Source organism: Betaproteobacteria bacterium, assembly GCA_016709965.1.
GTDB classification, from domain to species: domain Bacteria; phylum Pseudomonadota; class Gammaproteobacteria; order Burkholderiales; family Rhodocyclaceae; genus Azonexus; species Azonexus amarohabitans.
The window spans coordinates 1,707,946-1,820,464 of record JADJLT010000001.1; the positions used below are offsets into that span (position 1 = coordinate 1,707,946).

General features: G+C 59.0%; 117 protein-coding genes, 1 other RNA gene, 1 pseudogene and 2 riboswitches (2 of these 121 running past the window's edge). Of the genes and pseudogenes, 49 read left to right on the forward strand and 70 right to left on the reverse strand.

Annotated elements, in window-relative coordinates:
* The 5 genes from IPJ12_08395 to IPJ12_08415 all read right to left on the reverse strand — a co-directional run.
* Window positions 1-625 carry the 5' portion of a DUF3426 domain-containing protein gene (locus tag IPJ12_08395; protein MBK7647161.1) on the reverse strand. Its footprint begins 536 nt before the window's first position, so the window shows 625 of its 1,161 coding nt (coding positions 1-625); the start codon lies at window positions 623-625; the stop codon falls past the left edge of the window.
* Window positions 601-1,491 (reverse strand): 50S ribosomal protein L11 methyltransferase, encoded by an 891-nt coding sequence (gene prmA / locus IPJ12_08400; protein ID MBK7647162.1) that lies wholly within the window; start codon window positions 1,489-1,491, stop codon window positions 601-603. The genes IPJ12_08395 and prmA overlap by 25 nt, the downstream gene beginning before the upstream one ends.
* A 3-nt stretch (window positions 1,492-1,494) precedes the next feature.
* A complete protein-coding gene (gene accC, locus IPJ12_08405) occupies window positions 1,495-2,853 on the reverse strand; it encodes an acetyl-CoA carboxylase biotin carboxylase subunit (GenBank protein MBK7647163.1) in 1,359 nt (452 codons plus the stop codon).
* A 7-nt stretch (window positions 2,854-2,860) separates the two neighbouring features.
* Window positions 2,861-3,313, reverse strand: coding sequence for an acetyl-CoA carboxylase biotin carboxyl carrier protein (locus IPJ12_08410; GenBank protein MBK7647164.1), 453 nt, complete (start codon window positions 3,311-3,313; stop codon window positions 2,861-2,863).
* 255 nt (window positions 3,314-3,568) lie between these two features.
* A complete protein-coding gene (locus IPJ12_08415; GenBank protein ID MBK7647165.1) occupies window positions 3,569-4,159 on the reverse strand; it encodes a hypothetical protein in 591 nt (196 codons plus the stop codon).
* A gap of 50 nt (window positions 4,160-4,209) precedes the next feature.
* On the opposite strand from IPJ12_08415, the gene mpl reads away from it, so the two are divergent.
* Window positions 4,210-5,556: a UDP-N-acetylmuramate:L-alanyl-gamma-D-glutamyl-meso-diaminopimelate ligase gene (gene mpl / locus IPJ12_08420; GenBank protein MBK7647166.1), complete on the forward strand. Its 1,347-nt coding sequence runs from the start codon at window positions 4,210-4,212 to the stop codon at window positions 5,554-5,556.
* A 115-nt stretch (window positions 5,557-5,671) separates the two neighbouring features.
* Here mpl and IPJ12_08425 read toward each other — a convergent pair whose 3' ends face one another.
* The gene (locus IPJ12_08425; protein MBK7647167.1) at window positions 5,672-7,948 is read right to left on the reverse strand and encodes an NADP-dependent malic enzyme; all 2,277 of its coding nucleotides are present in this window, start codon (window positions 7,946-7,948) and stop codon (window positions 5,672-5,674) included.
* Window positions 7,949-8,211: 263 nt separating this feature from the next.
* Window positions 8,212-9,021, reverse strand: coding sequence for a nickel transporter (locus IPJ12_08430; GenBank protein MBK7647168.1), 810 nt, complete (start codon window positions 9,019-9,021; stop codon window positions 8,212-8,214).
* Window positions 9,022-9,341: 320 nt separating this feature from the next.
* On the opposite strand from IPJ12_08430, the gene IPJ12_08435 reads away from it, so the two are divergent.
* Window positions 9,342-10,307: an AAA family ATPase gene (locus tag IPJ12_08435; protein MBK7647169.1), complete on the forward strand. Its 966-nt coding sequence runs from the start codon at window positions 9,342-9,344 to the stop codon at window positions 10,305-10,307.
* A 46-nt stretch (window positions 10,308-10,353) separates the two neighbouring features.
* Here the strand turns inward: IPJ12_08435 and IPJ12_08440 are convergent, their stop codons facing one another.
* The 6 genes from IPJ12_08440 to IPJ12_08465 form a co-directional block, all read right to left on the reverse strand.
* A complete protein-coding gene (locus tag IPJ12_08440; protein ID MBK7647170.1) occupies window positions 10,354-11,385 on the reverse strand; it encodes an endonuclease in 1,032 nt (343 codons plus the stop codon).
* A 185-nt stretch (window positions 11,386-11,570) separates the two neighbouring features.
* Window positions 11,571-11,936 (reverse strand): hypothetical protein, encoded by a 366-nt coding sequence (locus IPJ12_08445; protein MBK7647171.1) that lies wholly within the window; start codon window positions 11,934-11,936, stop codon window positions 11,571-11,573.
* Between the two features lie 29 nt (window positions 11,937-11,965).
* Window positions 11,966-12,754: a DnaJ domain-containing protein gene (locus IPJ12_08450; GenBank protein MBK7647172.1), complete on the reverse strand. Its 789-nt coding sequence runs from the start codon at window positions 12,752-12,754 to the stop codon at window positions 11,966-11,968.
* Between the two features lie 98 nt (window positions 12,755-12,852).
* Window positions 12,853-13,713 carry a ParB/RepB/Spo0J family partition protein gene (locus IPJ12_08455; protein ID MBK7647173.1) on the reverse strand — a complete coding sequence of 287 codons (861 nt, stop codon included), beginning with the start codon at window positions 13,711-13,713 and terminating at the stop codon, window positions 12,853-12,855.
* Between the two features lie 83 nt (window positions 13,714-13,796).
* Window positions 13,797-14,075 (reverse strand): HU family DNA-binding protein, encoded by a 279-nt coding sequence (locus IPJ12_08460; protein ID MBK7647174.1) that lies wholly within the window; start codon window positions 14,073-14,075, stop codon window positions 13,797-13,799.
* 189 nt (window positions 14,076-14,264) lie between these two features.
* Complete coding sequence (locus IPJ12_08465; protein ID MBK7647175.1) at window positions 14,265-15,941, reverse strand: hydrogenase maturation protein; 1,677 nt, start codon at window positions 15,939-15,941, stop codon at window positions 14,265-14,267.
* 169 nt (window positions 15,942-16,110) lie between these two features.
* On the opposite strand from IPJ12_08465, the gene IPJ12_08470 reads away from it, so the two are divergent.
* On the forward strand, window positions 16,111-16,317 hold the full coding sequence (locus IPJ12_08470; GenBank protein MBK7647176.1) for a hypothetical protein: 207 nt from the start codon (window positions 16,111-16,113) through the stop codon (window positions 16,315-16,317).
* A 4-nt stretch (window positions 16,318-16,321) separates the two neighbouring features.
* Here IPJ12_08470 and hypE read toward each other — a convergent pair whose 3' ends face one another.
* The 9 genes from hypE to IPJ12_08515 all read right to left on the reverse strand — a co-directional run bounded on the left by hypE (window position 16,322) and on the right by IPJ12_08515 (window position 25,287).
* On the reverse strand, window positions 16,322-17,374 hold the full coding sequence (gene hypE / locus IPJ12_08475; protein MBK7647177.1) for a hydrogenase expression/formation protein HypE: 1,053 nt from the start codon (window positions 17,372-17,374) through the stop codon (window positions 16,322-16,324).
* Window positions 17,367-18,491 carry a hydrogenase formation protein HypD gene (gene hypD / locus IPJ12_08480; GenBank protein ID MBK7647178.1) on the reverse strand — a complete coding sequence of 375 codons (1,125 nt, stop codon included), beginning with the start codon at window positions 18,489-18,491 and terminating at the stop codon, window positions 17,367-17,369. Before hypD ends, hypE begins: the two co-directional genes overlap by 8 nt.
* Entirely contained in the window at window positions 18,491-18,739 is a 249-nt protein-coding gene (locus tag IPJ12_08485) for a HypC/HybG/HupF family hydrogenase formation chaperone (protein MBK7647179.1), read from the reverse strand. The genes hypD and IPJ12_08485 overlap by 1 nt, the downstream gene beginning before the upstream one ends.
* Window positions 18,740-18,768: 29 nt before the next feature.
* Window positions 18,769-19,254 carry a [NiFe]-hydrogenase assembly chaperone HybE gene (gene hybE / locus IPJ12_08490; protein ID MBK7647180.1) on the reverse strand — a complete coding sequence of 162 codons (486 nt, stop codon included), beginning with the start codon at window positions 19,252-19,254 and terminating at the stop codon, window positions 18,769-18,771.
* Complete coding sequence (hypF, locus tag IPJ12_08495; protein ID MBK7647181.1) at window positions 19,251-21,593, reverse strand: carbamoyltransferase HypF; 2,343 nt, start codon at window positions 21,591-21,593, stop codon at window positions 19,251-19,253. Before hypF ends, hybE begins: the two co-directional genes overlap by 4 nt.
* Window positions 21,590-22,546 (reverse strand): hydrogenase nickel incorporation protein HypB, encoded by a 957-nt coding sequence (gene hypB / locus IPJ12_08500; protein MBK7647182.1) that lies wholly within the window; start codon window positions 22,544-22,546, stop codon window positions 21,590-21,592. Before hypB ends, hypF begins: the two co-directional genes overlap by 4 nt.
* A gap of 20 nt (window positions 22,547-22,566) precedes the next feature.
* Window positions 22,567-22,908, reverse strand: a complete 342-nt coding sequence (gene hypA, locus IPJ12_08505) for a hydrogenase maturation nickel metallochaperone HypA (protein MBK7647183.1) — start codon at window positions 22,906-22,908, stop codon at window positions 22,567-22,569.
* Window positions 22,909-23,158: 250 nt separating this feature from the next.
* Window positions 23,159-23,737: a PEP-CTERM sorting domain-containing protein gene (locus IPJ12_08510; protein MBK7647184.1), complete on the reverse strand. Its 579-nt coding sequence runs from the start codon at window positions 23,735-23,737 to the stop codon at window positions 23,159-23,161.
* A 38-nt stretch (window positions 23,738-23,775) separates the two neighbouring features.
* Window positions 23,776-25,287: a hypothetical protein gene (locus tag IPJ12_08515; GenBank protein ID MBK7647185.1), complete on the reverse strand. Its 1,512-nt coding sequence runs from the start codon at window positions 25,285-25,287 to the stop codon at window positions 23,776-23,778.
* 771 nt (window positions 25,288-26,058) lie between these two features.
* On the opposite strand from IPJ12_08515, the gene ccmA reads away from it, so the two are divergent.
* The 10 genes from ccmA to napF are packed head-to-tail and all read left to right on the forward strand — an operon-like array spanning window position 26,059 to window position 33,149.
* A complete protein-coding gene (gene ccmA / locus IPJ12_08520; protein ID MBK7647186.1) occupies window positions 26,059-26,667 on the forward strand; it encodes a cytochrome c biogenesis heme-transporting ATPase CcmA in 609 nt (202 codons plus the stop codon).
* Window positions 26,668-26,680: 13 nt separating this feature from the next.
* Window positions 26,681-27,349 carry a heme exporter protein CcmB gene (gene ccmB / locus IPJ12_08525; GenBank protein MBK7647187.1) on the forward strand — a complete coding sequence of 223 codons (669 nt, stop codon included), beginning with the start codon at window positions 26,681-26,683 and terminating at the stop codon, window positions 27,347-27,349.
* Window positions 27,346-28,104, forward strand: coding sequence for a cytochrome c biogenesis protein CcsA (ccsA, locus tag IPJ12_08530; protein ID MBK7647188.1), 759 nt, complete (start codon window positions 27,346-27,348; stop codon window positions 28,102-28,104). The genes ccmB and ccsA overlap by 4 nt, the downstream gene beginning before the upstream one ends.
* Complete coding sequence (gene ccmD / locus IPJ12_08535; GenBank protein ID MBK7647189.1) at window positions 28,101-28,301, forward strand: heme exporter protein CcmD; 201 nt, start codon at window positions 28,101-28,103, stop codon at window positions 28,299-28,301. The genes ccsA and ccmD overlap by 4 nt, the downstream gene beginning before the upstream one ends.
* The gene (gene ccmE / locus IPJ12_08540; GenBank protein ID MBK7647190.1) at window positions 28,298-28,759 is read left to right on the forward strand and encodes a cytochrome c maturation protein CcmE; all 462 of its coding nucleotides are present in this window, start codon (window positions 28,298-28,300) and stop codon (window positions 28,757-28,759) included. The genes ccmD and ccmE overlap by 4 nt, the downstream gene beginning before the upstream one ends.
* Window positions 28,760-28,761: 2 nt before the next feature.
* Window positions 28,762-30,756 (forward strand): heme lyase CcmF/NrfE family subunit, encoded by a 1,995-nt coding sequence (locus IPJ12_08545; GenBank protein MBK7647191.1) that lies wholly within the window; start codon window positions 28,762-28,764, stop codon window positions 30,754-30,756.
* Window positions 30,753-31,337, forward strand: coding sequence for a DsbE family thiol:disulfide interchange protein (locus tag IPJ12_08550; protein MBK7647192.1), 585 nt, complete (start codon window positions 30,753-30,755; stop codon window positions 31,335-31,337). Before IPJ12_08545 ends, IPJ12_08550 begins: the two co-directional genes overlap by 4 nt.
* Window positions 31,334-31,822, forward strand: a complete 489-nt coding sequence (locus IPJ12_08555) for a cytochrome c-type biogenesis protein CcmH (GenBank protein MBK7647193.1) — start codon at window positions 31,334-31,336, stop codon at window positions 31,820-31,822. Before IPJ12_08550 ends, IPJ12_08555 begins: the two co-directional genes overlap by 4 nt.
* Window positions 31,819-32,661: a c-type cytochrome biogenesis protein CcmI gene (gene ccmI / locus IPJ12_08560; GenBank protein MBK7647194.1), complete on the forward strand. Its 843-nt coding sequence runs from the start codon at window positions 31,819-31,821 to the stop codon at window positions 32,659-32,661. The genes IPJ12_08555 and ccmI overlap by 4 nt, the downstream gene beginning before the upstream one ends.
* Before the next feature lie 8 nt (window positions 32,662-32,669).
* A complete protein-coding gene (gene napF / locus IPJ12_08565) occupies window positions 32,670-33,149 on the forward strand; it encodes a ferredoxin-type protein NapF (GenBank protein ID MBK7647195.1) in 480 nt (159 codons plus the stop codon).
* On the opposite strand, the gene IPJ12_08570 is transcribed toward napF, so the two are convergent.
* Window positions 33,146-33,415 (reverse strand): hypothetical protein, encoded by a 270-nt coding sequence (locus IPJ12_08570; GenBank protein MBK7647196.1) that lies wholly within the window; start codon window positions 33,413-33,415, stop codon window positions 33,146-33,148. The two genes, napF and IPJ12_08570, sit on opposite strands and share 4 nt — an antisense overlap.
* Before the next feature lie 29 nt (window positions 33,416-33,444).
* On the opposite strand from IPJ12_08570, the gene IPJ12_08575 reads away from it, so the two are divergent.
* Complete coding sequence (locus IPJ12_08575; GenBank protein ID MBK7647197.1) at window positions 33,445-34,977, forward strand: hypothetical protein; 1,533 nt, start codon at window positions 33,445-33,447, stop codon at window positions 34,975-34,977.
* 66 nt (window positions 34,978-35,043) lie between these two features.
* On the opposite strand, the gene IPJ12_08580 is transcribed toward IPJ12_08575, so the two are convergent.
* Genes IPJ12_08580 through scpA form a run of 4 tightly spaced genes read right to left on the reverse strand, consistent with a single transcriptional unit; the run spans window position 35,044 to window position 41,815 of the window.
* Entirely contained in the window at window positions 35,044-37,056 is a 2,013-nt protein-coding gene (locus IPJ12_08580) for an acetyl/propionyl/methylcrotonyl-CoA carboxylase subunit alpha (protein ID MBK7647198.1), read from the reverse strand.
* Window positions 37,057-37,077: 21 nt separating this feature from the next.
* On the reverse strand, window positions 37,078-38,613 hold the full coding sequence (locus tag IPJ12_08585; protein MBK7647199.1) for an acyl-CoA carboxylase subunit beta: 1,536 nt from the start codon (window positions 38,611-38,613) through the stop codon (window positions 37,078-37,080).
* Between the two features lie 34 nt (window positions 38,614-38,647).
* The gene (gene meaB, locus IPJ12_08590) at window positions 38,648-39,658 is read right to left on the reverse strand and encodes a methylmalonyl Co-A mutase-associated GTPase MeaB (GenBank protein MBK7647200.1); all 1,011 of its coding nucleotides are present in this window, start codon (window positions 39,656-39,658) and stop codon (window positions 38,648-38,650) included.
* 6 nt (window positions 39,659-39,664) lie between these two features.
* The gene (gene scpA, locus IPJ12_08595) at window positions 39,665-41,815 is read right to left on the reverse strand and encodes a methylmalonyl-CoA mutase (GenBank protein ID MBK7647201.1); all 2,151 of its coding nucleotides are present in this window, start codon (window positions 41,813-41,815) and stop codon (window positions 39,665-39,667) included.
* Between the two features lie 165 nt (window positions 41,816-41,980).
* Between scpA and IPJ12_08600 the strand changes: the two genes are divergently transcribed.
* Both IPJ12_08600 and IPJ12_08605 read left to right on the forward strand, forming a co-directional pair.
* On the forward strand, window positions 41,981-42,649 hold the full coding sequence (locus IPJ12_08600) for a GntR family transcriptional regulator (protein MBK7647202.1): 669 nt from the start codon (window positions 41,981-41,983) through the stop codon (window positions 42,647-42,649).
* A 181-nt stretch (window positions 42,650-42,830) separates the two neighbouring features.
* Window positions 42,831-43,607 (forward strand): enoyl-CoA hydratase/isomerase family protein, encoded by a 777-nt coding sequence (locus tag IPJ12_08605; protein MBK7647203.1) that lies wholly within the window; start codon window positions 42,831-42,833, stop codon window positions 43,605-43,607.
* 11 nt (window positions 43,608-43,618) lie between these two features.
* Here the strand turns inward: IPJ12_08605 and IPJ12_08610 are convergent, their stop codons facing one another.
* Genes IPJ12_08610 through dctP form a run of 11 tightly spaced genes read right to left on the reverse strand, consistent with a single transcriptional unit; the run spans window position 43,619 to window position 53,574 of the window.
* Entirely contained in the window at window positions 43,619-44,425 is an 807-nt protein-coding gene (locus IPJ12_08610; GenBank protein ID MBK7647204.1) for a sulfite exporter TauE/SafE family protein, read from the reverse strand.
* A 42-nt stretch (window positions 44,426-44,467) separates the two neighbouring features.
* Window positions 44,468-45,412, reverse strand: coding sequence for a malonate decarboxylase subunit epsilon (mdcH, locus tag IPJ12_08615; GenBank protein MBK7647205.1), 945 nt, complete (start codon window positions 45,410-45,412; stop codon window positions 44,468-44,470).
* 1 nt (window position 45,413) lies between these two features.
* A complete protein-coding gene (gene mdcB, locus IPJ12_08620; GenBank protein MBK7647206.1) occupies window positions 45,414-46,307 on the reverse strand; it encodes a triphosphoribosyl-dephospho-CoA synthase MdcB in 894 nt (297 codons plus the stop codon).
* Window positions 46,300-46,968: a malonate decarboxylase holo-[acyl-carrier-protein] synthase gene (mdcG, locus tag IPJ12_08625; protein MBK7647207.1), complete on the reverse strand. Its 669-nt coding sequence runs from the start codon at window positions 46,966-46,968 to the stop codon at window positions 46,300-46,302. Before mdcG ends, mdcB begins: the two co-directional genes overlap by 8 nt.
* A 3-nt stretch (window positions 46,969-46,971) precedes the next feature.
* Window positions 46,972-47,694 (reverse strand): biotin-independent malonate decarboxylase subunit gamma, encoded by a 723-nt coding sequence (gene mdcE / locus IPJ12_08630; GenBank protein MBK7647208.1) that lies wholly within the window; start codon window positions 47,692-47,694, stop codon window positions 46,972-46,974.
* The gene (locus IPJ12_08635) at window positions 47,691-48,593 is read right to left on the reverse strand and encodes a biotin-independent malonate decarboxylase subunit beta (GenBank protein ID MBK7647209.1); all 903 of its coding nucleotides are present in this window, start codon (window positions 48,591-48,593) and stop codon (window positions 47,691-47,693) included. Before IPJ12_08635 ends, mdcE begins: the two co-directional genes overlap by 4 nt.
* Entirely contained in the window at window positions 48,590-48,904 is a 315-nt protein-coding gene (gene mdcC / locus IPJ12_08640) for a malonate decarboxylase acyl carrier protein (protein MBK7647210.1), read from the reverse strand. Before mdcC ends, IPJ12_08635 begins: the two co-directional genes overlap by 4 nt.
* Before the next feature lie 5 nt (window positions 48,905-48,909).
* Window positions 48,910-50,562: a malonate decarboxylase subunit alpha gene (gene mdcA / locus IPJ12_08645; protein MBK7647211.1), complete on the reverse strand. Its 1,653-nt coding sequence runs from the start codon at window positions 50,560-50,562 to the stop codon at window positions 48,910-48,912.
* An 18-nt stretch (window positions 50,563-50,580) separates the two neighbouring features.
* The gene (locus IPJ12_08650) at window positions 50,581-51,921 is read right to left on the reverse strand and encodes a TRAP transporter large permease (protein ID MBK7647212.1); all 1,341 of its coding nucleotides are present in this window, start codon (window positions 51,919-51,921) and stop codon (window positions 50,581-50,583) included.
* Complete coding sequence (locus IPJ12_08655) at window positions 51,918-52,502, reverse strand: TRAP transporter small permease (protein ID MBK7647213.1); 585 nt, start codon at window positions 52,500-52,502, stop codon at window positions 51,918-51,920. The genes IPJ12_08650 and IPJ12_08655 overlap by 4 nt, the downstream gene beginning before the upstream one ends.
* Window positions 52,503-52,548: 46 nt before the next feature.
* Window positions 52,549-53,574, reverse strand: coding sequence for a TRAP transporter substrate-binding protein DctP (dctP, locus tag IPJ12_08660; protein ID MBK7647214.1), 1,026 nt, complete (start codon window positions 53,572-53,574; stop codon window positions 52,549-52,551).
* A gap of 191 nt (window positions 53,575-53,765) precedes the next feature.
* On the opposite strand from dctP, the gene IPJ12_08665 reads away from it, so the two are divergent.
* Window positions 53,766-54,452 carry a GntR family transcriptional regulator gene (locus IPJ12_08665; protein ID MBK7647215.1) on the forward strand — a complete coding sequence of 229 codons (687 nt, stop codon included), beginning with the start codon at window positions 53,766-53,768 and terminating at the stop codon, window positions 54,450-54,452.
* Window positions 54,453-54,458: 6 nt separating this feature from the next.
* Here the strand turns inward: IPJ12_08665 and IPJ12_08670 are convergent, their stop codons facing one another.
* From IPJ12_08670 to IPJ12_08690, 5 genes are all read right to left on the reverse strand, one after another.
* Complete coding sequence (locus tag IPJ12_08670) at window positions 54,459-55,259, reverse strand: sulfite exporter TauE/SafE family protein (GenBank protein ID MBK7647216.1); 801 nt, start codon at window positions 55,257-55,259, stop codon at window positions 54,459-54,461.
* Window positions 55,256-55,723 carry an EVE domain-containing protein gene (locus IPJ12_08675; protein ID MBK7647217.1) on the reverse strand — a complete coding sequence of 156 codons (468 nt, stop codon included), beginning with the start codon at window positions 55,721-55,723 and terminating at the stop codon, window positions 55,256-55,258. The genes IPJ12_08670 and IPJ12_08675 overlap by 4 nt, the downstream gene beginning before the upstream one ends.
* 27 nt (window positions 55,724-55,750) lie before the next feature.
* A non-coding RNA gene (gene ssrS, locus IPJ12_08680) (6S RNA) lies at window positions 55,751-55,929 on the reverse strand.
* A 34-nt stretch (window positions 55,930-55,963) separates the two neighbouring features.
* Window positions 55,964-56,299, reverse strand: coding sequence for a cell division protein ZapA (locus tag IPJ12_08685; GenBank protein ID MBK7647218.1), 336 nt, complete (start codon window positions 56,297-56,299; stop codon window positions 55,964-55,966).
* Between the two features lies 1 nt (window position 56,300).
* Entirely contained in the window at window positions 56,301-56,498 is a 198-nt protein-coding gene (locus tag IPJ12_08690; protein ID MBK7647219.1) for a hypothetical protein, read from the reverse strand.
* Window positions 56,499-56,613: 115 nt separating this feature from the next.
* Window positions 56,614-56,821: riboswitch (cobalamin riboswitch) on the forward strand.
* 103 nt (window positions 56,822-56,924) lie between these two features.
* Here IPJ12_08690 and IPJ12_08695 point away from each other — a divergent pair.
* The 10 genes from IPJ12_08695 to IPJ12_08740 all read left to right on the forward strand — a co-directional run bounded on the left by IPJ12_08695 (window position 56,925) and on the right by IPJ12_08740 (window position 70,681).
* Window positions 56,925-58,733, forward strand: coding sequence for a TonB-dependent receptor (locus tag IPJ12_08695; protein ID MBK7647220.1), 1,809 nt, complete (start codon window positions 56,925-56,927; stop codon window positions 58,731-58,733).
* A gap of 170 nt (window positions 58,734-58,903) precedes the next feature.
* Window positions 58,904-59,111: riboswitch (cobalamin riboswitch) on the forward strand.
* Window positions 59,112-59,220: 109 nt separating this feature from the next.
* Window positions 59,221-61,188 carry a TonB-dependent receptor gene (locus IPJ12_08700; protein ID MBK7647221.1) on the forward strand — a complete coding sequence of 656 codons (1,968 nt, stop codon included), beginning with the start codon at window positions 59,221-59,223 and terminating at the stop codon, window positions 61,186-61,188.
* Window positions 61,189-62,166: an iron ABC transporter permease gene (locus IPJ12_08705; GenBank protein MBK7647222.1), complete on the forward strand. Its 978-nt coding sequence runs from the start codon at window positions 61,189-61,191 to the stop codon at window positions 62,164-62,166. It abuts the gene before it with no gap.
* Window positions 62,163-62,936: an ABC transporter ATP-binding protein gene (locus IPJ12_08710; GenBank protein MBK7647223.1), complete on the forward strand. Its 774-nt coding sequence runs from the start codon at window positions 62,163-62,165 to the stop codon at window positions 62,934-62,936. Before IPJ12_08705 ends, IPJ12_08710 begins: the two co-directional genes overlap by 4 nt.
* An 84-nt stretch (window positions 62,937-63,020) precedes the next feature.
* Window positions 63,021-63,611, forward strand: a complete 591-nt coding sequence (cobO, locus tag IPJ12_08715; GenBank protein MBK7647224.1) for a cob(I)yrinic acid a,c-diamide adenosyltransferase — start codon at window positions 63,021-63,023, stop codon at window positions 63,609-63,611.
* Window positions 63,611-64,897, forward strand: a complete 1,287-nt coding sequence (locus IPJ12_08720; protein ID MBK7647225.1) for a cobyrinate a,c-diamide synthase — start codon at window positions 63,611-63,613, stop codon at window positions 64,895-64,897. Before cobO ends, IPJ12_08720 begins: the two co-directional genes overlap by 1 nt.
* Window positions 64,898-64,994: 97 nt before the next feature.
* Entirely contained in the window at window positions 64,995-65,873 is an 879-nt protein-coding gene (locus tag IPJ12_08725) for a Tim44 domain-containing protein (GenBank protein MBK7647226.1), read from the forward strand.
* Window positions 65,874-66,114: 241 nt separating this feature from the next.
* Window positions 66,115-68,112: a TonB-dependent receptor gene (locus IPJ12_08730; protein MBK7647227.1), complete on the forward strand. Its 1,998-nt coding sequence runs from the start codon at window positions 66,115-66,117 to the stop codon at window positions 68,110-68,112.
* 2 nt (window positions 68,113-68,114) lie between these two features.
* A complete protein-coding gene (locus tag IPJ12_08735) occupies window positions 68,115-68,666 on the forward strand; it encodes a YfiR family protein (protein ID MBK7647228.1) in 552 nt (183 codons plus the stop codon).
* Window positions 68,663-70,681 carry a response regulator gene (locus tag IPJ12_08740; protein ID MBK7647229.1) on the forward strand — a complete coding sequence of 673 codons (2,019 nt, stop codon included), beginning with the start codon at window positions 68,663-68,665 and terminating at the stop codon, window positions 70,679-70,681. The genes IPJ12_08735 and IPJ12_08740 overlap by 4 nt, the downstream gene beginning before the upstream one ends.
* Here the strand turns inward: IPJ12_08740 and IPJ12_08745 are convergent.
* Complete coding sequence (locus tag IPJ12_08745; protein MBK7647230.1) at window positions 70,624-72,123, reverse strand: YdiU family protein; 1,500 nt, start codon at window positions 72,121-72,123, stop codon at window positions 70,624-70,626. The two genes, IPJ12_08740 and IPJ12_08745, sit on opposite strands and share 58 nt — an antisense overlap.
* A gap of 206 nt (window positions 72,124-72,329) precedes the next feature.
* Between IPJ12_08745 and IPJ12_08750 the strand changes: the two genes are divergently transcribed.
* A complete protein-coding gene (locus tag IPJ12_08750; GenBank protein ID MBK7647231.1) occupies window positions 72,330-72,548 on the forward strand; it encodes a hypothetical protein in 219 nt (72 codons plus the stop codon).
* A 2-nt stretch (window positions 72,549-72,550) separates the two neighbouring features.
* On the opposite strand, the gene IPJ12_08755 is transcribed toward IPJ12_08750, so the two are convergent.
* The 11 genes from IPJ12_08755 to ybgC form a co-directional block, all read right to left on the reverse strand.
* Window positions 72,551-73,648: a YeeE/YedE family protein gene (locus IPJ12_08755; GenBank protein ID MBK7647232.1), complete on the reverse strand. Its 1,098-nt coding sequence runs from the start codon at window positions 73,646-73,648 to the stop codon at window positions 72,551-72,553.
* Between the two features lie 2 nt (window positions 73,649-73,650).
* A complete protein-coding gene (queC, locus tag IPJ12_08760; GenBank protein ID MBK7647233.1) occupies window positions 73,651-74,325 on the reverse strand; it encodes a 7-cyano-7-deazaguanine synthase QueC in 675 nt (224 codons plus the stop codon).
* 210 nt (window positions 74,326-74,535) lie between these two features.
* Window positions 74,536-74,898, reverse strand: a complete 363-nt coding sequence (locus IPJ12_08765; GenBank protein ID MBK7647234.1) for a PilZ domain-containing protein — start codon at window positions 74,896-74,898, stop codon at window positions 74,536-74,538.
* Window positions 74,899-74,913: 15 nt separating this feature from the next.
* Window positions 74,914-75,552 carry a 7-carboxy-7-deazaguanine synthase QueE gene (gene queE / locus IPJ12_08770; GenBank protein MBK7647235.1) on the reverse strand — a complete coding sequence of 213 codons (639 nt, stop codon included), beginning with the start codon at window positions 75,550-75,552 and terminating at the stop codon, window positions 74,914-74,916.
* Window positions 75,553-76,293: a tol-pal system protein YbgF gene (ybgF, locus tag IPJ12_08775; protein MBK7647236.1), complete on the reverse strand. Its 741-nt coding sequence runs from the start codon at window positions 76,291-76,293 to the stop codon at window positions 75,553-75,555. It lies immediately after the preceding gene.
* A gap of 5 nt (window positions 76,294-76,298) precedes the next feature.
* Window positions 76,299-76,844 (reverse strand): peptidoglycan-associated lipoprotein Pal, encoded by a 546-nt coding sequence (gene pal, locus IPJ12_08780; protein ID MBK7647237.1) that lies wholly within the window; start codon window positions 76,842-76,844, stop codon window positions 76,299-76,301.
* A 24-nt stretch (window positions 76,845-76,868) separates the two neighbouring features.
* Window positions 76,869-78,140 (reverse strand): Tol-Pal system protein TolB, encoded by a 1,272-nt coding sequence (tolB, locus tag IPJ12_08785; protein MBK7647238.1) that lies wholly within the window; start codon window positions 78,138-78,140, stop codon window positions 76,869-76,871.
* Window positions 78,141-78,171: 31 nt separating this feature from the next.
* Complete coding sequence (locus IPJ12_08790; protein MBK7647239.1) at window positions 78,172-78,981, reverse strand: TonB C-terminal domain-containing protein; 810 nt, start codon at window positions 78,979-78,981, stop codon at window positions 78,172-78,174.
* Between the two features lie 5 nt (window positions 78,982-78,986).
* A complete protein-coding gene (locus IPJ12_08795) occupies window positions 78,987-79,388 on the reverse strand; it encodes an ExbD/TolR family protein (protein MBK7647240.1) in 402 nt (133 codons plus the stop codon).
* Between the two features lie 3 nt (window positions 79,389-79,391).
* On the reverse strand, window positions 79,392-80,069 hold the full coding sequence (gene tolQ / locus IPJ12_08800) for a protein TolQ (GenBank protein ID MBK7647241.1): 678 nt from the start codon (window positions 80,067-80,069) through the stop codon (window positions 79,392-79,394).
* Entirely contained in the window at window positions 80,066-80,488 is a 423-nt protein-coding gene (gene ybgC, locus IPJ12_08805) for a tol-pal system-associated acyl-CoA thioesterase (protein ID MBK7647242.1), read from the reverse strand. Before ybgC ends, tolQ begins: the two co-directional genes overlap by 4 nt.
* Window positions 80,489-80,623: 135 nt before the next feature.
* Here ybgC and IPJ12_08810 point away from each other — a divergent pair, with 135 nt between their 5' ends.
* The gene (locus tag IPJ12_08810; protein MBK7647243.1) at window positions 80,624-82,087 is read left to right on the forward strand and encodes a GGDEF domain-containing protein; all 1,464 of its coding nucleotides are present in this window, start codon (window positions 80,624-80,626) and stop codon (window positions 82,085-82,087) included.
* Window positions 82,088-82,112: 25 nt separating this feature from the next.
* On the opposite strand, the gene ruvB is transcribed toward IPJ12_08810, so the two are convergent.
* The 9 genes from ruvB to IPJ12_08855 form a co-directional block, all read right to left on the reverse strand.
* Window positions 82,113-83,201: a Holliday junction branch migration DNA helicase RuvB gene (ruvB, locus tag IPJ12_08815; GenBank protein ID MBK7647244.1), complete on the reverse strand. Its 1,089-nt coding sequence runs from the start codon at window positions 83,199-83,201 to the stop codon at window positions 82,113-82,115.
* The gene (locus IPJ12_08820) at window positions 83,198-84,253 is read right to left on the reverse strand and encodes an AI-2E family transporter (protein MBK7647245.1); all 1,056 of its coding nucleotides are present in this window, start codon (window positions 84,251-84,253) and stop codon (window positions 83,198-83,200) included. The genes ruvB and IPJ12_08820 overlap by 4 nt, the downstream gene beginning before the upstream one ends.
* Entirely contained in the window at window positions 84,253-84,831 is a 579-nt protein-coding gene (ruvA, locus tag IPJ12_08825) for a Holliday junction branch migration protein RuvA (protein MBK7647246.1), read from the reverse strand. Before ruvA ends, IPJ12_08820 begins: the two co-directional genes overlap by 1 nt.
* 49 nt (window positions 84,832-84,880) lie before the next feature.
* Window positions 84,881-85,414, reverse strand: coding sequence for a crossover junction endodeoxyribonuclease RuvC (gene ruvC / locus IPJ12_08830; GenBank protein ID MBK7647247.1), 534 nt, complete (start codon window positions 85,412-85,414; stop codon window positions 84,881-84,883).
* A complete protein-coding gene (locus IPJ12_08835; protein MBK7647248.1) occupies window positions 85,411-86,331 on the reverse strand; it encodes a VTT domain-containing protein in 921 nt (306 codons plus the stop codon). The genes ruvC and IPJ12_08835 overlap by 4 nt, the downstream gene beginning before the upstream one ends.
* A gap of 80 nt (window positions 86,332-86,411) precedes the next feature.
* Window positions 86,412-87,263: a DMT family transporter gene (locus IPJ12_08840; GenBank protein MBK7647249.1), complete on the reverse strand. Its 852-nt coding sequence runs from the start codon at window positions 87,261-87,263 to the stop codon at window positions 86,412-86,414.
* Between the two features lie 4 nt (window positions 87,264-87,267).
* Window positions 87,268-87,786, reverse strand: a complete 519-nt coding sequence (locus IPJ12_08845) for a hypothetical protein (GenBank protein ID MBK7647250.1) — start codon at window positions 87,784-87,786, stop codon at window positions 87,268-87,270.
* Between the two features lie 47 nt (window positions 87,787-87,833).
* Entirely contained in the window at window positions 87,834-88,310 is a 477-nt protein-coding gene (locus tag IPJ12_08850) for a hypothetical protein (GenBank protein ID MBK7647251.1), read from the reverse strand.
* A 77-nt stretch (window positions 88,311-88,387) separates the two neighbouring features.
* Window positions 88,388-89,113 (reverse strand): YebC/PmpR family DNA-binding transcriptional regulator, encoded by a 726-nt coding sequence (locus tag IPJ12_08855; protein ID MBK7647252.1) that lies wholly within the window; start codon window positions 89,111-89,113, stop codon window positions 88,388-88,390.
* 159 nt (window positions 89,114-89,272) lie between these two features.
* Here IPJ12_08855 and IPJ12_08860 point away from each other — a divergent pair.
* The 8 genes and pseudogenes from IPJ12_08860 to IPJ12_08895 all read left to right on the forward strand — a co-directional run bounded on the left by IPJ12_08860 (window position 89,273) and on the right by IPJ12_08895 (window position 94,132).
* A pseudogene (locus tag IPJ12_08860) lies at window positions 89,273-90,899 on the forward strand (DUF853 family protein).
* Window positions 90,886-91,407 carry a hypothetical protein gene (locus IPJ12_08865; protein ID MBK7647253.1) on the forward strand — a complete coding sequence of 174 codons (522 nt, stop codon included), beginning with the start codon at window positions 90,886-90,888 and terminating at the stop codon, window positions 91,405-91,407. The pseudogene IPJ12_08860 and the gene IPJ12_08865 overlap by 14 nt, the downstream one beginning before the upstream one ends.
* A gap of 237 nt (window positions 91,408-91,644) precedes the next feature.
* On the forward strand, window positions 91,645-91,932 hold the full coding sequence (locus IPJ12_08870; GenBank protein MBK7647254.1) for a BrnT family toxin: 288 nt from the start codon (window positions 91,645-91,647) through the stop codon (window positions 91,930-91,932).
* Window positions 91,929-92,153 (forward strand): BrnA antitoxin family protein, encoded by a 225-nt coding sequence (locus IPJ12_08875; GenBank protein MBK7647255.1) that lies wholly within the window; start codon window positions 91,929-91,931, stop codon window positions 92,151-92,153. Before IPJ12_08870 ends, IPJ12_08875 begins: the two co-directional genes overlap by 4 nt.
* Window positions 92,154-92,156: 3 nt before the next feature.
* Complete coding sequence (locus IPJ12_08880) at window positions 92,157-92,345, forward strand: hypothetical protein (protein ID MBK7647256.1); 189 nt, start codon at window positions 92,157-92,159, stop codon at window positions 92,343-92,345.
* 154 nt (window positions 92,346-92,499) lie between these two features.
* Window positions 92,500-92,952 carry an SRPBCC family protein gene (locus IPJ12_08885; GenBank protein ID MBK7647257.1) on the forward strand — a complete coding sequence of 151 codons (453 nt, stop codon included), beginning with the start codon at window positions 92,500-92,502 and terminating at the stop codon, window positions 92,950-92,952.
* Between the two features lie 9 nt (window positions 92,953-92,961).
* Window positions 92,962-93,171: a hypothetical protein gene (locus IPJ12_08890; protein ID MBK7647258.1), complete on the forward strand. Its 210-nt coding sequence runs from the start codon at window positions 92,962-92,964 to the stop codon at window positions 93,169-93,171.
* A 115-nt stretch (window positions 93,172-93,286) separates the two neighbouring features.
* A complete protein-coding gene (locus IPJ12_08895; protein ID MBK7647259.1) occupies window positions 93,287-94,132 on the forward strand; it encodes an arylamine N-acetyltransferase in 846 nt (281 codons plus the stop codon).
* A 67-nt stretch (window positions 94,133-94,199) separates the two neighbouring features.
* Here IPJ12_08895 and IPJ12_08900 read toward each other — a convergent pair whose 3' ends face one another.
* Together IPJ12_08900 and IPJ12_08905 are read right to left on the reverse strand one after the other, a co-directional pair.
* On the reverse strand, window positions 94,200-96,575 hold the full coding sequence (locus IPJ12_08900) for an EAL domain-containing protein (protein MBK7647260.1): 2,376 nt from the start codon (window positions 96,573-96,575) through the stop codon (window positions 94,200-94,202).
* 191 nt (window positions 96,576-96,766) lie between these two features.
* Window positions 96,767-97,027, reverse strand: a complete 261-nt coding sequence (locus IPJ12_08905) for a hypothetical protein (protein ID MBK7647261.1) — start codon at window positions 97,025-97,027, stop codon at window positions 96,767-96,769.
* An 84-nt stretch (window positions 97,028-97,111) separates the two neighbouring features.
* Between IPJ12_08905 and IPJ12_08910 the strand changes: the two genes are divergently transcribed.
* Window positions 97,112-97,774: a PEP-CTERM sorting domain-containing protein gene (locus tag IPJ12_08910; GenBank protein MBK7647262.1), complete on the forward strand. Its 663-nt coding sequence runs from the start codon at window positions 97,112-97,114 to the stop codon at window positions 97,772-97,774.
* Window positions 97,775-98,001: 227 nt separating this feature from the next.
* A complete protein-coding gene (locus IPJ12_08915) occupies window positions 98,002-98,922 on the forward strand; it encodes an alpha/beta hydrolase (protein MBK7647263.1) in 921 nt (306 codons plus the stop codon).
* Between the two features lie 24 nt (window positions 98,923-98,946).
* On the opposite strand, the gene IPJ12_08920 is transcribed toward IPJ12_08915, so the two are convergent.
* The 3 genes from IPJ12_08920 to IPJ12_08930 all read right to left on the reverse strand — a co-directional run bounded on the left by IPJ12_08920 (window position 98,947) and on the right by IPJ12_08930 (window position 100,701).
* Window positions 98,947-99,321, reverse strand: a complete 375-nt coding sequence (locus tag IPJ12_08920) for a hypothetical protein (GenBank protein ID MBK7647264.1) — start codon at window positions 99,319-99,321, stop codon at window positions 98,947-98,949.
* 149 nt (window positions 99,322-99,470) lie between these two features.
* Window positions 99,471-100,370, reverse strand: a complete 900-nt coding sequence (locus IPJ12_08925; GenBank protein ID MBK7647265.1) for a DMT family transporter — start codon at window positions 100,368-100,370, stop codon at window positions 99,471-99,473.
* Window positions 100,371-100,383: 13 nt separating this feature from the next.
* A complete protein-coding gene (locus tag IPJ12_08930) occupies window positions 100,384-100,701 on the reverse strand; it encodes a chorismate mutase (protein ID MBK7647266.1) in 318 nt (105 codons plus the stop codon).
* A gap of 308 nt (window positions 100,702-101,009) precedes the next feature.
* Here IPJ12_08930 and IPJ12_08935 point away from each other — a divergent pair, with 308 nt between their 5' ends.
* The 4 genes from IPJ12_08935 (at window position 101,010) to IPJ12_08950 (ending at window position 105,030) form a co-directional block, all read left to right on the forward strand.
* On the forward strand, window positions 101,010-101,885 hold the full coding sequence (locus tag IPJ12_08935; protein ID MBK7647267.1) for a LysR family transcriptional regulator: 876 nt from the start codon (window positions 101,010-101,012) through the stop codon (window positions 101,883-101,885).
* A gap of 234 nt (window positions 101,886-102,119) precedes the next feature.
* A complete protein-coding gene (locus IPJ12_08940; GenBank protein MBK7647268.1) occupies window positions 102,120-103,034 on the forward strand; it encodes a branched-chain amino acid transaminase in 915 nt (304 codons plus the stop codon).
* A 256-nt stretch (window positions 103,035-103,290) separates the two neighbouring features.
* Window positions 103,291-104,307, forward strand: a complete 1,017-nt coding sequence (locus tag IPJ12_08945; GenBank protein ID MBK7647269.1) for an NAD(P)-dependent alcohol dehydrogenase — start codon at window positions 103,291-103,293, stop codon at window positions 104,305-104,307.
* Between the two features lie 156 nt (window positions 104,308-104,463).
* Window positions 104,464-105,030, forward strand: a complete 567-nt coding sequence (locus IPJ12_08950) for a DUF3365 domain-containing protein (GenBank protein MBK7647270.1) — start codon at window positions 104,464-104,466, stop codon at window positions 105,028-105,030.
* Here the strand turns inward: IPJ12_08950 and IPJ12_08955 are convergent.
* A complete protein-coding gene (locus tag IPJ12_08955; GenBank protein ID MBK7647271.1) occupies window positions 105,014-105,916 on the reverse strand; it encodes a LysR family transcriptional regulator in 903 nt (300 codons plus the stop codon). The two genes, IPJ12_08950 and IPJ12_08955, sit on opposite strands and share 17 nt — an antisense overlap.
* A 95-nt stretch (window positions 105,917-106,011) precedes the next feature.
* Between IPJ12_08955 and IPJ12_08960 the strand changes: the two genes are divergently transcribed.
* From IPJ12_08960 to IPJ12_08985, 6 genes are all read left to right on the forward strand, one after another.
* Complete coding sequence (locus IPJ12_08960; protein MBK7647272.1) at window positions 106,012-106,899, forward strand: DMT family transporter; 888 nt, start codon at window positions 106,012-106,014, stop codon at window positions 106,897-106,899.
* A 36-nt stretch (window positions 106,900-106,935) separates the two neighbouring features.
* Window positions 106,936-107,325, forward strand: a complete 390-nt coding sequence (locus IPJ12_08965; GenBank protein MBK7647273.1) for a PTS fructose transporter subunit IIA — start codon at window positions 106,936-106,938, stop codon at window positions 107,323-107,325.
* A 3-nt stretch (window positions 107,326-107,328) separates the two neighbouring features.
* A complete protein-coding gene (locus IPJ12_08970) occupies window positions 107,329-107,598 on the forward strand; it encodes an HPr family phosphocarrier protein (GenBank protein MBK7647274.1) in 270 nt (89 codons plus the stop codon).
* 6 nt (window positions 107,599-107,604) lie between these two features.
* A complete protein-coding gene (ptsP, locus tag IPJ12_08975) occupies window positions 107,605-109,347 on the forward strand; it encodes a phosphoenolpyruvate--protein phosphotransferase (protein MBK7647275.1) in 1,743 nt (580 codons plus the stop codon).
* A 176-nt stretch (window positions 109,348-109,523) separates the two neighbouring features.
* Window positions 109,524-111,755: a TonB-dependent receptor plug domain-containing protein gene (locus tag IPJ12_08980; protein MBK7647276.1), complete on the forward strand. Its 2,232-nt coding sequence runs from the start codon at window positions 109,524-109,526 to the stop codon at window positions 111,753-111,755.
* Window positions 111,756-111,885: 130 nt separating this feature from the next.
* Window positions 111,886-112,519, forward strand: partial view of a transporter gene (locus IPJ12_08985; GenBank protein ID MBK7647277.1) — the 5' portion only. It continues 359 nt past the right edge of the window; the window shows 634 of its 993 coding nt (coding positions 1-634); the start codon lies at window positions 111,886-111,888; its stop codon lies beyond the right edge, outside the window.

A 112,519-nucleotide genomic window follows, 5' to 3' on the forward strand; every position in this document is an offset into this window, starting at 1 on the left:
TATCACTTAGCTCGCGCGCAGCCACCAGGCCCGCCTGACGTGCAGCCTGAGTAGACTCCTCGGAAGATTCCGGAACGATCTCGGCGGACGCGTGATCGTGCGTCTCCTCACCGAAGACTGCCTTTTCAGCAATCTCCGTTGCACCATGCGGCACCTCGTCCGGCAAGGCCTCATCAGGCTCTTCGTTAGCTTGCCGGGGCGCCTCAATCAATTCAGCGGAAAAGTCTGCAGACAAGTCGATTGCCGGCGCTTCGGCTTCGGCTTCGGCTTCGGCTTCGGCTTCGGCTTCGGCTTCCGGTTCCGGTTCCGGTTCCGGTTCCGGTTCCGGTTCCGGTTCCGGTTCCGGTTCCGGTTCCGGTTCCGGTTCCGGTTCCGGCAAATGCTGATGTTGGTCTATTTCGTACGTATGGTCTTCTGGCAGAGCACTGAGCACTTCGGTAGCCTCTGCCAATGGCATGGCGTCGTCTGCATCCGGCAACATCTGATCGAATGCATTGAATATGCGCTGACAGCTACCGCAACGAACTTTCCCTGCCTTCAGACGCAACTGCGCGGTTGTGACACGAAAAACCGTGTTGCACGCCGGGCAGCGCGTCCGCATCAGGGTTTGGTTCCTGTCAAACATACCCAGTCTTCGCGGGTATCCGCCACTTGCATTGGCAACCACTGAGCGTAGATGGCCATGATTTCATCGGCTTGCTCACGCAGAATGCCGGACAGTGCAAGTCTCCCCCCGGAGCGAACATGCGCACAAATGGCCGGAGCCAGCACGCGCAGGGGGTTGGAAAGGATATTGGCGACAACGAGATCATATTCGCCAGCCACCGGCGTTGCCGAATCGGCAAACAACGCAACCACGCCATTACGTTCGGCATTCGAGCGAGCCGCTTCCACAGCCAGCGGATCGATATCAACACCAGCTACCGAACCGGCACCCAGACGAGCCGCTGCGATAGCCAGAATGCCTGAACCGCAACCGTAGTCGAGCACCGTACAACGGTCTGAAACATTGCGTTCCAGCCACTCAAGACAGAGACGAGTGGTTGGATGCGAGCCCGTACCAAAGGCCATGCCAGGGTCAAGAATCAGGTTGACTGCGGCCGGGTCCGGCGTTTCATGCCAGGATGGCACAATCCAGAGACGCTCTGAAACGCGAATCGGGTCGAACTGCGACTGGGTGAGTTGCACCCAGTTCTGCTCTTCCACTGGCTCGACTTCGCAGGCCGGAATCTGGGTGAGCCCGATGGATTGGGCTGCCTCAGCCAGCAAGGCCTCGATATCGGCGTCCGGCTCGAGCAACGCAACGATGCGCGAATGCGTCCACCCCGAACTCGGGACCGACCCCGGCTCACCGAACAACGGCTGCTCGTCCGGCGTACCGGCGTCCGCATCTTCAATGCTGGCAGACAGCGCGCCGGCTTCAAGCAGGGCATCGCAGATCGGCTCGGCATGCGACGCATCGGTCAGAAAACTAACGCTTTGCCAAGCCATCGTTCAGAGCTTCACTTCGCCCTTGTCGGCGAGTTTCTGTTCAAGGTAGTGAATGCTCGTACCGCCCTCGATAAAGCGAGCGTCCTGCATCAATTCCTGATGCAGGGGGATGTTGGTCTTGATACCTTGAATGCTCATCTCTGACAAAGCAATGCGCATACGGCGGATGGCCTGATCACGGGTATCACCATAGGCGATCACCTTGGCGACCATTGAGTCGTAGTGCGACGGCACGGTATAGCCTTGATAAATGTGGGTATCAACCCGGATCCCAGGGCCGCCTGGCGGATGATAAAACTCGATCTTGCCGGGACATGGCACAAACGTAAAAGGGTCTTCTGCGTTAATGCGGCATTCGATGGAATGACCGCGGAAGGCGATGTCCTTTTGCTTATAGCGCAGCTTTTCACCGGCAGCGACGCGAATCTGCTCCTGCACGATATCAACGCCGGTAATCATTTCGGTCACCGGATGCTCGACCTGAACACGAGTGTTCATTTCAATGAAGTAGAACTCGCCGTTCTCATACAGAAACTCGAAAGTTCCCGCGCCTCGGTAGCCAATCTTGCGGCATGCCTCAGCACAACGTTCGCCGATACGGGCAATCAGGCGTGCCGGAATATGCGGCGCCGGCGCTTCTTCGATCACCTTCTGGTGACGGCGCTGCATTGAACAGTCGCGCTCACCGAGATAAATCGCGTTCTTGTATTCGTCAGCCAGTACCTGGATTTCCACATGTCGCGGGTTTTCCAGATACTTCTCCATGTACACGGCAGGATTATTGAAAAAGCTGCCAGCCTCCTGCTTGGTCATCCCCACCGCATTGACCAGCGCTGCTTCGGTGTGCACGACGCGCATGCCTCGACCGCCACCGCCACCGGCCGCCTTGATGATGACCGGATAACCAACGGCGCGGGCGATCTTGACGATCTCCTTCGGATCATCCGGCAACTCACCTTCGGAACCAGGTACGCAAGGCACCATCGCTTCCTTCATGGCGTTCTTGGCTGAAACTTTGTCGCCCATCAGACGAATTGTCTCGGCGCGCGGGCCGATGAAAACGAAACCCGAGGTCTCAACGCGTTCGGCGAAGTCTGCGTTTTCCGATAGAAAACCGTACCCGGGATGAATCGCCTGTGAGTCGGTCACTTCCGCCGCCGAAATAATGGCTGGGACGTTCAAATAGCTCAGGGACGAGGAGGCAGGGCCAATACAGACCGACTCATCGGCCAGCTTGACATATTTCGCCTCACGATCAGCTTCGGAATGTACGACGACCGTTTTGATGCCAAGCTCGCGGCAGGCGCGCTGAATACGCAGCGCAATCTCCCCGCGGTTGGCGATAAGAATCTTTTCAAACATGGCCATATCAGCCAATCACATAAAGCGGTTCACCGAATTCGACCGGCTCGCCATTTTCGACCAGAATCGCCTTGACCACGCCCGATGCATCGGATTCGATCTCGTTGAGCAATTTCATGGCCTCAATAATGCAGAGCGTTTCGCCCTGCTTCACTGTCTGGCCGATCTGCACGAAAGCATCGGCGCCGGGCGATGGCGAGCGGTAGAAAGTACCAACCATGGGTGACTTGACGATATGGCCTTCCGGCAACTCGTCTTCATCATCGAGATTCACTGAAGAAACCGCCGGCGCACCAGCTGGCAACTGGGGGGGCGCAGCATAATATTGCTGCGGAGCAGCGGCAATGGCACCATAGTGCTTGGCAATACGGACCTTCTCTTCACCCTCGGTCACTTCCAGTTCGGAAATACCGGATTCCTGAACGAGGTCGATAAGTTTTTTGAGTTTACGCAGATCCATGGAGACTCCCTTCTGTATCGCACCCATTGAGCGCAAAAAAACTGGCAAACGCCAGACAGTTCAATAATAAACAGGTTATTCAATTATGCGAGGGCCAACAGCTGGCCCAAATGATCCGGTCGGCAAAAATAGCCAATTACCGGATAACAGCAACGCTGACGGCGGCTTGAGATAACACTTTTCAGCAACCGTGAAAACAGTTTTTCGCTTCGTCATAGCTGCAAGTTTGCCGCAAATCGCTGCAACTTGTCCAGTCTATTCCTTGAGCAGGGCGCGCAAGCCTTCGGCGCGAATTCGATCCTGTGGACGGCCATCATGGTACTTCAAACTGACTCGTTCCATCTGTGGCGGGCAGACGACCAGATTGGCATCTGCCGTATCGGTCTCCATTTGCAGCACCGCCTCGACCCGCTCGTTGCGTGCCTCGACATGCGCGATATTGATACCCCGATTGAGCAGGAATATCTCGACCTCCTTGGCGCTATCGGCAAATAGCAGGATATCGATATGCGAATGCACGCCTGCGGTGCCATCCAGTACAGAACCCGTGAGGTAAGGATTGAAATCCACCAAAAGATCGAGCAGTTCGAGCGCCGTGTGACGCAGCGCAGCAATCAGTTCCTCATGCTCTTCGCCTTGATAAAGGATGCGATAGGCCCGCAACTCGGCTTCAACCTCGCCGTTATCCGGAAAAGCCGTGTTTTCGGGCAGCCCCAATTGGCGAGCGGCCTTCTTTTTTGCATGGTGATAGTCGGTAATGCCGTCCTCTGCCATCAGACGGGCGGCGGCACTGGCGATCGTGGCCCGGATACCGGTGCTCGGGCGTTGCTTTTCATGACGGGTCATCGGGACTCGATCAAGGTAAAATCGCCCCCATTCTAACGGCTCGACTCAAAATGCACATTCATATTCTTGGCATCTGCGGCACCTTCATGGGTGGCGTCGCTCAACTGGCGGTGGATTCCGGCCACAAGGTTACCGGCTGCGACGCCAACGTCTATCCGCCGATGAGTGACCAGTTGCGTGGCGCCGGCATTGAACTAATTGAAGGCTTCGATACCGACCAATTGGTGTTGGCACCGGATATTTTCGTGATCGGCAATGCCGTATCCCGCGGCAATCCGTTGCTCGAAGCAATCATCGACAAGGGGCTGCCCTATGTTTCCGGGCCGCAATGGTTGGCCGAGAACGTACTGCAGGGCCGCTGGGTACTCGGCGTTGCCGGCACCCACGGCAAGACAACGACAGCGTCGATGCTGGCCTGGATTCTCGAAGATGCCAATATGAAACCAGGCTTCCTGATCGGCGGCGTCCCTCTGAATTTTTCCGTGTCCGCTCGATTGGGGGAAACCCCTTTTTTCGTCATTGAAGCAGATGAATACGACACGGCGTTTTGCGACAAGCGTTCAAAATTTGTCCATTACCGGCCAAGGACGGTTGTCCTGAACAATCTGGAATTTGACCACGCAGACATTTTCAGCGATCTGGCTGCGATCGAAACACAGTTCCATCATCTGGTGCGTACTTTGCCGCAATCCGGGCTAATCATTTCCAATGCAGCCGAGGCCAGTCTTGAACGGGTACTACAGCGCGGTTGCTGGACGCCAGTCGAACGCTTCAACGATCCCGCCGGCTATCACGTCACCGGCGATGACGCCCGTGGCGAGCTGGCGCTTCATGGCCCCGAGGGAAGAATCGGTCGTACCGTGTGGAGACTTTCCGGCGAACATAATCGCGCCAATGCCTGCGCCGCCCTGCTCGCTGCCCGCCATGTCGGTGTTTCGCTGGCCCATGGCCTGGATGCGCTGTCCCGCTTCGAGAATGTAAAGCGCCGCATGGAAGTTTGCGGCGAAGTCCGCGGCGTGACGGTGTACGACGATTTTGCCCACCATCCGACGGCCATTGCCACCACCGTGGCCGGCCTGCGTCGCAAGGTCGGCAATGCCCGGATTCTGGCCGTACTGGAGCCGCGCTCGAACACCATGAAACTCGGCACCATGAAGTCACAACTGCCAGAGAGCCTGCGCGAGGTTGATGCAGCTTTCTGTTACGCCGGCAATCTCGGCTGGGATGCCCGCGAGGCACTGGCACCAATGGGTGACCGCGCTGTTGTCGAGGAGGATCTCGATCGCTTGGTCGACCAGATCGTCATCGCCGCACAACCGGGCGACCACATCCTTGTCATGAGCAACGGCGGCTTCGGCGGCATCCATGGCAAGCTGCTGGCGGCGCTCTCCGAGTAGAAAGCTTATTACCAGACACGTCCCGGCGCATTGCTGCGGTCAACGGCAAAAAAGGCCCAAAAATGAAAAAAGGCGCGGCGAGGTTTCCCACCCGCGCCTTTTTATTACGGCCTGTTTAGCGCTCCATTGACTCGACAACCGCCAGAGCCGTCATATTAACCAACCGGCGAACTGTTGCCGTCGGGGTCATGACGTGCACCGGACGTGCCATGCCAAGCAGGATCGGGCCGATGGTCACGCCTTCGCCACCGGTCATCTTGATCAGGTTGTAGCTGATGTTGGCAGCATCGATGTTGGGCATGACCAGCAGGTTGGCTTCGCCCTTGAGCGGCGAATCCGGGTTGGCTTCTTGGCGAATGGCCTCGTTCAACGCTGCGTCACCATGCATTTCGCCATCGACTTCCAGTTCGCCTGCCGTCATTGCGCCAATCAGGCCGGCCGCGATGCTCATCTTGCGCGCCGCTTCGGAACCACTGGAACCAAAATTGGAATGCGACAGCAGCGCCACCTTCGGATGCAGGCCAAAACGTTTGACCTGCTCGGCGGCCATGATGGTCATTTCGGCGATTTCCTGGGCGCCCGGGTTCTCATTGACGTGGGTATCGCAGATAAACAGGGAACGTCCAGGCAGCATCAGGTAGTTCATGGCGGCCAGCGTATTGACGCCATGGCGCTTGCCGATGATGTTCTGAACCACACCCAGGTGATGGCTGTATTGGCCAGTCATGCCACAGATCAGACCGTCGGCGTAGCCGAGCTTGAGCAGCATGGCGCCGATCACGGTCTGCTTGCGACGCATGGCGTCCTTGGCGATGCCCGGCGTGACACCACGGCGAACCATCAGCTTGTGGTAGCCCTGCCAGCATTCACGGTAGCGCTCATCGGATTCCGGATTGACGACGTCAAAATCGACACCCGGCTTGATACGCAGCTTGGCTTTTTCCAGACGATGCTGGATAACATCCGGGCGACCGATCAGGATCGGACGAGCAAACTTTTCTTCGATAACGACCTGAGCGGCACGCAGCACGCGCTCTTCCTCGCCCTCGGCGAAGATAATGCGTTTGCCCTTGGCCTGACGAGCCGCCTGAAAAATGGCGCGCATGCCAACACCGGTGTGATAGACGAATTCGGACAGCTTGGCGCGGTAGGCATCCCAATCGGTGATCGGCCGCGTTGCAACCCCCGAGTCGATCGCTGCCTGTGCAACAGCCGGGGCGATCTTGACAATCAGGCGTGGGTCAAAAGGCTTCGGAATCAGGTATTCCGGGCCGAAAGACAAATCAGCACCCGGATAAGCCATGGCCACTTCATCGGTTACTTCGGCTTCGGCCAACTCGGCGATCGCTCGCACGGAAGCCATCTTCATTTCTTCGGTAATGCGAGTGGCGCCCACATCCAGTGCGCCGCGGAAGATAAACGGGAAACAAAGGACGTTATTGACCTGATTGACGTAATCGGAACGGCCAGTCGCGATGATGGCGTCGGGGCGGACTTCCTTGACCAGTTCCGGCATGATTTCCGGCGTCGGGTTGGCCAGCGCGAAAACCATCGGCTTCTCGGCCATACTGGTGACCATGTCCTGCTTGACGACACCGGCTGCGGACAGGCCGAGGAAGATATCGGCACCAACCATGGCATCGCCCAGCGTACGCTTTTCGGTATTCTGGGCGTAGCGCGCCTTGGTCTCGTCCATGCTGCCCGGGCGACCAACGTAGATGACCCCCTTGGAGTCACAGATGGTGATGTTCTCACGCTTGACGCCGAGATCGCACCACAGGTTCACGCAGGAAATGGCTGCCGCTCCGGCACCTGAAACTACAACCTTGACCTCGTCAATCTTCTTGCCGACGACCTTCAGGCCGTTGAGCATGGCAGCACCGGAAATGATCGCTGTACCGTGCTGGTCGTCGTGGAAGACAGGAATATTCATCCGCTCCTTAAGCTTCTGCTCAATGTAGAAGCACTCGGGCGCCTTGATATCTTCCAGGTTGATACCGCCGAGCGTTGGCTCGAGGGCGGCAATCATGTCAATCAACTTGTCCGGGTCGTTCTCGGCCAGCTCGATGTCAAAAACATCGATGCCGGCAAATTTCTTGAACAGACAGCCCTTGCCCTCCATGACCGGCTTGGAAGCAAGCGGACCGATGTTACCGAGGCCAAGCACAGCGGTGCCGTTGGTGACAACGCCCACCAGATTGGCACGCGAGGTATACCAGGCGGCAGTTGCAGGGTCTTCGACAATGGCATCACAGGCCGCTGCAACACCCGGCGAATAGGCCAGCGCGAGGTCGCGCTGATTGGTCAGGCCCTTGGTAGGACGGACGGAAATCTTGCCCGGGGTGGGCCAGCGGTGATATTCAAGTGCGGCTTCGCGCAAATCCTTTTCCACGGATTCTCCTCCGAATTCGGCTATATGGGAAAACCGTTCAGATTACTCCAAAGCTTGCCTGAACGGTCACATAATTATGAATTATACGATCAATATTGGCGATGGAACATCGGGGAGCGACACCTTGATTCAGTGGAGTGGTTGCAGCGGAAATTGATACCAGCAACCGTGAGCCATGCCGGATTTGATCGCTCGCTAATTGCGATAGCAAAAAGCAACCCGCTTGAATCAGCCAACCGCCGGGCAAGCTGATCGATACACAATCAAACAGCCGCTGAACGACGCGTCAGACGCAAGGCACCGACATAACTGAGCGCAATGATCGCTACCAGTACAAAACCGAAAAACAACTCCTTGCCCTCACTCCAGGCATCCAGCGATGGCGACAACAACTTGGCAGCGCCAAAGGCGGCGACCAGCAAACTGACGCCGGAAACAACCAGGCCCATGACCCGCGATGCAATCAGCGCCACTTGATCCGCACTGGCAATCAGGCGGGCAATCCACAAGCCATTGATACCGTCTGTCAGCAACATGCCGAGCATGAACAGCATGGCCAGCATCAATGCGTGCTGCCAACCGCCGAACTGGGTCGCAGACAACGCGAAGAAGGCGGCCTGCGACAAGGTGTCGAATGACAGCGCAAACAACGCACCGACCAGCGCGATCAGCGCCGGATGAGAAACATGACGAAGATTTCCGAGCAGGCGTCCCTTGATGCCAACCGGCTGCACCATTTCATGAGGCTCGGCGGCAAGCACGGCAACCAGATTGAGGCTACCCAGCGCGACCAGAAAGACGATGGAAATCACCGACCCGATCGTCCCGAACCAGGGCGGCACTTCCCAATGCCCGGCAATGGCCGACACCCCGAGGGCGATAGCCATTACAACAGCGCCATGCCCCAGGGAGAACAGCGTGCCGCAATAACGGGCCAGACCGGGACGGTTGCGGGTGTTATACCGGGTCAAACCGTCGATGGTCGCCAGATGATCCGCATCGAAGCCATGCTTCATGCCGAGTACGAAGGTCAGGATCAGCCACGACAGCCAGTCCGCAGGTGGAGTTTCCATCATCAGCTCCAATTAACACTCCGGTAATCTTCATACAAAGCGGACGCCAGATCAATGCGTCAAGTTTCGGATTGCGTTTCAGTAAAGCGGCATCCCGCACCGACAAAGGGCACAAATTGTCGGATTGCTGCGGTCAACGTCGAAAAACCGGCAAATTCCAAAATATTCTGGCGGCTGAAGCAAGCCAGAAAATCTCCACAAATCTCATTGATACAATCACTTACCTGTTTTACGCCAAAATATGGAACAAGATATGCTTGAGATAAGCAGCAGCAAGCTGGATTCGTTAAACGGTGTAAGAGCGCATGGAGAAAGTCATCATGGCACACAGTGAAATCCGACTATCGGTCGCTGAAGAGCGAACCATCTACGACGTGGCAGCCATCGAACGTGCCATGGAAGACGCCGCCGGCAACCGCAACGAAGCGCTGGCCACCCTCTACGACAAGATGAAGCAGCGCGGCGGTGGCCGCTTTCTGGTCCGCCCGACCGGCGCCGACATGATCGACGACCTCTACGATAGCTGCCCCAATTTCATCGAAGTCATCGACGACCTGAAAAAGTATGTTGCCCTGTCTGTCGCGGGCAATGAGCCGATGAGCTTCACGCCCATTTTGTTGCTCGGCGAACCCGGCATCGGAAAGACTCACTTCGCCCGTGAACTGGCTACCCACCTCGGCACCGGCCACGAATTCATCTCGATGAGTTCGCTGACCGCCGGCTGGGTTCTGTCCGGTGCCTCATCACAGTGGAACAATGCCAAGCCGGGCAAGGTGGCCCACACGCTGGTGCATGGTGACTTCGCCAACCCCATCGTGGTGCTCGACGAGGTCGACAAGGCTGGCGGTGATTCCCGGTATGACCCGATGGGTTCGCTCTACGGCCTGCTCGAACGCGACACTGCCCGCGCCTTCAAAGACGAGTTCATCGATATCGACATCGATGCCTCGCACATCTTGTGGGTGACGACAGCGAACGACGAGCGCAGCATTCCGGAACCCATCCTCAACCGGATGAATGTTTACGAAGTACCACGCCCCGATCACGATGCCGCGATCAGTATCGCCGCCGCGCTCTACCGTGAAATCGTCAGTCAGCACGACTGGGGGTTTCCGCCTGAAGCCGAAGAAGCGGTGCTCGAACGGCTCGGCTCGCTACCGCCGCGCGACATGCGCAAACGCCTGCTCGCCGCCTTCGGCACGGCCAAACTGGAAGGACGCAACTGGCTTGAGGCGCGTGATTTTGAACAAACTCGCACCGGACGCAGCCGAAAGATCGGCTTTTAGCAGAGTTACGAACGGAAAAACAAATCGGCGTCGCCGAGGTGCAGGCTTAGACCTCGGCGATCCGCACCGACACCGGAAAATGGTCGCTGTAGCCATCCATATTGACGTTTTTGGCCGCATTGCCACTGGGCAGACCAAAGCGGATGGGTCCCTCGCCAACACGGTGGCTGACGGCCTTCGGGAAAGCCTCGATGCGAGCACTGCCCTCGATCACCCGAAAGCCGCTCTTGCCGGTCAGCAAGCCCGGTGAAACCATGATCTGGTCGAACAGACTGGCATCACCGCCGAAATACAGCGTACCGTTCAACGGGCGCTGCCGGCCATTGTGATCAGTCACGGTCTGCATCGTGTACTCCCAGGCGAAATTGTAGAACTTGGCGCTCTTCGCGCGCTGAACATCCCCTTTGTCACGAATACCCTGAGCGTGAATGGTGACCGACTTGTCAAAAGGGTCATCATTGAAATCGCCCAATGCAATCACCGCCGCGTTCTCACCCTTTTCTTCACGAATACGGTCATGCCAGTAGGCAAGCGTTTCGCCTGCCGTCGCCCGAAAACCGGCCGAATACTCCGGGCCGTTTCCGGCTGATGAGGAGCGCGACGGCCAATGATTGGCCAAGGCAACGATCTGTTTTCCGGAGGCAGTCACAAACGTAATCTGCGTGATGTCGCGCGTTCCCGTTCGCCGCATCACCCAGTGCGAGAACAGTTCATTGCGATTGGCCGTCAGTTGTTTTACATCGTACAGGAAGGCCGTATCTATACCCCGCTGCTCACGCGCCGCATCGACATGCACCAATTCATATTGCCTCGCCGGAAGCGCCACATTGAGTGCATCCGCCAGCGCCTGCAACGCAAACTGGTTTTCCACCTCACAGACACCGAGCAGGTCCGGACCTGTCGCATCTTTCATCTGGCGGATGATCGACACCAACTGCGCCACTTTCCTTTTGAACAAGACCTCAGACCAGCCGCTGAGCTCTTTTTTCATGGCTTTGGCTACCCATGGCTCGCGGCCAGCGTAAGCCTCAGGGGCAAAGAAATTTTCGAGATTCCAGAAAGCGACCAGATAGGGCATGTGCGCAGGCTCCATGGACAGATGACAAGCATCCGGGGCCGCCCGCGGCCAATTTACGCCACTCAAGCCAACCCCAAGACAGGCGAGGTGACTCGGCACCACCTTCGCCATCTGTCCAGTCTATAAAGCAAGTGTCGAAATTCAAAGGCATTTTTGGTGCTCAAGATCTGGCACCCATCTGAAAATCAGGGAAGTCGCCGGAAAACTGTCACCGACCCATCCGCTTCCCTAAGGTGGAACGCCGCCGGTTCTACCAACAGCACTGGGTTGGGATCACTGACCAGTCGCTCTGCCCGCGTGATGTTCCAGATAATTTGGTTTTCCTGATAGCGCCAGAGGCCATATTGCAGCACCGTGCCATCGTCTTTTCTGATTTCCCACTCTCCGTTCGCGGCCAGATGAATGGGCGTCAGCGCACGGGAAGACTGCCATTTGCCAACAAAATCCTGCTCGCTGACAGCCTTTCTGCAGCCGCCTGAAGCAATGCAGAGTAGCCCGATCAAGATGCCGACCACCCAGGACTTTCCGGATAAACGGGTAAGCAGCGGCATGGCCAAATTGTCGGGATAACTCGCCGTCATCACTCCCTATAGCGACTTGGCTGCGAGCGAAATCGGTTGATTTCCTGCTCGCGACGAGCCAACTCGGCCTCTTTCGCCGCACGCTCAATTTCTTCCTTCTGGCGGACTTCCTCCGCCTTGATACGCTCGGCCTCCTGCTCCGCCAGCAGGTTATTGGCAGTCACCTCGGCCCCCAGGCGTCGCGATTCCTCTTCAAAACGCTTCAGCTTGAGCGCCTCTTCCTCCTCGTGCCGTTGTCGCTGAGCCTCATCACGCGCTGCCTGTTCCTTGCCTCGCATGTCTGCCAGCAACAAATCAGCTTCGGCCCGGCTCGCCACCCGAATGCCGTAGGTTTGGTAAAAATCCTGAAGGTAGGCTTTTTCAGCGAGCGGCGACGTCGCATCAACATCAACCATGGCCTTGGAGCGCTGATAAGCCATGAACATCACCCCCATCTGCATGACCATCCCGACAATCATCAGGCCGGCAATGATGGTCAGCAATCGGCGAATCGGACTCCACTTGGCGGATTCCAGCGCCGCTGCTGTGTTCAATTGGACATCCAGATGGCTGGGCACCTCGCCACGCATGGCCAGGCCTGCGTCGTAATCAGCGCGACGCGACGGTGCCGAAAGGACTTCCCAGGCTTGCTTGAGCAGTTGTTGCTGAAGCTCTGCTTCCACCTCTGGCAACGAACCATGACCGGCAGCCAGCGCCTTCGACATCTGCAGATAGGCAGCACTGATCTCTGCCAGATCGGCATGCTGAGATACAGCCAATAAATCGTAGTACGTCGTTCCCTGCTTCATGAGGTGAGGTTTTTCCGGTGGAATCAGTCGCCAAGCATAACAAAGCGGCGGCTCGGGCAGCAATTGTGCAGGCGCAGAGGAGCCTTGCGGGCATCCAGTCAGGCGCTCTTCAAGGCCAGAAATTCGTCGATCAGACGCACCAACAAGGCCTCCTCATCGCCTTCGCTCAAGCCAAGAATGTCGGCGACCTGCTTCATCTTCCCCGGATTGATCCGAGTACGCGCCGGCGTGACAACTTCAGCCGACGCCATTGCCGATGGCGTAAGCTCAGCCGGTGCTGCTTCGGGAGCCGGCACATCCTTCTTCTTGCGCCCGCCCCCGGCATCTGACAGCGCTTTGTCCATCACCTTTTTTGAGACTTTTTCGCCCTCGGGCAGTTGCGCAATCTGGCTGATCAGCAAATCCGCTTTGGCCCCGTCTTTTTTGGCCAGTTTTTCCAGTTGTACTGCGGCACCGGTACTCGAAATTTTTCCGGCATCGAGCAGCACAGTCACCTTTTCTGAAAGATTGGCAGCAGCTGTTGCCTGATTGAGCCAGGTCGGCGCCCGGGCGAAATGTTGAGCCGCCTCTTCCGGCGTTTCGAAACGGTCAGCCATTGCCTGAATGGCATTGGCCATATCACGCGCCTCCAGCCCGGAACGAACACCCAGCCCGATATTCTCGAAAATTTGCACCTCCAGCGCTTCGTCGGCCGTACAACTGCGAATAACTACCGGCACGCTGCTCTCGGCAGCCAGCATGGCAGCCTGGCGGCGGCGCTCGCCAACGATCACGGTATATCGGCCCGCAGTATTGGCCGGGCGGACGATCAGCGGGTGAATAACGCCCACCTTCCGTATCGAATTGGCCAGCCCCGTGAGACTCGCTTGGTCAATGTTCTGTCGGGGATGACTGGCATCCGGTTCGATCTGCGAAATTTCAAGGATCTGAAATTGCGTGGCGCTCTCTTTGAAGGTCATGGCCGATTTACCAGTGTGAAATTTTTCAGGCAATAAAAAGCCCCAGCAGGCAAACCTCTGGGGCCTTGCAACAACAGTGCAGCTTATTTCTTGGCGACGGCGGCCTTGAAATTGGCACCGGCGGTGAACTTCGGCACGGTGGTAGCAGCGATCGACAGCTTTTCGCCGGTCTTCGGGTTCTTGCCTTCGCGAGCGGCGCGAGCAGAAGCCTTGAAGCTGCCGAAGCCGATGAGAGACACGGAGTCTCCGCTGGACACTGCGCCAACGATGGCGTCGAGAACGGCGTCAAGCGCCTTGGCAGCATCAACCTTGGTCAGGTCGGCTTCAGCTGCGATTGCATCAATCAGTTCGGACTTGTTCATCTGTATTCCTTGAGTTGTAAAAAGCGGGCTCAGGGTGGGAGGATTTCCGAACACCCTTGAAGGGCCGCAATTCTAAGTCCATTCATGCTTAATCGCGAAGTATGATCATGACATTGATCGGCGATCACACTGCCCGGCGAACCGGAAGCGGGCCGCATAAGCCTGATGATGCGGACCAAAAGCCCGACATCAGTCCGGCACTTTCCAGTCGAGATCGCGGTGGCGGGCAAGATGGCGTGGCGTCCATGACGCTGGAGAGCGGGAAACAAAATGATGGCGCGCAATATGGTATGAGGCATCGAAGCCGTAGAAATTGCGCTGCATTTCCTTCAACTCCTCTTCGCGGTACGCCGCCAGGGGCTTGATCGCTTCGTCAGACTGACGCCTGGCTTGTTTGTCGTCCAGCCTTTTCTGAAAATCGGGGAATGCAGCAAGTTCGGCCGCCCGACGAGCCACATCGACATGAAAGCCGGGGCCGGGCAGACAAGCATCGTAAAAGCCGAGCTTGACGGCTTCATGCGCCATCATTGGCAGTCGACGACGCATGACGGCCCTGGCGCCATCCTCGCCAACCCGCTGCGGCAAAAGGTAAGTCCAGAATTCCGAGCCGTACAGGTTACCCATGTTTTTGTAGTGCGGATTGAGCACGACCCCGTCGCGCACCCAGACAAAGTCGGCCGCCCGCGCCAGGAAACAACCGCCGGCGCCGGCATTGCCGCCGACGGCCGCTACTACCAGCCGGGTCTCGCATCGCAGGATGGTTTCAGCCAGATCGTCGATGGCGTTGATGTTAGCCAACGACTCGTCAGCCGGGCTGTCGGCCGCCTCAATGAGGTTCAGGTGAATGCCGTTTGACCAGAAATCGCTGCCACCACGCAACACAATAACTTTGATCGCCCGCTCGGTTGCCCAGCGGAAGGCTTCGGTCAGGCGGCGGCATTGCTGCGCGCTCATCGCACCGTTGTAAAACTCGAAGCTGAGAAATCCGACGCCAGCCGCTTCTTCGTAGGCAATGTCCTGCCAGGTCGGCGTCGGCGACTTCCAAAGGCCGGCCAATGGCAGTTCGGGCAGGTCGGCGGCTTCTGCAAATGCGTGCGTGCTCGGCAACTTGATGCCTCCTGCCCGCTTCACGTGGCCGATCCAGATGCCGCCATCAACCGTTGCACGACAAATTGCCGTCTCGCGACGGCCAAGTACGCTTCCCGGCACACCTTTAAAAACAGCCTCCGGCCAGGCGTCAAACAGATGACAGGGGTGACCGAACAATTCGTCGGCAACACCGGGAAAACCATCGGCTGCATTGAGCCGGGCGAGGATAGCGGCGGTGCTGTCGAGCGACCAATCGATGGCTCGATCAACCTGCGTCATGATGGCATGGGCCTGCCCAGGGACGCGTTCGGATTTGAAATTTCCGGCTTTTTCCCGGTCGACCGCAGCAATCACTGACCTGACTGCCGCCTCGGTCACTTCATTGCGATAAATCGACGATTTCTTGCCCGGGCGCATCGGAACGGTTGCAGAGGCCCAAACCGGCCCTGCATCCATCTCGGCCTCCGCCTGCAGCACGGTCACACCCCAATGCTTGAGGCCATGCTGAATCGCCCAATCCAGCGCCGACGGACCGCGGTCGCCAGGCTCACCTGGATGGACCACAAGACAGCAATAACGCGACCAGATCGACTCGGGGATCGCCCGTTTCAGGAAAGGCGCAATGATCAGATCGGGCTTGAACAACGCTACCGCCTCTTCGGTCACGCCATCGGCGATATCGAATTCGATACTGACATCGTGACCTCGCGCCACCATCTCGCAATAAAGGCGCTGCGTGAGGCTGTTAAAACCATGAGTGACAAAAAGAATTCGCATAATCCACAGTTCTTTACATTTCATGCCGATGCGGTGAAGCACGGCAGGTCAAGGCTTTGCGGCGGGCGCCCTTCAATGCTGCATATACCTATAACTTTCGCGATATTTTTCAATCGCTTGCATTTGGTTACGATGCGGTGCAGCAAAAAATATCAAGGGGTGAACCGAAATGCGATCACAACGAAAACCTGCCAAGGCACTTAATACCGTGCTGTATCGCGCACCGCGACCGGAGTACGTCGCAGCCATCCGCTACCCGGACGGCCGTCGCGATCTCTTCCATATCCGTAACGCCGACAGCTTGGCCGATGCGCGCGAACTCGTTATTTCTGAAGTCGGCGACGTGCAGTCGGTCATGATTGCGCTGCGTCATTGATCGTTTAACAAATACGCGGCAATTGTTCACCACTCAGCCAGTCCACAATGCGCTTGCCGCCAAAACCGGTCGTCATCTGGACAAAATGATGGTCGTCTTCATGCACCCGGCCGATGATAGCAGCCTCACTCCCCAGCGGATGAGCGCGCATTGCAGCCACTAGCTTCTCTGCATCCTGTTCGACGCAGATCGCTACCAGTTTCCCCTCGTTCGCTACGTAAAGCGGGTCCAGCCCCAGAAATTCGCAGGCCGCACTAACCGCCGGCTTCACCGGCACATCCTTTTCCTGCAACATCATCCCGACGCCGGATTGCTTGGCGATTTCATTCAAGGTTGTCGCCAGTCCGCCTCGCGTTGGGTCGCGCAGGACATGGATGTCCGCACCGCTGGCCCGCATTGCGTCAATCAAACCATGCAGTGCTGCCGTATCGGAAACGATGGGGGACTCAAAACCGAGACTTTCGCGAACCGCCATGATCGCCATGCCATGGTCACCCAGCGTGCCAGAAACCAGGATTGCATCGCCCGGCTTTGCATGGCGCCCCGACAATTCGCGCCCCGGTGCCACGACACCAACGCCGGTTGTCGTGATGAACACACCATCGCCCTTGCCACGCTCTACCACCTTGGTGTCACCAGTGACAACCGGCACCCCGGCCGCTTTGGACGCATTGGCCATGCTTTGCACGATACGCACCAAATCGGCGATTTTGAATCCCTCTTCAATGATAAAGGCTGCTGACAAATACAACGGCCTCGCCCCCATCACTGCCACGTCATTGATCGTGCCATGAACGGACAGACAACCGATGTCCCCACCGGGGAAGAACAGCGGCGAAACCACATGGGCATCTGTCGCCATCACCATTCGCCCCTCACTCACGGCCGGCAACAGAGCGCCATCGTCGCCTTGAGCCAGATATTCGTTGCCGAGGTATTTGGCAAACAACTCCTCGATCAATTGCGCCATAGCCCGGCCACCGGCACCGTGCGCCATGTCGATCCGGCCATGCTTGATATCGAGCGGACGGAGGTAGTTTTTCCCGGTGTCAGGCATCCTTGTACCGTCCGTAAGTGTAGTGGGCCGCGCAGGCGCCTTCGGAGCTGACCATGCAAGAACCGACAGGATTCTCGGGCGTGCAGACCGTACCAAAAATCCGGCAGTCCTGCGGCCGCTTGACACCGCGCAGGATGGCACCGCATTCGCAGGCCTTGTTATCAGGCACCGACCGATAATCAACAGGAAAACGCCTTTCGGCATCAAATTCGGCGAACTGGCCGCGAATGCGCAATGCAGAGTAGGGAAGTGCATTCAACCCGCGCCACTCGAAACTTTTCCGCAATTCAAATACGTCGGCCACCAGTTGCTGTGCCTTCTTGTTGCCCTCACGGTCGACGGCCCGCGAAAACTCGTTTTCGACCTCGGCTCTACCTTCGTTGACCTGTCGTATCAGCATCTTGATCGCCTGCATCACATCAAGCGGCTCGAAACCGGCAATCACCACCGGCTTGCGGTATTCCTCGGCAAAGAACTCATACGGCCGGCTGCCAATGATGGTCGAAACATGAGCCGGCCCGATAAAGCCATCCAGCGGCACAGTCCCCCACTGGCGCACCTCGGGCGATTCGAGAATGCTGGCAATCGCCGATGGTGTCAGCACATGGCAGCACAGTACCGAAAAATTCTTCAGCCCCAGCGCCGCGGCCTGCTTGATGGCCACAGCCGTCGGCGGCGCGGTGGTTTCGAAGCCGATGGCGAAGAAAACCACCTGCTTGTCCGGATTTCTCTGCGCCAGGGTCACTGCGTCGGCACTCGAATAAACCATCCGGATATCCCCGCCACGGGCTTTGGCTTTCAGCAGGGACAAGCCGTCAGAGGCCGGTACGCGCAGGCAATCGCCGTAAGTGCATAGCGTCACCCCTTGTTCCAGCGCAAGGCGGATTGCCTGATCAACACGGCCGATTGGCAGCACGCAGACCGGGCAACCCGGGCCATGAATCATCCTGACGTTGTCCGGCAACAGATCGCAAACCCCGTAGCGCGAGATGGCGTGGGTGTGGCCGCCACAGAACTCCATGAAATGGTAGCGGTGCGCCGGATCGGCCTCGCGGGCTATAACCCCGGCCAAGCCTTTGGCCAGGTCCCCATCCCGGAATTCGTCGATGTACTTCATCAGTGCAAAATCGGATCGCCGTCATCGAAAGCCGCTTCGCCCATTTCGGCAAACAGCTTGAGGGTCTTTGCTGCCTCGTCCGGATCCAGTTTGTTCAGCGCATAGCCGACGTGGACGATCACGTAATCGCCGACGACCACGCCCTCGACCAGCGCCAGCGAAATTTCCTTCCGGACCCCGGCCAGATCGACCAGGGCATTGTCACCATCGCGCAGCTCAACGACTTGTGCGGGAATTGCCAGACACATGACGGCTCCTCAAATACTGATGATTCGACTTATCGACGACCGGTGAAGGCGCGCAGAAAGCCGCGCCGACTGACCTGCCGCGGCGGTTCTTCGCTCGCCGCTGGCACCGGTATGATCAGACCAAGCGCCACGCGTGCATCGGCGGCCAGATGGCGTGCCGCCGCGTTATCACTCACCGCAGCCATCGAATCGACCAGATCAACGTACTGATAATCTCCAAGCACCGGATCATGCGCGGCAAAAAATCGCCAGTCCACGCCCCCCAAGGCCACGTAACGCTGTTGCCCGAGGGGAATATGGCCCCACAAGTCGCCCCCGCCCGGCAGCAGGATGACCCTAACGAAGCCCGGCGCAATAACGGCAGCCAGCCAGTCGCCCTTTTCCCGAACACACCAGCAAACTTCGTTGGATAGCGCGAGGTTTGGCGACAAGCCTTCAGCGAGCGCAGTACAGCGCTGCGCCAGCGTGCTTGCCGGATCGGATTGCCAGTCGGTCGGTGCGGTTATTTCACTCAAAGCATTTCCTTCGTTACAGGCTGATCCGCTGAATTTTCGCCGCTCAAGGGCAGGCCGGCAAGCAGGCTGCGACGCGCCACCCAAGCCTGACCTAGCGCCAGACCACCATCGTTGGCAGGGACCTGACGGGCTTCGATCAGCTCGATCTCAGCCACCTCCAGGTGCTTGCGCAGTGCCGTCATCAAGACAGCATTCACCGCGCAGCCACCGCCAATTGCGATTTTTACGCCTTTTTTCCGGTCGACCGCGGCTAGTACCCATGCCGCCAGCCCGGCCGCGACCGTCGCGTGAAAGAGCGCCGCGCCTTGTGCGGCATCGTCCTTGCACCCCATCAGCGCCTGAAGCATGGGCGAAAAATCGAGAACCGCACCGTCTTCCAGCAAAACGTAGCCATCCGGCAAGGCGTCAACCGGGCCGTAGCGGGCAGCCAGACCCTCAAGCTCCATCGCCGCCTGTCCTTCAAAATGCATCAGGTCGCGCACGCCGAGCAGGCCGGCGGCTGCGTCGAACCATCGGCCCAAACTGGTGGTTGGCGGGCAGCGCAGCTTGCGGGCAAGCATGGTGAGCAGCGGGCCGGGATCCCGCGTCGGGTAGTACTGCTTGATCCAGCCGCCGACGCGGTAGCCCAGTCCGGCGCCATGCAGGGCGGAGACGGCCATGCGCCAAGGTTCTTTGGCAGCGCGGTCGCCGCCGGGCATGGCCAAGGGGCTGAGATGGCCGAGGCGTTCGCAATTTGTACCATCGAGACGCAGCAGTTCGCCACCCCACGCAGCACCATCCAGGCCGAGGCCAACGCCATCGATCGCCAAGCCTGAAATCGGCTCGATCACACCATGTTCGGCGCAAATCGCAGCAATATGGGCATGATGATGCCCTACTGCAATGGCCGGAATGCCCAGCTTTTCGGCCATCCGTACAGCGAGTAGCGTCGATGGAAAGTCGGGATGCAGATCATGGGCGATAGCATCGGGCCGGACATCGAGAATCGACAGCAGATGGTCGACCGTTTCTTCGAGGAAGCCAATGGTTGCGACATTGTCCAGGCCACCGATGTGTTGCGATAAAAAGGCTTCACGGCCTTTCATGACGCAGATACTGTTTTTCAGAAAGCCGCCCAGGGCGAGCACGGTCGGGCCGTCTTCAGCCAGCGGAATCGGTACCGGCACATAGCCGCGAGCACGGCGAATGAAACTTGGGCCGGCGCGAACAACAGAGTCATCACAGCGGATCACAATGTCGCGATCGTGCAGCAAATAGGCGTCGGCAATACCGGCCAGCCGTTCCAGCGCCTCGTCATTGGCGATCACCAGCGGCTCGCCGTGCGGGTTGGCGCTGGTCATGACCAGCAGGAGTTCGCTCGGTCTGGCCAGCCACTCGGTACCGCCTGGACGGCCGGCAGCTTCGTGCCACAGCAGCAGGTGAAGTGGGGTGGTCGGCAGCATGGCGCCCAGCCAGGCCAGTCCAGGGGCAATGCCCTTTAATTCAGCGCCGCCCTTGGGGCAGAGCACGATGGGTGCCGCCACACTTTGCAGGAGCGTCAGCTCCGCCTCGCCTATCCTTGCGTGCCCGGCCAGCGAAATCGCATTCAAGGCCATGACCGCGAAGGGCTTTTCCTCGCGTTGCTTGCGTTCGCGCAGTTCAGCCACCGCGGCTGCATTGTGTGCATCGCAAGCGAGGTGAAAGCCGCCGACGCCCTTGATCGCGACAATCTGGCCGTCGCGCAGCAGGCGCAATGTTTCGGCGACAGGATCGCCGGGCAGCGGCAAACCGTCAGCCGAAAGCAGGCTGAGTTGTGGGCCGCAAGCCGGGCAGCAAGTGGTTTCGGCATGAAAGCGCCGGTCAGCCGGCGCGCGGTATTCGGATTGACAGGTTTCGCACAGCTGAAAGGCCGCGAGGCTGGTTTGCGCCCGATCATAGGGAATCCGGCGGCTGACCGAGTAACGTGGCCCGCAATGGGTGCAGGTGGTAAACGCGTACCGCCAGCGGCGATTGGCCGGATCGCAGATGTCTGCGATGCAGTCCGGGCAGATCGCAGCGTCAGGCCCGATGGCAGTCTGGATTTCGCCGGCGGCACTGTCGAGAATGACAAACCCCTCGCCGACCACCTCGGCCGCTTCATCGTCGATGGCGTCAATACGCGCCAGGCGTGGTATTTCCAGCGGCAAACGACTTTTGAATTTCGGCCAATTTTTGCCGTTGACCGCAGCAATCACCCCGGCGCCATCGTTGCGCACCCAACCCGACAACCCGAGCTCATTGGCCAAGCGCCAGACGTAGGGCCGAAAGCCGACACCCTGAACCAGGCCATGAATGCGGAACAGGCGGCCGGTGGGAATCATTTTTCCGCCAACTGGCGCTCTAGTTCGGCCACCCGACGTTTGAGGGCATCGACAGATGCTGCGCGCTTGGCGCGCTGTGCTTCCAGCCCGGATTGAATCCAGTCCGCCCAGGCACTCAGGCCATCGCCAGTGCTCGCCGAGACTCTGATGATGGTCAGGTGCGGATTGATGCGGCGGGCGTTGGCTTCCGCCAGGTCGGCATCGAATTCAAGGTAGGGCAAAAGATCGCACTTGTTGAGCAACATGACGTCAGCCGCGGCGAACATGTCGGGATATTTCAGCGGTTTGTCCTCGCCTTCGGTCACCGACAGGATGACGACCTTGTGGTGCTCACCGAGATCGAAGGCAGCCGGGCACACCAGATTACCGACGTTTTCAATCAGGAACAGGGATTCCTCGGCCGGTTGCAGGCGCTGCATGGCGTGCCCCACCATGTGGCCATCGAGATGACAGCCCTTGCCGGTGTTGATCTGCAGTGCCTGAACGCCGGTGGCACGAATGCGCTCAGCGTCGTTGGAGGTCTGCTGATCCCCTTCGACCACGCTGATGGCGACCGAGTCTTTCAGCAACTCGATGGTTTTCACCAGCAATGTCGTCTTTCCGGAGCCCGGGCTGGAAACCAGGTTCAGCGCGAAGATGCCATGCTCGTCGAAGTGCTGGCGATTGGCCATCGCATAGCCGTTGTTCTTGGACAGGATATCCTGTTCGATTTGCACCATGCGAGCTTGTGACATGCCCGGTACGTGAGCACGGGCCGGACCGGCGCTGCAGTCGAGATCATTGGCACTGCGATGCTCGTGACGGTGATCGTCGCCATGCGAGTGTACGTGGTGGCCATCATCGGCATGGCCGTGCGCGTGGGTATGCACCGTGCCGTCCTCGTGAACGTGCGTATGTTCGTGCGCCCCTTCGATCTTTGTTTCCCCGGCGCCGCAGCCGCAAACTGTACACATCGTCTTGCCTCCTCGTCCGACTACTCGATCTCTATTTCCTTGACCCGCATCTCCGTACCTCCGGTGGCCTGTAACTCATAGCTTCCGCACTTCGGGCAGATGCCGTAGCGCTCCTGCATTGTTACGCTCTCCGTGCACAGCATGCACCAGCCAGTGCCAGGTACGGCAACTATTTCCAGCACCGCGCCGTGCGCGATCGTGCCATTGGTCACCGCCTCGAAGCAGAATCTCAACGCTTCCGGCTCTACTGAAGCGAGTTGACCGATTTCCAGCACCACCAGTTTCACCCGGCGAGCCTGTTCTCGCCTGGCGGTCTCTTCAACCAGTTGCAGCACGCCTTCGGCCAGCGACATTTCATGCATGCTTCGACTCCATGTCGTAGGGTAATCAGGTGTCAGTATCACCTGATTGAGCGTCGGCTTATTGATCCATGACAGTAAATCGAGGCAACGCGACTACAGATTCTCGAAATTCCTGCTGCGAATGCGAATTCCCGTTATCCGGCTAGCGGCCGACTGGTATGGCTTGAAATTCAACAAATGAAAAACCCCCTGATACTACCGGGGGTTTTCATTGCCTTAGCCGCCAATACTAGCGACCGCGGGGATCAAATCATCCACGGAGGCGGCGACGAGCAACAACGCCGATCACGCCGAGGCCGGCAAGCATCATGGCAAAGGATTCGGGCTCAGGAACGGCAGTGACCGAGATCGCCAAGGGTGTGGATGTTAACGGGTTGAACGAGGCATCACCGATTTGTCCACCAATCACCCCCAGCGGCCCAATGCCAGAGAAGTAACTATGCTGAGCATTCCAGGCAACAATACCTTCTCCTGAATTTACAGCGCCATTGTCCCCAATGAGATTGCCACCGTTTAACTGATAAACGAGTCCGGCCAAATCGCCTAGTCCCATCGTAAAGGCCGGAGCCAGTGTTCCCCCGGAAAAACTGAGACTGAACGACGAAATTTCACTGCTGTTAAAGTCGAGAAAACCGTTCAAATCAAGATCGGCCCCGGAAAAGCTACCGGACACCGAACCGCCGCCATCGAACCCGCCCTGACTGAAGGAATAGCTGGCAGCCTGGACAGACAGGCTACTGACCGCAACCGTTGCAGCGAAAAGTACCGATTTAAGTTTCATTACTTGCTCCTTTGATGCTCGGGGAACCAGGTTCCCCGACGTGTTCATTGAAATTCCGATGCGATTAGCTGTTTAAAGCCTATCCATCAGCCACCGTTGGGACCGTTATGACAGTCGTAGCAGGTAACCGCCTGACCTGCCTTGTAAGTGACCGTACGACCATCTGCATTGAACGTCTTGGCTGTCTTCACCTGAGAGAGAACGCTGCCGCGGAAATCGCTGCCATGACAGGTCGCGCAGCCAGCACGAGCGGTTGCGTTCTCGGCGATGCTCTGGTGGCGACTGACCCAGGTTGAACCGATGGTGTGCATGCCATGCGGGCCACCGGTAACGGTCAGCGGTACAACCGTTTTGTGACAAGCCGCGCATTCAACCAAGGTGCCTTCATGGTCCTGCATTTCCTTGGACATCACGTTGTCGTTGGCATGCGAAGACGGGTACTCGGCGTGAGTGGCACCGTGACAGGCTTCGCACTGCAGATTGCCGTGGCCTTTACTGAATCTGTAGAGGCTGAAGCCGGTCGTAGGGGCATTGGGATTGGTCGCAAAACGCGTATCAGTCCAAACCTTCAATACGCCGGATGCATCAACTGCAGTCTTGTCACGCTTGCCATCGTGGTGGCAGGACTGGCAATTCGGTTGATCCAGCCAACCGGCGCGTCCTGCCTTGCCGACATTGGCCATTTGTCCGTGGCAGCTCTGACACTGCATGGACATCGACCCATCGGGTTCGACCGCCTTGCCCATGGCACCTCGCAGGCACTGCGTTTCCTTGCCTGGGTGACACTGATAGCAGGTTTCACGATTGGTACTGGATCCCAGCAATTCACCGGTTGCAGCATCCCTGACATTGCCATGATGGCTATGAATTGCTTCGGTCAGTGGCTTGATGCCGGCAATGCCGGTTCCCGGCAAGGCGTTGGAGGCATGACAGCCGGCACAAAGGATGGCCTTGCCCGAATCGGCAGTCGCTAGCAGGCCGGCCGAGTTGTAGCCTTTTTGCTTCAACGCTATCTTGTACTTCCACTGCGACAAGTTTTTTTCATCGTGCAGACGCAGGATGTTGCGTTTGTAGTCACGGTCCAGATTAGCGTCATTGACCCAGCCCACAATCGGCCTGGCAGCAGGGCCGGAAGCGGACGAATGGCAGGTGATACAAGTCATTTCATCAGATACCGGCATGACGACGTGCGCTTCGGCCAGCAAGGTGCCACTGGCATCGCGAGCCACCACCCGGGTCATCGGATAAGGATTGCGACGCATGGTGTCGTCGTAAGGCGTCAACGGTACGCCTTCGGCCACATATTGAGCGGAAGCAGTATCAGGCTTCAACGCCTGTGGGGTGGGCAGGATCGAACCATAACCAGTGAGGCCGATACCATCAGGCAGGCTCATGCCGAAAAAGCTCTGGGCGTGCTGCCAGAAATTGGTCTTGCCGGATGAGTAACTATTGATGGAGCCCTCCGCATCCGCCATCGCCTCAAAAGTAACGGCATAGGCGCCACCATTGATCAGTTTGTTGTTGGTGCTGTCAATCAACTGTGCGTGCAGATTGTTATAAGGCGGCAGGATGGAAAAAATCGAGTAGTCCGCATCCATGCAGTGCATACCCAAGTCGTTCCACGCCACTACGCTGAATTTGCTCACTGTATTGGCAGCCACTACTGCAACGTTGAGATAGGTGGTGGTAGCGCTATCGCGCACCGTGACATAAGCGGTCCCTATCGCCTTGGGTTTTACCGTGATGACGTTGGCAGCACGGGTGACGGATGCGATATTGGAATTGGAAATTGAAGGCGTCTGCAGCGTTCCGCTGACATTGGAGATAGACGCAGTCCCTGCGGCGCCACCGATTTTCAGGGTCAGCGTAGCCGGGGAAACGGTAAGGGTCGCCGCCTGAGCGCCGCCCACGATCAAAATAGGTGACAGCAGTAACGCCATCAACCAAACAATCCACTCGCGCACTTTCATTCGAAATACCTCCTAATATCCAACGATCCTTGGTTGACCGGCACGGCAACTGTCTCAGCGGCCATATTTGTTCTTTATGGAATGCCAATATACGGATTGATTATGACAAAATTTGTTGCACGTGGGAAATATTTACATATTTCAGCCCGATTTGACCTGTATTTGGCGCAACCGCATCTGGCCAAGCCATCGTGGCTCGAATGGGAGATTTTGCCTTTTGCGCCTTTCTCGATATCGATCAAATCAGGTGCCGGATAGGTGTGTTATCTACATCCAGAGTTCGGGAATGAATTGCCTGACAGCGTCATTCCGTTTTCTTGGCAGGCTTTGTTTGCAGGTACTGAATCTGCCTGTAAACTGGTGGGCTATTAATTTTTAGCTTTTTTTGCGGTCACTCTAATGCTTGAAGCTGACAATCTGGAATGCGTGCGCGGCGAGCGCCGCCTGTTCGCAGGCCTTGGCTTCAAGCTGGAAGCAGGAGAACTGCTGTATCTGCAGGGCAAGAACGGCGCCGGCAAGACCAGCCTGCTGCGCATGCTCATTGGCCTCTTGCCGCCCGAGACCGGCGAAATCCGCTGGAAGGGCCAGTCGATCAATTCCGAAGAGTTCCGCACTGATCTCTGTTACCTCGGGCACCTCAACGCCATCAAGGAAGAGCTGACCCCACTCGAAAACCTGCTGGCAGCCGCCCGCTTGGCCGACGAAGCGCTCACCGAAGACGACGCGATCGATGCACTGGAGCAGGTGGGACTGGCTGGCCGTGAGGATCTGGCCTGCAAATACCTGTCACAAGGCCAGAAGCGACGCGTTGCACTGGCTCGACTGGTCAAGGAAAAGAGGCCACTGTGGATACTTGACGAACCCTTCGTCGCCCTCGATGCGGCTGCGGTCGACTGGCTGGCCGGCATTATCTCGGGCCATTTGCAACGTGGCGGTCTGGCCGTGATGACGACACATCAGCTGGTCAGCATTCCAGCCGGAACCGTCCGCGAATTGCGGCTAAGTTAATGGTCATGAGCAGATGCTGAGAATTATTTCTGCAGTAATCGGCCGCGATCTCAAGTTGGCCATGCGGCGACAGGCTGACATCGTTTCTGCGATTTTTTTCTTCATTATCGTGGTCAGTCTTTTCCCGCTCGGCGTCGGGCCGGAGCCAGACCTGCTACGCAAACTGGCACCCGGCGTACTGTGGGTTGCCGCGCTGCTCGCCACCATGCTTTCTCTGCCGCGCATGTTCGCCGATGACCATCGTGATGGCACGCTCGAACAGCTTGCTCTGGCGCCCTATCCGCTCGGCCTGGTCGTTACTGGAAAGGTAATCGCACACTGGCTGGTGTCCGGCCTGCCACTGGCATTGATCGCCCCGGTGCTCGGCATACAATTCGACCTGTCCACTGACGCCCTGATCGTGCTTACAGGGGCCATTCTACTGGGCACGCCCGCACTCTCCGGAATCGGTGCGATTGGTGCGGCACTTACCCTTGGGCTGCGTGGCGGCGGCGTGCTGCTTTCACTACTTGTGTTGCCGCTCTACATCCCGGTGCTAATATTCGGCGCTGGCGCAGTGGATGCGACGGTGACCGGGCTCGGGGGAGAAGGTCATCTGTCCCTGCTTGCTGCTCTTACTTTTGCTTCTGTTGGCTTCGCCCCCTGGGCATCAGCCGCTGCCTTGAAGATTGCCCTCGAATGAATGACCGCTTTAATCTCTACCGTTTCGCTTCCCCGGCCACGTTCTACCCGCTCGCCGGCACACTGATTCCCTACTTTGCCGCAATTTCAGTCGTTTTCGGGCTGGCAGGGCTCTACCTTGGCATGCTGGTGGCACCGACCGATTTCCAGCAAGGCGAGGGCTACCGGATCATCTTCATTCATGTACCGGCCTCCTGGATGAGCATGTTCATCTACCTGGTCATGGCCGGATGGGCTGCGATCGGACTCGCCTTCAACACCAGACTCTCCGGCATGATGGCCCAGGCGCTGGCGCCGACCGGCGCGCTGATGGCTTTCCTTTCCCTGCTGACCGGTGCCCTGTGGGGCAAGCCGATGTGGGGCGCCTGGTGGGTGTGGGACGCCCGCCTGACATCCGAACTGATCCTGCTTTTCCTTTACATCGGATTTATGGCGTTGACAGCAGCAATTGACGATGCGCGTCGCGCCGACAAGGCCGGCGGCTTGCTGCTACTGGTCGGTGTGGTCAACATCCCGATCATCTATTTTTCGGTGAAATGGTGGAACACGCTGCATCAGGGCTCCAGCGTCAATCTTGCCAAGTCCTCCATGGCGATGACGATGCTGTGGGGCATGCTGCTGATGGCAATGTGCTTCTGGATGTATTCGATTGCCGTCGCGCTTATGCGAGCACGCACCATCATGCTCGAGCGCGAGCGCCACACGGACTGGGTCAAGGCCGAACTGGCTGAAACAGTGCGTGGAGAAGAAAAATGATCCACTGGAACAGCTTTGCCGACTTCATCGCCATGGGCGGCTATGGTTTTTACGTCTGGGGCTCCTTTGGCGCCACGGTATTGATCATGGCCATTGAACCGATTGTCGTCATCCGGAATCGAAAGAGCACGATCGCTCGACTTAAGCGCCAGCTTCGCGCCGATACACGCGCAGACCACAGGAATACCGCTGAATGAAATCCCGTCACAAAAAACTCGCCCTGATCGGCGGCGCGCTGGCCATCATCGGCATCATCGCCGCACTGGTCCTCAATGCCCTGAACAGCAATATCGCGCTCTATATTTCGCCTACCGATGTTGCCGAAGGCAAGGCACCGCAAGGAAAGGCCTTCCGCATCGGCGGCCTGGTCAAGGAGGGTAGCCTGCAGAGGCAGGCTGATGGCGTGACCATCGCCTTCGTTGTCACCGATACCGCCAAGGACATGATTGTCCATTACAAGGGCATCCTTCCGGACCTTTTCAAGGAAGGCAAGGGTGTGGTTGCCCAAGGCAAAATGAGCGCCGACGGCACCTTCGCCGCAAGCGAAGTATTGGCCAAGCACGATGAAAACTATATGCCGCCTGAAGCCGCCAAGGCTGTCGGCGATGCACAGGCTGCGAAAGCTGCCGCCGACAAACCGAAAGCGAGCTACTAAGCATGATTCCTGAAATCGGCCATTTCGCCTTGATCCTGGCGGCACTTGTAGCGCTGATCCTGGGCACACTGCCACTCATTGGCGCTCACCAGAACCGCATGGCTTGGGTCGCTGTTGCACGACCCGCTGCCTCGGCCATGGCACTGCTGATCACCTTCTCTTTCGTCTGTCTGGTGAATGCTTTCGTCACCAACGACTTCTCGGTGGTCTACGTTGCCCAACACTCCAATTCACTGCTGCCGATCCAGTATCGCGTCGCTGCCGTCTGGGGTGGTCACGAAGGCTCCTTGCTACTGTGGATGCTTTTCCTTAGCTGGTGGGCCTTTAGCGTTGCGATGCTGTCACGCCAGTTGCCCGCCACCATGGTCGCCCGCGTCCTGGGCACCCTCGGGCTGGTCGCCTTTGGCTTCATGCTCTTCATCCTGATTACCTCCAACCCCTTTGAGCGCCTGCTGCCGGCCGCCGCCGAAGGTCGCGACTTGAATCCACTGTTGCAGGACCCGGGACTGGTCATTCATCCGCCCATGCTCTACATGGGTTACGTCGGTTTCTCGGTGGCCTTCGCCTTCGCCATCGCGGCGCTGCTCTCCGGTCAGCTGGATGCTGCCTGGGCACGCTGGTCACGGCCATGGACAATGGCTGCCTGGTGCTTCCTGACCATGGGTATAGCCCTCGGCTCGTGGTGGGCTTATTACGAACTGGGCTGGGGCGGCTGGTGGTTCTGGGATCCGGTTGAAAACGCTTCATTCATGCCCTGGCTGGTCGGTACGGCGCTGATCCACTCACTGGCGGTGACCGAGAAACGCGGCAGTTTCAAGAACTGGACAGTGTTGCTGGCGATTTCGGCCTTCTCGCTGTCACTGCTCGGCACCTTCCTGGTTCGTTCCGGCGTGCTGACGTCCGTGCATGCCTTCGCCACCGATCCACGACGCGGCATTTTCATCCTGATCTTCCTGGTCGCAGTCATTGGCAGCTCGTTGGCACTGTTTGCCTGGCGCGCGCCCAAGGTTGGTCTGGGTGGCCGTTTCGGACTGATTTCGCGCGAATCGCTGCTATTGACCAACAACGTCATGTTGGTCGTCGCCTGCGCCACGGTCTTGCTTGGCACGCTCTACCCGCTGCTGATTGACGCCCTGGGCGTTGGCAAGATTTCGGTCGGGCCGCCGTACTTCAACGCGGTCTTCGTACCCGTCATGGCGCCGGTACTCTTCCTGATGGGCATTGCACCCTTTGCCCGCTGGAAAGAAGCATCGATTCCGGAAATCCTGCGCACCGTGCGCTGGGCCATGGTCGTTGCGGCCATCATCGCCATCGCGCTGCCCTTGCTTTACGGTCACTGGAGCGCCTTGACCACGCTGGGTATCCTGCTCGCCGCCTGGGTGGCATTGACCACGCTGCTCACCTTTATCGCACGCGTTCAACACACCCGTGCCGGCCAGAGCTTCCTGAGTGCAGCCACCAAGCAACCGCGCAGTTTTGTCGGCATGTGCCTCGCTCACTCCGGTATCGCCGTTTTCGTCGTCGGCGTGACCATGGTCAATAGCTTCCAGGAAGAAAAAGACATCAAGATGGCACCGGGCGATACGACCGTGGTCGCCGGATACAGCTTTACCTTCAATGGCGTCAAAACCGTGCAGGGACCGAACTATGTGGCCGCGCAAGGAGACTTCGATCTTGCGGTCGATGGCAAATTGTTGCGCAAGATGAATCCTGAAAAGCGTAACTACGCCTCGTCCGGCATGCCGATGACCGAAGCTGCCATCGATGCCGGTTTCCTGCGCGATGTCTATGTTTCGCTCGGTGAGCCGATCGACCGCGACAAGCCGGAAGGTGAGTGGGCTGTCCGTGTCTATTACAAGCCGTTTGTGGACTGGATCTGGGGAGGTTGCTTTGTGATGGCTCTGGGCGGCCTTATGGCCTTGCTTGATCGCCGCTATCGCGCCAAATCCCGGGCTGCCGCTACTGTCAAACTCCCTGCCGGAACACAACAAGCATGAATCGTTATTACTGGGTCCTTGGCGCTTTCGCCGCTCTCGTCGCGCTGCTCGCCATCGGGCTGAACCTCAACCCGCGTGACGTTCCGTCGCCACTGGTCAACAAGCCTGCGCCAGCTTTCAACCTGAACGTTCTGGCCACACCGGAGAAGACGCTCGGCCCCAAGGATATGCTGGGCAAGGTCTGGTTGCTCAACGTCTGGTCTTCATGGTGCGTCTCCTGCCGCCAGGAGCATCCGGTACTGGTTGATTTCTCCCGGAAAGTCGACGTACCGCTGATCGGCCTGAACTACAAGGAAGTTCGCGGCGACGGCGGCTTTGACATGAGCAAGATGTCGGCCGACGAAGAGAAAAAGTTGGCCTTCCAGCGCGCCAATCAGTGGCTGGCCCAACATGGCAACCCCTATTCGCTGACCGTCATGGACCTCGATGGCCGCGTCGGCATCGACTACGGTGTGTATGGTGTGCCGGAAACCTACATCATCGACAAGGCCGGAACGATCCGCATGAAGCATACCGGCCCGATTTCGCCTGACGTATTGAGCCAGAAAATCATGCCGCTGCTCGCCGAGTTGAACAAATGAAGCGCCACGTCCTGATTGCAATTTTCGTTTTTGGCACTTTTTTCCAGTCGACCGCAGCATTCGCCGATGCGGCAACTGAAGCCGCTACGGCCGCCGACCCGGTCGCCGAAAAGCGCCTGCAGAAGCTTTCCGAGGAACTGCGCTGCCTGGTGTGTCAGAACCAGACCATCGCCGACTCCAATGCCGAACTGGCGCAGGATTTGCGGCGCGAAGTCCGGGGCATGATCAAGGATGGCAAGAGCGACAAGGAAATCGTCGATTTCATGGTCGCCCGCTATGGCGACTTCGTGCTGTACCGCCCCCCGGTCAAAGGCATCACCCTGCTGCTCTGGGGCGGGCCGGTCGGCCTGATGCTGCTTGGCCTTTTCGCGCTACAGCGCTATCTGCGACGCCGGGCAACCCGCATCAATGCCGAAGACAAGCCACTATCGGCTGACGAATCCAGCCGCGCCGACGCGCTGCTCAAGGAAATTGACCAGAAATGAACCAGTTCGCCATCTTCGCCACCCTGCTGATTGTGGTGGTTGCCGCCTTTATTCTGCCGCCGCTGTGGCTGGGCCTGCGCACTCCTAACCTCAAGGCGGAACGCAAGGAAACCAATCTCGCCATCTTCCGCGACCAACTGGCCGAACTCAGTCGTGAAAAGGCGGAAGGCACGCTCGCCGAGGATGATTTCGAGCAGTCCCGGCATGAATTGCAACGTCGCTTGCTCGAAGAAGTCGATCCCGCCGCCACCGATGCCGGCGCCCCGGCCACCCACGGCCCCAGTCGCAAAATGGCCATCGTCGTCTTGCTCCTGCTGCCCGTCCTCGGTCTGCTCGGCTACGGCATCCTCGGCAACCTGAAAGCCCTGGACCCGACCCAGCTCGTTGCCCAGGAGCAGATGACACCAGAAAAGATCAATGAAATGGTCGCCAGTCTGGCCGCGAAGATGAAAGCCAATCCGGACGACACGCAGGGCTGGCTGATGCTGGCGCGTTCCTACAAGTCCTTGGGGCGCTACGACGATGCTGTTCAGGCTTACGCCAAAGCCGAAAAAATTATCAATGATGATCCGGACCAACTGGCCAGCTATGCCGAAACCGTTGCCATGGCCAGCGGCAAAGGCATATCCGGCAAAGCACTTCAGTTGGTCGAGCGGGCGCTGAAAGTTGACCCAACCCACGCCCATAGCATGTTCCTGGCTGGCGCCGCCGCCATGGAAGCCGGTGACAACAAGAAGGGGCTGAGCTACTGGGAACCGCTTCTGGACCAAGTCGAGCCCGGCTCGGAAATTGACCAGATGCTGCGTCAGGGCATCGAGAAGATGAAAGCGGGCAAGTAGGATCATTGATGGTTGACCTCTCCCGGCGCGCCTTCTTTCGCGCACGCACTCGCCCCAAAGCGGAAATCCGGCCGCCTTGGGCGCTACCGGAAGAGACATTCATCACCACTTGCACGCGCTGCAACGACTGCATCAAGAGCTGCCCACAGCACATCCTGATCATCGGCGATGGAGGCTATCCAACCGTTGATTTTGCTCACGGTGAATGTACTTTTTGCGGCGACTGCATCACCGCATGCCAGCCCAAGGCCTTGACGCGCATTGAAGCAGAACAGCTCGGCTGGAACTACAAAGCCAGCATTGACGAAGCCTGCCTGCCCCGACAAGGGGTCGAATGTCGTGTCTGCGGTGACTTTTGCGACAGCCGCGCCATCGGCTTCCCACCTCGCCTCGGCGGCAGCCCCCTGCCCGAGATCAATCTGGAAACATGCACTGGTTGTGGCGCCTGTATCGCGCCTTGCCCGGTCGCTGCTATCCGCGTTGGCTAGTCATTCGCCCCGCTAGCCGGCGGTGGCACCAACGTGCTCGGTGAAATGCCAATCTCGACCATCTCGGCTTCCAGCTTGATGCGCAAGATCAGTAAGCCCCGCAGGGATTCCCGCGCCTTATCCTCCGCCCAGCTCTCATGATGAATGCAAAGGCAGGCGTCAATCTCATGGCGATTACCTAAATTTACGCCACAAATAGCCGCGTAACGATGGATCTCTCTATCAATGTCCGCCAATTCACGATCATAATGTTCGAATACACTCATGTTTCAAGAATACTACGCAAGGAGCGCTCATGGACTGGCTAACGCTACCGGAACCGCGCAAGAATATCGCATTGGCCTTTCTCGACTCGCTGACTGCAAAGGCATGGCTGGCCACCCAGCCTCAGGCCCAGCCCATGCACATGCTCTCCGCGATCAGCCTGCAGATCGAAGCCATTGAAGGGACGCCTTTGGCCCCCGTCCTGGCCATCGAGTTGTTAAACGTGATGCGAACCGCTGTGGTGCCGATCCAGGAAGCAATCGAGTCGCGCTATGTCCGCAAGGCACTGCCCATGCTCGATGACGATCAGCGCAGTTTCGAGGTGGCGCAGCGTCTATGGCTGCGCCTGGGTACGGCCTACCTTCGCCTGGCGCCCCATTTTGCACCAGCTGAAAAATGCTTGCCGCTACACCGTGCCGCCAGCGCCTTCCGGATGGCGGAATATTGTCATTTTCTGGCGGCCCGTGAATGCCCGCGCTTGCTCGACCAGCTTCTCTTTGCCGTGCTCACCCAGGCTGAAAGCAGTGGCCAACTACGCAAGGCCTTACCCGATCCCGACTTCCCTCACTTCGGAGAAGCCAATATTGCCGGCCACCTGAGCTGGGCTTTCATGCTCAGGCTGATCGATCCCTACCGTCTTTCTGCGGCCCAACTGGCAGTCGCCAACCGGGCCATCAGCCGCTGGCGCGAACTCGCCAGTTTTCAGGCCGTGCCGGGCGATGATCCGCAAGGCCATTCGGTCGACCTCGCTCCGCTATTCGGCGAAGCCTTGCCGGAAGGCGTGCCGCGCTGGCTCGAAGTACGCAAGGTCACGCACAAGATCGATCAGCGTATTGAGGCCATGCGCCAGGGAGAGTCTCCGGAAGCATTGAAACTTGGCCGTGAACTTTCGTCTTCCGCCTGTATCCGCCTGCTTCGTGAACTTGAGGCCAGCCTGGAGATACATGCGCAGCAGAGTTCAACGGAAATTGGCGAAATCGAACTCGCTTTCGGTGCCGACTATGCCTACGCCGCCTTTACCGGCGAAATGCTGGTCGCAAGCGGTGCGCTCGACGCAGGTAGCGCAACTCTGGCCCATCAGCGCGTCGCCATGTTCGGCTTCGACCGCGTGTCGACGATGCCGACCGCCGTCAAGAAACTGAATGTTCCCGGTGAAAACTGGTTGCTGGTTGATGGCAAGGCCATCCGTCCTGCCGACCGCCGGGGGGCACGGCGCCAGTCACCCTGCCTGATCGCCATGACCTCGCTCGGCACTCCCCGTCTGGGCGTGATGATTGGCTTGCAAAGCATCGCCGGTGGCGCACTGGCAGCCGATCTCGTCTGGTACGACGAACGAATTGAAGCAGGGCGCCTGACGCGCCCGGCGCAGGATCGCCACCTGCCCGTCACGCCCATCTTTCTGCTGCACGATGGCGACACATGCTCGCTGATCGCACCCTCAATTGCCGGCGTCCGCCTTGATGTCGGCCTGACTTTGGAGGGCACCTCGGTGAATCATGTAGTCCCGACCGAAGTACTGGAACGCGGCGTCGATTTCGTGCGTTACGCCGTTAACAAGCAATAAAAAAGGCCCGCCAATCGGCGGGCCTTGAGTTCCACGGTCAACCGGAAAAAATCCGGTAAAACCAAATTATTCGAACTCGATAATGACCTGATCGACCATCAAGCTCTCGCCAGCAGCAGCAGAGATCTTCTTGACCTTGCAATCCTGGTCAGCCTTGAGGATGTTTTCCATCTTCATGGCTTCGATAACCGCCAGTTTCTCGCCAGCCTTCACTTCCTGCCCAACCGTAACCGCCACTTCGCGGAGCAAACCCGGCATCGGAGAAATCAGGAACTTGGAGAGATCGGGCGCCTGTTTCTCAGGCATCAGGGAGAGCAGCTCGGCAGCACGAGCGCTCATCACCATGAAATCGGCACGAGTACCCCAGTGGAACAAGCTGTAGCGAGTCTTGTGACGCTCGACCTGCAAAGTGAATTCCTGACCGTTACAGGTTCCGTTGAACAGCGACTCACCCAGTTTCCAGGAAGAACGAAGTTCGTAGGGCTTGCCCAAGTACTCGATGTCATAACCACCATCAACCAGACGGGCCGTCACCGGATGGTGCTGGTTGCCCGCCGCATCAAGGCGAACCACCATCCAGTTGTCGCTGACCAGCCGCTCGTGGCCCTGCAACTGGCCAGTGATTGAAGCAGAACGATCGGTAAAGGCACGATAAACGTAGGCAGCAACGGAAACCAGCAAGGCTGGATCATCATGCGGAACCATTGAGGCATCGAAGCCCTTCGGATATTCCTTGGGAATAAATCCGGTATCAAAGATACCTGAGTGAAAGCCCGGATGCTGCATCAGCGCGGCCTGGAACGGGATATTCGAGGAAATCCCGCGGATCACGAAGGCGTTCAAGGCATCGCGCATGCGGGCGATCGCCGTGCTGCGATCCTTGCCGTGCACAATCAGCTTGGCAATCATAGAATCGTAGAACATCGAGATTTCACCACCGTCGTAAACACCAGTATCGACACGGGTGGTGCCGCCGGCATCGGAAGTTTCCTTCGGCGGCTGGAACTTGACCAGACGGCCGGTCGACGGCAGGAAGCCGCGGAATGGGTCTTCGGCGTTGATGCGGCACTCCATGGCCCAACCGTCTATCTTCACGTCAGCCTGGGACAGCGGCAGCTTCTCGCCGTAGGCAACACGAATCATCTGCTCAACGAGGTCGAGGCCGGTAATCAGTTCGGTGACTGGATGCTCCACTTGCAGGCGGGTGTTCATTTCCAGGAAGTAGAACTCCTTGGTCGCACCGGAGACAACGAATTCGACCGTACCCGCCGATTCGTAATCCACAGCGCGGGCCAGCGCCACAGCCTGCTCGCCCATCGCCTTGCGCATGGCCGGGTCGACGAACGGACTCGGCGCCTCTTCGATAACCTTCTGGTGACGACGCTGGATAGAGCAATCACGCTCGTTCAGGTACACGTAGTTACCGTGCGAGTCGCCGAGGACCTGGATTTCGATGTGGCGCGGCTCCAGCACGTACTTTTCGATAAAGACGCGGTCGTCACCGAAGGAGTTACGCGCTTCATTAACGCAGGATGTAAAGCCTTCATGCGCATCAGCGTCATTAAAAGCCACGCGCAGCCCCTTGCCACCACCGCCGGCAGAGGCCTTGATCATCACCGGATAACCAATGCCCTGGGCGATCTTGACGGCTTCGTCAGGACCGGCGATGGCATCGTTGTATCCCGGAATGGTATTGACGTTGGCGGCAATGGCGAGTTTTTTGGACTCGATCTTGTCGCCCATCTTGGCCACCGAATAATGCTTGGGACCGATGAACTTGATGCCTTCCTCTTCCAGACGACGGGAGAACGTGGCGTTCTCGGACAAGAAGCCGTAACCCGGATGGACAGCCTGAGCACCGGTCTGCTTGCAGGCAGCAATGATCTTGTCCATGACCAGATACGACTCTTTGGAGGCAGCCGGGCCGATACAGACGGCTTCATCCGCCAGATCGACGTGGAGCGCATCCTTGTCGGCCTCGGAATAAACGGCAACCGTCTTGATGCCCATCTTGCGGGCAGTCTTGATGACGCGGCAGGCAATTTCGCCGCGGTTTGCGATCAGAATCTTAGTAAACATATTCCTGTTTCTCCCTGACGCTTACAGAGGAATGTTGCCGTGCTTGCGCCACGGGTTGTCGAGTTTCTTGTCGCGCAGCATGGCCAGCGAACGGGCGATGCGCTTGCGGGTTGCATGCGGCATGATGACATCGTCGATGAAGCCACGGGCTCCTGCCACAAACGGATTGGCGAATTTTTCCTTGTACTCGGCTTCGCGCTCGGCCAACTTGGCCGGATCGTTCTTTTCCTCGCGGAAAATGATTTCAACAGCACCCTTCGGCCCCATGACCGCGATTTCAGCGGATGGCCAGGCAATATTGACATCGCCACGCAAGTGCTTGGAGGACATCACATCATAGGCACCACCGTAAGCCTTGCGGGTGATGATCGTAACCTTCGGCACAGTGCATTCGGCGTAGGCGTAGAGCAGCTTGGCGCCATGTTTGATAATGCCGCCGTACTCCTGAGTCGTGCCCGGCATGAAGCCCGGGACATCAACGAAGGTGACCACCGGAATATTGAAGGCATCGCAAAAGCGGACGAAGCGGGCAGCCTTGATCGAGGACTTGATGTCCAGACAGCCGGCCAGAACCAGCGGTTGGTTGGCAATGATACCGACCGGATGACCATCCACACGACCAAAACCAATGATGATGTTTTTGGCGTAATCAGGCTGTACTTCGAAGAAGTCATTGTCGTCAACCACTTTGACGATCAGTTCCTTCATGTCGTACGCCTTGTTGGCGTTGTCCGGCACCAGCGTGTCCAGCGAATAGTCCATACGATCTACTGGATCGTTGGTCGGCGTGACCGGCGGCTTTTCGCGGTTGTTGGCTGGCAGGAAGTTCATGAAACGGCGCAGCATGGAGAGGGCTTCGACATCGTTTTCGAAGGCCAGATCGGCCACACCTGACTTGCTGGTATGGGTCACGGCACCGCCGAGTTCTTCGGCCGTCACATCTTCGTGAGTCACGGTTTTGACGACTTCCGGGCCGGTCACGAACATGTAGGACGAGTCCTTGACCATGAAAATGAAGTCAGTCATCGACGGCGAATAAACGGCACCACCGGCACAGGGTCCCATGATCATGGAAATCTGCGGCACGACGCCAGAGGCCATCACGTTACGCTGGAATACGTCGGCGTAGCCGCCCAGAGAGGCGACGCCCTCCTGAATACGGGCACCACCCGAATCGTTCAAGCCGATGACCGGCGCGCCAACCTTCATGGCATGGTCCATCACCTTGCAGATCTTCTCGGCATGGGTTTCGGACAGCGAGCCACCGAAAACCGTGAAGTCCTGCGAGAAGACAAAAACCAGTCGACCGTTGATGGTCCCGTAACCAATGACGACACCGTCACCCGGTATCTTTTCTGCCTGATCCATACCAAAGTCAGTACAACGGTGCTCCTTGAACAGATCCCATTCCTCAAAGGAGTCCGGATCGAGCAATAGTTCAAGACGTTCCCGGGCGGTCAATTTGCCCTTTTTGTGCTGGCTGTCGATACGCTTCTGGCCACCGCCGAGGCGGGCCATTTCACGCTTTTTTTCCAGCTGACGGATGATGTCGTGCATAAAAACTCCCTAAATGGTTCGGGTAATTTGGAATTCAGTGTTTCAAATAGTCGAGCAGCGCATAGGCCGCCGCTGCCGGCGTTGTATGGCCCTGCTCGACGGAGCTGGTAAGCGCAGGCAAATTCTCCTGCACCCGCTTGTGGTGACGAAAGTGCTGGCGCAAGCCGGAGTCAATCAACTGCCACATCCAGCTTAACGCCTGATGCTGGCGCTTGGCGGCAAACTCGCCGGTTGGCTTCAGCGCAAGCTGATATTTCTCGACCTGTTCCCAGAATTCGACAATGCCTTCCTTGTGCAACGCGCTCAAGGCGATGACCGGCGGCGCCCAGTTCGGCGAAGCGGGGCGCAGCATATGCAGCGCATTTTTCCATTGTGCGCGGACCACAGCGGTTGCTCGCGGGTCAATATCGGCCTTGTTGATAACCACCAGATCAGCGATCTCAACGATGCCTTTCTTGATCGCCTGCAGGTCGTCTCCGGCATTCGGCAATTGCAGCAGGCAAAACATGTCGACCATGCCGGCCACCGTGGTTTCCGATTGGCCGACGCCCACAGTTTCGACAATGATCACGTCGAATCCGGCTGCTTCGCAGAGCAGCATGGCCTCGCGTGTTTTCTCGGCAACGCCACCCAGCGAACCAGCCGACGGGCTGGGGCGAATGAACGCCTCTTCGCGCTGGCAAAGTAATTCCATGCGCGTCTTGTCACCCAGAATTGAACCACCGGAGACCGAAGACGATGGATCAACCGCCAGAACGGCCAGTTTTTTGCCCCGCTCGATCAGCCAGACGCCCAACGCTTCGATGAAGGTGGATTTGCCAGCCCCCGGAACGCCGGAAATGCCAATGCGCACTGCGTTACCCGTCTTCGGCAACAATGCGGTCAGTACCTGCTGAGCCCTTTGCTGGTGATCAGCGCGGGTCGACTCAATGAGCGTGATCGCCTTGGCAAGCGAACGCCGCTGACCGGCCAGTACGCCATCGACCAGCGCTTGATCCGCCCCCGAAGAAAGGTGAGCCAGCACAGGAGCTTCGCCCAGATTCATCCAGAATTAACCGCGCGCCTTGCGGATCTCTTCCAGCACCCGAACAGCAGAATCCTCGATCCGGGTACCGGGTCCGAATATCGCCTTGGCACCAGCGTTGTAGAGATAATCGTAGTCCTGAGCCGGGATGACACCGCCGGCAAAAACGATGATGTCGTCAGCACCCTGAGCCTTGAGGGAGTTCACCAATTCGGGGAGCAGCGTTTTATGTCCGGCCGCCAGTGACGAAACGCCGATGGCATGAACGTCATTCTCGATGGCCTGACGCGCAGCCTCTTCCGGCGTCTGGAACAAGGGTCCCATGTCAATATCGAACCCTAGGTCAGCAAAGGCAGTGGCCACGACCTTGGCGCCACGATCATGGCCATCCTGACCCAGTTTGGCGATCATGATGCGCGGGCGACGACCTTCTTCTTCCGCAAACTTGGCGACATCGGCCTTGATGGTTTCCCAGCTTTCCTGACCTTCCACAACACCTCCGTAAACACCCGAAATGGTCTGGTTATTGGCGCGGAAACGACCAAAGATCTTTTCCAGTGCATCAGATACTTCACCGACCGTGGCGCGCAAACGCATGGCCTTGACGGTCAGGTCGAGCAGATTCCCTTCGCCGGTTTCGGCGGCCTTGGTCAATGCATCAAGCGCGGCCTGGACCGCCACGGAATCGCGGGTGGCGCGAATCTGCTTGAGACGGGCGACCTGGGAGTCACGCACGGCATGGTTGTCGATATCGAGGATGTCTATCGCGTCTTCCTTGGCCAGCTTGTACTTGTTGACGCCAACGATGACGTCCTTGCCGGAATCGATGCGCGCCTGCTTGTCGGCGGCACAGGTTTCAACCTGCATCTTGGCCCAGCCTGATTCGACGGCCTTGGTCATGCCGCCCATCGCCTCGATTTCCTCGATGATGCCCCAAGCCTTGTCGGCCATATCCTGGGTCAGCTTTTCCATCATGTAGGAACCGGCCCACGGATCAACCACGTTGGTGATATGTGTTTCTTCCTGGATGATCAATTGCGTGTTGCGGGCGATGCGCGATGAGAACTCGGTCGGCAACGCGATGGCTTCGTCGAGTGCATTGGTATGCAGCGATTGGGTGCCACCGAAGACTGCCGCCATCGCTTCGATGGTGGTGCGTACGACATTGTTGTATGGGTCCTGCTCGGTCAGCGACCAGCCGGAAGTCTGGCTGTGCGTGCGCAGCATCTTGGACTTCGGGCTCTTGGCGTTGAAGCCTGTCATGATGCGATCCCACAGCAGGCGACCGGCACGCATCTTGGCAATTTCGAGATAGAAATTCATGCCCACAGCCCAGAAGAAGGACAGGCGGCCGGCGAAAGTATCGACGTCCATACCGGAAGCGACGCCAGTGCGCACATATTCCATGCCGTCAGCCAGCGTGAAGGCCAGTTCGATGGCTTGGTTGGCACCGGCTTCCTGAATGTGATATCCGGAAATCGAGATCGAGTTGAACTTCGGCATGTGCTGCGCCGTATAGCCGAAAATGTCGGCGATGATCTTCATCGACGGCTTGGGCGGATAGATATAGGTATTCCGCACCATGAATTCTTTGAGAATGTCGTTCTGGATGGTGCCGGACAGCTTTTCCTGCGGCACACCCTGTTCTTCGGCAGCAACGATGTAGCCGGCGAGAATCGGCAGCACGGCGCCATTCATCGTCATCGACACGGAAATCTTGTCGAGCGGAATGCTGTCGAAAAGGATCTTCATGTCTTCGACTGAATCGATCGCTACGCCGGCCTTGCCTACGTCGCCGGTAACACGTGCGTTGTCGGAGTCGTAGCCACGGTGAGTAGCCAGGTCGAAAGCGACGGAAACGCCCTGACCACCTGCGGCCAGTGCCTTGCGGTAGAAGGCATTGGAAGCTTCTGCGGTTGAGAAACCTGCATACTGGCGGATCGTCCACGGCTTGACCGCATACATGGTCGGTTGCGGACCGCGCATATAAGGCGCAAAGCCGGGCAAGGTATCGGCAAATTCGAGGCCTTCGACATCAGCCTTGGTGTAAAGCGCCTTGACGGCCAGTCCTTCCGGCGTATTCCAGACCAGATTGGAGATATCACCGCCCGGCGACTGTTTCGCAGCAGCTTTTTCCCAAGCATCCAGGTTATTGGAATCAAAGAACTTTTCGGACATGACTTACCCTCGCTGATTCGATTTTTTTGAGCTTATGATGCAGAATTCAAAATTCTACGCTTTTGGGCCCATCTTGACATACCTAGGAGCGCATAATACTTTATTCATAATTATGGAGGCAAGTCGGCAATGCACCGTTTTTCGCTTTCGCATCGCACCTAGAATATGACTCGTATCGCACCCACTGCACTCTATCAAGAAGTCGCCGAGCGACTGCGCCAACGCATTTTCGCTCACGAATTGACACCAGGCACCTGGATCGACGAGCAGAAACTCGCTGAACAGTACGGCATTTCCCGTACGCCATTGCGCGAGGCACTCAAAGTGCTGGCATCCGAAGGGCTGGTCGATCTCCGGCCACGTCGAGGCTGCTATGTCACGGAAATTTCCCGACAGGATCTGGATGATATCTTCCCGCTGATAGCCATGCTGGAAGGTCGCTGCGCAGCAGAAGCGGTCAAACGCGCCAAACCAGCGGACATTGCCACCCTGAAGGCCATCCATGAACAACTTGAAGCGGCAGCGCGGGACGGTCGCATTGACGCTTTTTTCGACTCCAACCAACAGTTCCACAAAAAGATTCAGGAGCTCTCCGGCAACCGATGGCTGCTGTCGGTCATTCAGGATTTGCGCAAGGTATTGAAACTGTCGCGCATGCACTCACTCTCGCTGGAAGGGCGTCTGCAACAATCGCTGGATGAACACCGCCTCATTTTGGCAGCACTGGTCGCCGGCGATGCTGTCAAGGCGGAAAAACTGATGCACGATCACCTGTTATCCGGTCGGGAGGCTCTCGCCAAGATGCAGGACAACGCCCCCAGCAAAGCAGCCTGATCACCGCAGCGGTCGCAACGAAAGCAGCAAACCAGAGTAGCTCTCACCTCCTTCGGAGAAACTCGCATCTGGTGCTGACATGATCTTTAAAGCCTGCGCTGCAAGCTAATATCACCCTCCCAAAACAACATTGTTAAGCCCCACAAGCAAATACTTTCAATGGGCCATTTGAGATAACGCCATGAGTACTATCGATGTTTGTTGCGATGGCGAAGTCGCCACGCTCACCCTGAACAATCCGGAAAAACTCAACGCCATCAATCTGGATATGTGGAACCAGATTTTTGAAAATATGGCAAAAATCAGCGTTGACCGTAGCATTCGCTGCGTCGTCCTGCGCGGCGCCGGCACCGATGCCTTCGCTGCCGGCGGCGATCTGGAAGAATTCGTGACAGCCCGCACGACGCTCGAACAAGCCCTGCATTACCACGGCCAGGTCGCACTCGCGCTGCAAGCCATCGATCAGTGCCCGCACCCCACCGTGGCCTTGATTCAGGGCGCCTGCATTGGCGGCGGACTGGAAATTGCCGGCGTCTGTGACTTCCGGATTTGTGGCGAAAGCGCCCGCTTCGGTGCGCCGATCAATCGTCTGGGATTTTCGATGTACCCTGGCGAAATGGAAGGCTTGCTTCGACTCGCGGGCCCGGCAGTCATGAAGGAAATCCTGCTCGAAGGTCGCATTCTGAGCGCGACCGAGGCCTACGCCAAAGGACTGGTCACTCGCGTCGTTGCCGATGAGCAAACCATCGGCGAAGCCTACGCCACTGCCCGTCGAATCTGCGCCGGCGCGCCGCTGGTTGCCGGCTGGCACAAACAATGGATCAACCGCCTCCTGGACGGTCGAGCACTGAGCGACGAAGAAAAAGCGGCATCTTTCGCCTTCCTCGAAACAGAGGATTACCAGGAAGGGCTGGCTGCCTTTCTGGAAAAGCGAAAACCCGTGTTCAAGTCGCGCTAAACAAGCCCCTGTTAACCACCGTATAGGCTCCACAACATCCTGCTCGACAGCACCAGTAACAGGCTGGCAAAAATCCGTTTGAGTACATGCACCGGCAGACGATGGGCGAGACGGGCGCCAAGCGGTGCGGCCAACATGCTGGCCAGCAGGATGACGCCGAGCGCCGGCAGGTAAATGAAGCCCAGGCTGCCACTCGGCAAGCCGGGATGTGCCCAGCCATTCCAGATATAGCCGATCGTGCCGCCAATCGCGATCGGCAAGCCCACCGCAGCTGACGTCCCGATCGCGTGATGTGGCCTGACATTGCACCAGATCAGGTAAGGCACGGTGAGAGCGCCGCCACCCATGGCTGCCAGACTGGCAACAGCGCCGATGACAGTGCCGGCGATGCCCAGTCCAAGCCGCCCGGGCAGATTTCGGCTCGGCTTGGGACGGAAGTTGGCGATCATTTGCGCGGCAACAAAGATCATGAAGGCGACAAAGAAAATTGACAGTGCCCGCGACGAAATGCTCGCCGCCACCAATGCGCCAAGCAGGGTGCCGATCAATATGCCCGGCGTCAGATCGCGCATCACCGTCCACAGCACGGCCTGATGCGCGTGATGGGCGCGCAGGCTGGAGATCGACGTGAACAGTATCGTCGCGATCGAGGTGCCAAGCGCCAGATGCATGACCTCGTTGGCGGGAAAACTCTGCGAGGTAAAGATAACAGTCAGTAATGGGACGACCACTACGCCACCACCGACGCCAAGCAGGCCGGCAAAAAAACCGGCCGCAGCGCCGGTCAGCAGATATGCCGGGATGACTTCAAAGGAGATCACAGGGATTGGCGAAACGACAGAATGAGTAGGCGGTGAATTCTATCGGTTCCCGGCTTCCAACCAGCGAACGATGCCCTCACAGCTGCGAAAATCATCAGTGGCACGCACCGGAATCTCTGGCGCCAGCTCGCTGAACAGGCGAGCCAGGGCATTGCCGGGGCCGATTTCGAGCACGGCATCGGGTTGCATTTCCCGCACCGTTTGCAGGCAGGATGCCCAATTGAGTGGCGTGCTGATCTGGCGGGCCAGTGCGTCGAGCGCTGAGCTGGCCGTACGTGCCGCCGTCGCGTCGATGGCACTGAGGACGGGAAAGCTTAGGCGGCGCTCTGGCAACACACTAAGCCGTTTCTTGAAGGCGAGTGCCGCCTGACTCAGCAACGGCGTGTGCGAAGGAGTCTGCACCGCCAGATGGACCAGCCGGCTCGCTCCCGCTGCCTCGAATTGTGCAGCAACGACGGCAATGCCGGTCCGTGGTCCGGCAACGACCAGGTGCCGCGGCGCGTTGCGGATCGCCACGGCCAGCCCGGCCTGCTCGGCCAGCGTCTCGACCAATGCATCATCCAGTCCAAGCACGGCAAGCATGCCGTGCTCACCAGCTGCCGCAGCATCCATCACTGCCGCCCGTTCGGCGCACAGGGCGATGCCCTCGACCACCGTAAAGGCACCTGCCGCGCAGCAGGCCGCCATTTCTCCGAGAGAATAGCCGGCGGCGCAAATTGGCCGGGGCAGGCGATTTTGCAATTCGCCCCAGAGCAGCATTTGCTGGGCAAAGATCAGCGGTTGGGCAATTTTGTTTTTTGCCAGTTTTTCCGGGTTGACCCTGGGGCCAGCCGTTGTTTCCATGATCGTCAGACTGGGGTCGGCGATGCCGGGCAGCACCCGCAACAATGCCTCACCAAGCTCGCCATGCGCGCCAGCCTGGACTTGCTGCCAGTGCGCCGGACCTTGCCCGCCCTGGCCGCTGAAAAGAAGGGCAAGGCGCATCTCAGGTCCAGTTATCCAGTTCAGCGAGAAAGAGCGTGACGCCGAGCAGGTCAGCGCTGCCACCGGGACTCAGGCGACGGGCGATGAAATCCCGGTCGATGGCCTTGGCATGGTCGCGCCAATCGGAGGCGAAAACACCACCAGCGGCCAGGAATTCACTCGCGGCGCGCTGCCCGTAGGCCAGCCCGGACGGGCCACCACGCCACAGCAGGTTGGTGTCGTCCAGTTCGGATATCAGGGAAAACAAGGCCTGCGTTGCGGCCAGTTCGCCATCGCCATGCGCAGCCAGAACGCTGCGATAGGCTGGCAAGCCAAGCGCTAGCGCCGCCGGAAAGCCGCTCGCCGCCTCCTGACGCGCCCCGCCACTGCCATAACGCCGGGCGACAACCAGACCGTGGCTCAGCTGCGAAGCGGCTGGCGGCGAGGACAAACCATGGAGAATCTCCGCGCCCCAGTTCATCTTCACGGTCTCGCAGCAAGCAGATGCCGAAGGCTGTTCGCCATCGGCAATCAGCTGGCCAGCGGCCGCACAGAGCAGGCCAAGATTGAAAATCGCGCCGCGATGGGTGTTGACGCCCCCGGTCGCGGCCAACATGGCGCTTTCAGCGGCGATGCCGAGCGCTTGCAAAGGGGCGAAATCGGGGCCGTGCTGACCGCAAGCAGCGATGGCCGGGAAATAGGCACGCAAGGACTGCAGGCTGCGGACGAAGGTCGTGAAATCCATGTCGCCATGGCTGCCCTGGCTGCTCGGCGTGACCAGGCCGGGCTTGGGCGCCAATGCCGCTTCGCGGTACAGGCCACGAATGGCCAGCCGACCAATCCGCCGGGCTGCCGCCTTATTGATCGACAGCGGTAGCGGCGCTTGGCGACTGACCGTCGTAATGCGCTCAAGCATGGGAGCAGGCCTCGTCGAGGCTGGCCAGCAGCGACTGCATGGGAAGCAAAGCAACTTCACGCGGCCCTTTGACGAGAACACCAGCCGTCGGCTTGTCCCGATTGGCGGCGAATTCCCGCCAGGCGACGGCGCTCCCATCCGGCAAGCGAATTTCGCCATCCAGCCGACAGGGCAACTGGCTGGCGGCCAGTTGCAGCGCCAATAGCATGGCGTCGAGTTGCGCCATCGTGTCGACATCGATAATCAGATCGATATCGGATTCGGCATGGCGGTAGTCTTCACCGCTCAAAACCTCCCAAGCCAGCGAGCCAAAAACGCCGATGCGGACCGAACAGGCTGCCGCCTGGGTGGCCAGTCGGCGCAATACATTGGCCTGGCCTGGTGACAGACGCAACCAGCATTGTTCGATGGACAGCGGCGAGCGAATCTCGGCAACGGCACTACGGTCAACCTGAATGGACAGCCTTTTTCGCTGCTGCGCCAAGGGCAGGCTCAGACCGAGCAGCACGCCAGCGGCGCCGTCTGGCTGACGCGCGGCGACCAGCGGCCGGCCGCGGCCTATCCATTCGCTGGCGGCCAACCAGAATGGGTCGCCTGCTACAGCACAGGGCGTGCCAAATGCGGCGTCGCGACGCAGATATACAAGGTCATGGCGACGCATTGTTCAGGCTCCGCGCTGGTCGCTCTGAACTTCCCCGGCAATACCGGCCGCCAACAGACGGCCGCCGCGCTGCAGCGCGCTGACCATGCGCCCATCGCTGGCCGGCGCAGCCTGTCGAGCGAAAGCCAACGCGTCTTCGAGCAGCTCAGCCGATGGCATCGGCCAGATCGCCTCAATGCCGCCCATGCGCACGTAGTTCTCAGCGCCCGGGGCAAAGGTCGGCGAAGAGACGGCCAGTTCAACCAGACGCTCGTGGGCAATTTTGGTCACCCGTGACATGGCCCGCAAGTCCATGACCCGAACCTGCGCGTCAGCCAGCGCATAGGCGCGGTCGGCCATCAGGCCAAAAGACAGGAAGCCGCCGCTGACGGCATTGGCGGTGACCAGGCTGAATGAAGGATGACCCTGACGGCGGGCGAGATCAACGCAACTGGCGAGATGGGCCAGCGATCCATTGAGGCAGAGCAACTCCTGACTGCGCGATAGGGCTTGGCCGCTGGTATCGACGAGAAAAACCAGCGGTCGACCGGGATACTGCTCGATGGTGTTGAGCACGCAGTCGGCCAAGGCCAAGGCCATGCGGTGGTCGATGGCCGCCGCGTCGGTAGTGCCGAGCACGGTGACCGTACCCTGCGCCGTCTGCGCTTCGCCGGTAATCACCTGACCGTCCACGCTGACAGTGTGGCCGGCCGGAAACAGCGAATCGAGAATGTCGTTGAGGCTCATGTCGGGAGTCCTTCCTTGAGGGCGACCAGACTGTCGCGGTCTAGCATCGGCACGCTTTCCGGTTGCGCCACGCCAAGCGCGGCCCAGACCTGCAGGCCATCGCGGAAGCTGGCGTAGGCGGCGAGGCGGTTTTGCAATAATTTTTGCCGGGTACGCAACAGGGCCAGACTTGGTTCTGGCTCCGTCCAGCCGGCGAGAAATTCGGCCGCCCCGACCCGAAAAGCCGGAATGTCGTCCTCGACCAGTTCAGCGCAATCGCCCATCAGGTAGCGGTGCTTGCCACCCGTGATGCGCCAGACCAGCGCCCGGTCTTTCGAGTCGAATTCCTCGACACCGGCCACCGTTTCAATAACCTCAGGACCGGAAAGCGCCAGCCGGCCTTCCTCAGAAATGATGATGGCCGAGCACAGCTTGGCGACGATACCCATGCCACCGAAAGCGCCACAACTGCCGCCAACCAGCGCGATGACCGGCACGCCGGCAGCACGCGCTTCGAGCACGGCGCGCATGATTTCGGAAATGGCGATCAGACCGGCATTGGCTTCATGCAAACGAACGCCGCCGGAGTCAATCAGAAAAAGTACGGCAGCCGGCTTTTCCTTTGCCGCGCGGCGCAGCAGCCCGGCGATTTTGGCGCCGTGAATTTCGCCGACGGCACCGCCCATGAATTGACCTTCTTGGGCGATAACAAAAATAGGCTTTTTTTCCAGTTGACCGTAGCCAATGACTACGCCGTCGTCGAAAGCGCCGGGCAGGTCGAGTTGCGCCAGATGCGGACTGGGTTGCGACTTGGCGGGGGGCAGAATTTCGGTGAAGCTGCCGGCATCGAGCAGACCAGCAACGCGAGCGCGGGCCGTCGCTTCGAACCAGCTGCGGCGGGAGGCGAGTGACAGGCTCATTGGGCACCTCCCTGATATTCAGCCAGCGCCTGAGCCAGGCGCAGCGTGACGACGGCGGGCGTCGCCCCCATGTCGTTGATGGCAATGGCGGTCCCGCCAGCCGCATGGCTGGCGGCAAAGCTGCCGAGCACAGCCTGCCAGGTTTGGCCAAAACCGCGCGCCGAAGTCTTGATGCGGATCTGGCAGGTGGCTGGCTGTTCTCCGGTCTGGACCAGAATTTCCAGATTGCCGGAGCCGACCACCCCGCATAGCGCAGGATCGGCCGCCGGACGCACCGGCGCAGAGTCGAAACAAAAATCGAGTGTTTCCATCTTGATCACCAATTGCGGAAGCGTGAAGGAGGGGCATACAGACCGCCAGACCAGCGCACCAGATCCTTGACGGACCGGGCGGCAAGCAGGTCGCGGGTGGCCAGCCGCGGGTCGATGCCGAGGTCTTCGGCGCGGCGGATGATGCCGCGGTCTCGCAGGTTCTCGACCATGCGGGCATCGCGGGCCATGCCAACCGGCGTGAAGCCGGCGACACCGCGAATCGCCTGCTCGCGCTCTTCCGGCGAACGGCAGAGCAGCAGGTTGGCGATGCCTTCCTCGGTGACGATGTGACTGACGTCGTCGCCGTAGATCATGATCGGCGGCAGTTCGGCCCCCATCATTTTCTGCAGTTGCCAGGCATCGAGTTCCTCGACGAAGACCGGCGCCATGTGTTCGCGGAAGGTCTCGATCATCTGCACGACCAGCTTGCGGCCGCGGATGGCGTTCGGCCCGTAGGCTTCGCGCCCGGCTTTCAGCCAGGCCGGGCTGGCGTGACGACGGCCGTGCGGGTCGGAGCCCATGTTGGGCGCCCCGCCGAAACCGGTGATCCGGCCCAGCGTCGCCGTCGAGCTGTTACCGGCGAGATCCATTTGCAGCGTCGAGCCAATGAACATGTCGCAGGCGTAAAGGCCGGCAGTTTGCGAAAACGCCCGGTTGGAACGCATGCTGCCGTCGGCGCCGGTAAAGAAGACATCGGATCGAGCCGAAATGTAGGCATCCATGCCGACTTCCGAGCCAAAACAGTGCACCGATTCGACAAAGCCAGATTCGATGGCCGGGATCAGCGTCGGATGCGGATTGAGCGCCCAGTGCGTGCAGATCTTGCCCTTCAGCCCAAGGTCGGCGGCGTAGGTCGGCAGCAGCAACTCGATTGCCGCCGTGTCGAAACCGATACCGTGGTTCAGGCGGGTGACGCCGTATTCAGCGTAAATACCCTTGATCGCCATCATTGCCATCAACACTTGGACCTCGGTGATTTGTGCCGGGTCGCGGGTAAACAAGGGTTCGATGTAATTGGGCTTGGGCGCCAGCACGGTGAAATCCACCCAGTCGGCCGGAACATCGACGCGTGGCAATTTTTCCAGCCGCTCATTGACCTGGGCGATGACGATACCGCCCTTGAAGGCGGTCGCTTCAACGATGACCGGCGTATCTTCGGTATTTGGGCCGAGGTAGAGATTGCCCTCGGCATCCGCTGCCTGCGCCGCAATCAGCGCGACGTTCGGCGTCAGATCCATGAAGTAGCGGCCGAACAGTTCGAGATAGGTGTGAATGGCGCCGATCTCGATGCGCTGTTCCTGAACAAGCTTGGCCAGGCGACTGCCTTGCGGACCGGAGAAGGAAAAGTCGAGGCGACTGGCAAGGCCGCGCTCGAACAGATCCACATGGCTGGGCAGGGCGAGCACCGACTGGACCATGCTCAGCTGGTTGATTCGGGCCGGATCGCAGTCGGCCAGCGACTCGGAAAGAAAATCGGCCTGCTTCTGGTTGTTGCCTTCGAGGCAGACGCGGTCGCCCGGCTGGATGATGGCTTCGAGCAGGTCGATGATACGGTCAACCGGAATTTCCCGGCCAAAACCGAGGCTCGCCACCCGCTCAAGGCGGCGGCCGCGGCTCTGGCGCAGAGTGTCCCATTCACGCGGGAGTGGTGCGTTCATGATCGTCTTTCAGCTAATTCAGGAGCCGCTGTACTGCGAGGGCAGCCAGGTGGCTATTTCCGGGAAGATGCAGAGCAGAACAATGCCGAAAACCATCAGCAGGAGGAAGGGCACGGTGCCCCACATGATTTCCTTGAGCTTGATGTCAGGGGCGATTCCGCTGATCACGAACAGGTTGAGGCCAACCGGCGGGTGAATCAGGCCCATTTCCATGAGGATGGTCATGATCACGCCGAACCAGATCAGGTCGATGCCCAATGCCTTCAAGGCCGGCAGGATGATCGGCGTGACCATCAGGATGATGGCGACCGGCGGCAGAAAGAAGCCGAGCACGATGAGCAGAATATTGATCCAGAAGAAGAAGACCCACTTGCTCATTTCCAGCGAAATCATCCAGGCGGCAGCTGACTGCGTAATATGCAGATAGCTCATCACATAGGTGTAGAGGAAGGACATTGCGATGATCAGCATGATCATCGACGACTCACGAGCCGTACCGGACAAGATGACCTTGAGGTCAGCCCAGCGCCAACAGCCGTAGATCGCCATGACCATCAGCAGCGCACCGAAGGCACCGATGCCGGCGACTTCCGACGGCGTCGCCCAGCCACCGTAGAGAGCAACCATGACGACAATGATCAGACCAATGAAAGGAGTAAGCCGGGGCAGCGTTTCGAGGCGTTCCTTCCAGCTATACGATTCCTCCGCTGGCATGGCGATACCGGTCGAACGATTTGAGGCAATTTTTTCGTTCTTCTCCGCCCAGGATTTGTAAACCACCCAGATCGAGAACATCGTTGTCAGTAGCAAGCCAGGGCCAACACCAGCCATGAAGAGCTTGCCGATCGATTGCTCGGTGGCGAGGCCATAGAGAATCAGCGTCAGCGACGGCGGAATCAGGATGCCCAGCGTGCCGCCGGCAGCGATCAAACCGGTCGCCAGACGCTCGGAATAGCCGCGTTTGCGCATTTCCGGAATGCCTGAGGAACCAATCGCCGAGCAGGTCGCCGGCGAAGAGCCGCACATTGCCGCAAACACCGAGCAGGCCAGCGTATTGGCCAGGCCAAGGCCGCCCGGCACCTTGTACAGCCAGCGATTCAGCGAGTTATAGAGATCGGCACCGGCGCGTGATTTGCCGATCGCTGCCCCCATCATGATAAATAGCGGGATAGTCAGCAGGGTGAAACTGTTCAACTCTGAAAAGATGGTTTCAGCGATGATCGACAACTGCGCCACCGGTATGAAGAAATACATGAAGATCAGGGCAACGGAGCCGACCGCAAAGGCAATCGGCATGCCCGAGAATAAAAACAGGAAGGTTGCGGCCGCATACAGCATGCCTAATGTTCCGACGCTCATTTGAGTTCTCCTTGATCGTCATGCTGGATGCGTTCGATGGCCACCTGGATCGCGGCGTTGTGCTGCGGCGGAGGGTGATGCGAGCGCATGGCTTCCGGTAGCGAGTCCTCGATGAACTGGACAAATACCTGCAAGGCAAGCGAGGTCATGCCGATCGCCATGGTGGCGAATACCGGCCACATCTTCGGCGCCCACGAGGTATCGCTCATCCGGCCTTCGTCCCAGGCTTCGTAGAACAGATGCCAGCAGTTCCAGGCGATGAAGGCGCAGAACAGGAAGGAGAGCAGATCGGAAAACGCCATGCGCCACTGAGTCCAGCTCGGCGGCGTGATTTCGTCGAGAATTTCGATTGTGACGTGGCCACGGTTAAGCTGGGTGTGGGCAGCAGCCAGGAAGCTGGAAGCGATCAGCAACATGACGCAAAACTCGATTTCCCAATCGGTCGGCCAGGCAAAGAAGTAACGGACTGCGACTTCAAAAACGAGGACGCAAGTGGCAATAACGATCAGAAAAGCCGACAGGTAACCTGTCGCAATATTGAAAGCCTTGACCGCACGGCTGATGAAATATCCGGGGCTCATGATTCACCTTTAAAAAAGGATGGGCCGGGCCATGCCCGGCCAGGGATTACTTGACCGACAACGCCATGTCGAGCAGGGCGCGGCCACCCTTGATGTTCTCGGAGAAATCCTTGAAGGCGGTTTGTTCAGCGATGCCACGCCAAGCCATGAAGGCTTTTTCATCCATGTCGGAAACCTTGGCACCGGCTTTGGTAAAGACTTCGGCCATGCGCTGATCATCCTTCTTGGCCTCCTCAACGCCGAACTTCTCCAGACTGGCGCCGACTTCACTGATAATCTTCTGTTGGTCTGGGGTCAGCGAGTCATAGAGGCCCTTGGAAATCAGCAGCGGCTCGAACATGAACCAGAAGCTCCTGTTGCGGGCCGTGGTGACATACTTGCTGAATTCTTGCAGACGGAAACTGATCAACGACGTGCTGGAGGTCAGTGCCGCATCGAGCACGCCAGACTGCATCGCACTATAGATTTCCGAGGACGGCATGCCGGTCACCGCAGCGCCAGCGCCCTTCAGCATCTGGTCCATTTCCTTGCTGCCGCCGCGGAACTTCAGGCCCTTGGCGTCGTCAGGAACGACCACAGTTTTCTTGGTCGAGGCGATGCCGCCTGCCTGCCAGACCCAAGTGATGATCTTGATGTTCTTGTCCGCCAGGATACGGTCAAGTTCCTGGCCAATTGGCGCTGTTTTCCAGCGCATTCCCTGTTCGTAGCTGCTGACGACTGTCGGCATCAGCGTGATGTTTACCTGCGGAATTTCGCCGCCTCCATAGGCCAGCGGCACCAGGCTCATATCCAAGGCGCTCTTGCGCAGGGCACCAATCTGGCTGTTCGTCTTCATCAGCGAACTGCCGGGATAGATTTCGAATTTCAGACTTCCCTTGGACTGCTTTTCGACTTCGGCCGCGAAGCGGCGGACCAGTCGATCGCGGAAATCACCATCCTCGTTGGTCGCAGCGGGAAACTGATGGGAAATCTTGATGACACGCGGCATCTGGGCCTGTGCAACGGGCAGCGCACAGGTCAAAGCGGCTGCGACGATGGCTAGTGTAAGGTTGCGTTTGGTGTTGCTGATCATGGATATCTCCTCCAAGGTTAAATAGGTACGGGCGGTGAAACCTCACTGGCTGGCTTATCCATACTTGGGGAATACCGCGCTCTTGATTTGTGTTCAAAAATCACCGTTGTGTATACAAGATATACATCGATTGAATACTGGTCAACTAATTTCGTATAATTCAATTATTGCCATCAGCTGGAGCTTGAAACATGAACAGCCCTGTCGAGATTCCCACCACTACCCGTCAGTCAGAACGGCTAGGCGAATTCATTGAAGAGCGCATCGTTACCGGCGTCTATCCGCCCGGCACCCGGCTCGATGAGCAGGAACTGGCGGACACCTTTGGCGTTTCGCGAACACCAGTCCGCGAAGCGCTGATTCAACTCGCCTCCATCGGCCTGATCGAAATCAAGCCGCGACGTGGCGCGACAGTGCCTGAAGTGGGTGCCGACCGGGTCTGCGAAATGTTTGAAGTGATGGCTGAACTGGAAGCAATGTGCGGCCGACTTGCGGCTCGCCGCATTACGTCGAGCGAGCAGGTGGCCTTGCAGGAGGCCCATCGCGCCTGCGAAGAGGCACGCGATGCAAACGCGCCGGATATTTATTACCAGCTAAATGAAGTCTTCCATCAACGGATTTACGAGGCCAGCCACAATGATTTCCTCGTCGAACAGGCGACCGCACTGCACCGCCGGCTACGCCCATACCGCCGGCTGCAACTTCGGGTCCGTAACCGGATGGCGACATCGTTCAATGAACATCAGACCATTGTAGATGCCATCATAAAGGGCGACAGCGACCTCGCCTCAGCCCTCTTGCGCGCCCATGTCACGGTACAGGGCGAGCGTTTCGCCGACCTTGTTGCAACGCTGCGCGACTTCAAGGCAGGCGTCTGAGAGCCTTCAGCCGGTAAGACTGTAGAGCATCTTGCTGGCAAGCAGGGCAAGAAAGCCACCAAAAGCCCGCTTCAGTTTCTTGACTGGCAGTTTGTGGGCAAGTCGGGCACCGACCGGCGCCATGGCCATGCTCATCAAAACTATCCCGACAAAGGCCGGCAGGTAGATATAGCCCAGCGCGTAGGGTGGCAATCCAGTATCGCTCCAGCCGGCGACGATGTAGCCGATTGCCCCCGCCACGGCAATCGGAAAGCCCAGTGCCGACGAAGTGCCAACGGCCGAATGAATGGCGACATTGCAAAAAAGCATGAAGGGTATGGACAAAAACCCGCCACCGGCAGCGACCAGACTGGAAATCACGCCGATGCCGCCGCCCACGGAAAACAGGCCCAGCGGGCCGGGCAACTGCCGGTGCGCCTTGGGCTTGAAGTCGAGCATCATCTGGAGGGAGGCATAGTAGACGATGACGACAAAGATGGCCGTCATCGGTCCGGTAGGAACCTGACCGGCCACCAATGAGCCACCAAAGGTACCCAGCACCAGGCCAGGCGCCAAACTGCGCACGACATCCCAGCGCACTGCGCCATGCGCGTGATGGGCGCGCATGCTTGAAAGCGATGTGAATACAATGGTCGCCATCGAAGTACCCAGCGCCAGATGCATGACATGCTCCGGCGGAAAATTTTGGGCGACAAACAGCATGTACATGAAGGGCACAAGGGTCAAACCGCCGCCAACACCAAACAGGCCGGCGACAAAGCCGCCAAAAATTCCCAGCAGGGGGTAGCTTAACCACCAGATTGTCATGAGTTCGCTGCCATGAGACGGTTGATGAACGCCCACTCATCTGCCGTTACCGGCATGATCGACAGCCGGTTGCCGCGGGCCAGGAGGCGCATGTTAGCAAGTTCCGGACAGGCACGCAGTTCGGCCAGCCGAATTGGCCGCGACTTGGCAACGAAACGGACGTCACGTAACCACCAGCGCGGATTTTCAGATTTCGATTTTGGGTCAAAATACCGGTTGACCGCAGCAAACTGGGTTTCGTCCGGATAAGGCTCGGAACAAATCTCGCAAATGCCGGCGATGCCGGGCTCGGCGCAGCTGGAATGGTAAAAGAAGGCAAGATCACCGACCTGCATCGCATCGCGCATGAAATTGCGCGCTTGGTAGTTGCGTACCCCAAACCAAGGCACATGCTGCGCCGGTGCGGCCTCAAGATCATTGATCGAGACCTCGTCCGGCTCGGATTTCATCAGCCAATACTGCATGTGATCGCGCTAATCTGAGGGCAAAAAAAGGCCCCCGCGAATGTCGTCAGGCCGGCATCCTGAACCGGGGTCCAGAGTGGTCGCATTCCTACCGCATCAGGCACACTCACTGGGAGCGCGCACAACAGCGGATGATTGGTCCGCAACCGATGCCAATTAGCATTGGTTCAAGGAATATATGGCCTTAACAAACACCGCAGGGGACGCTCGGCGGGCGGCGCCGGGGTCAGCAGAAACCGACTACAAGTCCAGTTGCTGCTGGGGCGCAAGCACGGCATCAAGTCGTGCTCCCATGTCACCGATTCTACGCTTCGCTTCGGAAGTATCAACTGCTTCCGCAAACTCTTTTGAAGCGCCACCGGACGCACCGGTCAGGTGTTCATGTGCAATATTCAATGCGGCCATGACAGCAACACGTTCGGCAATGGTGTTCTTGGTCCGCTGCGCAATATCGCGCATCTTGCCATCCACCACGTCGACCGCCTGCAACAGCGCATCGCGTTCTTCAGGCGCACAGGCAACGCGGTACTCGCGCCCCATGATCTTCACGTCGAGGAAATTCGGCTCTGCAGTCATCTCAGGCATCCTCGGGAATCTTGTCCATCAGGCCTTCCAGGCGCTCACGGGCGGCCGTCATCGTCTGCCGCAGGTGCAGTCTTTCTGACTCGGCGGCGGCCATCTGGTTTTTCAAAACCTCGTTTTCGGCGCGCAACTGGTGAACCAGCGCGACGGCCTGATCGATTTTACCTTCAAGAATTTCAAGTTCCGCATTCATGGCGCGAACTATAGAGGCAAAAATCCCGCGTGGTCAAGGACTAAGCGTTTCATCTAAAAGTGGTTTATAGAAACCTGATCGAACTTGCCCGATGCACTCAAAAGCCTACCCATGTAGAATGCGCGCCGTGTCAGGTGCTGCGCATGGTTTCTCCATGCTCAGTTAAACGGGAAAGCGGTGCGTCTCCAACGAGACAACTCCGCTGCTGCCCCCGCAACGGTAAGCAAGTGCGGACGTATCAAAAGGCCACTGGGTAACCACCTGGGAAGGCGATACGTCAAGACTTGCGAGCCCGGATACCGGCCTGAGACAAAAAAGCGGAAGTGCCACGGGGCGTGGTGCCGGTTCTTGCGGCCAGCATTCTCCCTGCATTTCCTTTTACCACCATTCCGACTCGCGGGGACGCCTGTCGGAAAAAGGAAAGCTATGTCTACCTGCCTCAAGCCGCTTGCGGCCTTACTCCCCTTGTTGTACCTAACGCCTGCTCTTTCTCAACAAAATCTGGATCCCGTTGTAGTCACTGCTACCCGGCAAGCTACCCGCGTCAGCGAAACGCTCGCCGATGTAACCGTCCTTCAACGCGAGGATATTGAAAAAGCGAGCGGATCTTCAGCACTAGAGCTGATTGCCCGCCAGCCCGGCATTCAGTTGAGCAATAACGGCGGGCTTGGCAAGGCTTCCAGCCTGTTCATTCGTGGCGCCGAAGCACGCCATACCCTGTTGCTGATCGACGGCATCCCGCTCGGTTCTGCCACCACCGGCACCCCGTCACTGGCCGACATTCCATTGTCACAAATCGAACGTATTGAAATTGTTCGCGGCCCTTCCTCTGCAGTCTATGGATCAGATGCGATCGGCGGCGTCATCCAGATTTTTACGCGGCGCGGAGAAGGTCCATTACAAGCAGATGCCTTTGCCGGTATCGGATCACGCAATACCCAAGAGCTGTCGGCCGGGCTGTCCGGTAGAGGCCAGATGCTGTCGGGGAATCTGCGGGTTTCGTATCTGGGCACGGATGGATTCAATGCCGCAGCCGATCCGGTTCGATACAAAGCAGTCAACGGCAGTTTTCCCAATCCAGACCGAGATGGTTATTACCAAAACAGCATGTCCGGCAGCATCGCGATTCGTCCGGCCAAAGGCCACGAACTGGGGATTACCGGCTACAACGTCACCGGGAAAAACGACTACGATGGCGGTGGGCCGACCGTCTTTGCCTACGCCAATGTCGCAACCACTGTACTCTCCGCCTATTCCCGAAATCAATGGACAGACGATTGGACATCGACAGTTCGTTTTGGGCAGGCCGAGGATAGCTCAACCAACTTCGCACCGACCCGATCACTATTCGAGACGGTACAAAATCAGTGGATGGTCGAAAATCAGATTGGACTTCCGCTGGGCAGCCTGCTGATCGGCTATGAGTATTTATCCCAGGAAGTTAACAGCACCACCAAATATGCCGTTCGTGAACGCACGGTCAGCTCCCCTTTCTTGGGCTACAACGCCAAGCTAGGCAACCATAGCGTGCAACTCGCAGGACGACGCGATGACAACTCGCAATTTGGTGCCAAAAACACCGGCAACCTGGCCTACGGCTATCAATTCACGAGCGCGCTCTCCGCACGCGGGGCGATCGGTACTGCGTTCAAGGCCCCCACCTTCAACCAGCTCTATTTTCCAGGGTTTGGCTCGACAAACTTGAAGCCGGAAGAAGCATTGAACCGGGAAATCGGCCTGACCTGGCTGGAGACCGGCCACCGGATTGGCTGGGTTTATTTTGACAACAAAATCACTGATTTGATTGGCGGCTCTCCGCTGGTCAATATCAACAAAGCGACAATCCGGGGCAACTCATTGACCTATGCCGGTTCGATTGGCCACTGGCAGATCAATGCGAGCATCGACATCATGGATCCGCGCGATGCCACAACCAGGAAAAAGCTGCCACGTCGCGCCGACGAGCAGGCCAATTTCTCACTTAGTTACGCTACCGGCCCACTGAACGTCGGAACGGAGGTCCAGGCCGTCGGCACCCGCTTCGACAACGCTACCAACACCCGCCGAATGAAAGGCTACGCGCTGGTCAATCTGTTTGGCCATTACCAGATCACGCCAGACCTTCGTCTAGAAGCCCGCATCAATAACCTGTTCGATGAACAATACGAAACCGCCTGGGCTTACGCGCAACCACGCCTGAGCGCGTTCATTGGCTTACGTTACAACCCTAAATAATCCTGCCACCCGCCAGCCCCCCGGATACCGGTGTCTTTGTGCAATTTAGTGATCAATCCTTATGTACAGGGCGTTGCCGGCGTCGCGGGAAACGCTCCGTATTTTCCTCGCCGGACTAAAACTATAGAAAGAAGAAGCTATGTCTCTGTTATTCAAGCATTCCTCAATGTAAAATCGCAATTGTTACAGGTGCTGCGCGAGGTTTCTCCAACCGCAGTTAAACGGGAAAGCGGTGCGTCTCCATTGAGACCATTCCGCTGCTGCCCCCGCAACGGTAAGCAAGTGCGGACATATCAAAAGGCCACTGGGTAACCACCTGGGAAGGCGATACGTCAAGACTTGCGAGCCCGGATACCGGCCTGAGACAAACAAGCGGAAGTGCCACGGGGGTGTGGTGCCGGTTATTGCAACCAGCCTTCTCCCCTCCCACTTCCTTTTCAATGCTCTTCCGGCATGCGGGGACGCCCGCCGGGAAAAAGGGAAAATCATGCATCCACGTTTAAAGCCGCTGGCTATTCTGCCGGCACTCGCCCTTTCCGCCACCCTGGCACAAGCGGAAGCGCAACTCGATCAGGTCGTGGTGACGGCAACCCGCTTTGCCGAACAAGCACCTGCAGTCCCCGGAAACGTAACCATCATTTCCCGGGAAGATATCCGAACCTCACCGGCTCGCAATATTCCTGACCTGTTGCAGAACAGTGCCGGCGTCATGGTTTCGCCGCTCTATGGCAGCTTGGGCATTGATGCCACTGTCGACCTTCGCGGCTTTGGCGATACGGCAGGCAACAATACCTTGATCCTGATTGACGGTCAGCGCATGAATCCGCTCGACATGAGTGGCATCGACTGGTCAATCATTCCGCTCGCCAGCATCGAGCGAATCGAAATCATGCGCGGTGCCGGGTCGGTACTCTATGGTGACCGAGCAACAGGCGGCGTCATTAATATCGTGACGGACAAGTCGGCGCGCACAGCAGCGTCCGCCTCGGTCGGCGTTGGCAGCTTCAACTCGCGTAGCGCAGACGGCGAAATCTCTTACGGCGGAAATGCGGGATATGGCAGCCTGAAGGCCCATTATGGTGCCACCGACGGTTGGCGAAAGAATAACCAAGCGGATCAGGCATCCATAGCCGGACGGCTGGGCTGGGCGTTCTCCCGTGCCGAGATTTTTACCGATTTCGCCCTGTTCAATGAAAGCACCGGCACCCCCGGATCCATCGCCGAGAATGCCTACCGGACGGACCCGAAGCAGGCCAGAAATCCGTTCGATACCCAGCGTAAGGAAGGCTACCGGCTACGTCCGGGTGTTGCTGTTCAATTAAGTGGGACCTTGCGTCTTGAAGCCGAAGTCGCTTTAGACCATGCCGAGCAACACTTTGATAGTGTTTCATTCGGCAGCACCTCCGATCGCCAGCGCAACATGGTGTCGGTAACACCGCGTATTCGCTGGGCGCATGGTTTGGGCGCACTGAAGAGCGAGAGCGTCCTTGGTGCTGACTACTATTCCGGCGATGTCACCAACAGTTACTCGTCGTATGCCAACAATCGGGCCGAGCAGGACAGTTCTGCCGTCTATCTGCAGAACACGACGGGACTGACCGACCGCCTGACAATGACCCTGGGCGGACGCACCCAGAGAGTAAAGCAAACCGCCGATCAGGACGCCTACCCGGCGTGGCTCATGCCGGCCCTGTCCGGTAGAAGCGAGCATACGCGGAGCGCCGTGGATGCGGGTCTGGTATATCGAACGAGTGACTGGCGTGTTTACGGGAAGTTCGGCACCACATTCCGCTTTGCCAATACGGATGAACTGTTCGGCTATGACTCCCTGACCGGGAATCCGGTGTTTGCCGGCAATCTCCAACCACAACACGGGACCATCGGTGAACTTGGCGGCAGCGTCGCCTTCGGCCCGCTTTCGGTGCAGCTTGCGGCCTTTCAGATGGACCTCAAGGACGAGATCGGTTACGACGGCGCCCAAGGGGCGAATATCAATTTTGACCCGACACGGCGGCGCGGCGTGGAAACAGAAATTGCCTGGCGAATGACATCGAGCCTGAAAACCCAGTTCGCCTATACCTATACCGATGCCAAATTCCGCGACGGGGTTTATCAGGACAAATCGGTGCCCATGGTGCCGAACAACAAGGCTTCGTTCCGCATCAACTGGCAAGGTGGTCAAATTGGCAACTATGGCTTGTCGGCCAACTACATCGGCGACCGCCGCTTTAGTGGCGATTATGCCAACCAACTCAAAATGCTTTCCGGGTATACAACGCTCGATCTCGTTGCTGATTGGAAAGTCGGCCCAATGACCGTCTCGGCTCGCGTTCTCAATCTCACCGACAAGCACTACGCCCCGTTCGCACTGTATTCCCCACTCAAAAGCGACTATTACTACTATCCGGCTGACGGCCGTGCCGTTTTCGTTTCCGCCCGCTACGACTTCAAGTAAATGCCAACCCGCCAACGTGCCCTCCTGATTCTCGCCAGCCTCTGCCTTCTGGCCGTGGCGAGCTTCTGGCTGGCGCTGACGGTGGGCAGTTTCAAGATTTCCTATGCCGAAGTGCTTGCCGCCTTGCTGGGACAGGAGGGCGGGGCAGGTGATGTGGTATTGCAACTGCGCTTGCCGCGCGCCGTGGCCGGTTTTGCCTGTGGCGGGCTGCTGGCACTGGCCGGCGCCCTGATGCAGGTTTTGCTGCGTAATCCGTTGGCTGACCCGTACGTGCTGGGTATTTCCGGGGGTGCCGGCGTTGGTGCGATGTTCGCCATGCTGCTCGGACTGCCGGTACTCGGTGTTGATGGGCTGGCTTTTATCGGTGCCTTTGCGGCAATGCTGCTGGTCTTCGGGCTGGCGCACGGGGACGGAAGCTGGACGCAAACCCGCCTGTTGCTGACCGGTGTAATCGTCGCCGCCGGTTGCGGTGCGCTGGTCGCGTTGATGCTGACCATTGCCGAGGAGCACAAGCTGCGCGGCATGTTGTTCTGGCTGATGGGCGACCTCGGCCAAAGCGCACAATGGTGGCCGGCCTTGGCTGCGCTGGTCATTGCGCTGGCGCTGGCCATGCCTTTTGCCCGAGAGCTGAATCTGCTGTCCCGCGGACTGATGCAGGCGCAAGCCTTGGGCGTGGCGGTTGGCCGCTTGCGTTACGCCATCTACCTTCTCGCTTCACTGGCCACTGCGGCATCGGTGACGACGGCCGGCTCCATCGGCTTTGTCGGTCTGGTCGTGCCGCACCTGGTGCGACTGGCCACCGGCAACGATCAACGTCTGCTGCTGCCGGCTTCGGTACTGGCAGGCGGCTCGTTATTGGTGCTGGCCGACACCCTGGCCCGTACGCTACTGGCGCCGCAGCAGTTGCCCGTGGGGGTGCTGACGGCACTGATCGGCGTTCCTGTCTTTCTCTTCCTGCTCTCCAGGCAGCCGAAATGACCCAGGCACTGCTCGAAGCCCGACAACTGGCCGTTGAAATCGGCGGCAAAGCGGTCGTCAACCAGGTCAACCTGCGGGTGGCCAGCGGGGAACGAATTGCCATTCTCGGACGCAATGGCGCGGGCAAATCGACGCTGTTGTCGACGCTGGCCGGCCTGCGTCCACCGGCGGCCGGTGCGGTGTTGCTGGATGGCGAGGACGCTGCCTTGCTGCCGGCCCGACAGGCTGCCCTGCGCCGCGCCTGGCTGGGGCAATTTCAAAACGATCCCTTCGGTTCAAGCGTGCTCGAAACGGCCCTGACCGGACGCCATCCACACCTCGGGCGCTGGGACTGGGAGTCGACGCGCGACGCCGAACTGGCGCGCAGCGCAATCAAGGCGGTCGGTCTGGAAGGCATGGAGTCACGCCAGGTCCATACTTTGTCCGGCGGCGAACGGCAGCGGCTGGCGATTGCCACGCTGCTGACCCAGGCGGCGCCGCTTTACCTGCTTGATGAACCCCTGTCGCATCTTGACCTCAATCACCAGATGGCTGTGCTAGAACTCTTTGCCGGCGCCGCTCGCGACTGCGGTGCCGGGGTCATCATGGTCCTGCACGATCCGGCCCTGGCCCATCGTTTCTGCGACCGGGCACTGCTGGTTTATGGCGATGGCCGCACCGAGTCAGGTACGGTCGATGCCATTCTGACGGCCGAAACGCTATCCGAACTTTACGGCTATGGCCTGCGTCAGATCGAAGATCGCGGCCATCGCTGCTTTATTCCGAAATAATAAAATTTCAAATTTGGCCGATTTTTCCGGTTGACCGTAGCAGTCGGCTTCCACCCCTTTTAATCAATTTTTTCAGAGAAAATCATGACCGTTACCCACGAAGAACGCATGCAAAGGAAAAAGGCTGTCGTCGATAGCAAGATCGACGCGGCACAGGAAGAACGAGGCGTGCTGGTGGTCAATACCGGCAACGGCAAGGGCAAATCGAGTGCAGCGTTTGGCGTCGTCGCGCGTGCTCTCGGGCATGGCCTCAAGGTCGGCGTCGTCCAGTTCGTCAAAGGCCGTTCGGATACCGGCGAGGAAGCATTTTTCCGTCTGCAACCGAATGTCGCCTGGCATGTCGGCGGCGAAGGCTTCACCTGGGAAACCCAGGACAAGGAACGCGACGCGAAGGCAGCCCAGGCCGCCTGGGAGATTGCCTGCGGCCATCTGAGCGACCCGGCCATCGGCCTCGTCGTCCTCGACGAAATGACCTACGCTTTCAAATACGGCTGGCTCGACCTGGACACCATACTTGCCAAGCTACTGGCTCGCCCGACCATGCAACACGTCATCATCACCGGCCGCGCCGCGCCGCAAGGCCTGCGCGAAGCTGCTGACACGGTCAGCGACATCGGCATGGAGAAACACGCCTTCCAAAACGGCATCAAGGCCATGCCAGGACTCGAATTCTGATGCCGTCCTGCCCGGCACTGCTCATCGCCGCCCCCGCCTCCAGCCAGGGCAAGACTACGGTCACCGCCGCGCTGGCCCGCCTGCACAGCCGTCAGGGTAGACAAGTCACCGTCTTCAAATGCGGTCCGGATTTTCTCGATCCGCAGATTCACACCGTGGCCAGCGGCCGCCCTTGCCAGAACCTCGATCTCGGCATGTGTGGTGAAAACGATGCGCGCTGGCGGCTGGCCCGAGCCGCGCAGGAATCCGATCTGATCCTGATCGAAGGGGTCATGGGCCTGTTCGACGGCCAACCCTCGGCCGCCGACCTCGCCCTCCGCTTCGGCATTCCGGTGATGGCCTTGATCGACGCTGGAGCCATGGCCCAGACCTTCGGCGCGATTGCCCACGGCCTCGCCACCTATCGACCCGAACTGCCATTTGCCGGAGTGCTAGCCAATCGCGCCGCCAGCGAAGGGCATATCAAGATGTTGCGCGACAGCCTACCCGCCGGCATGGGCTGGTTCGGCGCTCTGCCCAAAAGCAACGACAGCCTGCCCGAACGTCATCTGGGATTGCTGCAGGCGGCCGAAATCACCGACCTCGAAGCCCGTCTCGACGCCTTGGCCGATGCCTTGGCGGCGAGTGCTACGGTCGACCTGCCAAAACCCGTCAATTTCGACACTTTACCGGTGCCGCTCATTGCGCCAGCACTTGCCGGCCAGCGCATCGCCATCGCCCGCGATGCCGCTTATGGATTCATCTACCCGGCCAATCTGGAAACGCTGGCGGCGCTCGGTGCCGAGCTGTGCTTCTTTTCGCCGGTCGCCGGCAATCCATTGCCCGATTGCGATGCCGTTTGGCTCCCTGGCGGCTATCCGGAACTTCACGGCGACACCCTTGGCAAGCACACTGGCCTCTGGCAAGCACTGAAAGCCCACGTCGCCGCAGGCAAACCCCTGCTCGCCGAATGCGGCGGCATGATGAGTCTGTTCGAAGAAGTCATCGACAAAAGTGGCACATCCCATCACTTTGGTGGCCTGTTACCGGGGCGTTCGGTGATGCAAAAACGTCTGGCCGCGCTCGGTACGCAATTTACTGAATTGCCGGAAGGCCGGCTGTCCGGGCATACCTTTCATTACTCGAAGAGCGAAACCACGCTCACGCCACTGCTCCGTGCTCAAACAGCCAAGGGAAGCGAAGGCGAAGCCATCTATCGCCAGGATCGACTGACTGCCTCCTACGTCCATTTCTACTTTCCAAGCAATCCAGCGGCCACAGCCAGCCTTTTCATGCGACCAAAATAGTTCGAATAATACGAAGACTAATACAAGAAATAGCTGGTTTTTCTGCAATGGGAAGCGGGTACACTACGACTTGTAACTTTCCCACACGGAGACATGCATGAAGAATTTCGTATTGATGGCCGCCGCACTCGTGCTCGGCTTCACCTTGCAAATCGGCGATGCCGAAGCCAAGCGTCTTGGCGGCGGCAGCTCTTACGGCATGCAGCGCCAGTCCGTTGCCCCGAGCAAGTCGACCAACGCTGCACCAACCCCGGCTCCGCACCAGGCTGGCGCAGCAGCCCCGCAAGCGCAACCCAAGCGCTCCTGGATGGGTCCGCTCGCCGGTCTGGCCGCCGGTATCGGTCTGGCCGCCCTGGCATCGCACTTCGGTTTCGGTGAAGGCCTGGCCAACTTCATGATGATCGGCCTGATCATCATGGCAGCTGTCATGCTCTTCGGCTTCCTGATGCGCAAGAAGGCCGCTGCTGCTCAGCAAGGCGGCATGCAGTATGCTGGCGCCGGCAGCAACTACGGCAGCAACGCCCCACGTGAGCCGGCTTCTTTCAACCCCGGCGGTGCAGCCATGGCAGCACCGATCGCAAATGGCGCGAGCAGCGGCAACATCCCGGCCGGTTTTGATGTTGAAGGCTTCGTGCGCAACGCCAAGGTCAACTTCATTCGCCTGCAGGCATCCAATGACGCCGGTAATCTCGACGATATCCGCGAATTCACCTCACCGGAAATGTTCGCTGAAATCAAGCTGGGCATGGGCGAACGCGATGGCACCAAGCAGGAAACCGACGTTGCGCAACTCAACGGCGAAGTGCTTGACGTCGCCGAAGAAGCTAACCGTTATATCGTCAGTATCCGTTTCACCGGCCTGATCAGCGAAGAAAAGGGTGCGACACCAACGCCTTTCGACGAAATCTGGCACATGACCAAACCGACCGACAACAGTCGCGGCTGGGTATTAGCTGGTATCCAGCAAGTTCAGTAAAACTAGATTCGCCCAGACAAGGCTGGCGAGAGCTTCTCGCCAGCCTTTTTTGTTTTTGCTTGCGCAAACGCCGCATAGTTCGTTTTTGTGAAATAGTGCATTGAACAAGCTGAACTTCGATGGCATAGTCACCATTGTCTTTGTAAAGAGCCCTTTACAAACAATCACGCCTACGACAGAACAAAATATGGCGATGTCATACATAAAAATTTTTGCGGCTATCGCATACATCGCTCTTGCGGTGCTTTCAACTGATGCTTTAGCCGTCCTGGATGACGACCTCAGTCTCGAAGACCTGACCAAAACCGAAATTTCGTCGGTTTCCCGACGCAATCAGAGCCTGAGCAACGTGCCGGCTGCTGCCTTCGTGATCACTGCCGAAGATATCCGCCGCTCCGGCGCACTGGCCTTGCCCGATGTCCTGCGCATGGTGCCGGGCATTCAAGTAGCGCAGATCGACAGCGGGCGATATGCCGTTACGGCGCGCGGCTTTAACGGTCGCTTTGCCAACAAACTTCAAGTGCTGATCGACGGCCGAAGCGTCTACGACCCATTTTTCTCGGGCACCGACTGGGAATATGACCCGATTCCACTTGAAGACATCGAGCGCATAGAAGTTATTCGAGGCGCCGGGGCTGCCATGTGGGGCGTCAATGCAGTCAACGGTGTCATCAACATCATCAGCCGGCATTCCCGCGCGCAATCTGGCGGTATGGTTTCTACAACTATTGGCACCAATGGTCAGAAGCAACTTTATACCCGAGCAGGCGGAAACATCGATGCTGATACCTCGTGGAAAATTTCAGCCCAAGGCCGCCATGCCGAACCATCCAAGCAACTGGCCAATGACCGCTACAGCGAAGATAGCCTGAGCAATGGCGTGGTCGATTTTCGCTTTGATCGGGCACTGTCCGCAGGCAGCGATCTCAGCGTCTGGGCCAATGCTGGCAGTTCATCCGTTGGCGACCTCTACCCGCTGACCCCCAATCCACTCAATCCTTCCGTACTAATTTCCGTCCCGGTCACGCAAAAGGTATCCAACCAGACCTTGGGGGTCCGCTATCGCTGGCTGACCAATCAGGGTATTGAGTCTTCTCTGCAAGCCTCGATTGCCAGCACCTCCACGGAGCTCAAGGGGGCGCTGGACGTAGACCACAATCAGTTCGATATTGACTATCAGGGGCGCTACACCTTTTCCTCACACGATCTGCTATGGGGTGCCAGCCATCGAACGGTCTCGGATGAAATGTGGGCCAGATATGTGGTTGAAATTTCCAAACCCGAATTTACCCAGCGAACAACCGGTGTCTTCGTTCACGACAACTGGACCCTGATCGACGATACATTGCAACTTGGCCTTGGTGCTCGCTGGGACAAAACCAATCTGGGCGGTAATACCTTCTCGCCAAATGCCACGCTGATGTGGACACCGACGCGCAGCGATACGCTCTGGACAAAATATTCGAAGGCGCCACGCATGCCCGCGCGCGCCGAATACGACATCACGATGCTGACGGGTTTTCGGGCTCCCACCAGCCCATTTGTTCCTCCCGTCGCAATTCGCGCTCAGCCCGGCAGCCAGCCATTGCGTCAGGAAAAAATGGAAGGCTTCGAAATTGGCTATCGCAAGCAATTTGCCCCGCAAGTTGGCGTAGATATTTCAGTCTACCGTTATCGCTATTCCGACATCGTATCGGGCACTTTGGGCAGCACCCAGTTTCCAGTCTTTTTTTATGGAATTCCCTTCGCTTATCAAAATATCGATCGCTGCAACTGCGCCAGCGGTTGGCTGAGCGGTGCTGAACTGAGCGTTGACTGGTTGCTGACACCCATCTGGCGGATGCAATTGTCGTACGCCTACACCCATGTCAACATGGATGAGTCGACCAACCTGATCGCACAAGGACAAGGCAAGAGTGAGGAACGCTCCACCCCACGCCACTACGGCTCCTTGCGTTCGCAATGGAATATTTCGTCCAGCCAGCAATTTGACGCCTGGATTCGAGGCTCCTCCGGCCTGTACAGAAGACTGACCCCTTACACCACCGAGATTCACGTATCCGGTTACGTCACGCTCGATTTGCGCTACGCCGTCAAGCTGAACAAGGATCTGGAGCTGGCACTGACCGGGCGTAATCTGGTCGGCCCAAGGCGCATTGAATACGTGACAGATTATGTCCCGGCCACACCGGTGATCATTGAGCCGTCGCTGCTCCTTTCGGCGCGCTGGAAGTTCTGATCATGCCAGCCCGCACGCAATTTTTGTCGCAAATACGCCCCGTCCGCTGGCTGGTCTTGCTACTGCTAAGCTGTGTGTCGACCGCATTTGCTTTTCCGGAATCGGAGCCTCAGCTGGAGGCTGCCTATCTTGTCAATTTCATGAAGTACGTCGACTGGCCGGCCAGCAACCGTACAACAACGACAATCTGCCTGTTTGGCCGCGATACTCTGGGTCCATTTCTTGCCGGCTACGAAGGCCGCTCGGTGGGCGGCAAAGAGTTGCGCATTCGCCGAGCCAACAGCCCTGACGACATGTCGAACTGCCAGCTGGTATACATCCCCGACATCGAAGAAGCCCGAATTGGTGTCGTTTTGCGCTGGATTCAGAACATGCCGATACTCGCCGCCAGCAATACTGATGGATTTGCCCGTGCGGGAGGAGGCATCGAACTGGTCCGTAGCACAGGCCGCGTCCAATTCATCGTCAATGCCGAAAGCCTCACAAAAAATGGCCTAACGCCAAGTTCGCAAATGTTGCGCCTTGCTCAGAAGGTCATCGGAGCTGAGCGTTGAGTACGCATCACAGCATTCGCAAACGAATTGCCTTGGCGATTGCTGCCTCGCTCGGTATTGGCCTCCTGCTGTCCTTCCTGACCTTTGCGGTCCGTGAGGTCGACCAGCGGCGCCAGGCCAAGACGACGGAGTTGTTCGCCATGGCCGATGTGGTGGCCTTCAATGCCTCGGCCGTCATCGAGTTCAACGATACCAAGGGCGCCAAGCAATTGCTCAGTTCGTTTGGAGAGCATCCGGATGTATTGACTGTTCGTCTGCTCGGCACCAACTCGAATTTTCATTACCACTTCGATGCACCCAACCGTACCCTTCCGGCGCAGGTAGCGCTCGGCGACCAGCCGCATAGCGAACGTGCCGTCTATGCCGACTGGTCAAACGTGACCGTGGCCGTACCTATCCGTTCGGAAGATGGCGTCGTTGGTACGGTCACCATCACCTCCAGCCTGGACACCGTTTGGCGGGCGATTATCTGGAACCTGATGCTCTCCCTGCTGGCCTTGGCACTGTCATTCGTGATCGCCTTCGCCATCGGCCGCCAGATGCTGGCTTCGATACTCGCCGCCCTTGGCTCACTGACCAATACAGCCCAATACGTCGCTGAATCGAAAGACTATTCAAGACACGCGAAAATTTACTCCGATGATGAAATCGGGCGCTTGGGCGACGCCTTCAACGCCATGCTCACCGAGATTGCCGAGCGCGACCGCCAGTTGGCGGATCAGCGCGATCATCTGGAAGATACCGTGCAGGAACGCACCCATGCCTTGTCATTGGCCAAGGAAGCCGCCGAAGCGGCCAGCCGGGCAAAAAGCACCTTCCTGTCGAACATGAGTCACGAACTGCGCACACCGATGAATGCGATCATCGGCATGACCTACATGCTCAAGCGCAACAATCTGGACGGCAGCCAGATCGACAAGCTGGGCAAGATAGACGGCGCCGCCAATCACCTCCTGCAGCTGCTCAACGACATCCTTGACCTCTCCAAGATCGACGCTGAACGAATGACGCTTGAACGGACAGCATTCTCGGTCGATGCCCTGACGCAGGAATTGGCGAATCTGCTTGCCCCGCGTGCCGAATCCGCCCGCCTGCATTTTGTGCTCGACATCGACCCGCGCCTCAAGGTCATGCGACTTTTGGGCGACCCGCTGCGCTTGCAGCAAATTTTGCTCAACCTTGCCGGTAACGCTATCAAGTTCACAGAGCGCGGCGAAGTTCGCGTTGTGGCGCGCATTGCTGAGAATGGTGGAGACAGCGTTCTGCTTGAGCTTTCAGTCTGGGATACCGGCATCGGTATTGCCCCAGAGGCGATGGATCGCATCTTCAACCCGTTCGAGCAAGCTGATGGCTCGACGACACGAAAATATGGTGGCACCGGTCTGGGCCTGCCCATCTGCCAGCGCCTCGTGCGACTGATGGGCAGCGAAATTCAAGTAGTCAGCACCCCCGGCGCGGGCAGTGCATTCACTTTTGCCATTCGTCTGCAGCAAGCTGAAATAGCGCCGACCCGGACAATCGTCACGCCTCAGTGCGGTGACGATGCGGAAGATGCATTGCGGGCCGAGTTTTCCAATTGCCGAATCCTGGTCGCCGAAGACGACTGGGTGAATCAGGAAGTTGCGCTCGAACTGCTGCAGGTAACGCTCGGCTTTCCAGTGGATATTGCCCCGGATGGCTTGCAGGCCATTGATATGGCATTGCGCGATCACTACGACCTGATCCTGATGGACATGCAAATGCCCGAACTTGACGGCCTCGGTGCCACCCAGGCGATTCGTGAAATCCCCGGTTATGAGAATATTCCAATCATCGCGATGACCGCCAATGCCTTTGCCGAAGATCGCGCCCGCTGCCTGGACGGTGGCATGAACGACTTCATTGCAAAACCGGTCAATCCGGACACGCTGTTCGCCGTGATGCTGAAGTGGCTCCGTATCCACGAAGCCGCGCGCGCTCAGCTGGAACAGCTAACCTCTAGACCAGTCGCCCAATCAGGCGGCAGCGCAGCATAATCTTCGCAGTCTGGCTGCTCGTCAAATGGCCGACGCAGGCAGGCAAGCAGCCGCTTTACATCGGAAAAATCACCTGCCTTCGCCTTTCTGATCGCAGCCTCGGCCAGCCAGTTACGCAACACATACTTGGGGTTGGCGGCCAGCATGGACGCCTGCCGCTCGGCATCAGGCCACGGGGTCCGGGCCAGTCTGGCTCGCCAGCCATCCAGCCAGAGATCGCAGGCACTGCGGTCGATAAACAGGTCGCGCAAGGCGTTTTCGGATTTTGAGCGATTTTCCGGGTTGACCGCAGCAGATAGCTTGGACAGGGTCCGAAAGAACAAGGTGAAATCCGGGCGATGCTCTTGCAGAAAGCCAAAGGTTTCACCAATGAAATTCTCGTCATCGGGTAGCGTCTCACGCAGCCCCAGCTTGGCGCACATCAGGCGCTCGAAAGTCAGTGCGAAGGCGTCACCATACGTCTCATCAACGGCCGCCCGGCCAGCCGCCGGACGCTTCAACAACGGCAGAAAGGCATCTGCCAGACGATAAAGATTCCATTGCCCGACATGCGGCTGGTTGCGGTAGGAGTAACGGCCCTGATGATCGGAGTGATTGCAGATATGACCGGCATCGAAGGCTTCCATGAAGCCGAATGGGCCGTAGTCGAGCGTCAGGCCGAGGATGGACATGTTGTCCGTATTCATCACGCCATGCATGAAGCCGACCGCCATCCAGTGTGCCATCAGCTCGCCGGTCCGGCGGGAAACATCACGCAATAGCGCATCGTAGGGATTCGCTGCGGTACGGCATTCCGGCCGGAAGGTGTCGATCACATAGTCGGCCAGTTGCTGCAATTCAAGATGCCGGTCACGCGACGCCCAGTGTTCGAACGACCCGAAACGGACAAACCCGGGCGCCACCCGCGCCACCACCGCCGCTGTTTCAATTTCTTCGCGGCGCACCGGCTGATCGGCGCCGATGACGCACAACGCGCGGGTCGTCGGCACGCCCAATCCGGCCATGGCCTCCGAACACAGAAATTCACGAATTGAGGAACGCAATACGGCTCGTCCATCCGCCCCCCGCGAATACGGGGTGCGCCCGGCCCCCTTGAGCTGGATTTCCCAATGTCCAAGCCCATTGCGCAGGCCGCCCAGCAAATGCGCCCGGCCATCACCCAACTGACCCGCCCAGATGCCGAACTGATGGCCAGAGTAAACCGCAGCCAGCGGCTCGCTACCGGGCATCAATTGATTGCCGGCAAAAATTTCGGCGAACTGCGGACTATCGAGAAAGCTGGCCGGCAGGCCGAGCATGCCGGCCACTTCATCGCTCACCGCAACAACGTGCGGGTTACGCAGTGGCTGCGGATTCAGTCGGGTATAAAAAGCGTCGGGCAGCGCAGCAAAGCTGTTGTCAAAAACAGGCAGATCATTCGGGAGGGATTCAGGGGCGTTCATTGTGTCGGGTTTCTGGCAAAGGATTGGGGCTGTGCCAGCTTGCAGCAAATGGCATGCCGGCTAGCCCAAGATCAGAACATGAAAACCGCAGATGGTTCGCACCGAGCATGTTCCAGCAAGGACAAGCCGAATCTGCTCACTGCATTTGCATCAGCGCTAAAATGCGCCTTATTGGGCCGAAGTAGACCCACCTTCAAAGTCAGCCAATGAGCCGCTACCCATTTTCCTTCGTTGCCCTGACCCTGCTGGGCATTCTTTGCGCAATTCCGGGAATTATCAGTCTGGCCGGATTCGGTGCCAGCCTGCACCCGGTATTGGACGACCCTATGGCCGGCCTAGCGTTCATTGTGTCGGCAATTGCCCTGATTGGCTCGGGCGCCTTCCCGCTGGTCATCGCCAAGCTCAAGGAAAACGAGAAGCCTTAGGCCTAGCGCATCAGGCGCCAGTACTGGAACTTCAGCATGGTTGCTGCCCCGAGTACGATGGCCAGAAAGGTAATGATCGACCCCAACGCCAGCGTAGAGATGCCGCTGATCCCCTGGCCAACCGTACAACCCATGGCCACCACCCCGCCAAAGCCCATCAGCGCTGCACCCATCAAATGACTGGCGGTGTCTTCGACACTGACAAAACCTTCCCAGCGAAAATTACCGCTCAGCACCGACCAAGCAAATGAGCCGGCAACTACGCCCAGTGCAGTAGCAATGCCAAAACTCATCGTGCGGCTGGTGTCTGACCACAGCATCAGCAATTCCAGCGCGTACGCCTGGGGTGCGACAAAACTCAACGCCTCCATGCGTCCGCTATTGGTTGCGAGAAAGGCTTCCTCCAGTGTTTCCGGATGCTCGGCGATATAACCGAGGTGACCGCTGACGTACCATGCGGCAACGATGGTCAGCCCGATCCCCAATCCCGCGAGGAGGTTGTCGAAGGTCCGGAAATCACGTTTGAGCAGACATGCTGCGGTCAACCCGCCACCGATGGCCAAAACCGAAAAACGGAAAGCCATCCCCGGATCAAAACCGGCCGCGCTCAGCAACGCCGGAACGTCCTGTCCGCCTGGAAGAATAATCGCCGCTTTTTGCAGCACGTTAACCCGAAATACGCCGAAGATACCGCGCATTGTCATATAGGCAACCACCCCGAGTACGACAAAGACCACCAGCGATTTCAGGTTGCCACCACCGATGCGAATCAGTGTCTTCGAGCCGCAACCGGAGGCGAGCACCATGCCGACGCCAAATGTTGCGCCGCCCACGATGTACGAGAGCCAGGTAAAATTTGGCGTGCGATAAATCGACTTGCCGAGATCGATCAGTCCGCCAAGGTGCAGCGCTGCGGCACCCAGAATGGCGATGCCAATGGCCAGCAGCCACATCCGCATGCGATTCCAGTCGCTCATGTTAACGATGTCGGAGACCGCCCCCATGGTGCAGAAATGGGTCTTCTGGCCGATGCCGCCAAAGATGCAACCAATGGCAAACGCCAGCCAGAGGATCAAATTGGCGGAAACAGCTGTTTCCATACTCAGGATCGATAGATCGTCGGGTCAGGCAATCCGGCGGCGGCAAAGCCTTCGGCTCGCAGGCGACAGGAATCACAAACACCGCAGGCGCGGCCATCTTCATCGGCCTGATAACACGACACGGTCAGACTGTAATCCACGCCCAACGCGGCACCGGTACGAATGATCTCGGTTTTGGACAAGTCGATCAGCGGCGCATGGATGGAAAGCTTGTGCCCTTCGACCCCGGCCTTGGTCGCCAGATTGGCCATCGTCTCAAAAGCTGCAATGTATTCCGGCCGGCAATCCGGATAACCGGAATAATCCACGGCATTCACGCCAACAAAAATATCCAGGCTGCCCAGCACCTCCGCCCAGGCCAGTGCCAGCGACAGCATGATGGTATTGCGCGCCGGCACATAGGTCACCGGAATACCGGGCTGCACGCCGTCGGTCGGTACGGCGATACTGGTATCGGTCAGCGCCGAGCCTCCGAATTGGGCCAGACCAAAATTCACGATGCGATGCTCGGCAGCGCCTAGCGCCTTGACGACACGATCGGCCGCGACCAGTTCTGCGCAGTGTCGTTGCCCATAATTAAAGGACAGGCAATAGGATTCGAATCCCTGGCTACGGGCAATAGCCAAGCATGTGGCGGAGTCGAGTCCACCGGAAAGGAGTACGACAGCTTTCTTCATGGGGCGTGAATATACCCCAAAAGCGCCCTTAGCCGAGCAGGTATCTGCTTGTTCACAATCCCTTTTCTACCTCAAAAGGGGGAGACTGGTGAGCCGCATATCCATCCCATCCATATCGGCCGAGGCGTGGAAAATATCCAATCCAGAGCTTCTCGGTGAGCACATCAAACTTTCTTGTGCAGTGACGAATTCAGCGGATATGACGCGGGTTCAATATTCGGCGAGTTGGGAAAATTCGCGTTCTGCCAGCGCCTCGTTGCCCAAATTCAGCTCAACCAGACGCCGCAGGTGAGTAACACTGTCCAGATCAATTTCACGACAAGCCAAGCCATAGTAGTTGGCCATGTGGTGTACGACAGTCGCTTCCATCCGGATCGTCGTTCCTAGCGCGTCCAGACGAATTTTCAGCGTGCCATGGGTCCCAACGTTGACGAACATGTTGGCGTTGGGATGGATCAGTGCGCCTTGCAGCGAGAGATCGAGCACTTCGACACCATACTCGCCATCGGGCAAAAAGAGACTGGCTTCACTCTGGAAGGCAATGCGGGAAAACTTTCGGCGATTACGTTCCACGTGCGTCTCCATTCCTTATTTTCCCTGCATGTTACCCCAAAGCAACTTGTGCAGTTGAAGCTGGAAACGGACATCGAGCCCGTCCTGGAGTATCCATTCAGCCAGCGATTGCGGCTCGATCAAGCCCTGGGCTGGCGAAAAAAGGACCGAGCAAATCCGGGCAAGCTGGCGTTCGCGCAACACGTCCCGCGCCCACTCGTAATCGCTGCGCGAAGCAATGACAATCTTGAGTTCGTCACGTCGATTGAGTACCGCCAGGTTTTCCCAGCGGTTCCTGGCGGATTCGCCTGAATCGGGCGCTTTCAGATCCATGATCCGCGCGACACGCGCGTCGACATCCGCCACGTCAATCGCACCAGAGGTTTCCAGCGAAACGTCGTAGCCGGCATCACACAGCGCCGTCAGCAACGGCAGGCAATCCTTCTGCGACAACGGTTCGCCACCGGTCACGCAAACCTGGCGGGCCGGATATTTGCCGACCTCGGCGAGCACCGATTCAATGCTCGCCGGCTCGCCCCCGGTAAAACTGTAGGTGGTGTCACACCACGTACAACGCAACGGGCAACCAGTCAGGCGGACAAACACGGTCGGCAACCCCGCGCGCGATGCCTCGCCCTGCAGGGAGTAAAAAATCTCGGTAAGGCGTAGGGCCAATTATTTCTTCTTCAATCGCTGGCGAGCTGTTTCAGCAGCAGGCGCACTCGGGTATTTGGCAAGCACCGTTTCCAGCGAATGTTTGGCGCCCTTCGAATTACCCATTTCCTGCTGGCAGGTAGCAATTGCCAGCCAGGCATCCGGCGCTTTCTGGCTCTCGGCATACTTCGTAGTGACGACGCTTTGCGCCTCGATGGCACGCTTGCAGTCGCGCTGGGCGTACCAGGCATTACCCAGCCAGTACTGGGCGTTGGGCGCCAGCGAACTGTCCGGATATTTCTGGACGAAGCCGCCAAAACTGGTCGCTGCTTCCTTGTACTTGCCTGCCTTGAACTGGTTCAGGGCTGCTTCGTAGTCCTGATTTTCCCGGGCCGGATCAATCGCCGGTTTCGAATTTGGCGAATTTTCCGGGTTGACCGCAGCACTCGAGCTAGCGGCCGTCTCAAACTTGCGCAGGCGAGTGTCAAGATCGAGATAGAAATCCTGCTGGCGTTTTTTGGCGGTGTCCAGCTCGTAATTGAGCGTTTCGATCTGACCCCGCAGGCGGGCAATCTCTTCAACCTGGCGCTGGATCTGGCCTGCCAGATCCAGCTGTGCCTTGGCCTGCTGGTCGAATCGCGCCTCTGTCTTGATCCTCAGATCAGTCACCTGGCGGCGCGCTTCTTCGTCGTCAAAAACACCGGCGTGGGCCTGAACGGCCCCTAGCGCGGCGATCAGAAGTGCGATTCGAACCGGGCGCATGATGCTTAGAACTCGCCGCGGCCGTCAGCAGCCTTGTAAAGGATATCGGCACGGCGGTTTTCAGACCAGGCAGCTTCGTCGTGACCGGCGTTCTTCGGCTTTTCTTCGCCGAGGCTGACCGATTCAATCTGGGCTTCCTGAACGCCGAGCAGGCTGAGCGAACGCTTGACGGCTTCGGCCCGCTTCTGGCCGAGCGACAGGTTGTATTCGCGGCTGCCACGCTCGTCGGTATTACCCTGGATCAGCACTTTGAAGCCCTTGTTGGCGACCAGATACTTGGCGTGCGCGGCGACCAGATCCTTGTAATCATCACGAACTTCATACTTGTCGAGATCAAAGTAGATGCTGCGTTGCGACAGCTTGCTGGACGGATCGGTCAGTTCGCGCGGCAAGCCGCTGGCATCAAGACCACCGGCCTTGACCGGGGCGACGCCCGTGGTAGCACCACTACGGGATTCGACCGGGGCGCCATTGCTGTCTTCCGGCAGCGGGGTGGTGGAACAGGCAGCCAGCAAGGCAGACAGCAGGGCGGGTATCAGCAGTTTTTTCACAAAGTTCTCCGATGGATAAGTGGATTATTGGTAGTACGGGCCCCAGGCCGGTTCCCGGACATCGCCGGCAGCCACCGAGAGGCGTTGTTTGATCCTGCCATCGCTGGAGACAGCCGATAGTACGCCGCGCCCGCCGACTTCAGTAGCGATCAGGATCATGCGGCTATTCGGGGCGAAACTGGGAGATTCGTCCTTGTTGGAATCACTCAGCACCTGGACTTGGCGGCTGGCCAGATCCATGACTGCGAGCTGGAAGCGGCCTTCGCGGCGGCTGATGAATGCGATGCTCTTGCCATCCGGCGACGGCCGCGGCGAGACATTGTAGCTACCTTCGAAGGTGACGCGTCGGACCTCACCGCCGCTGGCGCCAATCTGATAAATCTGCGGGCTACCGCCACGATCCGAGGTGAAATAGATGGTTCCCCCATCCGCCGAATAACGCGGCTCGGTATCAATGCCGGAGGATTGAGTGATGCGCTGCAGGCCACTACCATCTGCATTGACCGAGTAGAGCTGCGAAAATCCGTCCTTGGATAGCACAACCGCCAGCTTGCGACCATCAGGTGACCAGCCCGGCGCCGAGTTGGAGCCCTTGAAATTGGCCACAATGTGACGCTGCCCGGACGACAATGAATGGACATAGACCACCGGCTTCTTCTTCTCGAAGGAAACGTAGGCCAGGCGGCCGCCATCAGGCGACCAGACCGGCGAAATGATCGGCTCGGAGGAGGTCAGCGCCGTCGCTGCATTCTGACCATCCGAATCGGCGATCTGCAGCAGGAATTGGCCACGCGACTTCACGACATAGGCGATGCGCGTCGAGAAGACGCCTTTTTCGCCGGTCAGCTTTTCATAGATGAAATCGGCAATGCGATGGCCGGCAGCTCGCAACTGGACGTTGCTGGTGACATAAGCGGCGCCACCCAGCGACACTGCCTTCTGCGTGTCGTACAGGCGGAAACGGGCTTCCATACGGCCATCGGCACTGCGTCCGATACTGCCGGCAGCCAGCGCATCAGCACCCTTGCCTTTCCAGTCGGCGTAATTGACAGGTGCGCTTTCGTCAAAGGCCTGGCCGCCATTGTCGATCAGCTTGAACAGACCGCTACGTTCAAGATCGGCGCGCACGGTGGTGGTTATCACGCGAGAAGCAGCCGGATCACCCGGAAAATCGACGATCGTCACCGGAATGCGGCTGGCGCCGGCACCGGTGATCTCGATGGAAAGCTGGGCGTAGGCCATTCCTGCGGTCAACAGGGAAAAAGCCAGAAAAATGCGACGGGAAATTCGGGACATTTCGTTCATTTTCATAAGGATTCGCGCGATTTTACTCTTCTAACGGCTTGTATTTGATTTCCAGCTCCCGCTTAAATAGCGAGGGGTCATCCGGCTTGGGCAAGGGTGAGGATTTCCGGATAGCACGCTCGATCGCAGTATCCAGCGCCGGATTGCCACTGGAATGCTTGAGCCTGACGTTCAAAACTTCGCCAGTCGGCAACTGGCTGACTTCAAAAATTGCTTCCGGATTGCCTTGAATTGAAGGCGGCAAGACGATATTGCCGCGTACCTTGCCACGAATCTTGTTGGCGTAATCAGCCATTCCCCGCTTATTCGACGATGCCCGCTGCTCCGCCTCTGCGGCGGCTGCATTGGCCATGTGTTGGGTACTCGGATTCGGACGAGGTTTCAGCTCCGCGGTTTCACGCGACAATTCCTTGCTGAAATCCGGCACCTTGGGTGGCGGTTTGAGTTCCGGCTTTGGCTCGGGCTTCTTGGGCTCAGGCTTTTTCGGTTCCGGCTTGGGTGGCTCGGGTTTAGGTTCCGGTTTTTTCGGCTCCGGCTTTTTCTTTTCTTCCTTGATCGCAATATCCGGCTTTTTCAGCACAGGCTCGGGCTTCGGCTCAACACGTGGGATTGGCTTCGGTTCCGGTTTGACCTCGGGCGGTGGCGGCGGAGGCGGCGGTACATAAGTCGCCTGCTTTGGCGTCGCCGACCACAACTCGACCTCCATCACCTCCGGGGGGCTACTCTTCCACTGCACCCCGAGAAACAGCGCGGCAATCAGCCCGACGTGCACCATCACGGTGAACGCCAATGCGTATTTCTTGCCAGGCTCTTCGCGTTTGTCGAGGATCATCAAGGCTATTTGCTGGCGGTTTCCAAGCCGACCTTATCGAAGCCCATTCGCTTCACCTCGTCAAGAACCTCGATGACGTTCTTGTACTGGGTTTCCTTGTCGCCGGCGATCAGAACTGCAATTTTTTCATCAGGCGCTTTCAAGGCATTCAGCTCACCCTTAAGTTCCTTGATGCCCTTTATTTTCCTGGCCTTGCCATTCACATCAAAGACCGACAACGCGCCTTCGCTGCCTACTTCCACCTTGATGTATTTCGGCGGCTTTTGTGGGGCGGTACCGGTGCTGGGCAAGTCAACCGATCCGGTAGTCATCATCGGCGTTGCGACCATGAAGATGACGAGCAAGACCAGCATGACGTCGATGTAGGGTACAACGTTGATTTCACTTTTTAGACGACGCTGGCGCATGACTTAACGCATCTGCCGTTGCAGAATGTTGGAAAACTCCTCCATGAACGACTCGTAGTGCGTGGCGAGGCGGTCGATGTCATGCGAGAAACGGTTGTAAGCGAGCACGGCCGGAATGGCAGCGAACAGGCCTATTGCGGTCGCGACCAACGCTTCGGCAATGCCAGGGGCGACCGAGGCGAGCGTGGCCTGACCGACATTCGAGAGGCCGCGGAAAGCGTGCATGATGCCCCAAACCGTGCCGAACAGGCCGATGTAAGGGCTGACCGAGCCGACCGAGGCAAGGAACGAAAGGTGTGATTCGAGCGAATCCATCTCGCGCTGATAGGTCGCGCGCATGGCGCGGCGAGAGCCGTCGACGATGTCTTTGGAGTCGAGGTTCTTCTGGCCCTTGAGCTTGGTAAATTCACGGAAACCGGACTCGAAGATGCGTTCCATCGAGCCCGCGTGGTGACGATCATTCACCGCGCTGTTGAAGAGGTTGTTCAGATCACCACCAGACCAGAAATCACGCTCGAAAATCTCGGTCTTTTCGCGGGCCAGCTTGACCGTGATCAGCTTCATGAAAATGTAGTACCAAGACATGAAGGATACCCCTGCCAGCAATGCCATGACGGCTTGCACGACCGCGCTGGCCTGGAGAATCAGATGGAGGATGGACATATCCTGGGTGACGTTCATTTCAGCGCTTCCAGTTTTTGATGCAGAAAATCGGGGATGGCAGACGGGGTCATGGTGGACATATTGACGCAGGCAATTTCGACGGTGCCGGTGACCAGCTCGACATCACCGCGACGGACATGCTGGCGGAAAACAACACGGACACGGGTCAGTTTTTCAACCTCAAGACCAACCACTAGCTCGTCATCGAGCCTGGCCGGCTTCAAATACTCGCAGCTCGCCTTGCGTGCCACAAAGCCGATACCCGCCTCCGACGCCAACGCCGACTGGTCATGGCCGGCAAAGCGCATCCATTCGGTACGGCAACGTTCGAAGAACTTCAGGTAATTGGCGTAGTAAACGACGCCGCCAGCATCCGTATCCTCGTAATAAACTCGGACGGGAATCGAAAAGGCATTGGGTTTCGGCTCGTATTTCATCTTCACGATTTTACCTTGCAGCGCAACATCTTTTGTAACGTTCTGTCGCAAAGTTAAAGCCTTGCTCCACTCGCTACCCATAGCGCCCCGAGCCAAGCGGTGACACAGGTGTTCAACATCCGCCATAATCGCCCGATGATCCGCCACGCTCATATAACTGACCGACGCCACTTGCTCCTGCTGCTTAGTGTCGTGCTCAGTGCCGGCTTTTTTGCCACCACACTGTTTGGTTACTTTGTCTCGAAAGCGGCCATCCGATCGGCGATCATCGGCCAGGATCTGCCCTTGACGGCGAGCAACATCTATTCGGAAATACAGAAGGATTTGGTACGCCCCATCCTGATTTCATCAACCATGGCGCATGACACCTTCCTCCGCGACTGGGTGCTAAAAGGCGAAAACAATGTCGCGGAAATGTCACGTTTCCTGGCCGAGGTCAAACAACGAAACGGGGCCTTCAGCAGCTTTTTTGTCTCGGACAAAAGCAGGATTTACTACACCGGCAACGGCATATTGAAGCGCGTCACCAAAGACGAAGCACGGGATGCCTGGTATTTCCGGGTTCGCAACCTGGAGGAAGGCTACGAGATCAATGTCGATACTGATATGGCCAATCTCGACGCACTAACCATCTTCGTTAACTACCGCGTATCGGATTTCAACGGCCAATATATCGGCGTCACCGGCATCGGCCTGACCGTGGATGCCGTGCGAAACCTGATTACGGAATACCAGAAGCGTTTCCGGCGCACTATTTATTTTGTTGATCAGCGGGGACAGGTGGTCGTTTTTGGCAACCAGACAGGCATTCAGAGCGAATTACGTAGCCGGGCCGGCCTCGGGCCGCAGATCGACCACATCTTACAGGCGCGCTCCGGCACCTATCAGTTTACCGATGGCGACAGCCATGTGCTCAATGTCAATTACCTGCCCGAACTGAAGTGGTACCTGTTCGTCGAACAAAACGAGGATGTGGCACTAGCCGGCATTCGCCAGACGCTCTATATCAACCTCGCGATCAGTCTCGTGGTCACGTTGGTTGTCATTTTCCTGACCTATCTCAGCCTGGGTCGTTATCAGCGCAAGATTGAGGAAATGGCCTCGACGGACAAATTGACCGGCCTCCTCAACCGCCACGCCTTCGGTATCCTGATCGACAAGCTGATTGCCTCCTATCGCCGCGCTCCGCAGCCGATTACCGTGCTGCTCGCCGATATCGATCATTTCAAGCACATCAACGACCAGTTCGGACATCGGGTCGGCGACATCGTGTTGGCCGGGGTGGCCAAACTACTCCAGGAAAACCTGCGCAAGGCCGATTTTGCCGTGCGCTGGGGCGGTGAGGAGTTTCTGGTGATATTGCGCGGCTGCACGATGGCCGAAGGCTTGGTAGTCGCCGAAAAAATTCGCAGCGAGATCGCCGAAAAGCAGATTTACGAGGCAGAACCGACGCTCCGCGTCACCATCAGCGTCGGCGTCAGTAATTTCGACGATAGCGAACCGATCGACCAGACCGTCAATCGCGCTGACATGGCGCTCTATATGGCCAAGGAGCGTGGTCGTAATCGCGTATGCCAGGTCGAGGAAAACAAGCCCTGAGCCCTGAGCACAGGGCAAATGCGCCTCACTCCTCCGAAAGCAGATCCCGCACGATCGCGCCGGGCGGTTCGGCAAGGCCAAGGTGACGATAGACGGCCGGCGTCGCGATGCGGCCGCGCAGCGTGCGCTGCAGGTAGCCTTGCTGGATCAGATAGGGCTCAAGCACGTCTTCGATGGTGTCACGCGCTTCACCGATAGCTGCGGCGATGTTATCGACGCCAACCGGGCCGCCACCGAATTTGTCGATAATGGCGGAGAGCAGCTTACGGTCCATGACATCCAGTCCGGCCGGGTCGACGTCAAGCATGTGCAGCGCGGCATCGGCCACTTTTCGGGTGATATTGCCGTCGGCCTTGACCTCGGCATAGTCGCGAACGCGACGCAGCAGGCGGTTGGCGATACGCGGCGTGCCGCGCGAGCGCTTGGCGATTTCGAAGGCGCCCTCCGGATCTATCGGCGCGTTGAGCAGTGCGGCGGAGCGTGCAACGATGCTCTTCAACTCTTCAGCCGTATAGAACTCCAGCCGGGCGACGATACCGAAGCGGTCGCGTAGCGGGTTGGTCAGCATGCCGGCGCGGGTCGTCGCCCCCACCAGCGTAAACGGCGGCAGATCCAGTTTCACCGAGCGCGCCGCCGGACCTTCGCCGATCATGATGTCGATCTGGAAGTCCTCCAGCGCCGGGTAGAGGATTTCCTCAACGACGGGGCTGAGGCGGTGGATTTCATCGATGAACAGCACATCGTGCGGTTCCAGATTGGTCAGAATGGCGGCGAGGTCACCGGCGCGTTCAAGCACCGGGCCGGAGGTCTGACGCAAATTGACGCCCATTTCGGCGGCAACGATATGAGCCAACGTGGTCTTGCCCAGGCCCGGCGGGCCGAATAGCAACACGTGGTCGAGCGATTCCTGACGATTGCGGGCAGCCTGAATGAAAATTTCCAGCTGTTCGCGAATCTTGACCTGACCGGTGTAGTCGGCCAGCCGCTTGGGACGCAGGGCGCGCTCCAGCGCCTCTTCCTGCGCCGATTTCGAATTTGGCGCAATTATCCGGTCGACCGCGGGACCCGCCTTTGTGGCCGTGGCCGCTGGTGTCAGCTTGTCGGTTTCGATCATGAGGGAATCTCCTCGCGCGTCCATCGATCAAACAGCATGTGTCCCAGCGCCAGCAGTACCGGCCCGAGAAAGATGCCGATGAAACCGAACACCAGCACACCACCCAGCACACCGAGGGCAATCAGCAGGATGGAAATACCGGCGCCTCGCGCAATCAGGATTGGTTTTACAAAATTATCGATGCTGCTGATGATCAAAAGCCCATAGAGCACCATGAAAATTGCCCAGCCGGTCTGCCCTTCGTTGTACAGCCAGGCCGCGGCGCCCCCCCAGATCAGCGGCGGTCCGATCGGAATCATCGACAGGAAGAAGGTGGCACAGCCCAGCAGGACAGCCGCCGGCACCCCGGCGATCAGAAATCCGATCATGGCCACAGCCCCCTGGGCAGCGGCCGTGCCGACGATGCCGAGCATGACGCCAACCACGGTGTTGCGAGCCATGTCGAGCATTTCTTCGCCAAGATCACCACCGAGTTTACGCCCGGCGGTATACAAGGCATTGGCAACGGCCTGACCATCGCGGTACAGGAAAAATAGAACAAATAGGACCAGCGCCATCTGCAACAGTCCATTCGCGGCAATGCCACCAAGTGCCAGCAATAGCTGGCGGGCGGGCGCCAGCAACTGTTTGATCAGGCCATTCAGCTCTTCCCGATCACCGGCCAGGCGATGCCAGGTCTCGTCTATATCAGCCCCCACCAGCGGCAATCCACTGAGAAAAGCAGGCGGGTCGGCCGGCATGCCCTGGGCAATGTATTGCCGTGCGAAGGCGATGAAGCTGTCGGCGCCATTGGCCAGCGAGCCGGAAAGGAAAAGCGTCGGCAGCAACATGACCAGCACCAACAACAACGTCATCAAGGAAGCGCCGAGCGAATTGCGCCCACCCAAACGGGGCAGGAGCTTTTCGGAATAAATACGCCAGGTGCACATCCAGATCACGAACGAAAAAAGCACGGCGCCAATAAATGGCAACAAGACCGAAACGCAGCCAACGATCAGCAGCGCAATCAGTGCGATCTGGGCCAGACGCTTGGGATTGTCTTCGCTGAACATCACACCTTGGACAACAGTTTGAGTGCCGCCCGGATGCCATCGGAAGTACCGATATCGGCCGGCAGCTGCTTCATGGCCGATGCGGCTTCCTTCTCGTTGTAGCCGAGGGCGAGCAGGGCATTGGAAATATCCTGCTTACTGTCGTCGACCGCAGCATGCAGCGAAACGCCGGTGGCATCGGCCAGCTTGCCCTTCAACTCTAGCAGCAGGCGCTCTGCGGTCTTTTTGCCGATTCCGGGAATCTTGATCAGCCGGCCCAGTTCCTGTTGCGCCACGGCAGCGGCCAGATCGCCGACCGACAGACCGGACAGTACCGACAGCGCAGTACGGGCACCGATCCCGGATACCTTCAGCAACTGGCGAAAGGCAAAGCGCTCGGCTTCGGTCAGAAAACCGTACAGATAATGCCCATCGTCGCGCACCGCGAAATGCGTCAGCAATTTGGCCTTCTCGCCCGCCGCCGGCAGGTTGTAGAACGTGCTCATCGGCACATCGAGTTCGTAGCCGACGCCATTGACGTCAAGCACGATCTGCGGCGGGTTCTTTTCGGCGAGGATGCCGGTCAATCTTCCGATCATTTCAGGGTGATCTCTTTCTGGAAAAAGCACTGTAATTCTACACAGCTTATCATCCTATCAGTCGCCCGCCACGAACACGATACCCGGCCGTCGCCATCGCTCCCAAACCCTGGCCACCGTGGGCGTGGCAAATGGCGCAGGCGAGGGCATCCGCAGCGTCTGCCGCTGGCGCGCCGGGCAGCTTCAACAGCCGGACAATCATCTCCTGCACCTGCTCCTTGGCTGCCTTGCCGTGCCCGACGACCGCTTGCTTGGTCTGCAGCGCCGTGTATTCGGCCACCGGCAGCGCCGCATGAACCAGTGCGCTGATCGCCGCGCCACGTGCCTGGCCGAGCAGCAAGGTCGATTGCGGATTGACGTTGACGAACACCTTTTCCACCGCCGCCTGATTCGGCTGGTACGTGGCAATGACCTCGCTGATACCGGCGAACAGCGTCTTGATACGCTCAGGCAAGGACTCCTTGTCGTTGGACTTGATGCAGCCACTGGCGACATAAACCAGTTCCTTGCCCTGCAGCTCAATGACGCCAAACCCGGTTACCCGCAGGCCAGGGTCGATACCAAGGATGCGCGGGGTGATCATTGCTTCCCCGCTGCAATCCATGCATCGTAGCCACCGGCCAACGGCCTGACCGATTGATAGCCGTCTTCGCGCAAGCGGCGCGCCGCCTGAATTGCCCCCGCATCTTCCGGACAGGCGCACAACGTGACGATGGGCTGGTGCTTGGGCCAATCGCCCACGGCATCCTGCAGAAAATCATGCTCGGCGACGACGGCGCCCGGGATCGGACCGGTTTCAGCAATCATCGTCGCCCCCCGCAAGTCGAGCAGCAAGGGACGCGATTCGCCATTCATTGCCGTGATCAGTTCGTCGACAGTGATATGGGGAATGCTGCTGAATTTCTTGAAACGGTATTTTTGCCACAGCTTCCAACCGAGCCAAATAGCGAACACCACCAGCACAACCGGTGCGGCCTGCCCGAGGCGTTGCTCCAGAGAACTCATCACCGCCTGAACCGCATCGCGCATCAGCCAGCCGGCGGCAAGCGCCAACCCAGCCCACAGACTCGCGCCAGCGGCGGCCGCCAGCAGAAACCCCGGCAACTGCATGCGCAAGGCGCCGGCAATTGGCGGCGCAACGGTCGAGAAGCCGGGGATGAATTTGGCGATAACCAACGACGAAATGCCCCAGCGCAGGAAGCGCGCTTCGGTCTGGCTGACACATGAAGCCGGATTAAGCGACAGCTTGCACAACCCGGCCAGCACCCGATAGCCAAACGCTCTTCCGGCGGCATACCAGACCCAGTCGGCAATCACCGAGGCCACAATGGCCGCGGCCAGCACCATGCCCAGGCTACCCGGCGTTGCCGCCAGGCTGCCGGCCAGCATCAGCGTCGGCACCGCCGGCAACGGCAGCCCGATCTGCTGCAACAGCACGTTGATGAAGACCACGATGACCGCGTTCTGGCTCAGGCTCTGGTTGATTTGCGAGATTTCGATCACGATGCGTTAAGGAATGGATGTCGACATGAAATAGGTACGCTGCGTAGTCTAGGCTTGGCGGGCACTAGCGTCGTGCCCTATTTTGCCCGCGCGACCACATAAACACCGCTCACGGCGACGACCATACCCAATGCTGCGGTCAACGACAAATTTTCGCCAAAAATGAAAAACGCAATCAGCGCGGTAGTCGGCGGCGTCAGGTAAAACAGGGTGGCGACATTCACCGCGCTGCCGCTGCGGATCAACAGATTCAGCAGCGTGATCGCGCCAAGAGAGAGAACCAGCACCAGCCAGCCCAACGCAAAGATGAACTGGCCGTTCCACTCGATGCGGTAATTCTCAAAGATCGCCACCGCAATCGCCGTCACCAATGCCGTCGGCACGAACTGGATGATCGAGCCGGTGCGCAGGTCGAACTTGGGGCAATAACGCTTCTGGTACAACGTACCGGCCGTGATGCCAAGCAGGGCGACGACCGCTGGAATCAGCATCGGGCCCAAGGCACCATCGCCCAGCTTGCCGGAAACGACCATGCCGACACCGACAAAACCCAGCCCCAGCCCACCCCATTGGCGAGCGCTCACTTTCTCGCCGAGCAGCCAGCCGGCGCCAAAAGCAGTCAACAAGGGCTGCATGCCGACAACCAGCGCCGTCACCCCGGCCGGCAAGCCATGCTTGATGGCGACAAAAACACCACCCAGATAAACCGCATGAACCAGAACGCCGGAAACCCCGATGTGCAGCCAGTCGCGCGCCTTCTCCGGCCACGGAGCACGGGTCACTAGCGCCAGCACCGTCATCAGCGCGATCACCAGGCCATAGCGCGTCAGCAGAAAGGAAAGTGGCTCGGCGTAGGGCAAGCCGAACTTGGCGCCAATGAAGCCGGTGCTCCACAAAAATACGAAGAGAAAAGGGTAGAAGCGTTCCATCGGATCAGGCTGTCCAGTTCGGCACACAGGATTTTTTCACTTCCATCAGGGTTTCGAACAAGGTCCGCGCATCACCGCTGGCCCGGTGGCGACGCAGCTTCAGGCGAGCCTCGACGGCAATGCGAGTGGCGTGCCACAAGGCCTGCTCGCACGCCTTCAGTAAATCACGCATGTCCTTCAGTTCGAACGATGGCACTAGATCGGCCGCCTCGTACATCACGCTCAGCCAGACATAATCGTAGGCCCAGGCATCGCAATAAACCCGCTGCCCGCGCAGGTTACGGTTGAGCTCAAGACAAACCTCAACAGCTGGCTTGCCCTTCGCTTCAAGCAATTCTCGAGCGATGCCATGTACCTTTTCGGCCGAACTGTCCCAATGAGTCCAGCCCGCCTCGGGACGGATCAACGAGCAAAAGGACTGCCCGTCCGGCCGGTAATAACCGATCTCGATCGGGTAACTGCCCTTGCCGAACCCTGACGCTTCGATATCGATAATGACCGGTAGCGACTGATCGCGCCGCAGGTCGCCGCTTACGGGCGATGGCGCGTCATGCCGCAACGCCCCGGATTTCAGTTGCAAGTGGCCCTGCAGGTGGCTGCGTCGGCGGCACACGCCTTTTCATTGTCAATGGCACAGACGGCTTTCGTCCGAAAGGTAAAAACAATGCCATCAGGATAGCCGCAAACCACCTTCGCAAGCTTGCCTTGCTGAGCCAGCTTCATGCTCGTCACGCGCAGCGCCTTGAAGCGGCCGGCCGTCAGATCACAGGCCAGATAGCCGTCGAACTCGCCGTCCTTCGACTCCCAGCGCGCCAGATTTTTCTTCTGGCGATAGTCTTCATAACGAACGCAGGAGTCAGTCTCCCTGGCGTACGCCTTGGCATCGTCGCTGCAAAAGCCGGAATAGGTGTGCCTCAACTCTTCCTCGGTAGGACAGGCATTCACCTGAACCACTGTAGCCAGATCAGGGCACGCAAGGGTCGCCGCGGCCGCTGAAAGACTCAGGGTTGCGGCAAACAAAGCGAGGGCAAGCTGACGGTATTGCACGGCGATTCCTTGGGTAACGACCGCTGTTATTTTGATCAACCGCCCCCCCACGCCAGTGGGGATGGCCTGATGCTGCCTCAGTCTTCGATGACCGCCGTGGTGTAGATTTCCTGCACGTCGTCGAGGTTTTCAAGCGCGTCGAGCAATTTCTGCATGCGCACACCTTCATCGCCGGCAAAGACGTTTTCACCTTCCGGCTTCATCGTCACTTCGCCGAACTCCGGCTTGAAACCGGCAGCTTCCAGCGCATCCTTGACCGCCATGTAGTCGTTCGGCGGGGTCAGGACTTCGATCGAACCGTCGTCATTGCTCGCCACGTCGTCGGCGCCGGCTTCGATGGCAGCATCCATCAGCGCCGCTTCGTCGGTGCCCGGCGCAAAGATCATCTGGCCGCAGTGCTTGAACTGGAAAGCCACGCAACCGTCCGAACCCATGTTGCCGCCGAACTTGGAAAACGCGTGGCGAACTTCGGCCACCGTACGCACCTTGTTGTCGGTCAGGCAGTCGACCATGATCGCCGCGCCGCCGATGCCGTAGCCTTCGTAGCGGATCTCGATGTACTCGACGCCTTCCAGTTCGCCCGTGCCCTTCTTGATCGCGGTATCGATCTTGTCCTTGGGCATATTGACGCCCTTGGCCTTGTCCACCGCCACGCGCAGGCGCGGGTTGAAGTTGATGTCGCCGCCGCCCATCTTGGCGGCAACAGTGATTTCCTTGGCAATCTTGGAGAAGGCGGCACCGCGCTTCTCGTCCTGGCGACCTTTACGGTGCTGGATATTGGCCCACTTGGAATGACCAGCCATGCTGTTTTCCCTGAATGCAAATAACGAAGAAGGCGAGATTTTACCCGCCCGGCGGCTTCTCGTCAGGGCGAAGTAGCACCCAAACTTACGCTATTTAACAAAGCCCTACCCCGGCGTTGCTAGAATGCCGTAATACTTTCCCTGCTGGAGCCTGCCGCCATGTCCGAACCCATGTACCTCGCCAAATCCGAAGATGGTTACCCCGCCCTGCTGCCGCAGATGGCCAACCGCCACGGCCTGATCACCGGCGCCACCGGCACCGGCAAGACCGTGACCCTGCAATCGATGGCCGAACGCCTCTCCTTTGCTGGCGTTCCGGTCTTCATGGCGGACGTCAAAGGCGACCTTTCCGGCATGGGTGCGGCCGGCGTCATCACGCCGAAGCTGGAAGCCCGCCTCAAGGACCTCGGCCTCGAAGGCTTTGCCCCCTACGCCAACCCGGTCGCCTTCTGGGACGTCTTCGGCCAGAGCGGCGTGCCGGTCCGCGCCACCATTTCCGACATGGGCCCGCTGCTCCTCTCCCGCCTGCTCAATCTCAATGACACGCAAGGCGGTGTCCTGCAGCTGATCTTCAAGGTCGCCGACGACAAGGGGCTGTTGCTCCTCGACCTCAAGGACCTGCGCGCCATGGTCCAGTACATCGGCGACAACGCCAAGGAATTCACCACCGAATACGGCAACGTCGCCTCGGCCTCCATCGGCGCCATCCAGCGCGGCCTGCTGACGCTCGAACAACAAGGCGGCGACCAGTTCTTCGGCGAACCGATGCTCGACATCAACGACCTCATGAAGGTCGATGAAAACGGCCGCGGCATCATCAACGTCTTCGCCGCCGACAAGCTGATCAACTCACCCGCCCTCTACTCCACCTTCCTGCTCTGGATGCTGGCCGAATTGTTCGAGCAACTGCCGGAAGCCGGTGACCTCGACAAACCCAAGCTCGTCTTCTTCTTCGACGAAGCCCACCTGCTCTTCACCGACGCACCGCAGGCGCTCACCGACAAGGTTGAGCAGGTTGTCCGCCTGATCCGCTCCAAGGGCGTTGGCGTCTTCTTCGTCACGCAGAACCCGCTGGATGTGCCGGAAAAAATCCTCGGCCAGTTGGGCAACCGCGTCCAGCACGCCCTGCGCGCCTTCACCCCGCGCGACCAGAAAGCCGTGCAAGCCGCCGCGCAAACCATGCGCGCCAACCCCAAATTCGACGCCGCCAGCGTCATCACCGAACTCGGCGTCGGTGAAGCGCTCGTCTCCTTCCTCGATGAAAAAGGCCGCCCCAACATCGTCGAGCGCAGCATGATCTTCCCACCCGCCTCGCGCTTCGGCCCGCTGACGACGGAAGAGCGCCAGGCCGTCATCAACGCCTCACCCATGCTCGCCGCCTATGGCACGACCATCGACCGCGAATCCGCCTACGAAATCCTGCGCGGCAAACCCGCCGCCACCCAAGCCGCCCCCGGCGCCATCCCCGCGCCGCCGGCCGGCCGGCAACAGCAACCTCAATGACAGCGACTGGGGCAACAGCGCCAACCAGCAGCCGCAACCGCGCTACCAACCCGCCCCGCAAGCCCGCCAGCCCGAACCCGCGCCGCAAGCCTCCGGCGGCATCTTCGGCACCATCGGTGACCTGCTCGGCGGCACCACCGGCCCACGTGGCGGCCACCGCGAAGGCGTGCTGGAAAGTGCAGCCAAGAGCGCTGCCCGCGGCATGGCAGGCACCGTCGGCCGGGCCGTCGGACAGCAGATTCTGCGCGGGGTGCTTGGGTCGATTCTGGGTGGACGGCGCTGAGTGCTGGTCTGACCCCGTTTTACGCCTGGCTTTTGCAACCAAGAACTGGAAAGCGATGCGAGCGAGGGTAAAAGCAGCTACTGACCCCGAATATGATGCCTTCAAGCATTTTATGTCATGGGCTTGCGATAACGATGAATTCTTGGGCAAGAGTGATCCTCAAAGTCACCCCATGTATATTCTTGCAAAATTCGAAGGCACGGTCCCGCGTGCAATGCTAAAGCAGGGCCTGCGAGAGGCCATTTACGACTCTCTAGAGCGCTTTTCTCGTTGGACAGGTGAGCGAGTAAAGGCCGCGGACGCCGAGTTGAAAGCGCTCGGCAGTCCGACACTTACCGAGATGCGAATGCTGTTCGCCAAGGATCTGCGCCGCCTCGAAAAGAGAGGGAGGCTTCAGACCGAAGAGGAGTGCTTTCTCGTACGAAATGCGCTGGAAATGCCGATGATCCAAGCCAATCCAGTGCGCGCCCGAAAGCTAATGGAAATGCTTGCAGACTACGGAGTGTGAAATTGGGAGGAGCCAAAGGGGTCAGACCCCAAGGGACATCATAGCCTTCCGATTTTTGAGGCTTACTGAATAATTATGAATCAATTGCGTTGCGCAAACCTCTATGAGAGGAGGAACAATAGGGGACAGACCACGGTTTTCAGCCAATTCGTTCAAGAAACCGTAGTCGGTTCCCTCTTGCTCCTGGTCCCGTTGGCGCCAAGTTGACACATGCCATCCCAACCATACAATGTATGCATGATTACGTTTGATTGGGACGCAGCCAAGGCGTCGGCCAATGTCAGAAAACACGGCGTTTCCTTCGAGGAGGCGCAGTCGATTTTCTATGATGAATTTGCCGTTCAGTTCTTTGATGAGGAGCACTCCGCTGAAGAGGAGCGCTTTCTCTTGCTGGGTATGAGTACCGGCGCGCGGCTTCTACTTGTGTGCCATTGTGAACGGGAGTCCGGCAGCGTTATCCGAATCATTTCTGCGCGTAAAGCCACCAAGCGCGAGAGCGCGTTTTATGGAGGTGAGACACCATGAAAACCGAATACGATCTTTCCAAAATGAAGTCGCGTAAGAATCCTTACGCTTCGAAATTAAAGAAGTCGGTCACGATGCGGCTCTCCGAAGACGTCGTGGCTTATTTCAAAAGTATGGCTTTGGAAGCGGGTGTGCCGTACCAGAGCCTTATCAATCTTTACTTGCGGGACTGCGTGACCCAACGCCGCCAAGTGCAGATTGCGTGGCCGAAAGCGCCTTGATGAATGAAAGGAACTTCTCCGTCCTCATCGTTACCTGGCGCACTCGGTTCGGCGCCTGAAGTTACTCACGTTTCCAGTCATGGCTTCTGGTTGCTGATAGCCGATGAAGAGCCGAATCTGGATATCGATCTTTCGCTGGCGTCTATTCGCCAACCGGATGCCTTCCCGCTGATGTCCAAAACAGTGCGATAACCCCCCAGTCACCGAGCCTCAAGGAGTCGGCAGGCATTGAATTCCGGAAACGCATGACCAAGCCGATTGGACTGATACTATTTTTCCTGTCGATTCCCCACCACCTCATCCGTCGTACCGTAGAGGGCCTTCCTCTACTTCCTGGGAGCTGATCATGCCGGCCAATACCGTTCAACTGCACCGCGTTCTTCGTACCTCACCCGAGCGCATTTATCGCGCTTTTCTGGATGCGGATGCGATGGCCAAATGGCTCCCGCCTTATGGTTTTACCTGCAAGGTGCTGCACATGGATGCGCGGGTGGGCGGGACTTTCCGGATGACTTTTACCAATTTCTCGACCGGCAACGGCCATTCGTTTGGTGGTGAATATCGCGAGCTGGTGCCAAATGAGCGGATTGCCTACAGCGACAGGTTTGACGACCCCAATCTGCCGGGTGAAATGGTGACGACGGTGACTTTGCGGGCGGTGGTTTGCGGTACGGAGCTGAGTATTGAGCAGGCCGGCATTCCCGAGATGATTCCGGTCGAGATGTGCTATCTCGGCTGGCAGGAGTCACTGGCGCAACTGGCGAATCTGGTTGAGCCGGTCATCCCGGATAATGGCTGAGTCGCGGTGATGCAGTGGATCGGCCCCGGCATTGCAGCATTGCTTTTTGCCCTGCTCGTTCAGGGCTGCACGACGGAGGCGTGGTACGAGGGCGTCAAGCGTTCCGGGGAGAGCCGCTGCCGCAGTGAGTCACCGACCGACACCCAGTGCTGCATGGAGCGCTTGAACCGGAAGTCGTATCAAGAATACGAGCAGGAACGCAGCGGCTCGGAACGTTAGGGCGGGAATCCCCTCAAATGGCCAGCCGTGCAATTTTCGATTTTGGCCCTTTTTTCGGGTTGACCGTGGCAAGCCCCAAAACCGCAAGTGTTTGCCTTCCCGAGCGAGCCTGAACATGACGACCACGCCTTTTCCCGCCGACCGCTATCTCACCCGACTCGGCCTGTCGCAATGGCCAGCCTCGACGCCAGAAGGACTGGCCGAACTGGTGTGCGCGCAGTCCCGGGCGATTTGTTTCGAGAATCTGGATACGCTGAGCGGCACGGCAGTCGACGTCAGTCTCGCAGCTATCGTCGACAAGCTCCTCGTCCGACGGCGGGGTGGTTACTGCTTTGAACTGAACGGGCTGCTGGGCGCGGCGCTGCAGGCGGCCGGCTTTACCGCCCGGCGCCGGCTGGCCCGGGTGTCCTTCCGCCGGCCGGGACCGGGGCCGCGCACGCATTTGTTGTGGCTGGTCGAACTCGATGGCGAGACCTGGCTGGCCGATGCCGGCTTTGGCGGCCCGGGCACCGTCGCCCCAATCCGCTTCGTGCCGGGCGTCGTCACCATTCAGGCCGGTGCCCGCTTCCGGCTGCTCGACGAAGGCGAACACGGCCTGCATTTGCAACGCTGGATCGACGGCGACTGGGTGGACGTTTATCTGGTTGATCCCGGTCCGGTGAGGGATGTCGATATCGTGATGGGCAACCATTTCACCGCTACTTGGCCGACCTCGCCCTTTCGCCATATTTTCATGTGCTACGCCCGTTGCGACGACTGCTTCTGGGGCATCCAGGGCAATCGTCTGGTTCGGCGCAACGCCAACTTTGAGGCGGTTGAACAACGCGAGATAGGTGATGCCGATGTACTGCACGCCGAATTGAAAGCCCTGTTCAAACTCGAGCTGCCGGTGGCGGTCGTTCACGCCTCCTGGCAACGCGTGCAGATGAATGCCTTGCCACCCCCCGCCTCATCGGCTTGATGCAGTCTGCTTTGCGATTTTGGCGCTTTTTTCCGGTTGACCGTGGTGAGGCGCAAATAGCCTTGATTCAGGCCTTGTGCCGCTCGCGCACGAACTCGACAAAGGCGGCTGCCTCGATCGGTCGCGAAAACAGGAAGCCCTGATAGTTGTCGCAGCCCCTGGCTTTCAGGAAAGCGATCTGCGCTTCGGTTTCGACACCTTCGGCGACGGTGCGCAGCGCGAGCTTCTGGGCAAGCGTGATGATGGCATCGACCAGTACGTCTTCGCTGGCGTCACTCTTGATGTCGCCGACAAAGCTGCGGTCGATCTTCAGGGTGCTGACCGGGAAGCGCTTGAGCTGGCTGAGCGAGGAATAGCCGGTACCAAAATCATCGATGCTCAGTTGCACGCCAAGCGCTGTCAGGCGATGCATGGTTTCCAAGGCTTTGTCGACCTGATCCATGATCGAGCTTTCGGTGATTTCCAGTTGCAGCAGCGAGGCCGGGCACTGACTGGCGCGTAATGCCTGTATCACCGATTCATCGAGAGAATGCGCCTGAAACTGTCGGGCGGAAAGATTGACCGCCACCGGAATATCGCCCAGCCCGAGGTCCTGCCAGGCACGTGCCTGAGCGCAGGCCTGGCGCAGCACCCAGTCGCCAATCGGGACGATCAGCCCGGTTTCTTCGGCCAGCGGAATGAAACTGGCCGGCGATACCAGCCCACGCTGCGGGTCTTCCCAGCGCAGCAGGGCTTCAGCGGACGAGACCCGGCCGCTGCCGGCATCAATGATCGGCTGGTAGTGCACCCGGAACTCACCGTGTTCCAGCGCGCGGCGCAGCCCGGCTTCGACCTGCAGGCGCTCGTCCATGACCTGTTTCATTTCTGCGGAGAAGAAGGCCAGCGCATTGCCGCCCTGATCCTTGGCGCGATACATCGCCGTGTCGGCGTATTGCAGCAATTCGTCGGCGGTTTGACCATCGCGCGGGTACACGGCAATGCCAAGGCTGGTGCTGACTGAAAGCATCTGCAGGCCAACCTCGACCGGCTCGACGAGGGCGGCGAGGATTTTCTGGGCGACCGGCACAATATCGGTCACATCGGCCATGTCGGCGAGCACCACGACAAATTCGTCACCGCCCAGCCGGGCCACGGTGTCGTCTTCGCGAATGCACTGGCTCAGGCGCCTCGCCACTTCGACCAGCAAAATGTCGCCCTGGCTGTGGCCGAGGCTGTCGTTCACCGTCTTGAAGCGGTCGAGGTCGAGCATCAGCACGCTGGCCACCCGGTTAGCACGGCGTGCGTGGCTCAGTACCTGATCCAGCCGCTCGGTGAGCAAATGGCGATTGGCGAGACCGGTCAGCGGATCGATGCGGGCCTGGCGTTCCAGTGCCCTGGTGTTGTGCTCGATGTCCCGACGCTGCTGCGCCAGCGAGTGCGCCATACGATCCAGCGCCTGCATCACCTGGCCCAATTCGCCCCGCGGGTAGTCCGCCCCGAGTGGCAGGGGGTCTTCGCCGGCATCCATCCGGGAAATGGCCTCCATCAGCCGCGCCGCCTGGCGCCGTACGGCAAATTCGCCGAGCACGGCTGCCGCCAGGAAAATCAGGATGGCGAGGGTCACCAGGCCAAACAGTGCACGCTTGAATTGCCGGTCGACTCGTTCGTTCAACTCGGACTCCGGCACGCTGAGCGCCAGTTGCAGCCCCGTATCCAGCGAACGGGGCAAGGATGCTTTTGTCCATATTCTGGCCTGCTCGCCATCTTCCAGCGTGACGCTGCCGGTGGACGGGCCGCCGAGCATGAAGCGGCGCTGATCGTCAGTCACCGCAAGGCTGCTGGCGCCCGGCGCCGCATTGTCCATGATGATCGATGCATCACGATTCCAGATCTGAAAATGCATGCGCGCATAGGGCAGGGACTGGATGACGGCATGGCCATAGGCGCTCAGGTCCAGCGAGGCCAGGATGATGAAGCGCAGGCCGCCATCGGCATCGCGTACCGGATAAGCGATTTGCAGCACACCTTTGCCGCTCAGGCGGCCGATCACCGGTTCAACCACCGTGCCTTTGGCCGTCAGTGCCTGCTGAAAATAGGCGCGATCGGTCAGCTTGAGAACGCGACCGGAGCGCAGCGAGTCGCAAAACAGCGTGCCATCGAGCTTGATGGTGAGCAAGCCGGTGTATTGCGGGTGCTCCTTCAGGACATCGGCCAGAAAACTGGAGCAGGCCGCCTTGTCGTCACCCCTGACGATGGGTACATGCGCGAGGCCGAACAGCAGTTGCGTCGTACCGGCGATTTTGTCATCCAGATCGCCGGCGATGATTTCGCCGCGCAGGTCGAGTTGATTGCGCGCTTCGAGCACGGTGGTGCTGCGGTTCTCCAAAAGGATGCCGAGCATTGCCAGCACCGGCAGCACCGTGGCAACGAGGACCAGCAACAAGATGCGCGCACGCAAACTCACCGGGCAGCACCGGCAGGGCGGCAAGCGCGCGTTGGCTCAATCGACATTCAGCCCCCGGAACCATGCGCCGGAATCACTGCCGCATGATCGTTTCAATATATGCCTCATCAGCACCATGTCTCCGACATTTATCATTAGCGCCTGGACAGCTTTTTCATCGTTGAGCCTGGCTGCCAGGCCGGCTGAATTCATTAATAGTGATACAACTGCAACAAATCATAACTTAAAACAAACAGGCCGGCCGCAAGCTGCGCCATGCCGCCGCCATTTTCATTTTCAGGTGTTTTTTCGGGTTGACCGCGGTACCGAACAAACGGCCGGGGATGCACGCTCGCTTGGACAGCAGCGCTGCGGTCAACCGGAAAAAATGGGCGAAATTGAAATATATCGGCTGACGGGATTCCTCTCGTTTTTCGCTGATTCAATGCCGGACACGAAAATACCAAAGTCATTTCACGAAAAATTTAATCGGCATATACTGCGACACCACACGCTGCTCCTTTCGATTAAACCTTCTGCTATTCGGGTCCGACACCATGTCCATTTTTCGCCGTTTTTCTGCACTTCAATCGCTCAAAGTCGTCGCTGTCGGCTTGCTGGTCACCTGCGCCGGGCAGGCTGGCGCGGCGACCTTGCAAATCGCACCCGGCCAAAGCCAGGTGACTTATACCCCGGGCAGCGGATTTCCCATTTGCGCTTTCGACGGGAACGGCAATCTAAGCTGCTCGGGAGCTGGTGCGCCCCAGACTGAAAGTCTGTCCGGTCAGATCGACCTCAATGTCGTCCACGAGCATTGGGAGATTCGCGGGAACGTGGTCGATCGTGACCTGATTTACCTGACGACCAACAATTTTTCGGCCGGGACATTGTCGAGTGTCTTCCCACTGTCCGGCGCGGTGGGTCTCCTGAATGGAAACACTTTCCAGGTACGCGACGACCCTTGTTTTCTGTCAGTTGATACGCAGTGCAGTTCCTCCGGTTATGCGTATGGCAGCTGGGGTGCGGACGGCACCTGGGATGGCAAAAGCCTGGTCTGGACCGGTTGGTCCAATGAACGCTTCGGCGACAGTCTGAGCTATACGATCAATGCACAGGCCCTTGCGTCGGTCTCTTCCGTCCCCGAGCCCTCCGCCGCGATCCTCTTCAGTCTGGGCCTGCTGACGATCGTCTTGCGCAAACATCGTGGGAGCAAGGCCTAAGCGCATCGTGTGGTGCAAAGGAATTCAGGCATGCGGCGTGGGCTGGCTTTTTTGTCGGCTCAGGCCACTAAAGCGGGCTCGACAATTTCTTGTCCGCACTTTCGATGTATCTTGGACGACAAACACCGCCGTTGAATAAAAATGCATCCGGCGGCCGGAAAATTCCGTAATAGGTCTTGTGGGCAGCTTGCCCATGCCGAACAGGAGCGCTCGTGCTTGCATCGAAAATCCGCATTTTCCAGCGCCATTGGCTGACTTTTTGTACGGTCTTGCTGGCCGGCTGTTCGGGAACGACACTGATCAACGCGGTCACGCCAGCCGACAGTTATACCTTGCGTGGCGGCCTGAGCTACGGACCACTCCCGCGGCAGGAAGCCGATTTGTACATCCCCAAGGGCGAGGCACCTGCCGGCGGCTATCCGCTGGTGGTGTTTTTTTATGGCGGCACCTGGAACAGTGGCGACCGGGCCGATTACCGCTTCGTTGGCGAAGCGATGGCGGCGCGTGGCGTGATGACACTGGTGGCTGACTATCAACTGTACCCCACCGTCAGTTATCCGGAATTCCTGCGTGATGGCGCGCTGGCCATTCGCATGGCCTTTGCTCAGGCACCGGCGTGGGGGGCCGATCCAGATCGAATTTTCTTGCTCGGTCACAGCGCCGGTGCCTACAACGCGGCGATGCTGGCACTCGACACGCGCTGGCTGGGCGAGTTGCAGCTCTCGCCGGACCGCCTGGCCGGCTGGGGTGGTCTGGCTGGCCCTTACGATTTCCTGCCCGTCGTCAATCCGGAAGCCAGGCCGGTGTTTCACTTCCCCGACACACCCACCGACTCACAACCAATCAATCATGTTAATGGCCGGCAAGCGCCAGCTTTTCTCGCGGTGGCCCGCGACGACGAGCTGGTTAACCCGCAGCGCAATACCGGGCATCTGGCCGACCGCTTAAGGGCCTTCGGCACGCCGGTCACGCAGGTCAGCTACGACCGCGTTTCACATCTGACCTTGATCGGCGCGTTTGCCCGCCCCTTGCGTTTTCTCGCGCCGGTACTCGACGATTTTGTCCGTTTCCTGGAACAGACCGGACCCCGTTCGACGCAACGCGCAGCAGTGCCGACACCAGCACCGCGCCTTGGCCGGGAAGGCTAGTGGCCTTCCCGCTGGCTGCCGAATTTACTTGGCGGTGATCGTGGCTTCTTCAATCAATATCGGGTACAGGTAGCCGCTGCCAAAATCGCGGTTCAACACGGCAATGCCGGAGATGCTGATCTTGTCGCCGACCTTGGCGGTCTGCTTGCTGGTGAAGGCCAGATCATTGTTGCTGGCGTCACCGCTGCCATCCTGAATGTGCAGGAAATTACGCCCCATGATGCCGTTGTTGACCTTGACTACCGTGCCCGCGGTTTTGACCGTCTTGCCACCCAGCGAAGCTTTGTTCTGATTGATTGAGGCGATGGTCGCCGGGCTTTCGTCGGCGCTGGCCACGTTGAATCCTGTCAGGCCGATGCTGGCGAAAAGCGCGACGATGGCGATGGATCGGATGTTCATGAAAACTCCTGTGCTAGGGAAATGGTATGGGTTCGCCCAAGTGCTGACTGCGAGCAGCATTCTGCGGGCGCCATCATAGAACAGTTCAGGGCAAGGCCCTGAACTGCACTTTTCGGTTTTGCCCGTTTTTCCCGGTTGACCGTGACGGTCTACTCTGCGGCCGGCCGGGTGGGTCGCAGCAGTCCGGCCAGCATCTCCCATTGGTGCACGGAGAGCCCGAGCAGGATCAAGGCGGTGCCCAACCACAGACGCAAGCCAATAATTTCACCGTTCAGCCAATGCCCGAGCAGCAGCGCGATGACCGGCGTGATCAGCGTAATCAAGGCCACTTTCGAGGTGTCGAGATGCTTGATCACGTAGTAGTACAGCGCGAAACCGATCACCGAGCCGAAGACGCCGAGGTAGACGATGGCGGCGCCTGAACGCGGCGGGATCATGGCCGGAATCTGGCCGTCCGTCAGGTACCAGACCAGCCCGAAGAAGGGTAGCGACACCGTCAGCGTGCCGACCGTGGTGGCCAAGGGCGGACTGTCGTCACCGATGTGCTTGAGCCAGACGAGGCAACCGGAATAGATAAACACTGCGACAACCAGCGCGATCAGCCCGGCCAGTACATGTTCATGGCCCAGACTGTCGCCATGGATGAAGATCGTAGCCAGCCCGGCGGCACCAAGCAGCATGCCGGCCAGCTTCAGGCGCGTCAGTGAGCGCTCACCCAGAAAGAGCGCGGCAAGGATGCCGGCGGCCAGCGGCGACAGCCCGAAGAGCACGGAAATCAGGCCGGAATGAACAAAGCGTGCCGCCCAGTAAGTGAGCGCCATGGCGATGAACAGGCCAAGGCCGCCGACCAGATAGGCGCGGCGCGCCCGGTCGTGCAGCGGAAATCGGATGCGCCAGACGATGATGATCAGGGCGGCGACCACAGCGCCGATCAACATGCGGGCAAAGACGGCGAGGGCAAAACTGGTGCCCTGGGTGCTCCACTGAATGGCCAGTGGCGTGGTGGACCAAATGAGGATGATGCCAAGATAGGCGACGGGGATGGACACAGCTTTCTCCAGTTCAATTCGGTTGCGGCGAGGGTGGATGCAGGGCGGCCTGGGTGAGGCGCTCGGCGTCGATGAAGGCGGCGATCATGGCGCGCCAGGTGGCATCGACTACAGCGGCATCGGCCCCGGCTTCAATCGCCAGTGCATTGACCTTCGCCAGCACCTGCGCCACGCGCTGCGGCGCCGGCACCTCTTCAGCCGATTTTTTGAAACCCGCCGCCTGACGAACGTAGGCGCCACGTGCGGCGATCAACGCAACCAGCTCGCGATCCAGCAGGTCGATATGGTGGCGAACTTCCGCCAGCGAAGTACATTGGGCAATACGGGTCATGGCACTTCCTTTCGATGAGGGATAAAAACGAGAGGCAAACAAAAAGGCCGCGGGTTTCAAATCCGCGGCCTTTGCTGAAATCTGGAGAGAAAATCGACTACGTCACCCCGGCCCCGGACGAACAGCAACGCGCCACGCACGCAGAATTCGGCAGCATGGGACTTGCAGGGAAAACAGGGATGGTTCGAAGTTCATCGGACCATTTTGACGGCATGTTGTGCGCTGCGTCAATAGCGCCGAAACAACGAGCTGGCCGGAATCGGGCAGAATACCCTGCACAGACCCAACGACTTCGTCCGCCCGCCGCCATGCACGACCTCCCTCCGCTCCACTCGCTCCCCGCCTTCGAAGCTGCGGCCCGGCTCGGCAGCTTTCAAGCGGCAGCCGAGGCACTGCACCTGACGCCGTCGGCGATCAGCCATCGTATTCGGCAGCTTGAAGAACACCTTGGGCAGGCGGTGTTCGAGCGGCGCCACCGTGCCATCGTGCTGACCGCCGCCGGGCGCCGCTATCTGACCGTGGTGCGCGATGCGCTTTTGCGATTGGACGAGGCCAGCGCTGTGTTGCGCGCCCCACAGCGCGAACGGCTGCGTATTTCGGTGGCACCGGCGCTCGGCAGCAAGTGGCTGGTGTCACGCGTCGCCGAGTACCAAGAGACGCATCCAGCCATCGAATTCACCCTCGGCACGGCGACTGGCCTTGGCCCGCTTTTGAATGGTGAGGCCGACATCGGGCTGCGCTATGGTGAGGAAGAATGGCCCGGCCTGCTCGCCTGGAAACTGTTCGAGGAACGGGTCTTTCCGGTGTGCTGTCCCGGGCTGGCCGCCAGCCTGAACAGGCCGACTGATCTCGACCAGATTCGCCTGTTGCGCCATCCGCTGCTGTCATGGCAACGCTGGTTCGCAGCAGCGGGAATCCGGCATCCTGAGCCGGCCATCGGCCCGAATTACGGCGATGCCCTGCTCATGCTCGAAGCTGCTGTCGCCGGCCATGGCGTCGCCTTGATGGCAGGCACGCTCGCCGCACCCTATCTGGCCGAAGGCCGGTTGATTCGGCCATTCCCTCAAGACTGTGCGGACCGCAGCTTCTACATCGTCGCACCACCGGCTGTCCAGGAAAAGCCGGCGATCATGGCTTTCATTCGCTGGTTGCTACGGTCAACCCGAAAAAACGGCCAAAACTGAAATATTGCATTGCCTGAACTGTGGTCGTGGGCGAAGATCGCATGAATTAAATTAATGTGACGGCAATTCAAATCATTTGAGCGAGGCCGAAAATCGGCCCATTCTTGCCTCATCCCCAAGCGCAGCAAACAGCCCGCCTACCCGGCAGCGGCCCAGACGAAACCCACCGCGCCACCCTCACGCGGCTCCCGCCGGCAAACACCGGTTCGAACTCCATCATTGAGGAAATCCACCATGCAAGACCACGACGGCTTTATCTGGCTCGATGGCCAGTGGCTACCCTGGCGCGAGGCCAAAGTGCACGTGCTGACCCATACCCTGCATTACGGCTACGGCTGTTTCGAGGGCATCCGCGCTTATGAAGCGGCTAGCGGGCCGGCTATTTTCCGGCTGGCCGAACACTTACGCCGACTGGAAGATTCGGCCCACATTCTCGCCATCGACCTGCCTTTCGACCGTGAAACACTGGCCACCGCCTGCCGCGAGGCGGTGACGCGCAACGGCTTGCGCAGCGCCTACATCCGGCCGCTGGTCTTTCTCGGCGCCGAAAAACTGGGCGTCGATCCGGCTGGGGCTGCGTCGCACATCATGGTTGCCGCCTGGCCGTGGGGCGCTTATCTGGGCGGCAAGGCAATTGAGGCGGGCATCCGCGTCCGCGTGTCGTCCTACGCCCGGCATCACCCGAACGTCCAGATGTGTCGCGCCAAGGCCATTTCAACCTATTCCAACTCCATCCTCGCCGTGCGCGAGGCGCGCCGCGACGGCTACGACGAGGCCTTGCTGCTCGACACCGATGGCTACGTTTCCGAAGGTTCCAGCGAAAACCTGTTCATCGTCCGCGATGGTGAATTGCTGCAACCGGACAGTGCCTCGGCGCTCGACGGCATCACCCGCCGCACGGTTTGTACGCTGGCGGCAGAGGCCGGTTTGATCGTACGCAGCAAGCGCATCACCCGCGACGAGGTCTATTGCGCCGATGAGGTTTTCCTGACCGGCACGGCAGCCGAGATCACGCCCGTCGTCGAGGTCGATGCCCGGCGCATTGGCAGCGGCAAACCCGGGCCGGTGACCCAGGCGCTACAGGCCGCGTATTTCGCCTGCGTGCAAGGCAGATCAGCAAGCCACGATGACTGGCTGACGATGGCCTGAACATCCGTCAATGGCGCATCGAGCTGTGCTGTTTTGCATCAGATTCGCTGTGCCAATATGGGACGTTCAACACCTCGATGCGGGTGCCAGCACCCATCATCCGAACCAGAAATGGCGCCCCGGCGGGGCTGCAGTACTGCGGCTGATGGAACCTTGCAGCTGGCATGTAACTGGCTTGAATAGCAAACCACAATAGCTGTCGCTCGACGACGGTGAGATTCGGCCATACCACCCATCACAATTCAAGGAAGCCCACATGAAACGCTACGAAGTCTTTCCCGGCCACGCCGGCTCTCCGCTGCAAATGGCTGAGTTCGAACCGGCAGCGCTCGGCGATCGCCAGGTTGCGGTCGCCATCAAGGCCGTTTCGCTGAATTACCGCGACATCCTGGTCACCCAGAACACCTATTTCTGCCCGATTACCGATGGCCTGGTGCCATGTTCCGATGGCGCCGGCGAAGTCGTTGCGGTGGGCAAGGATGTGCGCGGGCTGATGGTCGGCGACCGCGTTGCCAGCCTGTTCTTCCCCAACTGGCAGAGCGGCCGGGCCGATGGCAACAGCTTCGCCGGCGCGCTGGGCGCGGAAGGCGGCGGCGTGCTGACCGAGCGCTTCATCGCCGAGGAAAGCGGCCTGATCAAGCTGCCGGATTCGATCAGCTACAGCGAAGCGGCAACGCTGTCCTGCGCCGCGCTGACCGCCTGGCACTCGCTGTTCGAAGCGGGTGATCTCAAGCCGGGCCAGACCGTGCTGCTGCTCGGCACCGGCGGCGTTTCGATCTATGCCCTGCAATTCGCCAAGGCAGCTGGTGCGACGGTGATCATCACCTCCAGCGACGACGGCAAGCTGGCCCACGCCAAACAACTCGGCGCTGATCACGGCATCAATTACCGCACGCACCCGGAATGGCAGGAAGAAGTTCGCCGCATGACCAACGGCCGGGGCGTTGACGTGGTGCTCGAAGTCGGCGGCCCGGGCACGCTGGAGCGTTCGCTAGCCAGCGTGTGCACCGGCGGCCGCATCGCCTACATCGGCGTTTTGACTGGCCTGGCCGGACAAGCCAACCCGGTGGCGCTGATCCCGACCATGGCCAGCATCAACGGAATTTTCGTCGGCAGCCGCGCCATGTTCACCCACATGCTGCAGGCCATCGAAAAGCACGGCATTCGCCCGGTCATCGACCGCGAATTCCCGTTCGACCAGGCGCCGGCCGCGCTGGAACTGATGCGCAGCGGCGGGCATTTCGGCAAGATCGTCATCAAGGTAGCCGAGTAATCATCGGCTGACGGAAAATGCCGGTCCTGCCGGCATTTTCAATTTTGGCTATTTTTTCCGGTTGACCGCGGCATCACTGGCAAGCGTCATCATTTTGGAGAAAATTCGCGCGCCGGCTTAAAATAAGCGTTCACTTATTTAAAGCCGGAGCCCGCCATGAAGAAACTTCTCTCCATCACCTTGATGCTTGCCGCCTTGCCCGCCCTGGCTCAGGATATTGGCGCCCTGACGGCCGATACGAAAAAGACGGTTCTGCCGGTTGTGCCGAAAGTCGTTGCCGCCATGCAGGAAGCTGTCGCCGAGAAGGGCGTGGCTGGTGCGATTCCGGTCTGCAAGGAGCAGGCGCCGGCACTGATCAAGGAAAAGCGCAAGGAAACCGGCTGGGATATCCGCCGCGTCAGCCTGCGAACACGTAACGCTGATCGCGCTACGCCGGACATGTGGGAAGTTCGCCAACTGGCCGACTTCAACATTCGCGCTGCCAACGGCGAAAAGGTCGATACCTTCGAAAAAAGCGAAATCGTGACCATCGACGGCAAACAAGTCTTCCGCTACATGAAGGCACTGCCGGTCGGCGACGTCTGCATGAAGTGCCACGGCCCGGTCGATACGCTGGATGCCGGCCTGAAGGCCAAGCTGGCCGAAAGCTATCCGCACGATCAAGCGACCGGCTACGCCAAGGGCCAGATTCGCGGCGCTTTGACGGTCAAGCGTCCGCTGTAGATTCAGTCACACCCTTGGCGGCCAGGTGCTCGAAAAGCGCTGCGGCCGCCGGGCTCAGCGCACCGCGCGCGCGAACGCACAACTGCAGGTCGCGCGGGGCCCAGTCGTCGGTGATTTCCACCGTTTTAATGTCATCGACCGCAGCCAGCGACGAACGCGGCACCATGCCAATGCCCACCCCTGCAGCCACCATGCGACAGACGGCATTGAAGCTGCGCACCTGAATGCGCACGTCGAGACGACTGCCAAGCCGGGCGGCGTGATTCATCATGAAGGTGTGAATGGCGCTACCGGCATGCAGGCAGACGAAAGGTTCGGCCAGCACTTCGCCAAAAGCCACGGCCTGCCGCCCAGCCAACGGATGACCCAGCGGCACGATGAGGACCAGCCGGTCGCGCCGATAGGGCAGCGTTTCCAGCCCGGCCTGTCCGCCATCTGCCGCCACGACGCCAATTTCCACCTGTCCGGCGGCGACCACCTGAATGATCGCCGGACTCGGCTGCTCTTCCAGGCTGATGCGTACGCGCGGATTTTCACGCAGGAAATCGCCGAGGTCTTCCGGCAAGAAGCAGTTGATGGCATTGGTGTTGGCGAAGACGGTGACCTGGCTGTGCAGGCCGCTGGCGTAGGGCGCAAGGTCGGCATGCATCTGTTCGAGCTGGGCGAATACCTGCCGGGCGTGACGAAGCAGGGATTCGCCAGCCGGCGTTGGCGTCAGGCCACGGGCATGGCGCGCAAAGAGCGGCACGCCGAGGGCAGCTTCAAGCTGCGTCAAGCGATGGCTGGCCGAGGATGGCGCCAGATGTACCTGCTCGGCAGCGCGGGTCAGGCTGCCGGAATCGGCGATGGCGGCTACCAGCCGCAGGTCCGGTAGATCGTAGCGCATGGTTTCGTCCATAACGAATGCTTGCTTTGGATAATACCAATTGCGGGCCCCGTCAGGCGCCGTTCTAATAGCATCTCCCAGAAATCACCCCGAGAATCACTTTGGAAAAATCGAATGCTGTCGGTGCAGGCTTGGCGCTTTTGGCGGCGCTCGGCTTTTCGCTGAAGGCAATCTTCGTCAAGCTGGCCTATCCGTATGGCGTCGATGCCATCACGCTGCTCGCCTTGCGCATGGGCTTCGCGCTGCCGGTTTTCCTGTGGGTCGGCCTGGCCGGGCAAAAGGCAGGTGCCAGTCTGACGCGTGACGATTGGCTAAAGCTGTTTGCCCTCGGCTGCCTGGGCTATTACGGTGCAAGCATTCTGGATTTCTGGGGGCTGCAATACATTTCGGCCGGCCTTGAGCGGCTTATCTTGTTCACCTATCCGACGCTGACCATCCTGATCGGCGTGCTCTTTCAGGGCAAACCCCTCACCCGCCGCGAAGGCATTGCCGTCGTGCTCTGCTATCTGGGTATCGGCTTCGCTTTCGTACACGACCTTGGCCTGGGCGATACACGCGCCGTCCTCATCGGCGGCGCGCTGGTCTTCGCCTCCAGCGTTTCGTATGCACTCTATTTGTCGGGCAGCGCCCCGATGATTGCCCGCCTGGGCGCCATGCGCTTTTCGGCTTTGGCCATGTTGGTGTCGTCGGCCGTAACGCTCGGCCACTTTTGGGCATCGCATCCGATCACCGCCTTCGTCCAGCCAATGCCGGTCTACGGCTGGGGCTTGGCGATGGCGCTGTTTGCCACCATCGTGCCGGTCTTTGCCCAGTCGGCCGCCATTCGCTGGATTGGCGCCGGGCAGGCATCGCTGTTTGGCATGGTCGGGCCCATCCTGACCATCGGTTTCGGCTGGTGGCTGCTGGGCGAATCAATCTCGCTGGCGCAAATGGCCGGTGCTGCGCTGGTCGTCATCGGCATACTGATCGTCAGTCGCCGGTAAAGCGCTTCGGCCCGGCAGGCTGTTAGAATCGCAACCATGATCGGCATCCTTCTCATTACACACGGCAGCTATGGTGAGGCACTCGTCCAGAACGTCTGCGATGTGCTGAACAAGCGCCCAACGCAATTGCTCCAGTTAGGCCTCAGCCCCCAGGATGACCCGCTGGATTTGTTGCCGCTGGCGCGCGAAATGCTCGCTTTGGTCGATGACGGCTCGGGTGTTCTGGTACTGACCGATATTTTCGGTGCATCACCAGCCAACCTTGCGCTAAAGTTGCTCGACCGGGGCCGTGTCGAAGGTCTGACCGGTGTCAATTTGCCCATGCTGCTGCGCGCACTGCACTACCGCGACAGAAGTATGGAAATCCTGATCGTCCGCGCCCGTGATGGCGGCCGTGACGGCATTCTCAATATGCTGGACCACTAAACTATGCTGACTACCGAAACTGAAATCATCAACAAGCTTGGCCTGCACGCCCGCGCTTCCGCCAAGCTGACGCAGTTGGCCGGCAAGCACAAGTGCGAGGTCTGGATGAGCAAGGGCACGCGCCGCATCAACGCCAAGAGCATCATGGGTGTCATGATGCTGGCCGCTGGCAAGGGCTCGAAAGTCACGCTGGAAACCAATGGCGTCGACGAGGCCGAAGCGATGGAAGCCTTGCTGGCGCTGATCGCCGACTATTTCGGTGAGGGAGAGTAAGCTGCCATGAGCTTCACCCTGCACGGCCTCGGCGTTTCTGGCGGCATCGCCATCGGGCGGGCCATGCTTATGTCACATGCCACGCTGGAGGTCGCTCACCTGACCCTGGCGCCACGCATGGTCGACAAGGAAATCGAGCGTTTCGACGCGGCGGTCAGTGCAGTCAAGGAAGAACTGATCCTGATGAAGGAAAACACCGAGCACGCCCCGGCCGAGCTCAATGCCTTTATCGACATCCACACCATGTTCCTCGAGGACCCGGAGCTGGCGCTCAAGCCGCGCGAGATCATTCGCGAGCGCCGCTGCAACGCCGAATGGGCGTTGGTCCAGCAGATGGAGCAACTGGTCGACCAGTTCGAGCAATTTGACGACCTCTATCTGCGTGAGCGCAAGTTTGACGTCGTTCAGGTGGTCGAACGCGTCGTCAAGGAGCTACTCGGCCACCCGGGCCGCGCCACGCTGAAAAATGCCAAGCGCTCGAAGGAAGAAGTCCTCATCGTCGTCGCCCACGACCTGTCACCAGCCGATACGATTTCATTCAAGGAGCACCGTTTCGCTGCCTTCATCACCGACGTCGGCGGCGCCACCTCGCACACCTCGATCCTCGCGCGCAGCATGGCGATTCCGGCCGTGCTCGGTCTGGAAAATGCCCGCGGGCTGATTCGTGATGGCGAGCAGCTGATTGTCGACGGCTTGCGCGGGGTCGTCATTGTCAATCCGGACCAGCGCGTCCTGGATGAATACAAGCTGCGCCAGGAGCAGATCGAGCTTGAAAAAAACAAGCTGAAGCGCCTGAAGACGGCCAAGTCGGAAACCATCGACGGCGTGCCGGTGGAGCTGTTCGCCAATATCGAACTGCCGAACGACGTACCAGGGGCCCTGGAAGCCGGCGCAGAGGGCATCGGCCTGTTTCGCACCGAGTTTCTCTTTCTCGACCGTGGCGACATGCCGGACGAGCGGGAACAGTACGAAGCCTACAAAAAAGTCGTCAAGGGCATGGGCGGCCGGCCGGTCACCATCCGTACCTTCGACCTCGGCAATGACAAGGATCTGCGTCCAGAAAGCACCGCCGGCGACCGCGTCAAGACCAATCCGGCACTTGGCCGCCGTGCCATTCGCCTGTCGCTGGCCGAACCACGAATGTTCCAGACGCAGTTGCGCGCCATCCTTCGCGCCTCCAAGTACGGCCCGATCAAACTGTTGATCCCGATGCTGGCCCACGCCCACGAAATCGACCAGACGCTGGCCGCCGTGGAGCAGGCAAAATCCAGCCTGCGCGGTGAAAAAGCCGCCTTCGACGAGGACATCCAGATTGGCGGCATGATTGAAATTCCCGCCGCTGCGCTGGCTGTCGGCCTCTTTCTGCGCCGCCTGAATTTCCTGTCGATCGGCACCAACGACCTGATTCAATACACGCTGGCCATCGACCGTTCCGACGAGCAGGTTGCCGCGCTCTATGACCCGCTGCACCCGGCCGTGCTGATGCTGCTCGCCCACACGCTGTCGATGGCAGAGAAGGCCAATATTCCGGTTTCCGTCTGCGGCGAAATGGCCGGCGACCCGGACCTGACCCGTCTGCTACTCGGCATGGGCTTGCGTACCTTTTCGATGCATCCGTCGCAGATCCTCAAGGTCAAGAACCGCGTCCTGAAGTCCGAAGTCAACGACCTCGCCCCCAATGTCCGCAAGATGCTGCGCCTCGACGAACCGTTGAAGCTGCGCGAAGCGCTGGACAAGCTGAACGCCTGACCTCCCGCAAGAGGCGCCTCGGCACCTCAACGCTGCTACCACGGTCAACCGGAAAAATCGGCCAAAATCGAAATTTTTTCGCGGGCCTGATCCGCGACAATTTGCCACATTCCCGCTGCCCCTGAACTTTTGGAAAATTAGCATCCGCTAAAAAACCAATAGTCAGGGAGAGTTTCATGGGGTACCGCATCCGCCCACTGGCCGCCGCGATGGCCGTGGCATTTTCGTCGTCCGCGTGTTGGCAGAGCGCCATCGCCCAGTCCGGCCAAGTTCTGGACGATGTCGTCGTCACAGCCAAAAAACCCGAAGCGCTTCCCGAATCAACGGCGCTCGCCCCCAAAGACATGGCGCCAATGCGCGCCGCCAGCAGTGATTCGGCCAATCTGCTGCGGGACGTTCCCGGCGTCTACCTGCAAAGCGCCGGCGGCGTTTCCAGCCTGCCCAGCATCCACGGGCTGGCCGACGATCGATTGCGCATTCAGGTCGATGGCATGGACCTCATCTCAGCCTGCGCCAACCACATGAATCCGCCGCTGTCCTACATCGATCCGACCAACGTCGACAGTGCACGGGTCTATGCCGGCATCTCGCCAGTCAGCGCCGGCGGCGACAGCATCGGTGCCACCATCATCGTCAACTCGCAGGCTCCGCGCTTTGCCAATCCCGGTGAAGGCCTGCTCAGCAGCGGCCAACTGGGCGCCTTCTACCGCTCGAACGGCAATGCCTGGGGCGCCAACGCCTCGGCCAGCATCGCCAGCGAAAACCTGAGCATCCGCTACAGCGGCTCGACCGCCGAATCCGGCAATTACAAGTCAGCCAAGGATTTCAAGCCGGGCATGCTGGCCACCTACACGACGGCCGGCTCGCACTGGATTCCCGGCGACGAAGTCGGCTCGACGGCCTACAAGACCGAGAACCATCAACTCGCCATGGCCTACCGGCTGGACAACCATCTGCTCGATCTCAAGCTGGGCTATCAGCACATTCCGTATCAGGGCTTCCCCAACCAGCATATGGACATGACCAATAACGAGAGCAAACAGGTCAATTTCGGCTACACCGGCAAATTCAACTGGGGCAAACTCGAAGGGCGCGTTTATCACGAAGGAACGCAGCACGAGATGAACTTCATGGAAGACAAGCTGTACTGGTACGGCCCGGCTCGCAATGTCGCCGGGATGCCGATGAATACCGAAGGCAAAAACACCGGCCTTGCCCTCAAGGCCGACATCATCGGCTCCGATCGTGATCTCTTCCGCATCGGCAGCGAGTACCAGCATTATCGCCTCAGCGACTGGTGGGCGCCGGTGGCCAATTCACCGATGATGAGCCCGAATACTTTCTGGAATATCAACAACGGCCAGCGCGACCGTTTCGACCTTTTCGGCGAATGGGAAGCGGCCTGGTCGGCGCAATGGATGAGCCTGATCGGCGTCCGCAGCAGCACGGTGATGATGGATACAGGCACCGTTCAAGGCTACAACGCGTCGTACAACACCAGCGCCTTCAACGGCGCCGAGCGCAGCCGTACCGACCACAATATCGACCTCAGCGCGCTCGCCCGTTTCACGCCAAATTCCCGCCAGACCTACGAAGGCGGCTACTCACGCAAGACCCGTTCGCCCAGTCTTTATGAACGCTACACGTGGTCCACCAACGGCATGGCGATGACCATGAACAACTGGGTCAACGATGGCAACGGCTACGTCGGCAATCTCGACCTGAAGCCGGAAGTCGCCCACACCCTCAGCGTCAGCGCCGACTGGCACGATGCCGACAAGGCGCTGTGGAACGTGAAAATCACGCCCTATTACAGCCTCGTCAACAATTACATCGACGCCAAATGTCTCGCCGCCAGTTGCCCGAGCAATCAGTACAACTACCTGACACTGGTCAATCAGGACGCCTACCTCTACGGGCTCGACCTGTCCGGCTTTGCTGAACTGGGCTCGGTCCGGGGAGTCGGCAGCTTCACCGCCAAGGGCATCGTCGCCTATGTTCGCGGCAAAAATCGCGACACCGGCGACAACCTCTACAACATCATGCCCCTCAACGCCCGCCTGACGCTGGAACACCGCCTCGGCAACTGGACCAACACCATCGAGGAACAACTGGTCAGCGCCAAGGATGATGTCTCACGGACACGCAGCGAAATCAGCACCAGCGGCTACAGTCTGCTTAACTTGCGCAGCAGTTACGAATGGAAGAATGTGCGCATCGATATCGGCCTCGACAATGCGCTGGACAAACAGTACGCACTACCGCTCGGCGGTGCCTACATTGGCCAGGGTTTGACCATGTCCATCGGCGCCTCCAGTACCTGGTCGGGCACCACGCGGCCGCCTTACGGCTACGCTGTTCCCGGCATGGGTCGCTCCTTGTTTGCCGGCGTGACGATCAAGTTCTAACGCTGCAAATCGTGCGCATCCCGGCGCCAGCCGGGGTGTGCCGCCAGCCGCGACAATATGTCGCAGGGCGGTCTGTCCGTGCCCACCTAAAATCCGGCATTCTGGAATGTCTGACCTACCTCGACAGAAAATGACGCCACTGAAACTCGCCCTCCCCTGTTTGCTGATCGCCAATGTCGCACATGCTTCCTGCGGCTCGTCCTATTGCACGGTCAATACCAATTGGGACGTTCAGGGCCTTGCCCACGACAGCGGCCTGCAGGTCGACCTGCGCTATACCTACGCCAGGGCTGACCGCTGGATGGCCGGGTCGTCACGGCGAGCCACCGAGGCGCCGAGCGGCTCCGACACAGAAATCGAAAACAAGCGCACCATCAACCAGCTGCTCAATCTCGATCTGGACTACGCCATCAACCCGCAATGGGGTGTCGCGCTCGGCCTGCCTTTCGTCATGCGCGACCACACGCATACTTTCGATGCAGCCTCCGGCGCCTTCGTACAGCAGGCAACGTTCAGCGAACTCGGCGATATCCGCCTGCTCGGTAAATACAAGTTTCGCCTGGCCAACCATGATGCCGGCGCCGGCATTCGCTTCGGCTTCAAATTGCCTACGGGGTCGACCAGCAAGACCATGTCGCCGCCCGACCCGAACGATCCGACCACGCCTTATGCCCTGGAGCGCTCCAGCCAGCCGGGCAGCGGCAGCACCGATGGCATTCTTGGCGCCTATTATTTCCGGAATGCGCCGGGCAACGGCTGGGGCT

Coding starts and splice junctions, on each gene's coding strand:
- prmA (MBK7647162.1), bottom strand. CDS start 1,491: ATGGCTTGGCAAAGCGTTAGTTTTCTGACCGATGCGTCGCATGCCGAG.
- accC (MBK7647163.1), bottom strand. CDS start 2,853: ATGTTTGAAAAGATTCTTATCGCCAACCGCGGGGAGATTGCGCTGCGT.
- IPJ12_08410 (MBK7647164.1), bottom strand. CDS start 3,313: ATGGATCTGCGTAAACTCAAAAAACTTATCGACCTCGTTCAGGAATCC.
- IPJ12_08415 (MBK7647165.1), bottom strand. CDS start 4,159: ATGACCCGTCATGAAAAGCAACGCCCGAGCACCGGTATCCGGGCCACG.
- mpl (MBK7647166.1), top strand. CDS start 4,210: ATGCACATTCATATTCTTGGCATCTGCGGCACCTTCATGGGTGGCGTC.
- IPJ12_08430 (MBK7647168.1), bottom strand. CDS start 9,021: ATGGAAACTCCACCTGCGGACTGGCTGTCGTGGCTGATCCTGACCTTC.
- IPJ12_08435 (MBK7647169.1), top strand. CDS start 9,342: ATGGCACACAGTGAAATCCGACTATCGGTCGCTGAAGAGCGAACCATC.
- IPJ12_08440 (MBK7647170.1), bottom strand. CDS start 11,385: ATGCCCTATCTGGTCGCTTTCTGGAATCTCGAAAATTTCTTTGCCCCT.
- IPJ12_08445 (MBK7647171.1), bottom strand. CDS start 11,936: ATGCCGCTGCTTACCCGTTTATCCGGAAAGTCCTGGGTGGTCGGCATC.
- IPJ12_08450 (MBK7647172.1), bottom strand. CDS start 12,754: ATGAAGCAGGGAACGACGTACTACGATTTATTGGCTGTATCTCAGCAT.
- IPJ12_08455 (MBK7647173.1), bottom strand. CDS start 13,713: ATGACCTTCAAAGAGAGCGCCACGCAATTTCAGATCCTTGAAATTTCG.
- IPJ12_08460 (MBK7647174.1), bottom strand. CDS start 14,075: ATGAACAAGTCCGAACTGATTGATGCAATCGCAGCTGAAGCCGACCTG.
- IPJ12_08465 (MBK7647175.1), bottom strand. CDS start 15,941: ATGCGAATTCTTTTTGTCACTCATGGTTTTAACAGCCTCACGCAGCGC.
- IPJ12_08470 (MBK7647176.1), top strand. CDS start 16,111: ATGCGATCACAACGAAAACCTGCCAAGGCACTTAATACCGTGCTGTAT.
- hypE (MBK7647177.1), bottom strand. CDS start 17,374: ATGCCTGACACCGGGAAAAACTACCTCCGTCCGCTCGATATCAAGCAT.
- hypD (MBK7647178.1), bottom strand. CDS start 18,491: ATGAAGTACATCGACGAATTCCGGGATGGGGACCTGGCCAAAGGCTTG.
- IPJ12_08485 (MBK7647179.1), bottom strand. CDS start 18,739: ATGTGTCTGGCAATTCCCGCACAAGTCGTTGAGCTGCGCGATGGTGAC.
- hypF (MBK7647181.1), bottom strand. CDS start 21,593: ATGATTCCCACCGGCCGCCTGTTCCGCATTCATGGCCTGGTTCAGGGT.
- hypB (MBK7647182.1), bottom strand. CDS start 22,546: ATGTGTACAGTTTGCGGCTGCGGCGCCGGGGAAACAAAGATCGAAGGG.
- hypA (MBK7647183.1), bottom strand. CDS start 22,908: ATGCATGAAATGTCGCTGGCCGAAGGCGTGCTGCAACTGGTTGAAGAG.
- IPJ12_08510 (MBK7647184.1), bottom strand. CDS start 23,737: ATGAACACGTCGGGGAACCTGGTTCCCCGAGCATCAAAGGAGCAAGTA.
- IPJ12_08515 (MBK7647185.1), bottom strand. CDS start 25,287: ATGGATGCGGACTACTCGATTTTTTCCATCCTGCCGCCTTATAACAAT.
- ccmA (MBK7647186.1), top strand. CDS start 26,059: ATGCTTGAAGCTGACAATCTGGAATGCGTGCGCGGCGAGCGCCGCCTG.
- ccmB (MBK7647187.1), top strand. CDS start 26,681: ATGCTGAGAATTATTTCTGCAGTAATCGGCCGCGATCTCAAGTTGGCC.
- ccsA (MBK7647188.1), top strand. CDS start 27,346: ATGAATGACCGCTTTAATCTCTACCGTTTCGCTTCCCCGGCCACGTTC.
- ccmD (MBK7647189.1), top strand. CDS start 28,101: ATGATCCACTGGAACAGCTTTGCCGACTTCATCGCCATGGGCGGCTAT.
- ccmE (MBK7647190.1), top strand. CDS start 28,298: ATGAAATCCCGTCACAAAAAACTCGCCCTGATCGGCGGCGCGCTGGCC.
- IPJ12_08545 (MBK7647191.1), top strand. CDS start 28,762: ATGATTCCTGAAATCGGCCATTTCGCCTTGATCCTGGCGGCACTTGTA.
- IPJ12_08550 (MBK7647192.1), top strand. CDS start 30,753: ATGAATCGTTATTACTGGGTCCTTGGCGCTTTCGCCGCTCTCGTCGCG.
- IPJ12_08555 (MBK7647193.1), top strand. CDS start 31,334: ATGAAGCGCCACGTCCTGATTGCAATTTTCGTTTTTGGCACTTTTTTC.
- ccmI (MBK7647194.1), top strand. CDS start 31,819: ATGAACCAGTTCGCCATCTTCGCCACCCTGCTGATTGTGGTGGTTGCC.
- napF (MBK7647195.1), top strand. CDS start 32,670: ATGGTTGACCTCTCCCGGCGCGCCTTCTTTCGCGCACGCACTCGCCCC.
- IPJ12_08570 (MBK7647196.1), bottom strand. CDS start 33,415: ATGAGTGTATTCGAACATTATGATCGTGAATTGGCGGACATTGATAGA.
- IPJ12_08575 (MBK7647197.1), top strand. CDS start 33,445: ATGGACTGGCTAACGCTACCGGAACCGCGCAAGAATATCGCATTGGCC.
- IPJ12_08580 (MBK7647198.1), bottom strand. CDS start 37,056: ATGTTTACTAAGATTCTGATCGCAAACCGCGGCGAAATTGCCTGCCGC.
- IPJ12_08585 (MBK7647199.1), bottom strand. CDS start 38,613: ATGCACGACATCATCCGTCAGCTGGAAAAAAAGCGTGAAATGGCCCGC.
- meaB (MBK7647200.1), bottom strand. CDS start 39,658: ATGAATCTGGGCGAAGCTCCTGTGCTGGCTCACCTTTCTTCGGGGGCG.
- scpA (MBK7647201.1), bottom strand. CDS start 41,815: ATGTCCGAAAAGTTCTTTGATTCCAATAACCTGGATGCTTGGGAAAAA.
- IPJ12_08600 (MBK7647202.1), top strand. CDS start 41,981: ATGACTCGTATCGCACCCACTGCACTCTATCAAGAAGTCGCCGAGCGA.
- IPJ12_08605 (MBK7647203.1), top strand. CDS start 42,831: ATGAGTACTATCGATGTTTGTTGCGATGGCGAAGTCGCCACGCTCACC.
- mdcH (MBK7647205.1), bottom strand. CDS start 45,412: ATGCGCCTTGCCCTTCTTTTCAGCGGCCAGGGCGGGCAAGGTCCGGCG.
- mdcB (MBK7647206.1), bottom strand. CDS start 46,307: ATGCTTGAGCGCATTACGACGGTCAGTCGCCAAGCGCCGCTACCGCTG.
- mdcG (MBK7647207.1), bottom strand. CDS start 46,968: ATGCGTCGCCATGACCTTGTATATCTGCGTCGCGACGCCGCATTTGGC.
- mdcE (MBK7647208.1), bottom strand. CDS start 47,694: ATGAGCCTCAACGACATTCTCGATTCGCTGTTTCCGGCCGGCCACACT.
- IPJ12_08635 (MBK7647209.1), bottom strand. CDS start 48,593: ATGAGCCTGTCACTCGCCTCCCGCCGCAGCTGGTTCGAAGCGACGGCC.
- mdcC (MBK7647210.1), bottom strand. CDS start 48,904: ATGGAAACACTCGATTTTTGTTTCGACTCTGCGCCGGTGCGTCCGGCG.
- mdcA (MBK7647211.1), bottom strand. CDS start 50,562: ATGAACGCACCACTCCCGCGTGAATGGGACACTCTGCGCCAGAGCCGC.
- IPJ12_08650 (MBK7647212.1), bottom strand. CDS start 51,921: ATGAGCGTCGGAACATTAGGCATGCTGTATGCGGCCGCAACCTTCCTG.
- IPJ12_08655 (MBK7647213.1), bottom strand. CDS start 52,502: ATGAGCCCCGGATATTTCATCAGCCGTGCGGTCAAGGCTTTCAATATT.
- dctP (MBK7647214.1), bottom strand. CDS start 53,574: ATGATCAGCAACACCAAACGCAACCTTACACTAGCCATCGTCGCAGCC.
- IPJ12_08665 (MBK7647215.1), top strand. CDS start 53,766: ATGAACAGCCCTGTCGAGATTCCCACCACTACCCGTCAGTCAGAACGG.
- IPJ12_08670 (MBK7647216.1), bottom strand. CDS start 55,259: ATGACAATCTGGTGGTTAAGCTACCCCCTGCTGGGAATTTTTGGCGGC.
- IPJ12_08675 (MBK7647217.1), bottom strand. CDS start 55,723: ATGCAGTATTGGCTGATGAAATCCGAGCCGGACGAGGTCTCGATCAAT.
- IPJ12_08685 (MBK7647218.1), bottom strand. CDS start 56,299: ATGACTGCAGAGCCGAATTTCCTCGACGTGAAGATCATGGGGCGCGAG.
- IPJ12_08690 (MBK7647219.1), bottom strand. CDS start 56,498: ATGAATGCGGAACTTGAAATTCTTGAAGGTAAAATCGATCAGGCCGTC.
- IPJ12_08695 (MBK7647220.1), top strand. CDS start 56,925: ATGTCTACCTGCCTCAAGCCGCTTGCGGCCTTACTCCCCTTGTTGTAC.
- IPJ12_08700 (MBK7647221.1), top strand. CDS start 59,221: ATGCATCCACGTTTAAAGCCGCTGGCTATTCTGCCGGCACTCGCCCTT.
- IPJ12_08705 (MBK7647222.1), top strand. CDS start 61,189: ATGCCAACCCGCCAACGTGCCCTCCTGATTCTCGCCAGCCTCTGCCTT.
- IPJ12_08710 (MBK7647223.1), top strand. CDS start 62,163: ATGACCCAGGCACTGCTCGAAGCCCGACAACTGGCCGTTGAAATCGGC.
- cobO (MBK7647224.1), top strand. CDS start 63,021: ATGACCGTTACCCACGAAGAACGCATGCAAAGGAAAAAGGCTGTCGTC.
- IPJ12_08720 (MBK7647225.1), top strand. CDS start 63,611: ATGCCGTCCTGCCCGGCACTGCTCATCGCCGCCCCCGCCTCCAGCCAG.
- IPJ12_08725 (MBK7647226.1), top strand. CDS start 64,995: ATGAAGAATTTCGTATTGATGGCCGCCGCACTCGTGCTCGGCTTCACC.
- IPJ12_08735 (MBK7647228.1), top strand. CDS start 68,115: ATGCCAGCCCGCACGCAATTTTTGTCGCAAATACGCCCCGTCCGCTGG.
- IPJ12_08745 (MBK7647230.1), bottom strand. CDS start 72,123: ATGAACGCCCCTGAATCCCTCCCGAATGATCTGCCTGTTTTTGACAAC.
- IPJ12_08750 (MBK7647231.1), top strand. CDS start 72,330: ATGAGCCGCTACCCATTTTCCTTCGTTGCCCTGACCCTGCTGGGCATT.
- IPJ12_08755 (MBK7647232.1), bottom strand. CDS start 73,648: ATGGAAACAGCTGTTTCCGCCAATTTGATCCTCTGGCTGGCGTTTGCC.
- queC (MBK7647233.1), bottom strand. CDS start 74,325: ATGAAGAAAGCTGTCGTACTCCTTTCCGGTGGACTCGACTCCGCCACA.
- ybgF (MBK7647236.1), bottom strand. CDS start 76,293: ATGCGCCCGGTTCGAATCGCACTTCTGATCGCCGCGCTAGGGGCCGTT.
- tolB (MBK7647238.1), bottom strand. CDS start 78,140: ATGTCCCGAATTTCCCGTCGCATTTTTCTGGCTTTTTCCCTGTTGACC.
- IPJ12_08790 (MBK7647239.1), bottom strand. CDS start 78,981: ATGATCCTCGACAAACGCGAAGAGCCTGGCAAGAAATACGCATTGGCG.
- IPJ12_08795 (MBK7647240.1), bottom strand. CDS start 79,388: ATGCGCCAGCGTCGTCTAAAAAGTGAAATCAACGTTGTACCCTACATC.
- tolQ (MBK7647241.1), bottom strand. CDS start 80,069: ATGAACGTCACCCAGGATATGTCCATCCTCCATCTGATTCTCCAGGCC.
- ybgC (MBK7647242.1), bottom strand. CDS start 80,488: ATGAAATACGAGCCGAAACCCAATGCCTTTTCGATTCCCGTCCGAGTT.
- IPJ12_08810 (MBK7647243.1), top strand. CDS start 80,624: ATGATCCGCCACGCTCATATAACTGACCGACGCCACTTGCTCCTGCTG.
- ruvB (MBK7647244.1), bottom strand. CDS start 83,201: ATGATCGAAACCGACAAGCTGACACCAGCGGCCACGGCCACAAAGGCG.
- IPJ12_08820 (MBK7647245.1), bottom strand. CDS start 84,253: ATGTTCAGCGAAGACAATCCCAAGCGTCTGGCCCAGATCGCACTGATT.
- ruvA (MBK7647246.1), bottom strand. CDS start 84,831: ATGATCGGAAGATTGACCGGCATCCTCGCCGAAAAGAACCCGCCGCAG.
- ruvC (MBK7647247.1), bottom strand. CDS start 85,414: ATGATCACCCCGCGCATCCTTGGTATCGACCCTGGCCTGCGGGTAACC.
- IPJ12_08840 (MBK7647249.1), bottom strand. CDS start 87,263: ATGGAACGCTTCTACCCTTTTCTCTTCGTATTTTTGTGGAGCACCGGC.
- IPJ12_08855 (MBK7647252.1), bottom strand. CDS start 89,113: ATGGCTGGTCATTCCAAGTGGGCCAATATCCAGCACCGTAAAGGTCGC.
- IPJ12_08870 (MBK7647254.1), top strand. CDS start 91,645: ATGATTACGTTTGATTGGGACGCAGCCAAGGCGTCGGCCAATGTCAGA.
- IPJ12_08875 (MBK7647255.1), top strand. CDS start 91,929: ATGAAAACCGAATACGATCTTTCCAAAATGAAGTCGCGTAAGAATCCT.
- IPJ12_08880 (MBK7647256.1), top strand. CDS start 92,157: ATGAAAGGAACTTCTCCGTCCTCATCGTTACCTGGCGCACTCGGTTCG.
- IPJ12_08885 (MBK7647257.1), top strand. CDS start 92,500: ATGCCGGCCAATACCGTTCAACTGCACCGCGTTCTTCGTACCTCACCC.
- IPJ12_08890 (MBK7647258.1), top strand. CDS start 92,962: ATGCAGTGGATCGGCCCCGGCATTGCAGCATTGCTTTTTGCCCTGCTC.
- IPJ12_08895 (MBK7647259.1), top strand. CDS start 93,287: ATGACGACCACGCCTTTTCCCGCCGACCGCTATCTCACCCGACTCGGC.
- IPJ12_08905 (MBK7647261.1), bottom strand. CDS start 97,027: ATGACTTTGGTATTTTCGTGTCCGGCATTGAATCAGCGAAAAACGAGA.
- IPJ12_08910 (MBK7647262.1), top strand. CDS start 97,112: ATGTCCATTTTTCGCCGTTTTTCTGCACTTCAATCGCTCAAAGTCGTC.
- IPJ12_08920 (MBK7647264.1), bottom strand. CDS start 99,321: ATGAACATCCGATCCATCGCCATCGTCGCGCTTTTCGCCAGCATCGGC.
- IPJ12_08930 (MBK7647266.1), bottom strand. CDS start 100,701: ATGACCCGTATTGCCCAATGTACTTCGCTGGCGGAAGTTCGCCACCAT.
- IPJ12_08935 (MBK7647267.1), top strand. CDS start 101,010: ATGCACGACCTCCCTCCGCTCCACTCGCTCCCCGCCTTCGAAGCTGCG.
- IPJ12_08940 (MBK7647268.1), top strand. CDS start 102,120: ATGCAAGACCACGACGGCTTTATCTGGCTCGATGGCCAGTGGCTACCC.
- IPJ12_08945 (MBK7647269.1), top strand. CDS start 103,291: ATGAAACGCTACGAAGTCTTTCCCGGCCACGCCGGCTCTCCGCTGCAA.
- IPJ12_08950 (MBK7647270.1), top strand. CDS start 104,464: ATGAAGAAACTTCTCTCCATCACCTTGATGCTTGCCGCCTTGCCCGCC.
- IPJ12_08955 (MBK7647271.1), bottom strand. CDS start 105,916: ATGCGCTACGATCTACCGGACCTGCGGCTGGTAGCCGCCATCGCCGAT.
- IPJ12_08965 (MBK7647273.1), top strand. CDS start 106,936: ATGATCGGCATCCTTCTCATTACACACGGCAGCTATGGTGAGGCACTC.
- IPJ12_08970 (MBK7647274.1), top strand. CDS start 107,329: ATGCTGACTACCGAAACTGAAATCATCAACAAGCTTGGCCTGCACGCC.
- ptsP (MBK7647275.1), top strand. CDS start 107,605: ATGAGCTTCACCCTGCACGGCCTCGGCGTTTCTGGCGGCATCGCCATC.
- IPJ12_08980 (MBK7647276.1), top strand. CDS start 109,524: ATGGGGTACCGCATCCGCCCACTGGCCGCCGCGATGGCCGTGGCATTT.